Genomic DNA, 115,343 nt, shown 5'->3' with positions numbered 1-115,343 from the left:
TCGCCGCATGGCCGCATCCCCGAGCACCGCACGAGCCATCAACGACCGGTTCGCCCTGCGACTGCTCCAGGACGAAGGCCCGTTGACGGCCACGCAGCTCAAGACGCTCACCGGACTCTCCCGCCCGACCGTCGCCGACCTCGTCGAGCGGCTCCAGGGCTCGGGCCTCGTCCACGTCGTCGGCGAGGCCGGGGCCGAGCGCCGCGGACCCAACGCCAAGCTGTACGGGATCGTCGCCGACCGCGCCCACCTCGCCGCCCTCGACGTGCGGACCCGCTCCGTCTCCGTCACCGTCGCCGACCTCCTCGGCGCCACGCTCGCCGAGGCCACCGTCCCCGTCGGCGACGACCACGGCACGGGGCCCGCGGTCGAGAAGGCGGTCGCGCTCCTGGAGCGGACCGTGAAGGAGGCCGGCGCCGACCGGCTGCACACCGTCGCCGTCGGCGCCCCCGGACTCATCGACCCCGCCACCGGCGAACTGCGCGACTCCTCGGGACTGCCCGCCTGGCACCGCAGGCTCGTCGGCGTCCTCCAGGAACGGCTGCCCGCCCACGTCCTCGTCGAGAACGAGACCAACCTCGCCGCCGTCGCCGAACTGCGCGAGGGCGCGGCCCGCGACCGCGAGGACTTCGTCCTGCTCTGGCTCGGCCAGGGCGTCGGCGCCGCCGTCGTCCTCGACGGACGCCTGCGCCGGGGGGCCTCCGGCGGCGCGGGGGAGATCGGCTTCCTGCCGGTCCCCGGCACCTCCGGACTGCCCTCGGCCACCGGCTGCGACGGCGGCTTCCACGAGCTGGCCTGCGCGGCGGCCGTCGGCACCCTCGCCGCCGCCCACGGCCTCGACCCGGCCGGCGCGCTCGCCTCGGACCACGGTCCCTTCCTCGACGCCCTCGCCCGCCGCCTCGCCGTCGGCGCCGCCGCCGTCGTCTCCGTCCTGGACCCGGGCTGCGTGGTCCTCGCCGGGGAGACCGGCCACCAGGGCGGCCACGGCCTCGCCGCGCGCGTGGAGGCCGAACTCGCCGCACTGTCCCCCCTGCGCACAGAGGTCCGCCCCACCGCCCTGGGCGACGCCGCGGTCCTCCGCGGCGCCCTGCTCAGAGCACGGGACGCGGCACAGGAGGAGCTGTTCCCCTAGGCCCTGTCGTCAGACTCCCGCCTGCCGGGCGACGACGGGAGTCTGACGACAGGGCCTGGCGTCCCTCAGCGCGGGAAGCGTTGCGCGAGGAACTCCTCGAACGTCACCCGGCCCACCGCCTGCTCCGGCGCGAGATGGCGTCCGTGGCGCAGCCCCTGGTAGACGCGGCCGGGCAGCGGCACCTCCACGAGGCGGCGCCGGCGCCCGGTCGCCCGCAGATAGGCGTGGGCCAGCTCCGTGAAGGTGCGGATCTCCGGGCCGCCCATGTCCTCCACCCGGCCCGCCGGAGGCCGTACGGCCAGTTCGGCGAGGCGCGCGGCGGCCTCCGTGACCTCCAGCGGCTGGTCCCGGACGTCCTTGGGCAGCAGCATCACGGGCGGCTTCGCGAGGCCCTGGAGCAGCTGCAGGACCAGGTCGTGGAACTGGGTGGCGCGCAGCAGGGTCCAGGGGAGGCCGGAGGTGCCGATCATGCGCTCCACGGCGTACTTGGTCCGGTAGTAGCCGAGGGGGACCCGGTCGACGCCGACGATCGAGATGTACAGCAGGTGCGGTACCCGGGCCCGCCGCGCGGCGGCGATCAGGAGACGGGCGGCCTCCTTGTCGCCGCGGAGGATGTTGCTGCAGTGGACGACCGCGTCCACCCCGTCGACCGCCCGGTCGAGGAGCGGTCCGCCCTGCCGCAGGTCGACGGCGTACGGCGGTGAGTGCCGGCTGAGCACCCGCACCTCGTGGCCGTCCGCGCGCAGCCGCTCGCAGACGGGCCGTCCGAGCGTCCCCGTGCCGCCGGTCACCAGGATCGTGCTCATGTGTTCAGCCTGACGGCCCGGGAACGGGAGCGCGACCGCGGACGTGACCCGCGAAGCCCGACCGCGAAACCCGACCGCGAAACCCGACCGCGAACCCGACCGCGAACGTGACCGCGCCGCGCCCCGGACAGGGGGGCGCGGCGCGGTGGGGCCCGGCGGTGGGCAAGGGCCGTGAGTGTCCGCCGCCGGGGGTTCAGCGGACGGGGTGCGTCAGCAGGTGCCGAGGTCCTTCCAGACGCCCCAGTCGCCGGTCGTGCCCGGCTCCTCGTTCTGCGTCCACCACTGGGCCTTCCACTTCTTGCCCTTGTGGGAGACCTCGTTGCCCGCGTTGTAGACCGTGCCGGCCACGTACGCCGGGGCGGTGCAGCCCGTGGTGGGCGGCGTCGTCGGAGGCGTGGTCGGGGGAGTCGTCGGCGGGGTGGTGGGCGGCGTGGTCGGGGGCGTGGTGGGCGGGGTGGTGGTGCCCGGCTCCACGACCGTCGTGCCGCGCGCCAGGTCACCGGCGAGGGCGTACGTCGTGCCGTTGATGTTCACCGTCCAGTTGGAGGGGGTGGACACCGGCAGGTAGTAGTTGAAGGCCAGGTCGACCGTCGCGCCGGGGGCCAGCGACTGCCAGGCCGGGAGCTTCAGGGAGACGCGGTGGAAGTCGCCCTTCAGGCCGCCCACGTTCGAGCCCGTGTGGTCGCTGCTGATGACCTTCGTGCCGAAGCCCGACTGATCGGAGGCGTTGGCCGGGGCCGAGGTGCCGTAGTCGAACTGGAACTCCGTGCCGCCGGGGAGCGCCGTCGCCGTGTTGTTGGTGATCTTGATCTTCGGCGTGATCGGGTAGTTCGAGTCGCCCAGCTTGAACTCGGTGAACTGGGTGTCGATCTTCACGGCCTGGGTCGGCAGCGCCTTGTTGGACTTCTTCGCGCCGTACGGGGTGGCCGCCTTGAACTTGTCGTACATCAGCGAGGTGAGCGTCGAGCCCATCTCGTACTGGCCCTTCGTGGCGTTCCAGGCGTAGTCGCCGGCCATCTCCCAGACCATCGTGCCGCCGATGCCGCGGTCGACCACGTAGTCGGCCTTCGCGCCCACGGACTGCTCGTCCTCGGTGGAGAGGAAGACCTTCTTCTGCGCGTTCCACAGCCACGGCGCGACCAGGGTCGAGTCGTACTTGCGGGCGTAGGTGCCGGTCAGGGTGGTGTTCGCCGGGAAGCCGTACTGGGTGACGTAGTCGCCGACGATCCCCTTCTCGAGGTTCTTGGCGTGCCACATCGGGTTGGAGCCGGCGGGCGACTCGACACCGTTGGTGTCCTTGTCGTGCCAGAGGTTGTCGATGCCGGTGGCGCCGTCGCCGCACTTGGTCAGGCCGGCGCCGGCCGGGCAGGTGGTCGCGGAGGCCTTGCCCCACAGACCGTCGGTGCCGCCCTGCACGTTCTTGTGGCCGCGGGTGTAGTAGGGCAGGCCGATGTTGATCCGGCCGGCCGGCATGGAGCCGCGGAAGTAGTGGTACGCCCAGTCGGTGTTGAGGTAGCCGATGCTCCCGTACTGCGACGAGCCGTAGACGTTGGCCGCGGCGAGCTCGCCGTCCTTGCCGTCGTCGAAGAGCGAGGCGTTGGGGCCGACGTACTCGTTCCAGGCGCCGTGCAGGTCGTAGGACATGATGTTGACGTAGTCCAGATACTTCTGCATCTGGAAGGTCTCCATGCCGCGCAGCAGGTAGCCGGAGGAGGGGGCGGCGACGGTCAGCAGGTAGTGCTTGCCGTCGGCGGCGCCCGCCACGTCCAGCTTCTCGCGGAGGGACTTCATGAGGGCGGCGTAGCCCTGGACGAGTCCGGCGCGGCGCGCGTTGGCGAGCTGCCAGTCGAGCGGGTTCCCGGCGTCCTTCATGGTCGTCGGGTACTCGTAGTCGATGTCGACGCCGTTGAAGCCGTACTTGCGGATGAAGTCGACGGACGACGCGGCGAAGGTGTCGATCCCGGCCTGGTTGACCGAACCGTCGGCGTTGGTGGCCATCGAGTAGAAGCCGCCGGAGTTCACCCGGTCGCCGTTGTCCGCGAAGTAGCCGCCGGTCTCCGCCCAGCCGCCGACCGAGATCAGCGTCTTGACGTTCGGGTGCTGCTTCTTGAACTTGTTGAGCAGGTTGAAGTGGCCCTTGTAGGAGTACGAGGGGTCCATCTCGGCACCGGCGACGCCGGGCCAGGTCATCCCGGTGGCCGCGTTGTCCGGACCGTCCGTGCCCACGGAGAGCTTGTTGTCGCCGCCGATGTGGCCGAAGGCGTAGTTGATGTGGGTGATCTTGTCCCACGGGATGTCCTTGGCCAGGTACGCGGGCTGGCCGTTCTTGCCGGTGCGCCAGCCGGTGAAGTAGCCGATGACCCGGCGCTGGTGGTCCGCGCCCATCTTCTCGCGGCCCTCGGTGTCGTAGACCGAGCAGTACGGGACGTCGACGCCCGGGGTCTTGTAGAGCCCGTCGGGGCGACAGGACTCGTTGTCGGCCGCGTACGAGACGCCGCCGGAGAGCGAGCTGAGCAGCAGCCCGGCGACGGCCGCGCCGGACGCGAGCAGCGAGGCTCTTTTCGTCGTGGGGGACAACACGATCGGTTCCTCCTGGGGAGGCTATGGAACACAACGAACAAGGGGGTGGGTCGTGTTGGGCCCGTGGAGTGCGCACGCCGACGGACCGTTACCTCGGAGGTGACTCGGAGATTAAGAGGACTAGACCAGTGCGTCAATAGGTCTGGACCAAAGAGGGCTTCTGTGGGATTCTGTGAGCCAGCCCACAGGGTTCCGGCCATATCGCCTCGTGCGAGCCGTGGCACACTGGCCCTGTATCAGCAGCAGCGCACTCCGGGGTCGGTGTAATTCCGAACCGGCGGTATAGTCCGCGACCCGTCCGCAAGCCAGCGGCCGGTTGACCAGGTGAGATTCCTGGACCGACGGTGAAAGTCCGGATGGGAGGCAGTGCGCGGCGGGTGTGACCCCTTTCAGGGGTGTGCCGGCCGTACGTCCGCTGGTCGCCGTGTCGTCCTCGATCGGCGTACCCGCTGGACCGTGGCCTCGGCGCACCCTGTGCGAGGCGTCCTACCCGCTCTCTGTCGTCATCGACAGGCCCCGGAGTCCGTGCCCGAAGAGGCAGGAGGACCCGGTGGCCCAGCAGGCCGACACCACCGCCATGCGACGCGCCGTCGCGCTCGCCGCACGCGGACTCGGCGCCACCAGCCCCAACCCGGTCGTCGGGTGCGTCATCACCGACGCCTCGGGCCACCAGGTCGGCGAAGGCTTCCACCAGCGCGCAGGCGGCCACCACGCCGAGGTCCACGCCCTGCGCGCGGCCGGCGTCCTGGCCCGCGGCGGCACGGCCTACGTCACCCTCGAACCCTGCAACCACACCGGCCGCACCGGTCCCTGCGCGCAGGCCCTGATCGAGGCCGGGATCAGTCGGGTCGTGTACGCGGTCGGCGACCCGAACCCGCAGGCCACGGGCGGTGCCGACACCCTCCGCGCCGCCGGGATCGAGGTCTCCCAGGGGCTCCTCGCCGACGAGGCCGAGGCCGGCAACATCGCCTGGCTCACCTCCGTGCGCCGGGGCCGCCCCTTCGTCCGCTGGAAGTACGCCGCCACCCTCGACGGCCGGATCGCCGCCGCCGACGGCACCTCCCGCTGGATCAGCTCCGCCGAGTCCCGCGCCGACGTCCACCGGCTGCGCGCCGAGGCCGACGCCGTCGTCGTCGGCTCCGGCACCGCCCGCACCGACGACCCCCACCTGGCCGTACGGGGCGTCGAGGGCGCGGTCCAGCCGCTCCGGGTCGTCGTCGACACCGAGGCGACCGCCGTCAAGCCCGGCGCCCGGGTACTCGACGAGGCCGCACCCACCCTGATCGCAATCGCCGAGGACGCCGAGACCACGCTCACGGACGTCGTACGGCTCCCCAGGGCCGAGCGCGGCGTCGCCGTCCCCGCCCTCCTGGACGCCCTGCACGCGCGCGGTGTCCGCTCGATCCTCCTCGAAGGCGGCCCCACCCTCGCGGGCGCCTTCATCGCCGCGGGAGCCGTCGACCAGGTCGTCGGCTACCTCGCCCCGGTCCTCCTCGGCGCGGGCCCCACCGCCCTCGCCGACGCCGGAATCACCACCCTCACCGAAGCGTTGCGGCTCGACATCACCGAGACCGCGCGCATCGGATCCGACCTCCGCATCACCGCCACCCTCAAGGGAGCCTGACCGTGTTCACCGGAATCGTCGAAGAACTGGGCGAGGTCGTCGCCGTCGAACAGCTGGAGGACGCCTCCCGCTTCCGGCTGCGCGGCCCCCTGGTCACGGAAGGCGCCCAGCACGGCGACTCCATCGCCGTCAACGGTGTCTGTCTCACGGTCGTCGAGTTCGGCGACGGCGAGTTCACCGCCGACGTCATGGCCGAGACCCTCAAGCGGTCCAGCCTCGGCGCCCTGGAGACCGGCTCCCGGGTCAACCTGGAGCGGCCCATGGCCGTCGGCGGCCGCCTCGGCGGCCACATCGTGCAGGGCCACGTCGACGGCACCGGCATGATCCTGGAGCGGACCCCCTCCGAGCACTGGGAGCTCGTCAAGGTCGGCCTGCCCGCCCACCTCTCCCGCTACGTCGTCGAGAAGGGCTCGATCACGGTCGACGGCGTCAGCCTCACCGTCGTCGAGGTCGCCGACGACTGGTTCACCATCAGCCTCATCCCGACCACCCTCGACCTGACCACGCTCGGCATCAAGCAGCCCGGCGCCCCGGTCAACCTCGAAGTGGACGTCATCGCCAAGTACGTCGAGCGGCTGCTCGGCACCGACGCCAAGGAGAACGAGAAGTGAACTGGCTCAACTCCGAGGCGTTCACCGTCCTCGACCAGAAGATCATCTGGTCCGACATGATCGGCAACATCTTCGGACTCGCCGCCCTCACCCTCGGCTGGCGCCGCTCCGTCTGGACCTGGCCCGTGCAGTTCCTCGCCGGCCTCATCCTCTTCGGCGCCTTCTACGGTCACCTGGCCGGCAGCGCCGGCAAGCAGGTCGTCGTCATGCTCGTGGCGCTCTACGGCTGGTGGCAGTGGCAGCGCCGCAAGGGAGAGGGCGCGGACGGCCAGATCGCCGTGCGCTTCGCCTCCTGGGCCGAGCGGGCCGGCATGGTCGCCGCGGCCGCCGTCGGCACCGTCGCCGTGGCCCTGCTCTTCGAGGCCTTCCCGAACCTGTCCTGGGACCCCTGGCCCGACGCCTACATCTTCGTGGGCACCGTCGTGGCCATGTACGCCCAGGCCCGGGGCATGGTCGAGTTCTGGTTCGCCTGGCTGCTCGTCGACCTGGTCGGCGTCCCGCTGAACTTCGCCAACGGTTACGCCTTCTCCGGCTTCGTCTACGTCATCTACGGCGCGCTCGTCCTGTGGGGCATGCGCGACTGGTGGCTGCGCTCCCGCAGCACCACCGTCCTGGAAGGAGCCCACGCATGAGCGCCCATCCCCTCTGGGACGCCACCGACCTCGCCCTCGACCCCGTCGAGCAGGCCATCCGCGACATCGCCGCCGGGCGTCCCGTCGTCGTCGTCGACGACGAGGACCGCGAGAACGAGGGCGACCTCGTCATCGCCGCCGAGAAGGCCACCCCCGAGATCGTCGCCTTCATGATGAGCGAGTGCCGCGGCCTCATCTGCGCCCCCATGGAGGACGAGGAGCTGGAGCGCCTCGAACTCCCGCAGATGGTCGCGCACAACACCGAGTCGATGCGCACGGCCTTCACCGTCTCCGTCGACGCGTCCTCCGCCCACGGCGTCACCACCGGCATCTCCGCCGCGGACCGCGCCACCACCCTGCGGATGCTCGCCTCCGGCAACCACGAGCCCTCCGACTTCGTGCGCCCCGGCCACATCTTCCCGCTGCGCGCCAAGCCCGGCGGCGTCCTCGTCCGCAACGGACACACCGAGGCCGCCGTCGACCTCGCCCGCCTCGCCGGCCTGCGCCCGGCCGGCGCGATCGTCGAGATCGCCGGCGAGGACGGCGTGATGCTGCGCCTGCCCGAGCTGGTCCCCTTCGCCCGCAAGCACGGCCTGACGATCATCTCCATCGAGGACCTGATCGCCTACCGGCGCTCCGCCGAGCCGACCGTCCGCCGCGAGGCCGAGGTCCACCTGCCCACCGCGCACGGCGAGTTCACCGCGTACGGCTACCGCTCCACCGTCGACGGCGTCGAGCACGTCGCGCTCGTGCACGGCGAGATCGGCGACGGCGAGGACGTCCTCGTCCGGGTCCACTCCGAGTGCCTGACCGGCGACATCTTCCACTCCCTGCGCTGCGACTGCGGCCCCCAGCTGCAGGCGTCCATGGACCGGATCACCGAGGCCGGACGCGGCGTCGTCGTCTACCTGCGGGGCCACGAGGGCCGGGGCATCGGCCTGCTGTCCAAGCTGCGCGCGTACGAGCTCCAGGAGCGCGGCCGCGACACCCTCGACGCCAACCTGGAGCTCGGGCTGCCCGCCGACGCCCGCGACTACGCGGCCGGCGCGCAGATCCTCGGCGACCTCGGCGTCCGCAGCCTGCGCCTGATGACCAACAACCCCGACAAGATCGACGCCCTCAGCCGGTACGGCCTGAGGGTCGAGGGCCGCGAGCCCATGCCGGTCCAGGCCGGCGAGCACAACCTCCGGTACCTGCGCACCAAGCGGGACCGGATGGGCCACGACCTGCCCTGGCTGGACGGCTCCCCGGCCTCCACCTGCGGCAACCAGTAATCACGTACGTACGAAATCGGCTAGGAGAGACATGAGCGGCAAGGGCGCACCCGTCCTCAGCGTGAAGAACTGCGGCGACCTCCGGGTGGCGGTCATCGCGGCGCAGTGGCACGAGAAGATCATGGACGGTCTCGTCGACGGCGCCCTGCGCGCCCTCAGCGAGCTGGGCATCGACGAGCCGACGCTGCTGCGCGTCCCCGGCAGCTTCGAGCTCCCGGTCGTGGCGAAGGTACTCGCCGGTCGCGGCTACGATGCCATCGTGGCGCTCGGCGTCGTCATCCGCGGCGGAACGCCGCACTTCGAGTACGTGTGCCAGGGCGTCACCCACGGCCTCACCCAGGTCTCGATCGACACCGGCGTACCCGTCGGATTCGGTGTCCTCACCGTCGACAACGAGGAGCAGGCGCTCGACCGGGCCGGCCTCGAGGGATCCTCCGAGGACAAGGGCCACGAAGCGGTCACCGCCGCCGTCGCCACCGCCACCACGCTGCGCACGGTCAGCGAACCCTGGCGCTGAGTGCGCGCCCCTTACCCCGTACTCTTAGGACCATCATGGCGAATAAAACCTTCGAAGAGCTCTTCTCCGAGCTCAAGCTCAAGGCAGAGACCGGCGACCCGGCCACCTCCCGCACCGCGGAGCTGGTGGACAAGGGCGTCCATGCCATCGGCAAGAAGGTCGTCGAGGAGGCCGCCGAGGTCTGGATGGCCGCCGAGTACGAGGGCAAGGAAGCGGCCGCCGAGGAGATCTCGCAGCTGCTGTACCACGTCCAGGTGATGATGGTCGCCCGCGGGATCTCGCTCGACGACGTCTACGCCCACCTCTGAGCACACACGTCTCCCCCTCCCCAAACTCCCAGGCAAAGGAAGCTCACCCCATGCTGCGCATCGCCGTCCCCAACAAGGGTTCCCTCTCCGGACCTGCGTCGGCAATGCTCCATGAGGCCGGCTACCGCCAGCGCAAGGAGTCCAAGGAGCTCGTGGTCATCGACCCCGACAACGAGGTCGAGTTCTTCTACCTGCGGCCGAAGGACATCGCGATCTACGTCGCGTCCGGGAAGCTGGACATCGGCATCACCGGCCGCGACCTGCTCCTGGACTCCGGCGCCAGCGCCGAGGAGATCCTCGCGCTGAACTTCGGCCGCTCCACCTTCCGGTACGCCACCCGCCCGGGCACCGCGAACGGCCCCGAGGACTTCGGCGGCATGACGATCGCGACCTCCTACGAGGGCATCGTCGCCAAGCACCTCGCCGACCAGGGCATCGACGCCTCCGTCGTCCACCTGGACGGCGCGGTGGAGACCGCGATCCAGCTGGGCGTCGCCCAGGTCATCGCGGACGTCGTGGAGACCGGGACCAGCCTGCGCAACGCCGGCCTGGAGGTCATCGGCGAGCCGATCCTCACCTCCGAGGCCGTCGTCATCCGCCGCCACGGCGCCTCGGACGACCACCCGCAGGTGCAGCAGTTCATGCGCCGCCTCCAGGGCGTCCTCGTGGCCCGCAGCTACGTGATGATGGACTACGACTGCCGGGCCGAGCACCTGGAGCAGGCCGTCGCCCTCACCCCGGGCCTGGAGTCGCCGACCGTCTCCCCGCTGCACAACGAGGGCTGGGTCGCCGTCCGCGCGATGGTCCCCGCCAAGGAGGCGCAGCGGATCATGGACGACCTGTACGAGATCGGCGCCCGCGCCATCCTCACCACCGCCATCCACGCCTGCCGCCTCTGACGGCCGCCGGCCCGCACGTCCCACCAGGCACTGAGGAACCCCCGATGTCGCAGTCCACGACGCCCGCCCTCCCGGTCACCTTCCGCCCCGGCCGTACCCGGGTCATCCTGCTGACCCTGGGGGTGGCGATGTTCGTCGTCGTCACGGCCGTCGCGCTGATGCTGGAGCGGCTCGGACCGGGGGAGCGCGCCAGCTTCGTGTTCACCGCCGCGCTGCTCTCCGGGGTCCTGGTCCTGCTGAGCCGTCCGAAGGTAGTCGCCGACGAGGACGGCGTCACGGTGGTCAACATCACCAGGAGCCGGCGGCTCGCCTGGGCGGAGATCGTCAAGGTCAACCTCCGCCCCGGTGACCCGTGGGTCTTCCTCGACCTGAGCGACGGCACCAGCCTGCCCGCGCTCGGCATCCAGCCGGGCATCGCCAGGGAATCGGCCATCCGCGACGCCCGCGCCCTGCGGGCCCTGGCGGACAGCCGCGGAACGAGCGCGGAAACCCGCTGAGCCCCTGAGGCGGGCCGGGGGAAACCCCGGTCCGTCCCCCATCCGGGGCCGACCCCCTGCCCCTCGGGGCGTTCACGTGACTACTCTGGAGACGGTGGTGCCGAGCGGCACCACCGTCTCGCGTGTGCAGGGCCGCAGCCGCGGCCCGCGAGACCACCCTTCGACCCGAGGAGTGACTCCCTCCAGCAATGGACGGATCGTCCGGTAGTACCTGCGCCGCCCCCTCCCCGGAGGCGGCGGCATGATCGTCTCCCTTCTGCTGCTCATCGCGGCCTTCCTCCTGATCCTCGCCAACGGCTTCTTCGTGGCCGCCGAGTTCGGTCTCGTGACCGTCGAGCGCGCCGAGGCCGAGCGGGCCGCGGCCGCCGGCGACCGGCGCGCCCGCACCGTCGTCACCGCGCTGCGCGAGCTCTCCTTCCAGCTCTCCGGCACCCAGCTCGGCATCACCATCACCTCGCTGGTCGTCGGCATGCTCGCCGAGCCCGCGCTCGCCGGGCTCCTGCACGGACCGCTCACCGCGACCGGCCTGCCCGAAGGGGCCGTCTCCGGTGTGTCGGTGGTGATCGGCATGCTGCTCGCCTCCGCCGTCCAGATGGTGGTCGGCGAGCTCGTCCCGAAGAACTGGGCGGTCTCCCGGCCGCTCCAGGTCGCCCGCTTCGTCGCCACCCCGCAGCGCCGCTTCTCCTCGCTGTTCCGGCCGGTGATCTCCCTGCTCAACCGGGTCGCCAACCGGCTCGTACGGCTCCTGGGCGTCGAGCCCACCGAGGAGCTGGACTCGGTCCGCACCCCCGGCGAACTCGTCTCGCTGGCCCGGCACTCGGCCCAGGCCGGCGCGCTCGAACAGGACACCGCCGACCTCTTCGTACGGACCCTGAGCCTCGGCGGCCTCACCGCCGAGCAGGTCATGACCCCGCGCGTGAAGGTCAGCGCCCTCCAGTGGGACGCCACCGCGGCCGACGTCCTCAACCTCACCCGGGCCACCGGTCTCTCCCGCTTCCCGGTCTACCGCGACCGCATCGACGAGATCGTCGGCATGGTCCACCTCAAGGACGCCCTCGCCGTCGCCCCGCACGCCCGCCTGCGCACCCCCGTCGGACGGATCGCGGTCCCGCCGCTCCTCGTCCCCGAGACGCTGCCCGCCCAGACGCTCCTGGAGCGGCTGCGCCGCGAGCAGCCGATCGCGGTGGTCGTCGACGAGTACGGCGGCACGGCCGGCGTCGTCACCCTGGAGGACATCGTCGAGGAGCTCGTCGGCGAGGTCCGCGACGAGCACGACACCGCCGCCGACGGACGGCCCGAGCTGGCCGCGGCCCCCGCCGAGGACGGCCGTCCCGCCTGGGAGGCCGACGGCTCCTGCCGGGTCCACACCCTGCGCCGGATAGGCCTCGACGTGCCCGACGGGCCGTACGAGACCGTCGCCGGCCTCGTCGCCGACCTGCTCGGGCGCATCCCGGCCCCCGGGGACCGCGCGGAGCTCCCCGGCTGGCGCCTCTCGGTGCGCCAGGTCGACCGCTACCGCGCCGAGCGGGTCCGCATCGTCCGTACGGCCCCCGACCCGGACGCGGTCATCGTGCCCGCCCCCGTACCCACCGCCGTCCCGGTCCCCGCGGAGGCGGTCCGATGAGCACCCTGCAACTCCTCTTCGCCGTCCTCCTGGTCCTCGCCAACGGCTTCTTCGTCGGTGCCGAGTTCGCCCTCGTCTCCGTCCGGCGCAGCCAGATCGAGCCGCTCGGCGGCGCCAGGGCCAAGCAGGTCCTGCACGGCCTGGAGAACCTGCCGCAGATGATGGCCGCCGCCCAGTTCGGCATCACCGTCTGCTCCCTGACGCTCGGCGCCGTCGCCGAGCCGACCGTCGCCCACCTCCTCGAACCGGTCTTCCACGCGATCGGGGTCCCGGAGGGGCTGATCCACCCGCTCGGCTACGTCATCGCCCTCGCCGCGGTCGTCTTCCTCCACCTCGTCATCGGCGAGATGGTCCCGAAGAACCTGGCGATGGCCGACCCCGAGCGCACCGCCCTCCGGCTCGCCCCCGGCCTCGTCGGCTTCGCCCGGCTCTGCCGGCCCGTCACGACCGCGCTCGGCGCCTGCGCCCGGCTGGTCCTGCGGGCGTTCAAGGTCGAGCCCAAGGACGAGGTGGAGGCGGTGTTCACCAGCGCCCAGCTCGGCCGTCTCGTGGAGGACGCGGGCCAGGCGGGGCTGCTCGACCCGGCCGAGCAGGAGCGCCTGGAGGATGCCCTCGAACTGGGCAGCCGCCCGGTGACGGACGTCCTCATCGCCTCGGCCTCCCTCGTCACCGTCCCGCCGTCGGTCACCCCGCGCGAGATCGAGGAGCTGACCGTACGGACCGGGTACTCCCGCTTCCCGGTCCGCGCCGAGGGCCGGGCGACCTTCATGGGCTTCGTGCACGTGAAGGACGTCCTGGACCTGGAGGAGCGGGAGCGGGCGGTGCCTCAGCGGCTGTGGCGCCCGATGGCGACGGTCCGCGCGGAGCTGCCGCTCGACGACGCCCTCACCGTGATGCGCCGCGCCGCCACCCATCTGGCGCAGGTCGCGGACGGCTCGGGCCGGGTCCTCGGCCTGGTCGCCCTGGAGGACGTCCTGGAGATGCTGGTGGGCGAGGTCCGCGACCCCGCGCACCGCGTGCAGCCGGTCCCGGCAGCCGTAACGGCCTAGTACGCAGGAGGCTCCTGCTGCGGGCCGCGGTCGACCGGACCGCGGCCCGACAGGACCTCGCCGTAGGCCTGCATGAGGTCGGCGAGCCGGAGGGTGGCGAGGTCCTCCCGGCTCAGGGTGCCCTGGTATCCGGAGAGCCGCAGGTCCCGGTAGGCGCAGGACTTCTCGTACAGGGTGCGCAGGAAGCGGCCGTTGCCGAGCTCGTCGATCCAGCCCTGCTCGACGACGTGCCCGCTGATCGAGCGGAGCTCGTCCCTGGCCTCGTCGTCCCAGCCGTCGCCGTTGGCCGCCGCGAGGACCTCGCCGATGGCGGTGAGCTCCAGCGGCCGGTACGAGGGGAAGTCGACCCGGGTCGTGAACCGGGAGGACAGACCGGGGTTGGTGCTGAGCAGCCGGTCCATGCCCTCGGGATAGCCGGCCAGGATCACCACGAGGTGGTCCCGGTTGTCCTCGGCCCGCTTGAGGAGCACCTGGAGGGCTTCGTCGCCGTAGGCGTCGCCCTTGCTGTAGCCGGTGTTGGAGAGCGCGTAGGCCTCGTCGACGAACAGCACGCCGCCGACCGCCGAGTCGATCAGCTCATTGGCCTTGACCGCCGTCTGCCCCAGGAACTCCCCGACCATGTCCGCCCGTTGGGCCTCGACCAGGTGGTCGCCGCCGAGCAGGCCGAGGGCGTAGAAGACCCGCCCCAGGATCCGGGCGACCGTGGTCTTCCCGGTGCCCGAGGGGCCGGAGAAGACGAAGTGGCGCTTGGGCGGCTGGACCGGGAGACCCTGCCCGGCCCGCAGCCGTGCCATCTCCAGTTGTGCGGAGAGCGCCTTGACCTGGCGCTTCACCGGTTCGAGCCCGACCATGCCCTCCAGTTCCGCGAGCGCCTCGGCGAGGAGCACCGGATCGCTGGGGCCCGCCGGGAAGCGCGGCGGCATCGGCTGGCCGGGCAGCGGGGCCTTCTGCCGTACGGTCTCCGGCGGGGTGACGGCGGCGGGCGGCACCGGTTCGGGTGCGAGCCGCAGCCCGTCGCCGAGTCCTCCGGGGTCGGGCTCGGCGCCCGGCACGGTGTCCACCGCGTCCTGGCCGAGGCCCCCGCCGAGGGTGCCCAGCGCGACCGTCGCGAGGCCGGCCGGGTCGTCCACCCCGTCGTAGCCCTCGAAGCCGTCGTACTCGGCGATCGCCGCGAGCCGGGCGGCCGTGTCCATGAACGCCGGGTCGATCCGGTGCACGGCCCGGTAGAGGGGAAGGGCGGCGGCGCTGCGCCCGGTGCCCTCGTGGGCGCGGGCGAGCCAGTAGCGCAGCTCCTTGCGCTGCGGCTGCTCGCTGCGGCAGCGCATCAGCGAGGCCGAGAGGAGCGGCTCCGCCTGGCTGTACATCTCCAGGCGGACCCGGGCCATGCCGCCGAACAGCCCGGCCTCGATGCCGAGCAGCGGGTCGTCGACGAGGGTCTCGGTGTGCCGGACGAGCTGGTCCCAGTCCTTGACGAGGTAGGCGCGGCAGGCGTGCAGGAAGCGGACCTGCGGGTCGGTGTCGACCGGGGGGAGGCCCGCGAGGGCGCGGTCGAGCTCCGGTACGTGGCGGCCGTCGAGCCAGTGGGAGGCGTGCGCGAGCAGCAGGTCGCGCGGGCTCTCCAGGACCGGCTGCACCCACCAGCCCAGCCAGTACCAGGAGTTCAGGGTGCGCCGGTAGCGGGTCCGCTGCTCGCCGAAGCGTTCGCGGTTGCGGTACATGCGCAGGAGCGCGGTCGTGGTGTCGACCCTGAGCGCGTGCAGCCCGAGCCAGGCGTCCGCCATCCCGGGATCGATCCGTACCGCCGTCCGGAACTCGTCCTCCGCCTGCGGATACGCGCCCATCGTGTAGGCGTCGACTCCGCGCAGCCAGGCGAGCTCGGCCGGGGCCTGCGAGCCCTGCATGCCGATGTCCATCGGGTCCCCCACAACCGTCATCGCATGGACGGGATTTGACCGCACCTGGGGGCATCGTACCTGCGCAGGGGGTGCGTACTTAAGCAGAAGCGCATGATCCGGAATCGGTGACCCTGGGTGAGCTTCAGGGGTCCCCGAGAGGGTCGAAGAGGGCCCCGAAGGGGCTTGCGAGGGCAGAACGAAGCCCCCGATCACGGGGGAACAACCGGGGGCTTCGTGTCTGCGGCGGCTCCGAAAAGCCGCACATTCAGAACGTAAGACCTGTACGCCCCTTGGGTCAAGCGAAGTTGAGGCACTTGCGGAAGCGGACTTTCGGCCCCTCAGTTCACGGACATGACGCCGTCACAGTGCGTGATGATCTGGTGCGCGCCCGCTGTCACGGCCGGCCCGGGAAGCCAGTCGTAGCCCTCCTGGCACTCCCGTACCAGGGTGTCGGCGAAGGCCCGGGAGGGGTCCTCGCCGAAATGGCGAGTCTCCGCCACGGTCCATCCGTCCCAGAAGGAGTCCTGCTCCGGCCCGTCCCGCCGGCGGCCGCGCGTCCAGGACTCCTCGGGCCCGCGCTCCATCCACAGCAGCCACGCCAGGAACGGCCGCACCGCCCGCCGGCCCGCGCCGACGCCCTCGACGAGGACCACCGGGGCCGGACGCAGCTCCCGCGGCTCCCCGAAGCGCCGCAGCCGCCAGTCGTACGGGCGGTAGGAGGCGGTCTCACCCCGGGAGAGCGGCTCCAGGACCTGCTCCCGCAGCCGGCCCGTCCACGCGAAGAGCTCCTCGTGCGTGGCGAGGTCGTCGAGGTGGAGGACGGGGACGTCGCCGAGGGCGGCGGAGAGACGGGCCGCGAGGGTGGACTTGCCGGAGCCCGCGTGGCCGTCGACCGCGACCAGCCGGACCGGTCCGCAGGAGGGCGGCAGCCGGAGCAGCGCGTGCGCCGCGCGGTCGAGGTCGTTCATGGCCCCAGGGTAGGGGAGCGGGGGACCGCCGCAGGTCAGGGAGGTACCGCCGCCAGTGGTGGAGACCAATATTGGTGCGGCGACGCGGGGCGAAGTGCTGGCGGAGGCCCCGCCGGAGCCGGGATAGTGGGCCCGCGCAGCCCCGTCCCGTCCGCGAGGCGCGGCGGGTCCGTACGCCCGCCGGCCCGCACCTCGGCACCTTCGCACGCCCACCGTTCTCGACTGGGGGTCACCGCCCATGACCAGCTCCACCCCACGCAGAACCGTCCTCGCCGCGGCGCTCGCGGCCGCCGCGGGAACGGCGGCCGCCGGCCCCGCCACCGCCGCACCGGACGGCGCGCCCGCACCGGAACGCGCGCCCGCACCGGACGCCGCCGAACGCGGCCACGCCCCCGCCGCCGGACTCGTCGACAACCGCTTCTGGTCCTCGTACACGGACTGGAGGTGCGGCACGGCCGCCGGTACGAAGGCGGTCGCCGGCCACCGCCCCGCCCTGGTCCTCGCCACCCCCGCCGGAAGCGTCGACTACACCGACCCGCACACCGGCCGCACCTCCGCCTGGGAGTACGCGACCTGGACCTCGCCCGTCCACACCCCGGCCGTGCCCGCCACCGAGGTCATCGCCTCCTGGAACGCAGCCACGCCCCCCGGCACCTGGCTCCAGGCCGAACTGTCCGGCACGTACTCCGACGCCACCGCCACCCCCTGGTACGTGCTGGGGCGCTGGGCCTCCGGCGACGACGACATCCGGCGCACCTCGGTCGACGACCAGACCGACGGGAAGAGCACCGTCTGGACCGACACCTTCGCGATCGACGACGCGGCGAGCGGCCTGCGGCTGCGCTCGTACCGGCTGCGCCTGACCCTGTACCGCACCCCGGGCAGCGACCTCACCCCGACGGTCTGGCGGTTCGGCGCCATGGCCTCCGACATCCCGGACCGCTTCACGGTCCCGGCCTCCGAGCCCGGCCCTGCGCACGAGCTGGAGGTCCCGCGCTACTCCCAGAACACCCACGTCGGCCAGTACCCCGAGTACGACAACGGCGGCGAGGCCTGGTGCAGCCCGACCTCGTCCCAGATGATCGTCGAGTACTGGGGGCGCCGGCCCTCGGCCGAGCAGCTGGCCTGGGTGGACCCGGCCTTCGCCGACCCGCAGGTCTGCCACGCGGCCCGATTCACCTACGACCACCAGTACCAGGGCTGCGGCAACTGGCCCTTCAACGCCGCCTACGCGGCCGGCTACCCGGACATGAACGCGGTGGTCACCCGCCTCCGCTCCCTGACGGAACTGGAATCGCTGGTGAGGGCGGGCATCCCGGCCATAACGTCCCAGTCCTTCCGCAAGGAGGAACTGACCGGAGCCGGATACGGCACCTCGGGCCACCTGATGACGGTCATCGGCTTCACCCCGGCCGGCGACGTGATCGCGAACGACCCGGCCTCCCCGAGCAACGAGGCCGTCCGCCGGGTCTACCTTCGGCACGAGTGGGAGAACATCTGGCTGCGTACGAAGCGCTACGACGCGAACGGCAAGGTCAGAGGCGGTACGGGGGGAGTCTGCTACATCTTCTGGCCGGTCAAGTCAGCACCAAGTCAGCACCGCGCGCTGCAGGCGCTCGGCCTGGTGTGAGCATGTGCGGCCCGACGGTCGTCTCGACGACCTGACGGCAGCGCTCCTGGCCGTCCTGCGTGAGGTGGCCGTACCGGTCCACCGTGACCTTGATCGAACGATGTCCGAGCCAGCGAGACACCTCGTGGATGGATACTCCGTTGGTCAGGGCCACGGTGGTCCATTTATGCCGCAAGTCGTGCGGGTTGTATGCGGGAAGCTCGAGCCGCCTGATGGCGCGGTCCCACGACTTGCGTAGAAGATCGGGATACGGCATTCCGCCGCTCGCATTGCGGATCGGAAGCCGGTCGATGAACGGCTCAAGGGAAGCCGGCACGGGTATGTCGCGCCATTCGCCTTCTTTCCGATGCTTCAACGGGGCGTATTTCGGTAGGTACTTTCCGGAGGTGTCCTTGTAGCGAATCACCTGCCGCCGGATTCGCAGGGTGCCGTCGCGCATGTCTTCCGGGAAGACTCCCAGAGATTCCCCTATGCGAAGTCCGCAACACGTCATGAGCCATACCGCCGGAGACAGGCGAGGTCCGATCTCCTTGGCGATGGCGGTTATCTCGTCGAAGCTGGGAAGTTTCCTGTCGTCGACAGGAATGACAGGGTTATCCAGCTTCTTGGCCTGCGTCATGGGATTCACGGGAATCCGCCTGTGGCGCACAGCGTGGGAGAACAGCGCCGAGAGGGCGATGTGCCGGGACTCGATGGTGTTGAGGGCCGCCCCATCCCGGCGCCAGCGTGCGTACAGACCCTCGATGTCCGCTGCGGTGACCTGCGAGATCATCTTGCTCCCCAGGTGGGGGACCACGTGGAGGCGGACGATGCGCTCGTACGACTCGAGGGTGCCGGCGGAAGCGGTCTTCTTCGCGAGCCAGTCGTCCGCGTACCGGCGGAGCGACACCTTGCCGGCGTCGGGGTCGACGTAGATGTTCTCGCGCTTGTCGCCTTCCATCTTGGTGGCGAAGTCGACCGCGTCCTTCTTCCGGGCGAACGACTTCTCCCGCTGACGCCCGGTGCGTCCGCCCGGCTCCCGGTATCGGACAGTCCACCGCTTGCCCGACGCGGCAGAACCGTTATCGATGATTTGCGCCAACCTGTTCACCCATCTCTGCTCACACGGTCGTTGGCCGTGTTTTTCAGTGTGGGTGGTGTTGTAGTCGATGTTTCCGGCCGCGCCAAATTCCTGAGCACGTGAAGATTTGACGACTCGCGTCCTCGCACGCAGGCGAGCGGTGAGCGGGGCGCTGAGGTGGCGAATGAGCAGCGCCTTCAACTCAGGGGTCAACTCCAGGGACTCGTGGAAGGGGTGAGAAGGGGAGCGTCATCCTTGGGGGCGTGAGCGCCGTCCTCCTGGTGGCCTTCTGGAACGTGATCTGGCCCTATCTCGTCGGTGCGCTCGGTCTCGGCGGCAGGTGGCGGTTGTGGCGCACCGATCGGTTCATCCGGGCGGTGATCGGCAGTGGGACTGTCCAAGGGGGCGGATCCGATCTCCACGGACAAGAGCCACTCGCTCCCGGCCCCGCGACCCGCACAGTTTCAGGAGCGTGCACCAGCCGCGGCGCGATTCAGCCACTCCAACGCCCTCTGACCCGATCTAACTTTCTGTACGCGGTCCCCGTTCCGTAAGTTACTTGAGGGACTACCAACGGGGAGACGCATGGCCTGGGACGAATGGGAGCAGATCAAGGCGGACACGGCAGCCCACCAATCCGCGTCGACGCGCCTGAACCAGCTCGCTCCGGCGGCGGAAGGCGGCGGTGCCGGCAAGCCCGACATGGCCTCCAGCCCGGCGGCCAAGAAGGCGGCAGCGAAAGCGATCAACGACGACCTGGAGCCGGGGATCACGAGGGACGGCAAGCACGCGGCCGAGACCACGAGTGCCGCGGTCAAGGCGTTCGGGGCGAAGGACGGCCACGGCTGGGACACCTCCGGCGCGCTGAAGAGAGCCCACGAGACGTGGGAGAAGCAGGTCAAGACGCTGCTCGGCCGCCTGTCCTCGGAGAAGCAGGCCCTCAGCGCGACCGGCATCAGCATGCAGAACAACGAACTCGACATCGCCGCCCGACTGGCCCGCCAGTCGCGGATCCAAGGCATCTGACGGGCCGGCAGTCCGGCCGCAGGGGAGTCATGCCGACCTATTACGAAGCCATGAGCACCGACCTATCCACGCTGACCGCCGCCGCGGGCAAGTGGGAGGAGATGGCCGCCAAGTTCAAGACGCTCGAGGAGCAGTACGAGAAGGACGTCCACGGCGTCTCGCTCGGCGAGTCCTGGATCGGCCTGAGCGCCAACGCCGCCAACGCCAGGTTCACCGTCACGCTCAAGGAACTCCAAGGAGCGCAGAAGGAGGCGAAGGCCGTCGCACTCGTCCTGCGTGACGCGCACGCCCAGCTCACCGACCTGCGCAACCGGCTCAAGGCGATCCGTGACGACGCCGTCCGGGCGGGCATGCGCGTCTCCGACCAGGGCACGGTCGCCTTCGACACGGAGCGGCTCGCCCAGGGCGAGCGCACGGCCTATGTCCACGACCCCGACTTCCAGCAGACCGCCCGCACCCAGGCGAACGAGTGGGCCGAAAAGCTCGTCCAAGCGGTCAAGGCAATCACCGACGCCGACGACGGCATCCGCCTGGCCCTCGATGCCGCCGTCCTCGACTCCGACCCCATGGACGGGACCTTCAACGGCTTCAACCGGAACCCCCAGGCGAGCCCCTACCCGTCCCTGGAGGAGGCCGGCAAGGCCGCCAACATGCCCAAGGACCGCAAGGACGTCCCCGCCTGGTGGCAGGGCCTCGACCCGGTTACCCGCGGCATCCTGCTGAAGGAGAAGGGCGACGAACTCCGAGCGGCTGGCGTCATGGACCCGCGGTACCAGTGGCACTCCCCCGACCGCGGCTCCGGCCGGTTCAACGTGGAAGAGCCCACCCCCGAGGACCTGTGGTTCCATGCGCGGGCCCTGGCCATCGCGACGGCCGGCGACGCCGTCGGAGAGACCGGAGCCTCCCGCAACATGCTGCACTACCTGCGAGGCACCGGCGAAACGCTCAACCTCGACGTGGACCGGATACTGGCCGACGACCCCGGATTCCGGTCAGAAATCGAGAACGATCACGTCGCCGATAACCAAGACGCCTGGCGACGGCAGGCACTGGATGAATTCCACAAGGCCGGGGGTGTCGAGACCGTGGTCATCCCGGTTGAGAGCAGGACCAAGCACACGAACTTGGGGAGCGACGAGTGGTTCCACGCGGTGGGATCCAACGCACACAACGTCTCCGGGTTCGTCACCGTCACCCCGGACAGTCACGGCGGCGCGCCCAAGGTCTCACTCGACTACCAGGTCAACGTCTGGGACCGCTACAACTGGGACCACAACAAGTCCACACCCTTCCTCGGCGGCCTCATCAACATCTCGGACGACGACATGGGCCGCCTGCACAAGGTGGGCTTCGGCCAGGAATTCGACATGCAGGGCGGCAGCTCCACCCACCACCACGATCTCGACAGCTCCACACCCCCGACCATCACTCCAGAGGACCAGGGACACGAAGGCACCCGGGGCGACGTGTCCCGAGGCGAGGAGAAGAACCGATGATGCCCTGCCGTACCGCGAGAGTCCGCCTGCTGGTCCCGGCGGCCGCCCTCGCCGCGGGGCTGACACTTGGCGGCTGTACGTCCGCGCCCTCGGACCACGTCACGCGCACGGCTCCCTCCGCCGGCTGGGAGAAGGGAGCGGGCGCCCCGGAGTCAGCGGCGTTCATGAAGATCCAGATCCCCCAGGGGGCGACGGAGGTGAAGGGCGGCGTACGGGTACAGCCGCAGGAGAACGTCTACCTGCTGTCCTTCGTCACGAGCGAGCAGACCGCGGAGGCGATCACCAAGGACCTGCACCCCGACTACCCCTTGGCCGTGGAAGGCTCGTCGTCCTCGTCGTCCTCGTCGTTGAGCGGAGACGGGTTCAAGCACCTCGGGCTCACACCACCGCAAGAGCTCAAGCGCGTGCGCACGACGAGCGCGTGTCCGCCCTGTGTCGGCGACTCAAGACGCCGCCACATCCAAGGCATCGAGATCCACATCGGCGAGGTTTCGGGGGATCGCGTACGGGTCTACCTGGCGGCATACTGACCGGCCCGGCACCACAACCGCCTGGTGTACCTCCACGCCTTCTGATCGTCCTCCCGGCCCGCGGCTCTCGGCGCACCGGTACGGTTCAGGCATGAGGCTGACGGGTGAATCGCAGCGGCTGGCCAGGTTCGAGTGGAAGGGCGACGTTCTTCACGGGCGCCTCATCGCTGAGGGCGGGGACGACGTCCTGGAGGTGCTGAGCGCCGATCCGGTGAGGGGAGCGGCGGAACTCACCGGCCGCCGCCTCCCGCTTCACGACGTACGGCTACTCGCCCCGGTCAGCCCCGGGAAGATCGTGGCGGTCGGCCGGAACTACGCCGATCACATCGCCGAGTTGAGTCTGGACATGCCGGCCGCGCCCCGGCTCTTCTTCAAGCCGCCGTCGGCCGTGATCGGCCCCGGAGAGCCGATCCGCTACCCGGCCCAGTCGCACGAGGTGCACTACGAGGCCGAGCTCGCCGTGGTCATCGGCCGTAAGGCCCGCGACGTACCCGCCGAGCACGCGCTGGAGTACGTCTTCGGCTACACCTGCGCCAACGACGTGACCGCCCGGGACATCCAGCGGGAGGACGGGCAGCCGTCCTGGGCGAAGGCGTTCGACACGTTCTGCCCGCTCGGGCCGTGGATCGTCACCGGCCTCGACCCGGCGAAGCTCGTCGTGCGCTGCGAGGTGAACGGCGAGGAGCGGCAGTCGGCCGGTACGGACACCATGCTGCATCCGGTCGCTTCCCTGCTGGCCTACATCACGGCGGCGGTCACGCTGGAGCCGGGTGACGTGCTGCTGACAGGTACGCCGGCCGGAGTGGGCCCGGTCGTCCCGGGCGACGAGGTCGCCGTGCACGTCTCCGGGATCGGCGCCCTGGCCAATCCCGTGGTCGGCCAGTAGCTCGGCTCAAGCTCGCAGCAGCTCGGCGAACTCCCTCCCGGCGAGCGGGGCGTGTTCGGCCGTGCGGCTGAAGTCGGTCGCGTACTTCATGACCATGCCGGTGCGGTGCTCGTCCGGCAGTGCCGTCAGGGCCTGTGTGGCAGTGCGGTACGCCTCCTCCGGCTCGCCACTCCGGGCAAGGCGCGTCGCGCGGTCCAGGCGGATCAGGGTCGGGTCGAGGTACTCGGTGGGCGGGTCGAGGTCGAGGGCGCGGTGCTGGACCTGCCAGGCGTCCTCGGTGCGGCCCAGGTGCGTCCATGCGTTGCGAGGTGCCACAGGAACTGCCGCTCGGTAGGGCCGAAGGAGGGGTCGTCACGGTCCTCGGCTGTCAGCCGGCCGAACGCGTCCTCGGCCTGGCGGAGCAGCGGCAACGCCTCGCCCCCGCGCCCCATGCGGGCGAGCGCCCGGGCCTCGACGAGCAGGCCGCGGGTGGTGGCGGGGCCGATCGTGTCGCCCAGGATGCGGCGTGCCCGGGCGGCCTGCTCGTGGGCGGAGGCAGGGGTCCCGTAGGAGAGGGGGACGATGGCCGAGCGTACGGTGAGCGCGCCTTCGAGCTGGTTGTCCCCGGCTTCCGAGGCGGCGAGGCGTCCGGTGTGGAACCATCCGCGGACCTCGCGGTGGGCGCCGAGGGCGGAGGCGAAGTTCGCGGCGAGGGTGGCGAGTTGGGCGGCGACCCGGCAGAGGCGTCGGCGGTAGCGGATGGGCTGGCGCTGCTCAAGCAGCCGCTGTACCTCGGTGAAGTCGGCGAGGACATCGGCGAGAAGCCGGTGCGGTGGCACGGTCTGGTAGGCGTGCGCGTACTCGAAGGCGGTGGTCTCCCAGCGCTCCAGGGTCGCCGGTCCGATGGCCGACGACTCCAGTGCCAGGTCCATGCGCTTCCCGTACGAGCCTTCCGAACACCGTCAGCTGTCCGTCGCCCACCGTGCCCCTTCGCATGGACACCGCCGGGCCCTCCGCCGGTATGCGGCGATTGTCGATCACGCCCGCCTCGCGGCCGGGCAGGACGCACTCAAGTCCCGGAAGGCCACGGGACTTCTGGCCGTCCTGCGTGAGCCGGCCGTACGGTCCGCCGTGGCCTTGGTCGAGCGGTGTCGGGAGCGCGATAGGCGCTCTGTCGGCGTACGGCTGGGCGTGCATACAATCGAAAAGTATGCGTTTTGGTTGAGCTGATCCTTCGGAGCGGATGTCTGAGCGGCCCAGGGGGGACGTCGGGTTGCTCGAAGACAGCAGACGCGGAGCGGCGGTGGTGCCGTTCCGCCGGGAGGGGTCCCCGATGCTCACCGACCGGTCGCACAGACGCCTGTGGCGGAGGGCCCGCGCCCTCTCGGAGGGGCTCGAACTGCCGGACCCCTTCGACGCCGAGACCTTCCTGACCCTCCTGGCCGAACGGCGTGGCCGCCCGATCGAGGTCCTGCCGGTCGCGGTGGACGCGGCGATCCCCTGCGGTCTGCTACTGACGACCGACCACGCCGACTACATCCTGTGCACCCCGGGGACCAGCGCACTGCACCGGCAGCACATCCTCGTACACGAGGCGGCCCACCTGCTCTGCGGGCACGATCGGATGCCCACCCCCGAGACGTCGGGCGTACGCGCGCTGCTGCCCGGACTCTCCCCCGACCTGGTGCGCCGGGTCCTGGGCCGCACCGTGTACGCAGAGCCCGCCGAGCAGGAGGCGGAACTGCTCGCCTCTCTCATCCTGCACCGCGCGCTGAGGGAAGGTCCCGCGCCGGGACGGGACCACGAGCGGGCCGGAACCCTCGTCGGGGCCCCCTCCCGCCGGCCCGAGCGGTCACGTGTCTGACCTGCTCGCGTACCTCCCGGCCGTCGCCGCGCTGTGGCTGGGCTGCTACGAACTGCGTCTGCTGCGCAACGGAAGCGACTCGCCCTACGCGGTGCGCCACCTGTGCCGCTTCGGATTCTGCATGGCTGCGGCGATGACCCTGCTGGCCGCCCCGACGATGTACCTGGAGTGGCTGTGGGCCCCCCGGCTGACCCACCTCCTGGGCCGCGAGACGGAGATGGCCGCCCTCGCCTTCCTCCCGCTGGCCGTCATCGAGATCGGCCTGCCCCGGTCTCGACTGCTGACTGGACGGCTGCACATCGGCGTCACCCTCGCGGCCCTCGTGCTGTGCGCGGTGCTGTTCCTCTCCTCCGGCGTACGCACCCGACACGGTTCGCTTCTCGTGGAGGGGAGCGGAGCAGTGCTCCTCGCCTCCAGCGACACGGTCTTCACCGGCTACAGCCTGTGGTGCCTGGCCATGTTCCTGGTCCCGGTGCACCGGTTCGCCCGGGGGCTGGGTCCGGGCGCGCTGCGCACGGGCCTGCGGCTGATCACGGCCAGTGTCGCGGTGGGCCTCGTCTGGGCCCTGTGGGGTGTGTCGGCGATCGTCACCGTGGCCCTGGACGGCCGGCAGAGCGCCGGGCTGGACCCGGTGGGCAGGATGCTCGGCCTGTGCTGTCTGGTCCTGGGCGTCCTGGGCGGCACCGCCGGGGGCTGGGTCTCCGTCACCACCGCGGCCGGGCGGTGGCTACGGGCCTACCGGACCTACCGTGCCCTGGAGCCGCTGTGGTCGGCGTTGCAGGCCGTCTCCCCCGGGACGGCCCTGGACCTGGGTTGGCCGCCGGTGCGTCTGTTCTCCCTGCACCGGTCCGAGTTCGCCCTCTATCGCCGGGTGATCGAGATCCGGGACGGCTACCTGGAGCTCCGCGCCTTCGTTCCCCCCGATGCCCGCGCGCTGTCGGACGCGGCGCTGGCCCGGTTCCCCGTGCCGCCCGCGGGCCGCGCGGCGATGGCGGAGGCAGCGGTCATCGCCGCCGCACTGGAGTCCGCCAGGACCGGCCCCGGCGCCCCGGCGGACCGGGACGTCGCGCTCGCCTACCCGGTCGACTGCTCGGTCGAGGAGGAAGCGGCATGGCTGGTCCAGGTGGCCGAGGCGTTCACCGTGGCCGGGCTGGTGGAGCACATGCGTCATCGGGTGGGGCGCCGGGTGGATTGATCACGAGCGTTGTCGACCACACCGCACTCGACGGACACCACTCACCCATCACCCGCGTCAACAGCGCGGGTCAATACACCGAGAGCCTGTCTTTCGGATCACGCCGGGCTCGCGGGGCCCGGGCGGGCGGTCCCGAGGAGTCCCGCCCGGGACACGGCGTCACTGGAGTCCCGCCCGGGACGCGGCGTCACTTCGACGACAGGGCCCAGGACGGGATGAGCGTCGGTCCGGACCGGGTGGGGGTGGTCGGAGCAAGGGCCGTACGGAAGAACAGGGGTGGTTCCGGGGACGGGCGCAGGCCGGAGTGGTGCATCCAGCTCGCTATCTCCACTCGGGAGGAACAGCCCAGCTTCTTCATCGTGTCCCGGATGTGGTTCACCACCGTCCACTCCGAGATCGCGAGCCGGTGGGCGATCTGCCGGTTGCTCAGACCGGCCGTCACCAGGCGCGAGACCTCGGTCTGACGCGGCGTCAACGGCTCGATCCGGGTTCGGGTGTCCGGGGGTAAGGAGCCCGTGGGTGTGGCGGCGGGAGGGGCGGGGGCCGGGACGAGGGAGGCCAACAGGTCAGGGAGCGACACTCGGGAGCCCTCGACCAGGGCACGGGAGAAGGCGGCCTCGCCCAGCAGCTCCCGCACCGGCTCCTCCAGCCGGGCCATGGCGAAGTCGGGCGTGCCCGCCTCCTCCGGGTACGCGCCGCGCCAGGTGTGGAAGGCGCCCAGGCCGCGGGCGGTGCCGATGGCGCGTTCGGCGACGTCGGGCAGGGCGGGACTGCCCAGCGTGGTGGCGATGGCGCCCAGGACGGCCGGCGGCCCCAGGACGCGCAGGGCCGACAGGGCCCGCTCGCAGTAGTGCGCGGTGGCCTGCGCGCGTCCCTCCGCGGCGGCGAAGACGGCCAGGTGGAGCAGGGCGGCACCGGCGGCGAGCGTGTCGCGCGCCTGCTGGGCCTCGGCCAGCACCTCCAGTGCGGTGGCCGCCGCGGCCGCCGTGTCTCCGAGACGGAATCCCGCGAGTGCGGCCTCCAGCGACACGTAGCGGGCCTCGTGGCGGTCGCCGTCGGACCGGTGCCGGTCGGCCGCCTCGTGGAGCAGGGTCGTGCCGCGGCAGGGGTCGGAGGCCAGGACGCACAGGGCCCGCAGCCGCGTCACCCGCGCGGACAGCCCCGCGGCTTGGGCGGCATCCGCGGTGATCCGGTCCAGCAGGTCCGTGGCGGCCTCGGGCTGGCCCGCCAGGATGCCCGCCTCGCCGAGCAGGAGGTCGACGCGGATCCGGTCGCGGTGGCCGGTCGCGGTCCACGACGGGTCGGGGCGGGGACGCCCTTCGGCCCAGGTGCTCCAGCCGCCCGTCGCCCGCCAGTAGACGCGGATGCCGTCGACGAGGCCGAGCGCCTCCTCGGTCCGCCCGTGGCGGAGCAGGGTCTCCAGTGCCGTACGGAGGTTGCGTTCCTCGCTCCAGAAGGCGGTCAGGCCCGAGTGCTGGTGCCCCGAGACGATCCGGTCGGCGGCGGCGCGGGCCAGGGCCGCGTAGTAGCGGGCGTGCGCCAGCCGGGCCGCGGTGTCCTCGGGCGGCGGGAGCCGGCGTGCGGGTCCGTCCGGCGGCAGCCGGAGCCGGAACCGGGCCGTGCCGTCCAGGCGGCCGGACGGCAGGGTGGAGGCGGTGAGCAGATGGCCGCGCAGAAGGGTCTCCAGCGCCGAGGAGAACTCCTCCGGAGCGACGGCCGTGATGTGGCGCAGCGCCTCGGGGCCGAAGCCGCCGCTGAACACCTGGCAGTGGGCCAGCAGCCAGCTGGGCGTCCCGTCGGCGGCCCGGGGAGGGGTGTCACGCGGATCGCCGTCGGGCGCCGCGGAGGGGGCGCCGTCCCCGGTGGGGACCGGGTACGGGACGGTCCGGTCGCCGAGCGAGGCCCACGCCACCTCGGGGCTCTCCAGTGCGGCGACCCGCGCGGTGCGGCAGAGCGCGCCGGGGTTGCCGCCCACCTCGACGCAGGTCCGGGCGATGACCTGCTGATTGTGCAGTTGGAGGGAGAACGCGGGATTGATCGTGCGCAGGCAGGCGAGGTACACCTGCACCGAGGGAACGCGCGCCAACGCGCCGAGATCCAGCGCCGAGCAGTCGAGCGGCACGGGCAGCGGGTCCACCGGGAAGGGGACCAGGCCGTGGGCCGCGGGGGGCTGGCGGGCCGTGCCGAGTACCACGACGGACGCGGCCGCGCAGGCCCGCAGCAGCCGGTGGTGGTCCGAGCGGTCGAGGTCGTCGACGAGCAGGAGCGGCCTGGCTCCTCCCGCGTCCCGGCCGGCGATGAGGCCGCCGAGGAGGTCGAGCGCGCTGTCCTCGTACGGCTCCTCCGTGGTCTCCAGGCGCACGGTGGTGGCGCCGGTCGACGCGCGGTACGCCGCCGCCGCCTCGGCCGCGAGCCGTGTCTTGCCCGCACCGGGGACGCCGGTCAGCAGCACTCCGGGGGTCGACGGATCCGTCAGCAGCGCCGACAGCGCGGCGATCTCGGCGTCCCGTCCGACCATGTCGGCGGGGAACGCGGCGGGTGGGCGCGCAGCGGACGGGCGGGCGTTCTTCACAGTTGAGGGCGCGGGGATCGTCAAGGACGGCTCCGGGGGGTGGACCCAGGCGGGTGGGGACAGCCAGGCGTTTCAGCTGAGATGAACAACCATTTCGCAGTTTTCATATCCGTTTACCACTTCAGCATGGCTGTCGGCTTCGGGGGTGTCAACTACAGTGAAAATCAACGGATTTGCTCGCGCTCGTGGGGTAGGAGCACGGGAGGGCGGCGGCCGAAGGGAGTGGGCAGTGGCCGAAGCGGAACCCGAGCCGTCGTCGCTGAGCCGGAAGATCGACGGACTCTTCCGGCTCGCCCGCAGGCCCGATGGCCTGCCGTTCAGCAACGAGGAGGTCGCCACCGCGTGCCGGGAGGCCGCCGGGGTGTCCTTCTCGACCACGTACCTGTGGCAGTTGCGCACCGGGCGGAGGAACAACCCGACCAAGCGCCATCTGGAAGCCCTGGCCGACCACTTCGAGGTCCCGGTCGCCTACTTCTTCGACGACGAGCACGGTGCGAAGATCGCCGCGGAGATCGAACTCCTCGGCGCCCTGCGGGACGCCGGGGTGCGCAGTGTGGCCCTGCGTGCGGTCGGGCTCTCCTCCGAGGCGCTCGGCACCGTCAGCGACCTCATCGACGTGATCGCCGTCCGTGAGGCGGCCGCCCGGCGTGCCCGGGGCGCGGGGGAGGCCCCGCCTGCGGCGGAACCCCGCGACGACCAGGTCTGAGGGCCGACCGCACCGTGCGGGGCGGCCCGTCCGGGCAGCGGGCGGGCGCCGGGGCGGCCCGGTCACCGCGGCCGGTCGGCGGGGCGGCGCAGGAAGAAGCCGGCGACGGAGCCCCGGACCCGGTCCCCGGCGTGCGGTTCCACCTTCTTGATCATGTGCGGTACGCCCGAGCGCAGGACGACCAGCCGGTTGGGGTGCGGGGCGACGTAGTGTCCGACCCGCGAGGTGAGGTGGGCGTTCTGGTCGGCGGGCCGCGCCCCGGGGGTTCCGCTGGAGACGAGCAGTTCGGCGCCCCAGGACGCCTGCCACTCGGGGTGCGCGTAGAACACGAACGAGGCGGCCCGGTCGCCGGAGTCGTCGTGCCAGGCCAGTCCGGAGCCCTGCGGGTAGAGGAAGGGGCGGCAGGTGAAGGCGTGCCAGTCCGTTCCGAACCGCCCGGTCCACGGCTCGATGCGGGCCGCCTCCTCGGCCAGTTGCTTCACCACGGCGTCGGTCGCCCCGCCGGACGGGTACGGGGCGTGGTCGGCGAAGCGCCCCTCGAAGTGGCCCTCCGGGTCGTTCAGCGTGCCGGGCCCGCTGAGGGGACTGCCGTCCAGCAGCCCGTAGACCTTGTTCCACGCCCCGTCCCGGCGTCCGTGGACGAAGTGGTAGTCCTCGGTGCGCAGTCGCTCCCACAGCGTGGCCGCGGCCTCCGGGGCGAGGAAGTCGTCGAAGACGGCGAAGCCGTCCGTGCTCCAGGTCAGTTCCATGGGTGTCCTCCGTGGGCGGGGAAGGCGGTACGGCAGGGGAGAGGCGGGGAGCGGGACGGGGCGGCCCCGGTCAGGCGAGGGCGGTCCGGAGACCCCCGGCGCCCACCGGGACGGGTGGCCGTGCGGCCGCCTCCTGGAGCAGTCGCCGTGTCATGCCCGCCGCCCGGGTGTCGCCCGAGCCCAGCACCAGCCGCAGCATCTCGGCCGCCGGCTCCGGACGCCCGTGCGCGAGGTGCACGGTGGCCACGTTGAGGGGGCGCAGCCAGTCCGGCTGCCGGGCCTCCTTCACGGGGCCCTCGTCGATGAAGGTCACTCCGGGGCAGTCGGACAGCCGGTCGGACAGGTGGGCCGCCAGCTCCCGGGGCGGCATCGGCTCGCAGTACACCAGCGGTGTCAGCAGGTCGGCCGCGGGGACGGTGCGGGGTCCCGCGGCGCCGGTCGGGGAGAGCGGCCCGTCCGCGCGGTACAGATGCCGGGGGTCGAGAGGGGTGCGGGCCAGCGGGGTGTGCGGGTAGACCCGCAGCCCGCAGGAGTAGCCCACCGACACGCCCCGGTCGGCCAGTCGGCGGATGTGGCCGATGGCGTTCTCCAGGGTGGCGGCCGTCTCGCCGGGCTGGCCGAACAGCACCCCGATCTGAACGTCCATCCACTCCGGCCGACGCCGCAGCAACAGACCGAAGGTGTCCTCGACGTCGGACATCCGGTAGTTCTTGTGGTGCCCGCGCAGCATCCGGTCGTCGAAGGCGTCCACCGAGAAGCTCGGACGCACGCAGCGGGACCGGATCAAGGCGTCCATCAGCCGTTCGGAGAACGGTCTGACGTTGAAGTAGCCGTGCCAGCTGATCACTTCGCCGTGGCGGCTTCCGGCCAGTGCCTCGCACACCTCGGTCAGCGCCCCCTCGTAGGGGAGGTTGACCTCGGGGGCGGCCAGGTGGAAGTGGGTCAGCCCGTACCGCTCGACGTAGTGCTCCGCCTCGGCGGCGACAGCCCGGGCGGGACGCGCGTCGACCCTGCCGACGTTCAGCGGATCGACGCAGTACGAGCAGCGCAGCGGGCAGCCCGCGTGGCTGCGCAGGGCGGTGGGGATGCCCCGGGCCTTGGCGAACAGCACGTACTCCGGTGCGATCCTCGGCAGCGCGGTGGTGGGCCGGGACACCACGTCGGGCTGCGGCCGCAGGCCGGGCCCCAGGGTTCCGTCGGCGGTGCGCACCAGGCCGCCGGGGAGCGTGGAGAGCGTCTCGGCGACCACCTGCCGCACACTCCGTGCGCCGCCTTCGGCGACCACGCGCGCCAGCAGGGCGGTGAACGCGGCCTCACCGGGACCGGCGAGGCCGAAGTCCAGTCCGAGCCGGTCCATCACCTCCACCGGGCAGGAGGTGAACGCCGCTCCGCCCGCCACCACCGGCAGTCCGGGGTCCCAGGCGCGCAGCGTCGCGGTCAGCTCGGCGATGGGCGCCAGGTACTCCACCACGTCGATCCACCGCCCGTCCGGGCCGGCGGCCGTGTCGCAGGCGACCACGGCGTTGTCGATGTTGCGGATCGACAGGGCGACGAGGTCGGGCCGGGTCCGGTCCAGCACCTCGGTCAACAGGCCGGTGTGGTCGAGCGATTCGAGGAACGGGTTGCATACGGACACCTCGACCGGCAGTCCGCTTTCGGTGACCGCGGCCCGCAGGATCTCCAGTCCGTACGGGCCGACCGGCAGGACCTGGTGGGGGTTGGCGTAGAGCAGGAGGACACGCACGGGCGGCTGCTTTCTCGGAGTTCCCTCGCGGGGGACGGGTCGTGCGGTGGGACGGTGCGTCCCGCTATGTCTGCGGGGCGCGCACGCCCAGGTCCTGCTTGGCCTCGATCGCCCGCCGGAGGGCGGTCAGCGCCCGCCCGGCCACCGGGAGGCCTGTACGGCGGGCGAGGACGGCGCTGAAGAGCAGCGGTGTGATCACCGCGCCGCTGCCGCGCACCGTGCCCAGATGGCGGACCACGGCGTCCAGGTGCGTCGCGGCCGGTCCCGGTTCGCCGGCGCGCAGCGCTCGTACGGCGCGGGCCTGCAGGGCGACGGTGTACTCCGCCCAGGCCTCGGGGGGTGGCACGGCCACCTCGTCGAGCGAAGCGGGCCCGCCCCGCGCCCCGCCGGACCGCTCTTCACCGGACGCCTCCCGGGCCAGCTCGGCCTGGAGGCGGGAGAGCGACGCCTGGCGGGCCATGCCGAGAGCGGCGCAGCGATCGCCCTGGGCGGTCCACCAGCCGGCCGCGGTACCCCAGTCGCCGGACCGGGCCGCCAGGACGGCACGCCAGCCCGCGATGGTCGCGGCCCCGGTGCCCTGGCCCAGATCGCGCAGTACCTCCTCGGCCTCGTCCATCGCGGAGTCGGCCGCCGCCCGGTCGCCGGACATGTGGCGCACCAGCGCCAGCGCGACGCCGGTGGCCGAGCTCAGCAGCCGGGAACCGGCGACCTCCTGATGCAGGCGCTCGCAGTCGGCGAGTGCGGCGGGGACCGGGGTGTCGCCGTTGACCAGGGCCATCGCCAGGTTGGCGTAGACCTCGGTCAGGCCCAGGCAGGTCCCGGCGCCGTCGGCCGACCGCAGCGCGGAGCGCAGCGCCCGCTCGGCGGCGGGGTGGTCGCCGGCCCGCAGGGACTGGAGCCCGGCGTACAGGTGCGCCCCGACCCGGGCCTCGGGCTCCGGGGAGGCGACCGCGGCGAGGTAGTGCGGATCGTCCGGTACGGCGGGCGCGTCGCCGGTCAGATAGGTGCGGGAGTACAGCGAGTTGAGGCGGGCGTGGATCCGGGCGGCCGGGGCGGCCCGGCCCGGGTCCGACAGCACGCGCTCGACGCGTTCGAGGGCGGCCTGCGGCATTCCCTGGGTGCCGAGGGCGTACGCCTCCAGGACATCCAGGTCGTGGCCCTGCGCGTCGTCCGCCTCCGCCAGGGCGCGGGCGCGTCCGGTGAGCGCCGGCACCCGTTCGGGTCGCCCGCGGGAGAGGACGAAGCGGGCGGCGACGCCGAACGCGGTCACGGCGGACTCGGCGGCCCGGGCCGTCCGGTCGGAGCCGGGCTCCACCCCGCGCAACGCGGTGTGCGCCGCCTCCCAGTGCCCGGCCAGCAGCTCGGCGACGGCGGGGCGCCGTTGGGCCACCGGCTCCAGGGAGCGCGCGAGCCTGGCGTGCACGTCGGCGGTCTCGGAGAGCGTCAGCCGCCGCAGCGCCACCTCGGCCACGACCGGAAAGGCCGGGGCCAGGCGGCCCTTGTGGGCGTCGGCGGACTCCACGAGACCGGCTTCGAGGAGGCAGGCCGCGGCCGCGGCGACCCGGTCGGGGTCCATCAGGGCGCCCAGGTCTTCCAGGGACAGGTCCCGGCCGGCGGCGGCGAGCAGCACCAGGAGCTCCCGTGAGTCGCCGTCCAGCCGGTCCAGCCGGGCACCGAGCGCGGCATGCGCGCTGGGTGGCGCCCAGTCGTCGCCGGGCTGGGCGAAGCGGCTCAGGACGACCATCTGCTCGATGTAGCGGGGGATGCCGCCGGCCCGTGAGGCGATCTCCTCGGCGGCGGAGTCGGGGGCGAGGAGGGCGGCAGGGGCCGGGTCCTGTCCAGGGGCCCCGGTGCCGGTGGACCGTGAGCGGCCGGCGACGGTCGGGTCGTGCTGTGCGGTGAGCAGCCGGTGGGCCAGCCGCCGGGCGTCGGGTCGTTCGAGTGGCGGCACGGTGAGCCGGTGGTCCCCCCGGGCGGCCAGCGCCTCGGGGGCCGAGACCCCGACCAGCAGCACCACGACCGGCCGCCCCGGTGCGGCGGTCAGCTCGTCGAGCAGGTCGGTCAGTGCCCCGGGGGTCCACTCGCTGTGCTCGACCACCAGGAGCAGGGGCCGGGCGCCCCGCAGGCGGTCCAACGCCGCGGTCAGCGCACGGCCCAGCTCGCCGCGGTCCTGGGCCAGGGCCTGCTCGGCGCGCGTGGAGGCGCCGGTCAGCTGCACCGTCACGTCCACCCTGTCGTGGCCCTGCCGTGCCGCGTTCTCGATCTCCTCCAGGAACAGACAGCAGGCCAGCAGGTCGAGTCCGGTCCCGGCGGGCGGGCAGCGCAGGACGGCTGTGGCCAGGCCGGTGCAGTGGTCGAGCGCCTCGGTGACGAGCCGGGACTTGCCCACCCCGGAAGGGCCCCCGACCAGGATCAGGGTCGGGCCGGCGGCCGTGGCGGCCGCTCCGATGCGGGCGGCCAGCTCGCCGACGAGGCCGGTCCTTCCGACGGTGCCCGTGCCGGGGGCCTGGGTGTCGGCCGGACCGACGATCCAGGCCGGGACGGGCCGGGCGAAGCCCTTGGCGGTGACCGGTTCGATCGCCCGCAGCGGGAAGTGGTCCTGCAGCTGGAGCCGGGTGGCCAGGTCCACGATCACCCCGTCGTCGGGGGCGTGCGCCTGGAGCCGGGCCGCCCGGTTGAGCACCGAGCCGATGACGAAGCTCGACGTCCGCCCGCTGACCGCGACGTGACCGGAGGCGACCGCGCACCGCACCGGGAAGTCGCCCAGCAGCAGCTCGCCCAGGCCCCGCGCGTACTCGCCGGTGCGGTGCGCGATGGCGGTGGCCGCGGAGACGGCGGTGGCGGCGGCCGACTCGCCGTGCCCCTCGACGCCGAACACGGCGACGACCGCGTCGCCGATGAACTTCTCCACCTTGCCGCCGTACCCCTCCACCAGCGAGCCGACCAGGGAGAAGTAGCCGTCCAGGACGGCCGCCCACCGGTCGGGTTCGAGTGAGGTGGCCAGTCCGGTGGAGCCGACCACGTCGCAGAAGACGACGGAGACGAAGCGCAGGCCGCTGGCGGGAGTGGCGGGCAGGCCGATCTCCACCCCGCAGGCCATGCAGAAGCGGGCCGCCGACGGGTTGTCCGCACCGCAGCCGGTGCAACGGCTCGCGGTGGTTGCGATGGGACCGGTGGGCCTGGTCATACTGTCCTCCCCGTTCACTGAGCGGCAAGCGGGTGGTTCACGACGTTTGCCCCGTCGTGAACCACCCGGTCTGTGCTACGGCCCAGACGTCACCGGTCCGGGGCCGGTCCCCTGACGAGGGCCGGCACTACCAGAGGTAGCCGCCGCTGGGGTCGGAGAGCGAGTGGCCCTCCACGTCCGAACCCGCGGCCTCGACGCGGGACTTGACGCTCAGCAGGACGTTGACCTCGTCCTCGGTGAGGGACTTGAGCACCGCCTGCTGGGCGTCGGTGGCGTCGGTCAGGGAGAAACCGGCTTCGGCCAGCTTGTCGATCTTGTCTGCCATGGTGATCTCCTCGGTCGAAGAGCCCGCGTCGTTCACGCACGGGGCTCTGGTTTCCCGGTGCGGCGCACCGGAGTTCAGGGGGGCTGCGCCGGTCTTCGGCTCCTCGGCCCGGCCGGCACCGTGGTCCGCGCCGGACGGCGGAGCGGTGGGCGGTACGCCGCCGAGCCGGACGGCGACCGCGGCGGCGGTGAGCAGCAGGGCGGCACCCGCGAGCAGCAGCAGGCTTCCGAGCCCGATCCACGCGACCAGGGCCGCCGCCAGCACGGGGGCCAGTACGTTCAGTACGGCCGGCACGGAATTCATGAGCGCCCATACCCGGCCGGTCAGTTCGACCGGCGTCTCGGAATGTACGACGCTGGGAAAAGTGACGAGGATTCCGGCGCTCGCGATTCCCAGAAGGAAAATTACACACAGCCATACGGCGGAGTCAATGCGTATGTCACGGACAATGGTGAATCCGATGACGGCGATGATGCAGCCGATCGCGAGGACCGACCCCGCCATGGTGAGGAAAGGCCGAAGGCGTGCTGCGAAACGTCCCATGAGCAGCGAACCCGCGACTCCGCCCAATCCGACGGCGGACACCATGTAGCCGATGTAGGACGTGCCCATTCCCAATGCCGGCACGATCAGGGCGGCCATGGAGTCGTAAAGGAAGACGACGAACATCAGGCTGCACATGACGAACAGAAGAGAACGTAGAAGACGTGACCCGAAAACGTGCTGGAACCCTTCACCCAGTTCTTTGAAATAGTGCAGATCTGCATTCGGGGAAGGTGACGACGTGCTGCGCAGGGCACGGGCGGTGATCACCCCGACGAGAAACGTGCACGCGTTGGCCGCGAACACCGCCCGGGGCGACATGAAGGCGACCAGCAGACCGCCGAGCGCGGGCCCGAGGATCTTGACCGACTGCATCGCCGTCTGGAGCAGCACGGTGGAGGCCTGGACGCGGTCGGGCGGCACCGAGACCCGCAACTGGATCTGGCCCGCGAGCCCGCCCACCGAGCCCAGCGCCGAACGGACCAGCACAAGACCGGCCGCCCAGTACACCCCGGGGGCGACCACCAGGCCGAGGGTGAGCCCCGCCTGCACGAGGTCGGTGAGGATCAGCACCCGGCGCGACTGCCGGCGGTCCACCAGCACCGCCAGGAACGGGGTCGCGAGGAGCGGCAGCATGCTCGCGGCCACCACCAGCGCCAGACCGCCCGCGCCGCCGTGCCAGACCGTGGTGACCAGCACCAGCAGCGCCACCTGGTCCAGCCAGTCGCCCAGACCGGAGACCACCGTGCTGGTGTACAGCAGCCGGAAGTCGCGGCCCGCCAGCGGGCCCGGAACCCGCACCCGGCTCATCCGGCCAGGGCCACCGGGGAGCGCCGGTGGATCCGGTCGAGTACGTCCTCCATCACCTCGATCAGCCCCCTCATGGAGTGCAGCGCGCTCACACCGAGCAGTTCCTCCTGCGCCGGGTCGAGCGGCAGCCGGTCGATCAGCCGGTGCACGTCGTCGCGGTGTTGCACGTCCAGCTGGGCGTGCCGGGCGATGGTGCGGAACGACGCCTCCGGAAGCCCGGTCCGGACCGCCAGGTCGCCGGCGAGCCCGGGGCCGGGCGGGTTGCCCTCCAGCACCGCGATGTGCCCCACGAGTGCCACCGGATGCGCATGGCGCAGCCAGTAGTACTGCGAGCCGACCAGCGAGGCGACGGCCGCCCCCGGCAGCGCCGTGCGGAGCGTCTCGGGATCACCCCCGGCCACCGCGTAGTCGTCGGCCACCCACTGGTCGTGCCCGTACTCCTCACGGATGTGCTTGGCCAGGTAGCGGCCCACCAGATCGGCCACCGGGTCGTCGTGACGGGCCGTGCACTGCTCGACGGCCGCCAGCATCAGCGGCACCGTGGCCCGGATCGTCCCGTGCAGCGTCCTGAGCCACTCCAGGTACACCTGGTCGCTGCGCGGATGGGTCCACATCTGCCGGGACGCGGCGTCCACCGCCGGCATCAGCAGCCCGATCTTGCGGCGCAGCGCCTGCGACCTCGTCTGCTCCTCCACCGTCAACCGCCTTCCCTCAGGGCCACGCCCAGTGCTGCCACGGAGTCCGCGGCCCGGCCCGGGCGGCCGGCGATGTCGTACGCCTTCCAGCAACCGCCGCAGACGTTCTCGAACCGTTCCTCGCGCAGGGCCTCGAAGCCGGGCAGGTCGGCCGCCGCCCCCGGGCCGAGGCGCCCCACGACCCTCAGCAGCGGATCGTCCCGGAACCCGGCCAGCGCCTGCGCCACGCCCTCGGGCCGCCGGGTCGGGGCACGCAGTGCGGAAGGCCCGTGACCGGTGATCAGCCCCTCGTTGCAGCAGGGGATCACCACCCCGTCGTAGCGGACCGTGGGCGAGCCGAGCAGGGAGCACGCCGCCAGGGCCCGCACCTCGTGTCGGCTCTGGATGGCGAAGACCCCCGAGCCCCGCCCGTACCGCAGGGGGGTGATCAGCTTGGTCTCCGCCTCGTCGGCCCACCCCGGGCCGAGCGCCTCCGACAGCAGCTCCTCGGCCACCCGTGCGCCGTCGCCCGTGTCCAGTTCCTGGACGACGATGCGGCAGCCGGCCCGGTGGGCCGCGCGCAGCGCGCCGACGAACCGTCGGCTCGACACACCGCCCTGGTGGAAGCCGTCGGTGCTGAGGAAGAGCGTGGAGATCCGCGGCAGCAGCCGCCGTACCCAGCCGGGCGCGGAGCCGCTCTCGCGCGCCCAGTACCCGCTGGTGAAGACGATGGTCTCCAGCCCGGCGTCGGCGAACGCCGCGATCGCGTACGGCAGCGCCCGCTGCTCGGCGAAGGGCTCGCCGCCGGAGACCGCCACCGACCGCAGGCCGGGCAGCGCGACGATGCCGGCGACGACGTCGTGGAACACCTCCCAGTCGGCGACCCTGCCACCGTCCGCGCGGGCGTCCACCGAGCAGTGCGCACAGCCGACCGGGCACTGGTCGGTGATGTACAGCAGGACCGACTCGCCGCGACGCCGGCGCATCGCCTCGGTGTCCGCCAGCGTGGGGCGGTTTCGGACCGCCTCGTCGTCAGCGCGTGCAGGACTGCTGTTCACGGTCCGCCTCCCATCCCAGGGACACCAGGCCGCCGTAGCGGCCGGAGCGGCGTTCCGAGAAGGCGGTCCCGTCCACCTGCTCGACCATGCGGCGGGCGGCGGCCTCCACCTGCCGTCCGGAGTCGCTGCGCAGGTACTCCGTCACCTTCCGCTCGGCCTCGGCGTCGCCGGACAGCGCGACGCAGTTGCCGCACATGCCCTTGTCGCACGGCCCGTCCGAGAAGCGGGCGGCCACGAAGCTGGGTCCCAGCACGCGCAGCGCCCGGTACAGCTCCCGGCGCAGGAACCTCTCGCGCAGCTCGGCCCACGACTGGTGTGACGCGTGGCCGAGGATCAGGTGCTCCGGCACGCGCCGCTCCACCAGGTCCTGATTGCAGCAGGCGTAGACGGTGCCGTCGTAGGTGACCAGGGGCCAGGTGATCCGGTCGCACGGGTCGACGGGCGCGACCGGGACGCCGGAGGTGGGCGTGGGAGTCAGCCCGCCGAGCTGGCGGCCACGGCCGATCGGACTCAAGGTGCCCACCAGGATGGGGACCTGGTCGTCGAACTCGCGGCGCACGTCGTCGATCAGGTCCCGGAGGTAGGGGTCGTCGTCCCCCCGCCCGGTGAGCTGGAAGCTCACCTGCGGCACCAGTTCGCGGATGCGGTGCATCGCCCGGAAGACGTCGGCCCGGCCCACCTCGCGTTCGTGGAACTCGTCGAGGCTGGCCGCGAAGTGGTCCACCTCGCGGATCGCCGCGGCGACCGGGGCGGGCAGCCGCCGGTTCTCCCGGGCGAACCACATGCCCGACAGCACGTACGAACGGGAGCCCACGGACCGGGCGGTGCGCGCGAGGTCGGCGACGAGCGCGGCCCGCAGCAGCGCCTCGCCGCCGGACATCAGCAGCAGGTCCGGTCGGGTCTCGTGGTCGAAGGACTCCACGAGCCGGCGGAACGGCGTCTCCGGATGCTGTTCGCTGGTACTGGAGGAGTCGGTGGAGCAGTGGGCGCAGGACAGCGGGCAGCGGCGGGTCAGGGCCAGATAGAGGCCGGCGGCGGGCTTGTTGCGGATGGCGCCGATTTCCAGCAGGTGCACGGGATCACCCCCTTCTCGATGACAGGGCGCTGGCGATCTCCTCGAGCGAGGCGAGCGTCCGCGCGGCATTCGGGTCGTCGGTGCTGGCCAGGTCGGCCACCAGGGTGGTCAGCCGTTCGGCGGCCGCCGCGTGCCGTCCGGCGGGGCCGGGCGGCGGGCCCGCCAGCGCCAGGGCCGCCGCGCACTGGCGTGCCAGCTCCGAGACCAGCTCCAGGCCGGAGGTCGCGCTGCGCGGGCCCAGTACCGGGTCGAGCACCTCCAGAACGCCGAAGACGGACCCGTCGGTGTCCAGCGGTGCGGCGATGATGGCTTTCGGTATCCGGCCGGTGGAGGCCGCGAAGTCCCGGTTGAACTGCGGGTGGTTGTCGAGGTTGTCGGCGATCACCGCTTCCCCGCTCTGGAAGACCCAGCCGGCTATGCCGCTGTAGTCGGGGATGCTCCAGCCCACCAGGCTGTCCTCCTGGGGGTCGGAGATCGCCTCCAGGACGAGTGCCTCGCCCGCCGGGTCGTGCAGGAAGACCGACGAGGCGGGAGCGCCGAAGACAAGCCGGGCCAGCCGAACGGTCGAGCGCAACACCTCGTCGCGCCGGGACAGCGGAGGGCCGCTGAGAGGGGCGTCATGCGCCGGATTCGTCATGGCCGGCTCCTTCGGCGGACGGGGCGGACGGGGTGGACGGGTTGGACGGGGTGGATGAGACGGGTGCGGCGGATCCGTCGGACCGGGCGGGTTCATCGGGCGGGTCCGGTACGGCGGATGTGGTGACAGGGGTGGGGGCGCGGGGTGGGTCGGACGCGTCGGTGAAGTTGTCCGAGAGGGAGGCGAGCACGTGCTTGACCTCGCTCACCGGAAGATGCGGATGCTTGCCGAGGATGCGGGCCACGAATCCGGTGACATGGGGCGTCGCGAAACTGTTCCCGGAGAGGAACGAGCGGCCCCCGCCCATCCAGGGGACCTCGATTCCGACGCCGGCCGCGAAGAACTCGACCGGGGGCTGCGGACTGACCTCGATGCGCTCCGCGTCGGCGATCTCGTGCGACCCGACGGAGATCACCGAGGGAAAGATCCAGGGATAGCTGCGGACCGGGCTGTTGTGCGCCGAGGCCACGATCGCCACCCGGTTGAAGTACGCCTCGTCCGCGATGTCGTGCAGCGAGGCCTTGAAGTCGCCCTTGCGGGAGGAGAGGCTGAGGTTGACGACATGGAAGCGCTCCGCCACCGCCCAGCGCAGGGCGGCCAGCAGCATGTTGCCGTCGCCCGCGAGTCGCGGCCCCAGGATGCGCACGCTGGTCAGGCTCGCGTCCGGCGCGATCCGCCGGATGATCGCCGCGCACGCGGTGCCGTGACCGGCCGCGTCGCCCTCGTCGTCCGGGACGATCCGGTAGCTCGGCCGGCCGTCGCCCGCGACGTCCTGCTCGATGCGTTCCACCGCGTACGACCCCTCCAGGGGCCCGATCTCGGGATGGTCCGGCGTGACTCCGCTGTCGATGACGCAGATCCGGATTCCCGCACCGCGCGACCCGCCCCAGGCCCATTCCCGGTCCACCGCCGTGGAGGCCGCGACGGACGACCGGTCGACGAGTTCCCCGGCGTTCATGTGGGCGAATCGGATCGTTGCTCGACGAAACGCTTGAGTGGTCAATGGAGCCTTCCGGTCACTCGTGGCTCTCTCGGATGGCGCGACACCGCACCGTCGGACTTGCCGGACCGTCCCGCTGTCGAACGGCTGAGCGGTGCCGCGGACCGATTCTGTACGAGGGTCCGGGCCCTCGGACATCCCAGTTGTCTGGGGTGCTTTCCGGCCGGTCCTGCCCCTCGCGGCGGGGAAACTGACAGTTCTCTGCGTGGGCGGTCGGCTTGCGCGGGGAGAGGGGGAAGCCCCGCACGTGGGTGGAGGTCCGCCGGGTGCCGAACGCGAGCGGCACAGTGGTGTCCGGCACAGGGGGGTCTGATACCTCTCCTTCGCCGACCGGCCCCCGGCCGCGCGGCGCAAGGCCCGGCCGGCCCTCGGGACCGGTCGAGACGGCGCGGCGGCCCGGGGGGACGTGACCGACGTCTCTACCCCCGGGCCGCCCCCGTGGCGCAAGGTGGTCGGCATGACCTCCACCGCCCACTCCCGCCTCCTCGCCCGCGCCCGGACGGGCGGTCCCCGCGAGGACGGTCCCAAGATCCTGGAGCACGTCCTCGGCTGGACCCTGGTCGTCCTGCTCGCCGTCCTCGTCACCCGCGCCGGCCTCATGTGAGACGAGACCGCGGGCAACCGTGTGGATCGGCGGCGGCCGTGTGATCCTCCGGTACGGAACGGGCATACTCCCCCCGATCGCCGCGCCCCGCGCGCGCCCGGCAGGGAGGAGCGTCCGGTCATGGCCGACAGCACCGCGGACGGCGTGGAGCGCCGGCTGCCCACCGACGAGGCCCGGGAGCTGCTCGCCCTCGTGCGTGACATCGCCCGCCGGGAGATCGCCCCGCACGCCGCGGAGGAGGAGGCCGCCGGCCGCTTCCCCCGTGAGCTCTTCGCGCTGCTCTCCCGCTCCGGGCTGCTCGGACTGCCGTACGACCCCGAGTACGGCGGGGGCGGCCAGCCCTACGAGGTCTACCTCCAGGTCCTGGAGGAGCTCGCCGCCGCCCGGCTCACCGTCGGGCTCGGGGCGAGCGTCCACACCCTGTCCTGCCACGCGCTCGCGGGCTTCGGCACCGACGAGCAGCGGGCCGCGCACCTGCCCGCGATGCTGGGCGGCGGGCTCCTCGGCGCGTACTGCCTCTCCGAACCCTCCGCCGGATCGGACGCGGCCGCCCTGCGGACCCGCGCCGTCCGGGAGGCGGACGGGGACTGGGTGATCGACGGGACCAAGGCCTGGATCACCCACGGCGGGATCGCGGACTTCTGCACGGTCATGGCCCGTACCGGCGGCCCGGGCGCGCGCGGCATCACCGCCTTCCTGGTGCCGGGGGACGCGCCGGGGCTGAGCGCCGCCCCTCCCGAGCGGAAGATGGGCATGAAGGGCTCACCCACCGCGCAGCTCCACTTCGACGGGGTGCGGGTCGCCGACGACCGCCGCCTCGGCGCGGAGGGCCAGGGCTTCGCGATCGCGCTCGACGCCCTGGACTCGGGGCGGCTCGGCATCGCGGCCTGTGCCGTGGGCCTGGCCCGGGCGGCCCTGGACGAGGCCGTCTCGTACGCGAGGGAGCGCCGCCAGTTCGGCCGGCCGATCGCCGACTTCCAGGGGCTCCGCTTCCTGCTCGCCGACATGGCGACCCAGGTCGAGGCGGGCCGGGCGCTGTACCTGGAGGCGGCGCGGCTCCGGGACGAGGGGCGGGCCTTCGGGCGGTGCGCGGCGATGGCCAAGCTCTTCTGCACGGACGCCGCCATGCGGGTCACGACGGACGCGGTGCAGGTGCTGGGCGGCTACGGCTACACGGCGGACTTCCCCGTGGAGCGGTACCTGCGCGAGGCGAAGATGCTCCAGATCGTCGAGGGGACCAATCAGATCCAGCGCGTGGTCATCGCCCGTCACCTGGTCGGACCAGAGTCCCGCTGACCCGCACGGTCCGGTCCGCCCAGACCGGTCCGGCGGCGAGCCGCGTCCACTCCTGGTCCCGATGGCCGGGCAGGGTGCGTCCCTGGCTGGCCCAGAGCGAGAGCACGTCCCGGTAGATGGGCGGGTCGGCGGGGACGGGGGGCCTCGCCTGAGGCTGCGCCTGCACCTGTACCTGCGTCGGTACGGGGACCGGGACGGGTACGGGGGCCGGGGCGGGGACAGGGACGGGCGCGGGCGCCGCCACGGGCGCGGGTGCCGTCGGGGTCACCGTCGGCGTCGCCTGATGAACCGATTCTTCACCGCGCGGTTCGGCCTGCCGGTGCCGACCGTAACCGCTGGGAGTCGTGTACAGCGTGGTCATGCCCGGACCAACGCTCCCCGGCGGTCCGGGTCACCGCCGAGCGGATTCGAGCGGCAGTTCGCCCGGTACCCGCTGCACGACTCTGGCCCCTCGGGCGAGAACTGACGTACCGTCAGATCTCACTCGCCGATCAGGAGGTCAGCCGTGGACGACGACCGGCCCGTCGCACTCGACGAATACCCCGTGCACCAGGCACCGCTCTCGATGAAGCACCACGTCAGCGGCGACCGCAACGCCTACGACCGGTGCATCTTCCACGTCTTCGACCACAGCGGGCGCGCCCTGCTCATCGCCGGCCTCGGGGTCTACCCCAACGCCGGGGTCGTCGACGCCTACGCGACGCTGCGCACCGGCGACCGGCTGCACGCCGTCCGCGCCTCCGACGCCCTCGGCGACGACCGGACGAACCTCTCCGTCGGCCCGCTGACCATCACCGTCGACGAACCCCTCAAGCGGCTCTCCCTGCACTGCGCGGCCGCCCCCGATGGCTCCGCGGACCCCGACGGGCTGTCCTTCGACCTCACCTGGACCGGCGACTTCCCCGCCGTCTGGGAGCCCCACCACACCCAGCGCCACGGCGGCCGGCTCACCCTCGAAGGCCGCCGCTTCGTCCAGGCGGGCCACTGCGAGGGCACCATCAGGGCCGGCGGCGAGGAGTTCACCGTCACGGCGGGGGAGTGGACCGGCACCCGCGACCGCAGCTGGGGCGTCCGCCCGATCCCCGGCGAGGAACCCGGCCGCGCCGCCGAGTTCCGCCCCGAGGGCTTCCACTGGCTCTGGATCCCGATGCGCTTCGAGGACCGCTTCCTCATGGTCATCGCCCAGGAGGACGCCGACGGCTACCGCACCCTCAACGAGGCCCTCCTCGTACGGAACGGCCGGCGCGACGCCCAACTCGGCTGGCCCCGCACCGAGATCGCGTACCGCCCGGGCACCCGGCACCCCGAGCGGGCCACCGTCCACCTCACCGACCCGGCCGGAAAGCCCCTGGAGATCGGCGTCGAGATCCTCGCCTCCTCCCCGCTCGCCGTCGGCGCCGGCTACCCGCCCGCCACCGACTGGCAGCACGGCACCTGGCAGGGCCGCGGCTGGACCGACCGCCGCGTCTACGACCTCTCCGACCCCGCCGCCCACCCCATGGCGGCCTACGGCGTCACCGACCACGCCGCCCGCTTCACCCTCGACGGCCGCACCGGCTACGGCATCTTCGAGCACGGCTCCTTCGGCCGCCACGACCCCAGCGGCTTCGCCGACCACACGTCCACAGCCCCCTGAGGAGCGTTCCTTGGCCACCGCCCCGCGCCCCCGCACCACCACCCGTGACCCCGAGGAGCTCGGCCGGCGGCTCACCGCGTGGCTGCACCAGCACCTGCCCGGAGCCCGGATCACGGGCCTCGCCGTCCCCGGCTCCAACGGCATGTCCAGCGAGACCCTGCTCTTCGACGTCGACCACCCGGACGCCCCCGTGCGCGGCTGCGCCCTGCGGCTGGCCGCCGACCCCGCCGCGTACACCGTCTTCCCCGTGTACGACATGGCGCGCCAGCACCGGGTGATGCGCCTCGTCGGCGAGCACACCGACGTCCCCGTGCCGCGGGTGCTCTGGCTGGAGGAGGACCCGGAACCGCTCGGCGCCCCCTTCTTCGTGATGGCCCGCGCCGAGGGACGCGTCCCGCCGGACGTCATGCCCTACACGTACGAGGGGAACTGGCTGCACGCGGCCACCGACGCCGAACGCGCCCGCCTGGAGGCCGGGTCCGTCTCCGTACTGGCGCGGCTGCACGACCAGTTCCCCGCGAAGGAGGCCGAGTTCCTGCTGCCCGAAGGCGCCGGGAGCCCGCTGCGCCGACACGTCGACGCCCAGCGCGCCTACTACGCCTGGGTGGTGGAGGGACTCGCGCCCTCGCCGCTCATCGAGTCGGCCTTCGCGTGGCTGGAGGAGCACTGGCCGGCCGACGAGGGACCCGCCGTCCTCGGCTGGGGCGACGCCCGCATCGGGAACATCGTCTACGACGGATTCACCCCCGCCGCCGTCCTCGACTGGGAGATGGCGGCGTACGTCCCCCGCGAGGTCGACCTCGGCTGGGCGGTCTACCTGCACCGCTTCTTCCAGGACCTGACCGTCGGCTTCGGTCAGCCCGGACTCCCGGACCTCCTGCGCCGCGACGCGGTCGAGCGGCGGTACGCGGAACTGACCGGTCACACCCCGCGCGACATGGAGTTCCACACGCTCTACGCGGCGCTGCGGCACGCGATCGTGATGCTCAGGATCGCGTACCGCCAGGCCCACTTCGGCGAGGTCGAGGTGCCCGGTGACCCGGACGGCCTGATCCTGCACCACGCCACGCTCGCGGCGATGGTGCGGGGAAGCTACTGGTAGCGGAAGGCCTCAGGCCGCGCGCCGCATCTGCGGCACCCGCATCGGACGCGAGCCCGGACCGCCGACGTGCGAGAAGGGCTGCGTGCGCCAGTCGAGCCCCTGGGGGAGCGTCAGGAGCAGCGCGGTGTCCTGCTCCTGGACGCCCAGGACGTCCTCGTCGGCGGGGCGGGCCTCGGAAGCCGCGAGGCCCGTGCCCGTGCAGACCGTCAGGACGAAGGGGTTCCACGGCGTCGGGCAGAGCGCGTGCTCCGGCAGCGCGTCCTCGTCCGCGAGCAGCGCGATGGGCTGCACGCACTCCGGGCAGACGACCCGGAACATCTCAAAGGTGTCGTACGCGTCGAGCTCGTCGGACGTGTCGACGGAATCAACAGGCTCCTGCATTGGGAATCTCCCCCTCGGGTGGGTCGGCCGGATCTGTGCGGCCTCGACCACAGCAAGCACTTCCCATACGGAACTCCGCATAACCGTGAGGCACTGTCCCGGGCCCGGCGCAAACCTGTGGCGTTCGTCACATGCCCGTCGCAGGTGCCCCGTGACAGCCCATAGCGACCCATACGGGTCGGCCCCGGCTGTGCCCCGCTCCTCCGTGGGCCATAGGGTCACCGCATGGAGGAGCTGGATCGTCAGATCGTGGAGTTGCTCGTCAAGGACGGGCGGATGAGCTACACCGACCTGGGCAAGGCCACGGGCCTGTCCACGTCGGCGGTGCATCAGCGCGTCCGCCGCCTGGAGCAGCGGGGTGTCATCCGCGGCTACGCCGCCGTCGTCGACCCGGAGGCCGTGGGCCTCCCGCTCACCGCGTTCATCTCGGTCAAACCCTTCGACCCGAGCTCCCCCGACGACACCCCCGACCGGCTCGCCGACATCCCCGAGATCGAGGCCTGCCACAGCGTCGCGGGTGACGAGAACTACATCCTGAAGGTCCGCGTCGCCACCCCGCTGGAGCTGGAGCACCTGCTCAGCCGCATCCGCTCCCAGGCCGGTGTCTCCAGCCGCACGACCGTCGTCCTGTCCACGCCGTACGAGGCCAGACCACCGCGCATCTGACGCGCCCGGCCCGCTCGGGGGGGCCGGTGGACGCGCGCATCTGACGCGCCGGCACCCCCGGCAGGGGGACCTGCCGGACAAACCGGGTCCCGGCAGGTCCTAGCCTGGTGGCATGAGTGAGTCCATGCCGCCTGCGTCTCCCGCCGAACACCGCACCGTGCTGCTGCGCGGTGGAGAAGTCCACAGCCCCGCCGACCCCTTCGCCACCGCCATGGTGGTGGAGCGCGGTCACGTCGCCTGGGTGGGCTCGGAAGGTGCGGCGGACGCCTTCGCGTCCGGCGTGGACGAGGTGGTCGACCTGGAGGGCGCGCTCGTCACCCCGGCGTTCGTCGACGCGCACGTGCACACCACCGCCACCGGCTTCGCCCTCACCGGTCTCGACCTGTCCTCCGCCGCCTCGCTCGCCGAGGCGGCGGAGCTGATTCGCGCCCACGCCGCCGCCCGCCCCGAGGACCGCATCCTCATCGGCCACGGCTGGGACGCCTCCCGCTGGCCCGAGCGCCGCCCGCTCACCCGTGACGAGCTCGACGGCCTCACGGGCGGCCGCCCGCTCTACCTGACCCGGATCGACGTCCACTCGGCCGTGGTCACCACCGCCCTGCTCGACCTCGTGCCCGGCGTCCGTGACCTGGACGGCTTCCACGACGGCCGGCGGCCCCTCACGGGTGACGCCCACCATGCCGTGCGCGCGGCCGCCTTCGGCGCCGTGTCGCCGCGCCAGCGCACCGAGGCGCAGCGCGCCGCCCGCTCCCACGCGGCCTCCCTCGGCATCGGCACCCTGCACGAGTGCGGCGGACCGCAGATCTCCTCCGAGGAGGACTTCACCGGCCTCCTGGACCTCGCGCGCGAGGAGGCCGGGCCCCGGGTCGTCGGCTACTGGGCCGACCTCGACGTCGAGCGGGCGCGGGCCCTGGGCGCCCTCGGCGCGGCCGGCGACCTGTTCGCCGACGGCTCGCTCGGCTCCCACACGGCCTGCCTCCACGAGCCGTACGCCGACCACGCCGGGCACAGCGGCTCGGCCCACCTGGACGCGGCCACCATCGCCCTGCACGTCGTCGCCTGCACCGAGGCGGGCCTCCAGGCCGGCTTCCACGCCATCGGGGACGCCGCGGTGTCCGCCGTGGTGGAGGGTGTCCGGGCCGCCGCCGAGAAGCTCGGCCTGGCCCGGATCCGGTCCGCCCGGCACCGCGTCGAGCACGTCGAGATGCTGACGCCCGAGACGATCGCCGCCTTCGCCGAGCTGGGGCTCACCGCTTCCGTCCAGCCCGCCTTCGACGCCCTCTGGGGCGGCGAGGAGGGCATGTACGCCGACCGGCTCGGCGTCGAGCGCGCCCGCACCCTCAACCCGTACGCGGCGCTCCTGCGTGCCGGTGTGCCGCTGGCCTTCGGCTCCGACAGCCCGGTCACCCCGCTCGACCCCTGGGGCGCGGTCCGGGCCGCCGCCTTCCACCGGACCCCCGCGCACCGGATCTCCGCCCGCGCCGCCTTCACCGCCCACACCCGGGGTGGCTGGCGGGCCGTCGGCCGGGACGACGCGGGGACGCTGGTCCCCGGCGCCCCCGCCGACTACGCGGTCTGGCGCACCGAGGAGCTCGTCGTGCAGGCGCCCGACGACAGGGTCGCCCGCTGGTCCACCGACCCCCGTTCCGGAACGCCCGGTCTGCCCGATCTGTCGCCCGGTGTCGATCTCCCCGTCTGCCTGCGCACGGTGGTGTACGGACAGACGGTGTTCGTACGGCCGAACGAGTGATGTGGGGACATTTCGCACCCCGCACCGCTGTTCCACATGCTTGTCCCCGACCTGCGGATCTTCCCCTCCGGCCTGGGCTTTTGAGGAGTATCCGCAGGTCAAGCGGGTGTTGACAGTCGCCCGTCAGGGGCGGGTAGGTTCACGGCGTCCACCACAGGACGTCCGACCGGACCGCACCCCCACGCCGTGACCGAACGCCGCCCGCGCCTCGGTCGCGCGGGAAGGTTTCTCCGGCGGTAGGTGCGACCCGGGTGGGGCCCGGACGTTCAGTAGACAACGGCTCTCGGTCGACCCGCAGCCAGCGGATCCCAGGTCGGACCGAAGGACGCCGGGCCCCGCACCGCACGTCAGCCCCGTCGAGGGCGCCGAGGGCGCCCCGCGGGACCCTCCACGTCACACGTGCCACCCGACCCGCCGCGGCGGAGCACTCCGGGGACCTCGCTATGGTGGGGGCCTGCGTATGTATCCGAAGGGGCAGTAGTGAACGACGGTGGCCAGAGGCGTTACGGCCCGCTCGGCAAGGCCTTGGTGATCATTCCGACCTACAACGAGGCGGAGAACATCAAGCCGATCGTCGCGCGGGTGCGGGAGGCCGTACCCGAGGCGCACGTTCTCGTCGCCGACGACAACAGCCCTGACGGCACAGGCAAGTTCGCGGACGAGCTAGCGTCCGAGGACGACCATGTGCACGTCCTGCACCGCAAGGGCAAGGAGGGGCTCGGCGCCGCCTACCTCGCCGGCTTCCGGTGGGGCATCGAGCAGGGCTACGGCGTCCTCGTCGAGATGGACGCCGACGGCTCCCACCAGCCCGAGGAGCTGCCGCGCCTGCTCACCGCCCTCAAGGGCGCGGACCTGGTCCTGGGCTCCCGCTGGGTGCCGGGCGGCCGGATCGTGAACTGGCCGAAGTCCCGCGAGTTCATCTCCCGGGGCGGCAGCCTCTACTCGCGCGTAATGCTCGACGTGCCGATCCGCGACGTCACCGGCGGCTACCGGGCCTTCCGCAAGGAGACCCTGGAGGGCCTGGGCCTGGAGGACGTGGCCTCGGCCGGCTACTGCTTCCAGGTCGACCTGGCCCGCCGCGCGGTCGCCGCGGGCTTCCATGTCGTCGAGGTCCCGATCACCTTCGTGGAGCGCGAGATCGGCGACTCGAAGATGAGCCGCAACATCGTCGTCGAGGCGCTGTGGCGGGTCACCGGCTGGGGTCTGACGGCGCGGGCGGAGAAGGTCGGCAAGCTGCTCGGCCGCAAGTCCTCCTGACGCCCGACCCGCTTTCCTGAGGCCCGGTCCGGCTTTCCGTACCGGGCCCTCCGTACTGATCCTTCCTTTACGACGTTCCGGCGGGGCTCCAGGCACACTGGGGTCCATGACGACCGGCGCACCGCCTCCCCTCGCCCCCAAGCGCCCACGCGCGCGTACGTTCCTTCCGCTCGGCGTCGCCGCCTGGCTGGTCCTGGAGATCTGGCTGCTCACCGTGGTGGCGAACGCGGCGGGAGGGCTGACCGTCCTCGCCCTGCTCGTCGGTGGTGCCGTGCTCGGTGCCGCCGTCGTCAAGCGGGCGGGCCGCCGCGCCTTCCGCAACCTCACCTCGACCTTCCAGCAGGCCCAGGCGGCCGCGCAGACCGGCGTGGCGCCCTCGCCCGCCGACCGGGCCGGCGCGGACGACCGCAACGGCTTCCTGATGCTCGGCGGCCTGCTCCTGATGATCCCGGGCCTGCTCTCCGACGCGGCCGGTCTGCTCCTGCTCGTCCCGCAGGTCCGCTCGTTCCTCGGGCGGTACGCGGAGAAGGCCGTGGAGCGCCGTATGGCCGCCGCGCCTCCCGGCAGCCTCCAGGACGCCTTCCAGCAGGCCCGCATCCACCGGCCGGACGGGAAGGTGGTCCCGGGCGAGGTGATCCGCGAGGAGGCGCCCCAGGGCCCGCGCAGGGCCGACGAGCCCCGCCCGCCCCTGATGCCCTGACCCTTCGCCCGTGCCCCCGCTCCTGTGGAGCGGGGGCACGGGTGTGCCGGGAGCGGGTCGCCGCCCGTGCGCCGGAACGCCGGTCGTCCGCGCACGCAGACGCCGCGGGGCCCGGTACACGATGTGTGTACCGGGCCCCGCGGCGTTGTGCTCTTGTGGCGGTCCGCTAGGCGGACTTGCGGCTGTCGCGCGGATGCACGGCGATGTTCATGGCGCCGGAACGCAGGACGGCCAGCCTCTCGGCGAGAACCTCCTCCAGCTCCTCGCGGGTGCGCCGCTCCATGAGCATGTCCCAGTGCGTACGCGCAGGCTTGCCCTTCTTCTCCTCAGGTCCGTCCCCGTCCACCAGGAGTGCCTGGATTCCGCAGACCTTGCACTCCCACTCCGGCGGAATCTCCGCCTCGACCGAGAAGGGCATCTCAAAACGATGTCCCTTCTCGCATGCGTACTCCACCGCCTGGCGCGGGGCCAGATCGATGCCGCGGTCGGTCTCGTAGCTCGTCACCACGAGGCGCGTGCCGCGAAGAGCTCGCTCACTCATGAATCGTGCCTCCCGGGCTTGTCGCCCACAGGACAGGTGTCGCTGTCGTCGTTATCCGGTCAACGTCCGGTCGGCGGTAAAGATTCCCGTGCCGGGTCATGCGTCGCCCGTCGTGCCGCCCCTTGTTGTACCCACCAGTGCCCGTTTTGTCACATCTGACGGCAGATGTGACCCGGTGTCTTCACCAAAGCAGCACGCAGTAACGGTCCGCCTGGCAGGCCAAACGCGTACACTACCGCCCTTTCACCGCCACGTCTAAATACGGTCGGGTATCGGGTTCCCGGCGGCCTCCACAGCACGCCGGATCGGGACCCGGGCGAGCAGTGCGAAACCGACGGCGAAGAAGATCACCAGGGAGATGATGGCATCCCGGTAGCTTCCGGTCAGCTGATACGCGAGACCGAACACCAGCGGACCGAGCCAGCTGAGCCCCCGGTCGCTCATCTCGTAGGCCGAGAAGTACTCCGCCTCCTTGCCGCGCGGCACCAGGTGCGAGTACAGCGAGCGGGACAGGGCCTGGCTGCCGCCCAGCACCAGGCCGATCGCGGCCGCCAGGCAGTAGAAGAACACCGGCGAGCCGGCCGGCAGGAAGTAGCCCGCCGCGAGGATCAGCGTCCAGACGGCGAGGGAGCCCAGAATCGTCCGCTTGGCGCCGTGCGTCCGGGCGAGTCGCCCCATCCCGAGGGCCCCCGCCACCGCGAGCACCTGGACCAGCAGCACCGCCGTGATGAGCGTCGTCTGGTCGAGGCCCAGCTCCTCGGAGCCGTAGATCGAGGCCTGCGAGATCACCGTCTGCACGCCGTCGTTGTAGATCAGGTACGCGAGGAGGAAGGAGAGCGTCAGCGGGTGCCGGCGCATGTCCTTCAGCGTCGCCCGCAGCTGGCGCCAGCCGCTGCCCACCGCCCCCTCACCGGCCCGTCCGGCCCCTTCCGGGCGGACCTGCCGGTCGCGCAGCCGCCGCAGCGGCACCAGCGTGAAGGCGCCCCACCACACACCGGCCGAGGCCAGGCAGACCCGGACCGCCTCGCCCTCCGTGAGGCCGAAGGAGTCGTGGCCCGAGTAGAGGATCAGGTTCAGGACGAGGACCAGCGCGCCCGACGTGTAGCCGAAGGCCCAGCCGCGCGAGGAGACCGTGTCCCGCTCGTCGGGCTCCGCGATCTGCGGCAGATAGGCGTTGTAGAGCACCATCGAGACCGACAGCGAGGCGTTCGCCACGATCAGCAGGAAGGCGCCGAGCAGGTAGCGGTCGCCCCCCAGGAAGAACATCCCCGTCGTGGCCGCCGCCCCCACGTACGCCGCCGCCGCGAGCAGTGGCTTCTTCCGGCCGCTCCGGTCGGCCGCGGCGCCCACCAGGGGCATCGCCAGGACCGCGACCACGATCGAGGCGGACACGGCGTACGCGAAGAGCGAGCCGGCCCGCACCGGTATCCCCAGCGGATGCACGAACCCCTCGGCGTCGGCCGCCGCCCGCGCCACCGAGGTCAGGTACGGCCCCAGGAACACGGTCAGCACGCTCGTCGAGTACACCGAGCACGCGAAGTCGTAGAAGTACCAGCCCCGCTGCTCGCGCCGCCGTTCGGCGGGACCGGCGGCGTACTCCTCCGGCTCGGTGGTGTCTGCGGTCAAGGCCGCGCCCCCTCGTTCGTCCCCGTGGTCCTCGTGGCCGTTCCCCGGAGGCGGGACGTGCCTGCTCAGACCCACGCGCCGCGCTCGGTCAGGACCGAGCGCAGCGTCTCCAGATGATCGGTCATGATGCCATCGACCCCCAGGTCGAGGAGAGAGTTCATCCGGGCCGGATCGTTCACGGTCCACACGTGGACCTGGAGCCCGCGCGCGTGCGCCTCCCGTACGAACCGGCGGTCGACGACCGGGATCCCCGCCTGGCGCTCCGGGACCTGAGCCGCGACGGCCCCGGCCCGCAGCGCCGCCGGGATCCCCCAGGAGCGCAGCCGCAGCCCGGCCACTCCGCTCACCCCGTACGAGGTGGCGAGCCGGGGACCGGCCAGGCGCTGCGCCCGCGCCACCCGGGACTCGGTGAAGGAGCCCACGCAGATCCGGTCCCAGGCGCCGGTCCTGCGGATCAGGTCGACCAGCGGGCCGAGGGCCGACTCGGTCTTGAGGTCCACGTTCCAGCGGGCCTCGGGGAACTCCTCCAGGAGGTCCGCGAAGAGCGGCAGGGGCTCCTTCCCGGCCACCCGGGCCTCCCGCACCGCGGCCCACGGCAGGTCGCGGATCCGGCCCGAGGTGTCCGTCACCCGGTCGAGGGTCGCGTCGTGGAACGCGACGAGCACCCCGTCGGACGTCGTGTGCACATCGGTCTCGAAGTAGCGGTAGCCCGCCGCGGTGGCGCGGCGGAAGGCTTCGGCGGTGTTCTCCAGGCCGTTCGCCGTGCCGCCGCGATGGGCGAACGCGAGGGGGGAGGGATGGTCGAGGTAGGGGTGGCGTACGCGAGTCACGGCCGCAGTATGGCGCCTTCCGGTGTCCCGGCGGCGACCGATGAGGGGACGGAGCCCGGCTCGGGGGTGAGTGCGGAGCTGCCGGTGTCCGGTTCCGGGGTGAGCGGGAAGCCGCCCGCGTCCGGCTGCGGGGCGGGCGCGGCGTCGTCCGCCCCGCGCTCCGGGACCGCGAACCGGCGCAGGAAGAACTGGGCCAGCGGGCCTATCGCGAGCGCGTACAGGACCGTGCCGACGCCGACCGAGCCGCCCAGCAGGAACCCGGTGGCGACCACCACCACCTCGATCGCCGTCCGCACCAGCCGGATGGACCGGCCGGTGAGCCGGTGCAGACCGGTCATCAGGCCGTCGCGCGGGCCGGGCCCGAACCGCGCCGCGATGTACAGGCCGGTCGCCACCCCGTTGAGGACGATGCCGAGCGCGAGCAGCGGCACCTGCCCGGCCAGGCCGTCGACGTCCGGGACCAGCGCCAGGGTGCCGTCCATCGCCAGACCGATCGCGAACACGTTGGAGACCGTGCCGAGCCCCGGCCGCTGCCGGATCGGGACCCACAGGAGCAGCACCACCGCACCGACGATGATCGACACCACGCCGATGGTCAGTCCGGTCTTCTCGGCGAGACCCTGGTGGAGGACTCCCCAGGGCTCCAGGCCGAGTCCGCTGCGCACGAGCAGCGCCGAGCTGACCCCGTACAGCGTCAGCCCGGCGTACAGCTGGACCAGCCGGCGGGTGAGGTGCCGGCCGTGGAGGCCGGAGGCGATGGACAAGGGACTGCCCCCCAAGGTGGTGGTAGTGGACTGACTCATGACACTCTGTGGCGGGAGATCGTGTGCCAACCATGGCCAATCCGAGGAAGGTGGACTGATTTCCATGGCTCAGTGGACTTCGGCGGTGGGACCGGCCCAGCTCGCCCGGCAGCTCCAGGCGCAGCAGTCCCGGCCCGCCGGACCCGGTGCCCGCAAGCCGCCCGCCTACCGCGCTCTCGCCGACGGCATCCGGCTGCTCGTCCTGGAGGGCCGCGTCCCGGTCGCCGCCCGCCTGCCCGCCGAGCGGGAACTCGCGCTCGCGCTCACCGTCAGCCGCACCACGGTCGCCGCGGCCTACGAGGCCCTGCGCACCGAGGGCTTCCTGGAGTCCCGGCGCGGCGCCGGAAGCTGGACCGCCGTGCCCGCCGGGAACCCGCTGCCCGCGCGCGGTCTCGAACCGCTGCCCCCCGAGTCCCTCGGCTCGATGATCGACCTGGGCTGCGCGGCGCTCCCCGCACCCGAGCCCTGGCTCACCCGGGGCGTCCAGGGCGCCCTGGAGGAGCTGCCGCCCTACGCCCACACGCACGGGGACTACCCGGCCGGGCTGCCCGCGCTCCGGCAGATGCTCGCCGACCGGTACACCGCGCGCGGGATCCCCACGATGCCCGAGCAGATCATGGTGACGACCGGGGCCATGGGCGCGATCGACGCCATCTGCCACCTCTTCGCGGGACGCGGCGAGCGGATCGCCGTCGAGTCGCCCTCGTACGCGAACATCCTCCAGCTGATGCGCTCGGCCGGAGCCCGGCTCGTGCCCGTCGCGATGGCCGAGGGGCTCGGCAGCTGGGACCTCGGCCGCTGGCGCCAGGTGCTGCGGGACGCGGCGCCCCGCCTCGCGTACGTCGTCGCCGACTTCCACAACCCGACCGGCGCGCTCGCCGACGAGGACCAGCGGCGCCAGCTGGTCGAGGCGGCCCGCTCGGCCGGCACGGTGCTCGTCGTCGACGAGACCATGGCCGAGCTGCACCTGGACGAGGACCTGGAGATGCCCCGGCCGGTCTGCGCCTTCGACCCGGCGGGCGCCACCGTCCTCACGGTCGGTTCGGCCAGCAAGGCGTTCTGGGCGGGCATGCGCATCGGCTGGGTGCGGGCCGCGCCCGACGTCATCCGGTCCCTGGTGGCCGCGCGCGCGTACGCCGATCTCGGCACGCCCGTCCTGGAGCAGCTCGGCGTGAACTGGCTCATGCGGACGGGCGGCTGGGAGGAGGCCGTGAAGCTCCGCCGCGAGCAGGCCAGGGAGAACCGGGACGCGCTGGTCACCGCCGTCCGCCGCGAGCTGCCGGAGTGGGAGTTCTCGGTCCCGCGCGGCGGTCTGACCCTCTGGGTCCGCACCGGCGGCCTGTCCGGCTCCCGGCTCGCCGAGGCGGGGGAGCGGGTCGGCGTCCGCGTCCCCTCCGGACCCCGCTTCGGCGTCGACGGCGCCTTCGAGGGCTTCGTCCGACTGCCGTTCACCGTCGGTGGCCCGGTCGCCGACGAGGCGGCCTCCCGGCTGGCCGCGGCGGCCCGCCTGGTCGAGTCCGGCGCGGGCAGCGGCGGCGCCGAACCGCCGAGGTCGTTCGTGGCCTGACGGGTCACCCGCACACGTACGAAGGGTCCCCACGCGCGCGCGTGGGGACCCTTCGTACGTGTGGCTTCCGTCCTCAGCCCTCCGCCGGGACCGGGGTGTGGAACGGGGCCGGGCCGGGGTCCGCCTCCGCCCGGGGCGCGGGGGCCGGCTCGGGGGCCGATCCGGGGACCGCCTCGACCGAGGCGGCCGCGAGCGAGACCGTGTCCGTGACGGTGAGCGTGTCCGTGTCCGCAGCGGTGGCGATGGCCGTGGGCGGGGCCGGGGTCTTGACCGTGCTCACGGGCTGGTCCACGACGGCCGGCGGGGTCGTGGGCACCGGCGGGGCCGTGACCGCGCGGCGCTCCGGCAGCAGGTCCATGACCGCCTGGCGGTGCGCCTCGCTCGTCGCGTCGTCGTACGGGTCGGGCGTCGCCGGCACCTGGAGCCGCAGCACCGGACCGGTCCCCAGGCGCGCGTAGCCGCGGCCCGCCGGGACCTCGGGCGTCGGAGTGGTGTGTGGCCGGGCGCCGAGCACGGCCGCGATCTGCTCCGGGGCGGCGGGGCCCAGGACGATCCGGGCCCGGGTGTGGGTCCGTACCGCCTCGCTCAGCGTGTCCGTGCCGTCGAACTGCTCGGCCACCACGACCGTGACCTGCGCCGCGCGCCCGTGCCGCAGCGGCACCTGGAGCAGCTCCTGCGGGTCGGTGCGGCCGTCGGCCGCGGCCAGGTCGCCGAGGACGCCCGGCCGGTCGAGCAGGATCCACAGCGGGCGGCGGGTGTCCTCGGGCGCGGGCTGCCCGGCCTGCCGGGCCCGGTTCGCGGCGATCAGCCGCCGCTCCGTCTCGTGCGCCGCCCACTCCAGGGTGGCGAGGGCGCCGGCGAGGCCGCACTCGACCGCGAGCACGCCGTCCCGGCCGGTCAGGCACGCGTACTCGCCGGTGCCGGCGCCGTCGACGATCAGCACGTCGCCGTGGGGGAGGGCCTGGAGGGCGATCGAGCGGAGCAGGGAGGTGGTGCCGCTGCCGGGCTGGCCGACGGCGAGCAGGTGCGGCTCGGTGGAGCGGGGCCCGGTGCGCCAGACGACGGCCGGCGCGTCCTGCGTCCCGTCGCCCGAGACGACGGGCACGGTCCGCTGCACGGCCTCGGCGTCGGTGAACCCGAGGACGGTCTCGCCCGGCACCGTGACGAAGCGCTGGGCGGCGATGGTGGTGGGCAGGGCGGGCAGCACGCTCAGGTCGAGCCGGTTGCCCTCCTCGTCCCAGTCGAAGCGGTACTCGCGGCCGCGCCCCGACTTGGCGTGCAGCAGCTGCTCGATGCGGGCGCGTGCGGCGGGCTCGCCGTCGGTGAAGTACGGGGGGTACGCGATCCGCAGGCGGGTGAGCCGCCCGTCCTCGTCGAAGGCGTACTCCCCGAAGGCGCCGCTCCAGTCGCCGCCGTGGGCGAAGAGCGGCGCGGGGTCGTCGGGGACGGAGAAGTACGGCACGAGCGCCTCGTACAGGCCCTTGAGCCGGGCGATCTCCGCGTCGTCGGGCCCGGTCTTCACGACCGGGCGTTCACGGCCCTTCCAGGCGGCGGCGCCCATGAGCACGACGAGCGCGAGCAGCGGCCCGTACGGCATGAGGGCGACGACCAGGACGCAGGCCGCGACCAGGAGCAGCGTGGGACCACGCCTTTCCTTGGGGGTCGCGGCCCACCTGGCGCGCGCGGTCGCGGCCAGCTTCCGCAGACCACGGGAGACCGTGATCAGTGGATGGAGCACGTCGGTGGCGCTGTCGGCGGCCGTGCGCGCGATCTCTCGACTGCGAGCGATCTGTGCGCTGCCGCTGCTCAGAATGCGGGGGAGTGGTCGCCGGGCCACGAAGAACTCCTGAATCGGTGGAAGGGACTGAAGGGCGTCAGAACTTGATCCCGCCCAGGAGGCCGGCGAGGCTCTGGCCACCCGCCGTGATGCTCGGGGCGATGGCGGTGCCCGCGAGGTAGAAACCGAACAGCGAGCTGACGAGGGCGTGCGAGGCCTTCATCCCGTCCTTCTTGAAGAACAGGAAGCAGATGATGCCGAGCAGGACCACGCCTGAGATGGACAGGATCATTGGTTGTTCTCCTGGTTGAGGGGACAGTCACCATGAGTCCTTCCAGGTTCACAGCAAGTATCTATGTGACTAAAGGTGCATTAGAGTTAAAAACGGGTGATTTCACTGCATCGGCGGACGCCGGACGCCTCGCCGGGTGGCGAAATGCCCGGCGTGCGCTAGAGGCGGGCCCGGTGCGGGATGACGTGATCTTTGCCTCGGTCGCACGCGGTCATGTCGCCCGACGGGCAGTACCCTGTCGATTCACTCGTACGGCCGCGCTTGCCGTGCACCGGACGACACAGCAGGAGAGAGGCGGTCCCACCCGATGAGCGAGACTCCGGAGCCCGAGGTCATCGAGCTGGCGTCCAAGGTCTTCGACCTCGCACGCACGGGTGACGCCGACGCCCTCGCCGCCTACGTCGACGCGGGCGTCCCCGCGAACCTCACCAACGACAGGGGCGACACCCTCGTCATGCTCGCCGCCTACCACGGCCACGCCGGCGCGGTCACCGCCCTCCTGGAGCGCGGCGCCGAGGCCGACCGCCCCAACGACCGCGGCCAGACCCCGCTCGCCGGTGCCGTCTTCAAGGGGGAGGACGCCGTCGTCCGCGCCCTCCTCGCCGGCGGCGCGAATCCGGAGGCTGGGACTCCGTCCGCGCTCGACACCGCCCGCATGTTCGGCAAGACCGAACTCCTGGAGCTCTTCGGAGCCAGGTGAACGGCGACTGAACCCCAGGTGGGAGCAGCGTCGTAAATGTGGTCGCGGTGGCGAAATGGGTGGGTCATCATGACGTCGGGCCCGGCAAAACGGGCCACCGACGAGAGGCTGAGGAAGATGGTCACTGGCAGGCGAAGGACGACGGGCGGCCCCGAATGTTGTCGCACGGCCTAGGCGTACGGGCGATGAACCGCCCGACCGGGTTGCCCCCGGTATCCCCCGGTCGTGTCGACAGCTTGATGTGAGGCGTCTTCCCATGTTCGATCCAGTCATAGCGCCGAGCGGCACCCTGCTCGGCCTGCTGCAGCGGGGCCGCGGCGACGGCACCCTGCACGCGCTCGCCGCGCCACGCGCCGAGGCCCTCGCGGCCCTCAACCACTGCGTTCTCGACGACCCCCGCCACGACTGGCAGGTCGAGAACCGCTCCCTCTACTACGCCCGTCTCTACCTGGACCTCCACGGAGGCCTCGAAGAGATCGAGGCGCACCTCTTCGGCGCCGAGGACCACCTCGACACCGAGGAGTCCCGGACCGGGCTCGCGCTCGCCGTCCTCGGGCACCTCGCCTCCTACGGACGCCAGGACGCCCTGCTGCTGCTCCGGCGGTACGCGGCGACCGGCGTCAATTGGGCCTGGGCCCTCGACGAGCTGGCCCTCCGCGACGACGACGCCGGACTCCGCGCGCTCGCCCTGCCCGTACTGGCCCGCTTCCCGGCCGGCGCCGAGGGCGACGCCGAGCTCGCCACCGTCGTCCGCGACGCCTTCGAGCCGCGCCCCTGGCGGCTGTGGGCCGAGGACCCGCGCGAGGCCGTCGGCGCCCGCGTCAGGGCCGCCCGGGACCAGGGCTCCTTCGACCGCTGGCAGCGCCAGATGCGCCCCGCCGGGCCCCGCCCCGGCTGGAGCGTCAAGGCCGTCCTCGACTGGGCCCAGGAGGGGTACGAGCGCGGTGCCGTCCTGCACGGCCCCGCCGCCCGCTGCCTGACCGCCGTCGCGGGGCCCGAGGACCGGCCCGAGCTGCTCGCCGCCGCCCGGCACGGCGCGGCGGGAGCCCGCGGCGCCGCCCTGCACCACCTCGCCGAGACACGGGACCCCGCCGTCCTCGACCTCGTCGAGGCCGCCGCCGACGGCGACTCCCGCGAGGTCGCCGACGCCGCCGTCGCCGCCTACCGGCGGATGTGCGGCGACGACGCCGTCGCCCGCGCCCGCGCGTGGGTCCGGCGCACCGACGCCCTCGGGACGGCCGCCGCCGAGGTCCTCGCCTGCCGCGGCACCGCCCAGGACACCACCCTCGTCCTCGGCGCCCTGCGCGGCACCGTGCGCTCCGAAGGCCCCGACGCCCCCGAGCTCGCCTGCCTCGTCGACGGCGCCGGACGCCTCGGCATCGCCTGCGCGGCCCCCGTGCTGCGCCACGTCTACCGCGAGACGACCTCCTCCCAGCTGCGCGGCCGCGTCGCCCGCGCCCTCGCGGCCACCGACACCTCCTTCGCGACCGGCTTCGCCGTCGAATGCCTCTGGGACTGCGAGGAGACCACCCGCGAGGTCGCGGCCCAGCACGCCGAGACCGGTGACGTGCGCGTCGCCGAACGATTGCGCCGCCTCGCCGCGGACCCGGCCGAAGAGGTCGAGGTCCAGACGGCGGTGCGCAACCGCATAGGGCCGGACCTCCAGGTCTGACCCCGGCTCCGGGGCAGCGACAGGTCCGGCCAACCCCTCCCGGTCCGACCTCGCGCACCCGAGCCACCCGCCACCCGGCCCCCCGGGGCGGCGCGGCCTGCGGCGGAGAACCCGCCGACGTGGCCCCGCCCCGGGGGCCGGTGTGCTGTCCGGGACGCGAGGGCGGAGGATTCCGGGACTCGCTCGGTGGGGTTCCGGGATCCGGGCCGCGGGGTTCTGGGACCCGGGACGTGGGTTTCCTGTCTCCGGGCCGCGGGGTTCCGGGACCCGGGACGTGGGTTTCCGGGACTCGCTGCGCTGGTTTCCGGGACCCGGGCCGCGGTTTCCGGGCGCGGGCGGCTTCGGGGCCCTGACCGTCCGGCCCCATGCCCCTGGGCCCGGGGGAAACGCTCATGGGACGTTCCCTCCCCGTCCAGATCCACGTTGGCGGGGCCACGCCGGGCGCGACGACAACACCCGTATGCGTGTCGTCATCGTCACCGAATCCTTCCCTCCCGACGTCAACGGTGTGGCGCACTGCGCCCTGCAGACCGCGCGCCACCTCGTCCGGCGGGGCCACACCCTGCTCGTCATCGCCCCCGCCGTCGCCGACCAGGCAGCGGACGCCGACGCCCCCTGCGCCGTCGTCCGGGTGCCCTCCCTCCCCCTGCCCGGCTATCCGCAGGTACGGGTCGCCCTGCCCAGCCGTCGGGTCGCCGCGGCCATCGCCGCCCACCGCGCCGACCTCGTCCACCTCGCCGGACCGTTCGTCCTCGGCGTGCGCGGGATGACCGCCGCCGCCCGGCTCGGCATACCGGCCGTCGCCGTCTACCAGACCGACCTCGCCGGCTACGCGCGCACGTACGTCGGTACCGGCGAGGGCGCCGCCTGGCGCCGCCTCCGCGCCGTGCACGGCGCCGCCGACCGGACCCTCGCCCCGTCCTCCGCCGCCGTGCGCGACCTGGAGGCCCACGGCATCGGCCGCATCCGGCTCTGGGGGCGGGGAGTGGACCCCGTCCGCTTCCGACCCGGACTGCGCGACACCGCCCTGCGCCGCGAGCTCGCCCCCGACGGGGAACTCCTCGTCGGCTACGTGGGCCGGCTCGCCCCGGAGAAGCGGGTGGACCTGCTCGCCGGAGTCCGCACGCTCCCCGGCGTGCGGGTCGTGGTGGTCGGGGACGGGCCCAGCGGGCCCGCGCTGCGCGCCGCCCTGCCGGACGCCCGGTTCCTCGGCCGCCGCACCGGCGACGACCTCGCCCGGATCTTCGCCTCGCTCGACGTCTTCGCCCACACCGGCCCGCACGAGACCTTCTGCCAGACCGTCCAGGAAGCCATGGCGAGCGGCGTCCCGGTCGTCGCACCGGCCGCCGGCGGACCCCTGGACCTGGTCGGCCACGGCCGCACCGGGCTCCTCGTACCCCCGGGCGACCCGGACGCGCTGCGCGAGGCCGTCGCCGCACTCGCCGCTGCGCCCGCCACGCGCGCGGAGTACGGCCGCGCCGGCCGGGCCGCCGTCCAGGGGCGCACCTGGGAGGCGCTCGGCGACGAGCTGATCGGCCACTACCTGGAGGTGCTGCGCGAGCGGACGGCGGTGGCGGCATGAACGGCGTCGGTACGGGAAGTGGCGGCGGGCTCAGGATCGTCCGTCTCGCCAACTTCGTGACCCCCACCTCCGGCGGCCTGCGCACCGCCCTCGACCAGCTCGGCCGCGGCTACCTGGCCGCCGGCCACGAACCGGTCCTCGTCGTCCCCGGCGACGTCGCGAGCGACCACCGCACCGAGCAGGGCCGGGTCGTCACCCTCCCCGGCCCCGTACTCCCCGGCACCGGCGGCTACCGGGTCCTCACCGACCGGAGCCGGGTCCGCCGGCTCCTCGGCGAGCTCGCCCCCGACCGGATCGAGGTCTCGGACCGCACCACCCTGCGGTGGACGGGGGAGTGGGCCCGACGCGCGCGCGTGCCGTCGGTCATGGTCTCCCACGAGACCGCGGACGGGGTGCTCCGCACCTGGGGCGTGCCCCCCGCGCTCGCGGCCCGCACGGCGGACCGGCTCAACCGCCGCACGGCATGGGCCTTCGCGCGGATCGTGTGCACGACGGAGTGGGCGGAGCGCGAGTTCGTACGGATCGGGGCGCGCAACGTCGTACGGGCTCCGCTCGGCGTGGACCTGGACCGCTGCCGGCCCGGCCGCCGCGGCACCGCGCTGCGGGCCCGGTACGCCGACGGGCAGCGGGTGCTGCTCCTGCTGTGCTCGCGGCTCTCGGTCGAGAAGCGGCCGGGAACGGCCCTGGACGCCCTGGAGGAGCTGCGGGGCACGGGGATCGCGGCGGCGCTCGTGGTCGCGGGCGACGGGCCGCTGAGGGGCGCCCTGGAGCGGCGGGCGCGCGAACGGCGCCTCCCGGTGCGGTTCCTCGGGCACGTCGCTGACCGGGAGGACCTGGCGGACCTCCAGGCGGCGGCCGACGTGTGCCTCGCCCCGGGACCCGCGGAGACCTTCGGCCTCTCCGCCCTGGAGGCCCTCGCCTGCGGGACGCCCGTGGTGGTCAGCGCCTCCTCGGCGCTGCCCGAGGTGGTGGGCGCGGCGGGCGCCTCGGCCGCCGACACCCCGACCGCCTTCGCCGCCGGGGTACGGGGGCTCCTGGCGGCCCCGGAGAGCGTCCGCCGCCGGGCGGCACGCGCGCGTGCGGAGGGCTTCTCCTGGGACCGCGCCGTCGCAGCCTTCCTCCACGCCCACGACGCCCTCCCCGCGCCCCGGTCGCTCGCACCCGAGGAGGCGCGCCGATGACGCCGGAAGAGGCGGCGGCCTGTGCGGCGGCGGGTGTCCTCGCGGACGCGCCCGGGGCGGTGCTCGCCGAGCCCGCGGCGCCGGGGGATCGGCCCGCCGTGCCCGCCGTGCCCCGTGTGCCTGCCGTGCCCCGCGTGCCCGCCGTGCCCGACGCCCCCGACGCTCCGGGGGCCCGGCCCCCAGGCCCCGCCGAGCTGTCTGTCGCGCTCCTGGACCGCGGCGCCTGCGTCCGGGGTGCCGACCGCGGGCCCCTGCGGTTCGTCGTGCTCGGGGACTCCTTCAGCGAGGGGGTCGGGGACCGGGTCGCCGGGGAGTGGCGGGGGTGGGCGGCGCTGCTCGCCGACGGGCTCTCGGACGGCGGGCGGGAGACGGCCTTCCTCAACCTCGCCGTCAGCGGGGCGCTCAGCGCCGACGTCGCCGCCGCCCAGGCCCCCGCCGCCCTCGCGTTCCGGCCGCACCTCGCCTCCGTCGTCGTGGGGGTCAACGACACCCTGCGCCACGGATTCGACATCGTGCTCCTGGCCCGCCGCCTGGACCGGGTCTGCGCCGGCCTCGACGCCCTCGGAGCCGTACTCCTGACGGCCTGCCTTCCCGACCCCGGCCGGATGCTCGGACTGCCCCCGCCCCTGGCGCGCCCGCTCGCCCGGCGCCAGCGCTCCGTGAACTCCGTCGTGCACGCGGTCTCCGCCCGGTACGGAGCCGTCCACCTGCACCTGGCCGACCCCGTCTGGACCGAGGACCGGGCCCTGTGGAGCGCCGACCGGCTCCACCCCGGCGAGCGCGGCCACCGGGCCGTCGCCGCCGGCTTCCACCGGCTCCTCGCCGCCCGGGGGCTCGCCCACGGCGCACCGCCGTCGCCGGAGCCCGCCCAGCCGCCCCCGACCCGCGCGGAGGCCCTGCTCTGGCTCGCCACCGCCGGCACCGGCTGGGTCCTGCGCCGCAGCCGCGACCTGCTCCCGCAGCTCCTGTTGCTCGCGGGCGCCGAACTGCGCCACTGGGCCGACGGCAGCGGCACGGCGCCGCTCGACGCGTGCGCGGACGACGCCCTCGCGGCGGCGCTCGCGGCCACAATGGGGAGATGACCGGGCGCTGGGAGTTCTGGATCGACCGGGGCGGCACCTTCACCGACGTCGTGGGGCGACGGCCCGACGGCAGGCTCGTCACCCGCAAGGTGCTCTCCCACGACCCCGCCCGCCGTCAGGACGCGGCCGTCGCGGGCATCCGCCTCCTCCTCGGCCTGGGCCCGGACGACCCCGTCCCCGCCGACCGGATCGCCGTCGTCAAGATGGGCACCACCGTCGCCACCAACGCCCTCCTGGAGCGGCGCGGCGAGCCGACCGTGCTCCTGATCACCGAGGGCTTCCGGGACGCGCTCCGCATCGCCTACCAGAACCGGCCCCGGCTGTTCGACCGCCACATCGTGCTGCCCGAGGCGGTGTACGCGCGCGTGATCGAGATTTCCGAGCGGGTCGACGCCCACGGCGGCGTCGTCCGCCCGCTGGACGAGCCGGCCGTCGCGGCCGCGCTCGCCGCCGCGCACCGCGACGGGCTCCGCTCCGCCGCCGTCGTCCTCCTGCACGGCTACCGGCACCCCGGGCACGAGGCCCGGGTCGCGGCGGCGGCCCGCGCCGCCGGCTTCACCCAGGTCAGCTGCTCGCACGAGGTCAGTCCGCTCATCAAACTGATCCCGCGCGGGGACACCACCGTCGTCGACGCCTACCTCTCGCCGATCCTGCGCCGGTACGTCGACGAGGTCGCCCGCGAACTCGCCGGAATCCGCCTCATGTTCATGCAGTCCAACGGAGGACTCCGGGAGGCGGCCCACTTCCGCGGCAAGGACGCCGTCCTGTCGGGTCCGGCGGGCGGTGTCGTCGGCATGGCCCGTACCTCGGCGCGGGCGGGGCACGACCGGGTCATCGGCTTCGACATGGGCGGCACCTCCACCGACGTGTCGCACTACGCGGGCACCTTCGAGCGTGAACTCGGTACACAGGTCGCCGGGGTGCGGATGAGGGCGCCCATGATGAGCATCCACACCGTCGCGGCCGGCGGCGGCTCCGTCCTCCACTACGACGGGCGCCGCTACCGGGTGGGCCCCGACTCGGCCGGCGCCGTCCCGGGGCCCGCCTGCTACCGCCGTGGCGGGCCCCTGACCGTCACCGACGCCAACGTCATGCTCGGACGCGTCCAGCCCGCCCACTTCCCCGCCGTCTTCGGCGAGAGCGGGGACCTTCCCCTCGACGCCGAGGCCGTACGGGAGCGGTTCACCGCCCTCGCCGGGGAGGTCGGCGGGGGCCGCAGCCCCGAGGAGGTCGCCGCGGGCTTCCTGGAGATCGCCGTCCTCAACATGGCCAACGCCGTCAAGAAGATCTCCGTGGAGCGCGGCCACGACGTCACCCGGTACGCCCTGACCAGCTTCGGCGGCGCCGGCGGCCAGCACGCCTGTGCCGTCGCCGACGCGCTGGGCATCGACACCGTCCTCGTCCCCCCACTGGCCGGAGTGCTCTCGGCCTACGGGATCGGGCTCGCCGACGCCACCGCCATGCGGGAGCGGTCCGTCGAGGCCGAACTCGACGCCCCCGGCACCCACGAGCGCGTGACGGCCCTCTGCGCCGAACTCGCGGACCGCACCCGCGAGGAGCTGCGCGCCGACGGACTGCCGGACGCGGCGATCACCACGTACGCGCGCGTGCTCCTGCGGTACGCGGGCACGGACGCGAGTCTTCCCGTCGACCTCGCATCCCCGGACGAGCTGACCACCGCGTTCACAGGCCTCCACCGCGCGCGGTACGCCTTCACCCTGGACCGGCCGCTCGTCGTGGAGGCCGTCACCGTCGAGGCCGTCGGCAGCTCGGGACCGCACGGCCCTGTCCTCGTCGACACGGGAGAGCGCGCCGGCGCCCTCGCTCCCGTGGCCACCGTCCGGATGCACAGTGCGGGCACGCCCCACGACACCCCGCTCCACCGCCGCGCGGACCTGCGGCCGGGCGACGCCGTGGACGGGCCCGCGATCCTCGCCGAGGCCGACGCCACGACCGTCGTCGACACCGGCTGGCGGGCCACCGCCACCGAAGGCGGCCACCTCCTGCTGCACCGCGTCGTCCCCCGCCCCGCGCGCGTGGCCGCCGGCACGGACGTGGACCCCGTCCTCCTGGAGGTCTTCAACAGCCTCTTCATGTCCATCGCCGAGCAGATGGGCGTCCGCCTGGAGAACACCGCCCAGTCCGTCAACATCAAGGAACGCCTCGACTTCTCCTGCGCCCTCTTCGACGCCGAGGGCAACCTCATCGCCAACGCCCCCCACATCCCCGTCCACCTAGGCTCCATGGGGGAGTCCATCAAAGAGGTGCTCCGCCGGCGCGCGGACGACCTGCGCCCCGGCGACGTGTACGCGATCAACGACCCGTACCACGGCGGCACCCACCTCCCCGACGTCACCGTCGTCACCCCGGTGTTCGACGAATCGGGCGGCGAACTCCGCTTCCTGGTCGCCTCGCGCGGGCACCACGCCGAGATCGGCGGCATCACGCCCGGCTCCATGCCCGCCTTCAGCCGGACCGTCGACGAGGAGGGCGTCCTCTTCGACAACTGGCTGCTCGTCCGCGACGGACACCTCCGCGAGACCGAGACGCGCGCGCTGCTCACCGGCGCCCGCCACCCCTCCCGCGACCCGGACACCAACCTCGCCGACCTGCGCGCCCAGATCGCCGCCAACGAGAAGGGCATCGAGGAACTGCGCCGTACGGTCGAGGAGTTCGGCCTAGACGTCGTCCAGGCCTACATGCGGCACGTCCGCGCCAACGCGGAGGAGTCGGTGCGGCGGATCGTCGCGCGCCTCGACGACGGCGCGTACCGCTACGAGACCGACGGCGGGGCGGTGATCCGGGTCGCCGTCCGGGTCGACCGCGAACGGCGCTCCGCCGTACTCGACTTCACCGGCACCTCACCCCAGCTGCCCGGCAACGCCAACGCGCCCACCGCCGTCGTCATGGCGGCCGTCCTGTACGTCTTCCGCACCCTCGTCGACGAGGACATCCCGCTCAACAGCGGCTGCCTGGAGCCCCTGGAGGTCCGCGTCCCGCCCGGATCCATGCTCGCCCCCGTGTCGCCGGCGGCCACCGTCGCCGGGAACGTCGAGACCTCCCAGGCCGTCACGGGCGCGCTCTACGCGGCCCTCGGCGTCCAGGCCGAGGGCTCCGGCACGATGAACAACCTCACCTTCGGCAACGCGCACGTGCAGTACTACGAGACCGTCGCGAGCGGTTCGGGCGCCGGCGACGGCTTCGACGGCGCCGACGCCGTCCAGACCCACATGACCAACTCCCGCCTCACGGACCCCGAGATCCTGGAATGGCGCCATCCGGTCCGGGTCGACGCCTTCGAGGTACGCGAGGACAGCGGCGGGCGCGGCCGGTGGCGCGGCGGCCACGGCGTGGAGCGGCGCCTGCGCTTCCTGGAGCCGATGACGGTGGCCCTCCTCACCGGTCACCGCAGGGTCCCGCCGTACGGGATGGCGGGCGGCGCGCCGGGCGCCCTCGGCGAGAACCTGGTGGAACGCGCCGACGGCACCGTCGAGCACCTGGAGGGCGCCGCCACCACGGAGGTGGGCCCCGGCGACGTCCTCGTCCTGCGCACCCCGGGCGGCGGGGGATACGGCCCACCGCCCCTCTGAGCCACCGCCCGCCCGCCCTTCAGCGCACCGCCACGAACCGCACCGGCGTCCCCGGGACGGCCTGCGCGGCCGCGCGCAGGTCCGCCTCCCGGACCACCGCGACCACCGGATAGCCCCCGGTCGTCGGATGGTCCGCCAGGAACACCACCGGGCGCCCGTCCGGCGGCACCTGCACCGCGCCCAGGACCATGCCCTCGCTCGCCAGTTCGCCCGGCACGGCCCGCTCCAGGGCCGGCCCCTCGACCCGCAGTCCGATCCGGTTGCTCGCCGGGGACACCCGGTACGCGCGCGTGGTGAAGGTGCGCAGGGCCGCACCCGTGAACCAGTCGTCCCGGGGACCCTGCCGGACCCGCAGGACGAGTTCGTCCGGCGGGCCCGGCCAGGGAGGAGCGTCGACCGACCCGCCCACGGCCGTGGCCGCTCCCAGCGGCAGCACCGCCCCCTCCGCCAGCGGCGCCGGGCCGAGACCCGACAGCAGGTCGGTGGAGCGGCTGCCGAGCACCGGCGCGACGGCGATCCCGCCGCCGAACGCCACGTACGAGCGCAGTCCCCGCACGGCGGCGCCGACCTCCAGGACGGAACCGGCCCCGACGCGGACCGTCGTCCCCCAGGCCGCCGGACGGCCGTCCACCCGGACCGGGCAGGGCGCGCCGCCCACCGCCACGGTGACCGCGCACCGGGGCCGCAGGGCGCACCCGTCGACGGTGGTCTCCAGGACCGCCGCGTCCTCCGGGTTGCCGACGAGCCGGTTGACGAGGCGCCCGGCCCCCGGGTCGAGGGCACCCGAGCGGGGCACGCCGAGATGCGCGTACCCCGTGCGCCCCAGGTCCTGCACGGTGGTCAGCGCCCCGGCCCGGACCACGGCGAACGCGCGGTCGCTCATCGCCCGCCCTCCGCCGTGAACCGGACCCGGGTGCCGGGCGTGAGCAGCGCGGCCGGGTCCCGCCCGGCGTCCCACAGCACCGCGTCCGTGGTGCCGATCAGCTGCCAGCCGCCGGGGGAGGAGCGCGGGTACACGCCCGTGTACGGGCCGGCCAGGGCGACCGAGCCGGCCGGGACGCCCGTGCGTGGCGTGGCCCGGCGCGGCACCTCGTACCGCTCGCCGAGCCCCGTCAGATAGCCGAAGCCCGGCGCGAACCCGCAGAAGGCGACCCGGAACTCGGCCGCCGTGTGGATCCGTACGGCCGCCTCCACGGACACGCCCCAGAGCCCGGCCACCTCCGCGAGGTCGGGCCCGTCGTAGCGGACCGGCACCTCGACGGTCTCGCCCACGCGCGCGTGCGGCGGCCCCGGCTCCCAGCCGGCCAGCTCCGACGCGAGCCGCCCCGGGTCGTCCACGCCGTCGAGGAGCACCGTCCGCGCCGCCGGCACGATCTCCCGTACGGCGGGCAGCGCACCGGCCGCCCGGCGCCGCAGCAGCTCGGCATGGAAGGCCTCGGTCGCCCCGCCGCCTTCCAGTTCCACCAGGAGGGCCCGGTCGCCCACCCTCAGCACCCTCACGCGAAGGCCTCCACGCGCACGCCGGAGGCTTCGAGCCGCTCCCGGACCCGCCGGGCGAGGCCCACCGCGCCCGGCGTGTCCCCGTGCAGGCAGAGCGACCGGGCCCGGACGGCGACGGAGCTCCCGCAGTGCGCCGTGACGACCCCGAACCGGGCCATGGACACAGACCGTTCGACGACCTCGTCCGGATCCGCGACGACGGCCCCCTCCCGCCCCCGTGGCAGCAGGGAGCCGTCCGCCCGGTAGGCCCGGTCGCCGAAGGCCTCGGTCACGACCGGGAGCCCGGCCACCGCGGCGGCCTCGTGCAGCCGGGACCCCGGCAGCCCGAGGACCGGCAGCGTCCGGTCCGCGAGCAGCACCCCCTCGACGACCGCCGCCGCCTGCTCCGCGTCCCGGACGACCCGGTTGTAGAGCGCGCCGTGCGGCTTCACGTACGAGACCCGCGAGCCCGCGGCCCGGGCGAAGACCTCCAGGGCGCCGATCTGGTACGCCACCTCGGCGGCCAGCTCGTCCGCCGGGACGTCCATCGCGCGCCGCCCGAAGCCGGCCAGGTCGCGGTAGGACACCTGGGCCCCGATCCGCACCCCGCGCGCCGCCGCGAGCTCGCAGACCCGCCGCATGGTGGCCGCGTCCCCGGCGTGGAAGCCGCAGGCCACGTTGGCGCTGGTGACGACGGACAGGAGCTGCTCGTCGTCGGTCAGCGTCCAGCGGCCGAAGCCCTCGCCGAGATCGGCGTTGAGATCGATGGGGACCCAGGTCATGGGGTGTTTCCTCTCTCACCTGGTGGTGCGGTGGTCATACGAGTTCCCTCCCGCGGGTCTCGGGCAGCCCGAACAGGGCGAGCACGGCCAGGCCGTAGCCGGCGGCGCCGAAGACCAGCGCTCCGCCCACGCCCCAGCTCTCGGCGAGGAAGCCGACCAGGGTGGGGAAGACGGCCCCGACGGCGCGCCCCGTGTTGTACGTGAGGCCCTGCCCCGTGCCGCGCACCGCCGTCGGGTACAGCTCCGCGAGGAAGGAGCCGAAGCCGCTGAAGATGGCCGACATGCAGAAGCCCAGCGGGAAGCCCAGCAGCAGGAGCAGGGTGTTCGCCCCGGCGGGGATGTGGGTGTACGCGAGGACGGACACCGCGGACAGCACGGCGAAGAGGGCGATGTTCTTCTTCCTGCCGAGCCGGTCGGTGAGGTGGCCGCCGGTCAGATAGCCGGTGAAGGCCCCGGAGATCAGCAGGGTCAGATACCCGCCGGTGCCGACGACGGTCAGGCCGCGCTCGGTCTTCAGGAAGGTCGGCACCCAGGTGGCCAGCGTGTAGTAGCCGCCCTGGACGCCGGTGGAGAGCAGGGTCGCGAAGAGCGTGGTGCGCAGCAGGCCGGGACGGAACACGGCCCGGAACGAGCCGCGCCCGGCGCCGGACCTGCGGGCCTCGGCCGCCTGCGGGGCGTCCTCGACGTTCCGCCGGACGTAGACGACCAGGAGCGCGGGCAGCGCGCCCGTCCAGAAGAGGATCCGCCAGGCGAGGTCCGCGTCCGCCCACTGGAACACCAGCGTGTACACGAGCACCGCGAGCGCCCATCCGACCGCCCAGGCGCTCTGCACGGCGCCGAGCGTCCGGCCCCGGTGCTTCGCCGAGGCGTACTCGGCGACCAGGATGGCGCCGACCGCCCACTCGCCGCCGAAGCCCAGGCCCTGGAGCGCCCGGAAGACCAGCAGGGTCTCGTAGTTCGGCGCGAAGCCGCAGGCCACGGTGAAGAGCGCGTACGTGACGACCGTGATCATCAGCGCCCGTACCCGGCCGATGCGGTCGGCGAGGACGCCGGCGAGCGCGCCGCCGACCGCCGAGACGACGAGGGTGACGGTGGTCAGGAGGCCGGTCTGGCCCTTGTCGAGGCCGAAGGAGGCGGCGATGGCCACCATCGACAGGGGCAGGGTGAAGAAGTCATAGGAATCCAGGGCGTATCCGCCGAAAGCGCCGCCGAAGGCGCGCCGGCCGCGGGGCCCGAGGGCGCGCAGCCAGGCGAACGCGCCCGTGTCGTCGGGCCGTTCGCCCTGGGAGTGCTGCCGGGTCTGTGTCGTGCTCATCTGCACCTCGCAGGAGAAGGAGGCGTACCTGAGAGACGTACTGAGGAACCGTGCGGTGCCGTCAAGGTAGAGGATTGTTCAACGATCCGACAAGAGGCATGTTGTCGCTTCCTCGTTTCTGCGGTTGACTCGGCCGCGGACGACGGAAGGGGCGAGACGCTGTGGACCTGAGTGGGGCCGGAGGGCTGGCGGACGACCGCGTGCTCCTGGGGCGCACGAGCACGGCGGAGCGGGTCGCGGACATCCTGCGCACCCGCATCGCGGAGGGCTACTTCCCGCCCGGTGCGCGGCTCTCCGAGGAGAGCATCGGCGGCGCCCTCGGTGTGTCCCGCAACACACTCCGCGAGGCGTTCCGGCTCCTCACCCACGAACGGCTGCTCGTCCACGAGCTCAACCGGGGCGTCTTCGTCCGCGTCCTCGCCGTCGGTGACGTGGACGACATCTACCGCACCCGGCGGCTCGTCGAGTGCGCCGTCGTCCGGGGCCTGGGACAGCCGCCGTTCGCCGTCGACGGCCTCGCCGCCGCCGTCGCCGAGGGCGAGGCCGCGGCCCGCGCCGACGACTGGACGGGCGTCTCCACCGCCAACATCCACTTCCACCGCGAGCTCGTCGCCCTCGCGGGCAGCGCGCGCACCGACGAACTGATGCGCGGTGTCCTCGCCGAACTCCGCCTCGCCTTCCACGTCGTCGACGACCCGCACGCCCTGCACGAGCCCTATCTCCGACGAAACCGGGAGATTCTGGACGCCCTGCGCGCCGGTGAACGGGCCTCCGCGGAGCGGCTCCTCGCCCGCTACCTCGACGACTCCCGCACCCGGGTCGCCGCCGCCTACGCCCAGGCCGTCGACGATCCCGCGGGCCCGGCGGGCTGAGCGCACAGGCCGGACGAGGCTACCGGCCGGCCCGGTCGCATCTGCGCCGTTTCGACCGTTGTCATGGTGAGGACCTAATCTGTGCACCGTGACTTCGCCTGCCTCGACGGACCTCGCTCCGCCCCAGCTCAGCGCGGGGCCGCGCCCCGCGCTGGGCCCGGCCGCCGACGAAGGGCTCGCGCGGCGCCTCCGCGCGCTCGCGTGCACCGCCCCGCTGCACGACCTCGACGCGCGCAAGGCGAACCTGGCCGGCGAGTACACGGTCTACGCGATGGCCGAGGTGGCCCTCGCCGCGATCGACCTCATCACGCTGAACATGGACTTCGACACCGGCGCCGACCACGAGCAGATCGTCGCCCGCCTGCTGCCCCGCGTCGCCGCCCAGGCCCCCACCCGGCCCGCCGCCGAGCACGAGCGCGTGGCCCGCTGGGTCCTGGAGAACCTGATCAACGTCGGCAGCGTCGACCGCGGCTTCCGCGCCGTCTACGGCACCTTCGGCACCGACGGGGTCTACGTCCGCAGGGACTACGACTTCAAGCTCATCGAAGAGGTCCCCGGGTACGGCGGCGGCGTCTACCTCCGCACCACCGACGAAGCGGTCAACGTCCTCGTCGGAGCCCTCGACACCGACGTCACCAGCGCCCAGATCGCCGCCGAGGTGAAGCTGGAGGTCCTCATCAACCGGGGCCGGCTCGCCGACGCCCAGCTCGCTGCCGAGCAGGCCCGCTACCGGACCGTGCAGTACGCCGAGACCCTCCGCAAGACCCTGGAGGCCACCCGGCGCAACGTCCGCGCCGTCGACTGGCTCCACACGGTCCCCGACATGATCGCCGAGGCGCTCGACCACGTGGCCGACCGCTACCGCCACGAGAACGCGATCCTCACCAACATCCGCAAGGTCCGCGACGAGGCCGAGGCCACGGCCGACGCCAGGACGGCCGAGCACAAGCGGCGCGCCGCCGAGCTCGTCGACATAGTCAAGGACTGCATCCGGCGCCACACCCAGCTCCAGTCCCGCCTCCTGGAGGCCGGGCCGCTCTTCCGCGCCGAGCAGGACCGCCAGGCCTTCGCCGCCCCCACCGCGTACACCGGACTCGACCTCTACGGACAGCTGGTCGCCCCCGTCCTGCCGCTCCCCGTCGAACAGGCCACCCGCGTCACCGACGCCTTCTTCGCCCACGGCACCGGACTGCGCACCCCCGCCTCCGTCCGCCTCGGCGACCTCGTCGACCTGCTGCTCACCCCGCCCGTCGAGCGCGAGCACCTCGGCGTGGAGATGCCCGAGCCGGACCTCATCGCCACCCCCGACGACTCCCGCTTCAGCGAGGAGCAGCTCGCGAGCGCCATGCGCCTGCTCGACCTGGAGCACGACGCCCCTCGCCGCCTCTCCGGACTGCTCGCCGAGGCCCGCCGCCTCGACGCCGACCTGCCGTACCTGGTCGCCCTCCTCGCCGTGCACGCGGCGAGCCCCCCGGTCGGCACCGCCTACCGCCAGGGCGAGGAGCGCCTGCTCTTCGCCGTCGACGACGGCACCCCGCTCGACGACCCCGAGTTCGGCGGCGCCGACCTCATCGTCGGTACGGCGCTGCTGGACGCGGTGGGCATGGCCGCGGACCGCTCGGAGGCCACGTGACCCTCGTCCCCCCGGTGACCACGGCCGCCCCCGCCCCCGCCGAGCCGGCGGACGTCACCGCCGCACCCGCGCCGCCCACCGTGGAGCACGCGCCCGTGCCCGCGCCCGTCGCCGTACCGACGGCCCGGACGGAGGCGGCGGACCCCGGCGCACCGGCGCCCGCCGCCGCACCCGCGCCCGCCGCGCCCTCCGCCGACCTCGTACCGGAACCGGCCCCTCCGACCGGCCCCTCCGACGCGGCCGCCACGACCGACCACGCCGACGCGGCCGACGCCGGCGACTCCGCCGACTCGGTCGACCCCTCCCACGGTCCCCGCCTGGGCCCCGTGCCCGTGCAGCCGTCGGCAGGCGGTCGCGGCGCCGAGGACCGGCCCGCGCCGGGGGAGACGCCCGATCCCGCGACCGGCGGACGGCCGCGGTTCGTGACCGTGACCATGCCGGAGCCGTCCCGCGTTCCGCCGTCCCGGCGCCGGGACCTCCCGGCCGTGCGGGCCGTGCGGCTCACGGACGAGCCGCCCGCCCCCGCCGAGCGCCCCGGCCCCGCCGCCGCCCCCGCGGCCGTCACGCCGGTCCCGCTGCCGCTGCCCGTACCCCGACCCGCCCCCCGCGCCGTACCGACCGAGAGCCGTACCGAGGAGCCCCAGCCGTGAGCGAAACCCACGCCGAGTACACCGACGCGTGGAGCGAGCAGGAGCCCCCGCAGCCCCCGGCCCCCTCCACCGCCTCCGCCGTCACCCCCGCGGACGCGGCCGACGCGGCCCGGCTCGTGTCCTTCGGCCTCCAGCCCAAGCTCCTCCCGGCCCGCGACGCCGAGTACACCGAGCTGCTGCGCCGCTACCGCGAGGACCCCGCGTTCGCGCGCCTCGCGGACGCCGTCGCCACCGGCCTCGGCCTCGTCGTCCTCGAGGTGTCCCCGCGCGCCGGCATGGCCGTCACCGCGGGCGAGGACTCCGTCTTCGCCGTCCGCATGGGCGACTACGCCCGCCGCGCCTCCACGGACTCCGCCGACCGCTTCCTGCACGGCCTCGCCCACCTCGCGGTCGCCACCATGGCCTTCCCCCGGCCCGAGGACCTCGCCGACGACGCGTACATCGGCCGGCTCACGGTCAACGGCGTCGACGCCTTCGTCCGCCAGGCCTGCCTGCGCCTGGAGCAGCGCGCCGAGGAGCAGGGCGAGAACACCGACCCGGCCTCCGACGCCCCCGGCCTGGAGTCCGCCTGGCGGACCTACGCCCGCCGCAGCGCCACCGGAGCCACCAAGGACGCCCGCCGCCTCGCCGGATCCACCACCGGCATCGTCGGCAAGGCGGCCGCGTTCCTCACCGACTCCGGCTTCCTCCAGCGCACCGGCGACGAGGGCGGCGGCTCCTACCGCACCACCGCGCGCTACCAGCTCCAGGTCCGCGACATGGCCGGTTCCGCCGCCATGGCCGAGCTCCTCGAACTCGGTGTCGTCCCGGTCAGCGACGGCTCCGCGACCCTCCTGCCGCCGCCCGAGGGCGACGACCTGGAACTCGCCGCCGACGCGGGCCTTCCGTTCCATGCGTGACCGCCCCGCGTGACCGCCGCGCGCAACGCCCCGAGCATCCGACCTTCCTGAGCACGACGAGCACGAGAGCACGAGAGTCCCTCGCCATGTACGAGCTGTCCCGGGTCCGCCTCTACTCCATCGGTCCCGCCGGCGCACGCTACGCCGACACCGTCCTGGACCTGCGCGGAGTCGGTGCGCCCGTGCCCCATCCCGCCCCCACCCAGGCGGAGTTCTTCGAGGAGGAGCCGGTCGGCCCGCCGCGCCGCCCGGCCCCCGCGGGCGTGCTCTTCCTGGAGAACGGCGGCGGCAAGTCCGTCCTCCTCAAGCTGATCTTCTCGGTCATGCTCCCCGGCCACCGCAACACCCTGGGCGGCGCCAGCTCGGGCGTGCTGCGCAAGTTCCTCCTCGCCGACGACTGCGGCCACGTGGCCCTGGAGTGGCAGCACACCCTCACCGGCGAGCTCGTCGTCGTCGGCAAGGCCAGCGAGTGGCGCGGCCGCCAGGTCTCCAACGACCCGCGGAAGTTCGCCGAGGCCTGGTACTCCTTCCGTCCCGGCCCCGGACTCAGCCTGGACAACCTCCCCGTCGCCGAGGCCACCTCCGTCCGTCCGGCCGCCGAGGGCGCCTCCGGCGCGACCGGCCGCCGCCGCACCATGAAGGGCTTCCGCGACGCCCTCACCGAGGCCGGGAAGGCCTACCCGCACCTGGAGGTGGTCTGGGAGGAGATCCACGACCGCTGGAACGAGCACCTCGGCGAACTCGGCCTCGATCCCGAACTCTTCCGCTACCAGCGCGAGATGAACGCCGACGAGGGCGAGGCCGCCGGCCTCTTCGCGGTCAAGAAGGACTCCGACTTCACCGACCTGCTGCTGCGCGCCGTCACCGACACCCGCGACACCGACGGCCTCGCGGACCTCGTCGGCGGCTTCGGCAACAAGCTCGGCCGCCGCGCCGAACTGACCGCCGAGCGGGACTTCACGGCCGGCTCCGTCGACCTCCTCGGACGCATCGTCGAGGCCGCGGCGACCCGCGCCCACGCGCGCGAGGTCCACACCGGCGCCGAGCGCCGCACCCGCACCCTCGCCCGCCGGCTCTCCGCCCGCGCCGCCGAGGAGCGCGGCCGCGCCGCCGAACTCGCCCAGCAGGTCACCTCGGCCGGGCACGCCGTCGCCGAGGCCGAGACCGCCCGCGGCCGCAGCTCCCTCATCGCCGCCGAACTCGCCTACCGGCACGCCTCCCTGGCCCTGACCGCAGCCGAGAAGGGCGCCGCCGCCCAGCGCCGTGAACTCGTCGACGCCCGTACCGTGCACGCCGCCTGGCAGGCCGCCGAGGTCGTGCTGCGCCACCGCGCCGCGGGCGACCGCTCCGCGCGCGTGGCCGCCGCCATCCGCGAGGCCGAGCGCGACGCCGCCCCCGCCCTGGCCGCCCGCGCCGAGGCCGCCGCCGATCTCGTACGGGCCCTCGCCTCCGCCGCCGAGGAGGGCGAGCGCCACGCCGCGGAGGAGGAGGAACGCTCCACCGCTCTCCAGGACGCGAGCGAGACCGCCCACCGCGACGCCACCACCGCCGCCACCGAGGCCCAGCGGGCCCGCAGCGAGGCGGGCCACCTGCGCCAGCGGCTCGCCGAGGTCGAGCAGGAGACCGCCGAGGCCGTACGGGCCGGCTGGCTCGACGACACCGCCCCCGACGCCGACCCGGCCCGCGCCGCGCTCGCCGCCAGCGACGCCGAGAAGACGACGGTCGCCGCCTGGGACACGGCCCGCGAGGCCGCCCGCACCGCGGCCGAACGCGCGCGTGAGGCCGCCGGCGCCGAATCCCGCGCCGAACTCGCCGCCGCCCGCGCCGCGGACGCCGCCGAGGCCGCCGGGAACGCCTACGACGCGGAGCGCCGCGCCGCCGAGGCCCTGGCCTCCGAGGAGCGCCTCGCGGAACTCCTCAGCCTGCCGTCCTCCGGCTCCCCGCTCCCGGGCCAGCGCGCCGCCACCTCCGGCGCCGAGCCCGAGGAGGACGCCGGTCCCGGTCCGGAGCACCAGGGCCCGCTCACCGTCACCGAGTTCGACCGGTACGCCGACGAGCTGCGCGGCCTGCTCGACCAGGCCGTCGCCTCCGCCGAGCGCCAGCTCTTCGACCTGCGCACCGCCGCCGCCGACGACTCCCGCATCCTCGGCGCCCTCGGCGACGGCGGCCTGCTGCCGCCCGGCCCCGACGTCCTCGCCACCGTCGAGTACCTCGGCGAGCACGGCATTCCCGCCCTCCCCGGCTGGCGCTACCTCGCCCAGTCCGTCGACCCCGCCGACCACGCCCGGGTCCTCGCCGCCCGCCCCGAGCTCGTCGACGGCGTCGTGATCACCGACCCGATCTCGTACGGACGCGCCCGCGAGGTCCTCGGCACCGCCGCCCTGCTGCCCCGCTCCGCCGTCGCCGTCGGCACCGCCGCCGCCCTGCTCGCGCCCGTACCCGCGCAGGACGCGGCCGAGGACGGCGGCGTCTTCCTCGTCCCGCCGAACCCGGCCATGCACGACGAGCACGCGGCCGACGAGGAGCGGCAGGCGCTGCGCGCCCGCGCCACCGCCCGCGACGAGGAGATCCGCACCCTCGCCGCCCGCCTCTCCGGCGACCGCGCCCTCGCCTCCCGGATCGGCGCCTGGCGCGCCGACTGCCCCTTCGGGATGCTCGCCGAGCTCGCCTCCGTCGCCACGACCGCCCGCGAGACCGCCGAAGCCGCCGCCGCCACCCTGGAGGAGGCCCGCACGGCCCGCACGGAGGCCGACGAGACCGCCGCCGAGGCGGCCGGGCTCCGCGACGAGCGCCAGGAGGCCGCCCAGCGCGCCCGCCGCGTCGCCGACGCGCTCGCGGGCCTGGCGTTCCGGCTGCGCGAGCGGGCCGCCTGGCAGGCCAAGCTCCGTGAACTCGCCGACGACGCCGCCGAGTCCGAGGCCCGCGCCACGACCTGCCTGGAGCGCGCCCGCGCCGCCGACGAGGACCGCCGCGCCGCCCAGCGCGCCGCCGACGACGCCCACCGCACCGCCCGCGCCCTGCGGGCCGAGCGCGCCGAGATCGCCGGCGCCCCCGAGACCCTCCCGGAGCAGGAGCCGGACGCGCCCCGCGCTGCGCTCCCCACCCTCCGCGAGGCCTACCGCGCGGCCTCCCAGCTGTACGAGAAGGTCGGCGTCGGCGCCGACCTGCGCGCCGAGCAGGCCCGTGCCGAGAGTGACGAGTCCGCCGCCCTCGCCGAGCTCGACCGCCTCACCAACAAGGTCCGCACCCGCGCCGAACAGCTCCTGGAGTCCACCGACGGCGCCGACGGCCCGTCCCGGCAGGCCGCCGCCGCCCGCGCCGAGGCCTTGGTCCAGATGCTGGAGACCCGCGCCTCGGAGGCCAGCGAGAAGCTCGGCCGGCTCCGCGGCGAGGCCGAGCGCCTCGCCCCCGAGGACGGCGAGGCGCACACCGAGCTGCCCGAGGAGCTGGTGCCCGCCGACGCCGAGCGGGCCCAGGCCCTGCTCCGTACCGCCACCACCGAACTCGCCTCCCGCACCGACGCCCTGGACGCGGCACGCGCCGCCCACGCCGGTCTGCTCCGGGACCACCGGTCCGCCGAGGACGCCGCCGGCGGCTTCGACGAGACGGCGGCCCTGCTCCGGGACCTGCTCCGCGACCACACGGACGAGGAGCGCGAGGAGACCGAGCCGTACCCGGGCACCCTGGAGGAGGCCCGTACGGTCGCGGCCGAGGCGCGCCGCTCGCTGCGCGCCTGCACCGCCGAACTGTCCGGCGCCGACGCCGCCGTGCGCGAGGCGAGCGACATCCTCGTCCGGCACGCCAACTCCACCCGCTACGAACAGGTCCGCACCCCCGCCCGCCAGCAGATCCGCGAGCTGCCGGCGTCCGCGCTGCCGGAGCACGCCGCCAAGTGGGCCGAGGCCTTCGCCCCCCGGCTGCGGGTCCTCACCGACGAGCTGGAGCAGCTGGAGCGCAACCGGGACTCGATCGTGGACCGCCTCCGCGGCCTCGTGGAGTCCTCGCTCGCGACGCTCCGCTCCGCCCAGCGGCTCTCCCGACTCCCCGAGGGCCTCGGCGAGTGGTCGGGCCAGGAGTTCCTCCGCATCCGCTTCGAGGAGCCCGACCAGGCCTCGCTCGCCGAGCGGCTCGGCGAGGTCGTCGACGAGGCGACCCGCGCCGCCGTGAAGAAGAACTCCGACCTGCGGCGCGACGGAATGTCGCTGCTCCTGCGGGGAGTCCAGGCGGCCCTGGAGCCGAAGGGCGTCTCGGTGGAGATCCTCAAGCCGGACGCGGTGCTGCGCGCCGAGCGGGTCCCCGTCGGGCAGATGGGCGACGTCTTCTCCGGCGGTCAGCTGCTCACCGCGGCCATCGCGCTGTACTGCACGATGGCGGCGCTCCGCTCCAACGACCGGGGCCGCGACAAGCACCGGCACGCGGGCACGCTGTTCCTCGACAACCCGATCGGCCGCGCCAACGCCACGTACCTCCTGGAGCTCCAGCGGGCCGTGTCGGACGCGCTGGGCGTCCAGCTCCTCTACACGACGGGCCTGTTCGACACGACCGCGCTCGCCGAGTTCCCGCTGGTCATCCGGCTGCGCAACGACGCGGACCTGCGGGCGGGACTGAAGTACATCAGCGTGGAGGAGCACCTGCGCCCCGGCCTGCCGCAGCCCCGCTCGGAGGGGGAGACGATCCACGGCGAGATCACGGCGACCCGGATGTTCCGCCGCCACCAGTCGGACGAACCGGCCCCGGCGGTCGACGTGTGACACCCGTCCGTCCGACGACGAGCGGCCCGGCCCTTTTCCGGGACCCGTCCGTCCGACGACGAGCGGCCCGGCCCCTTTCCGGGACCGGGCCGTCCGACGACGAACGGCCCGGCCCCCTTCCGGGGACCGGGCCGCTCGTCCTCACCGTGGCGCTCAGGCCGCCTCGGACAGCGACGCCGTCTCCGTACGGCCCTCGCCGCGCCGCGCCCGGATCGACGGACGCGCCGTGCTGCTCGGCTCCGACACCACGCCGTTGCGCTGACGCCACACCTGACGGGTGATCCAGACGTCGAGGACGCTCCAGGTGGCCACGACGGTCGAGGCGACCGCCGTGACGGTCATCGGGAACGCCAGCCACGCGCCCGCGACCGTACAGAAGAAGGCCACCACGGCCTGGATGAGTGTCACCGACGTGATCATCACGGCCCGCACCGCGGCGTTCCGCACCGGATCGGGCATCCGTCGCCGGCCCCGCTCGTCATCCACCCACAACTGCCGCGCCGACCGCGACTCGTGTTCCATTGTCCTGTCACTCCCCACCACTGAACGACTTCAGGGTCGGCTGCCCGTCTTGAGCGCCTTTACACGGACAGAACCCTCCCCGTACGTATTGACGCACGAGAGAGGGAAAAGGTTTCGCCCGGGTGGGGACGAACTCGACACGTGTCCTGGCGGAACGAACAGTTCCAGCCATCCGTGCAGGCAGGAGAAATGGCACACCATCAGGTGTCCTACGCCACAGTGGCCAATCCCAACTCCCGTAATACCAGGACATCTCATGATCAACACTCACTCGACAGGCTGAAAATAGCTCGGACACGCCTTCGGGATGGCCGTGATGCAGTAGTAGGCTCGCGCCGCCGTTTGTTGAAATTCAAGGTTGACGCCGCGTGTTGACGCCGGACGTCACGAACGTGAAGGACCCCCGTGGCGCACGGGGGCCGAGCTGGGGGAGGCCATGCGCTTTCGCGGGAAGTCCATCCGCAGGAAGATCGTGGCGTTGCTGCTCGTACCGCTCGTCTCCCTCACCGGACTGTGGGGATTCGCCACGGTCCTGACGGGCCGCGAGGCCGACCAGCTCCTCGACGTCGGCTACATCGTCGACAAGGTCGGCTACCCCCTGGAGGACACCGCCCGGGTCATCCAGATCGAACGCCGCCAGTCGCTCATCTACCTCGCCGACCCCCGTGGCTCCAACGCCCTCGCCTCCCTGAGCGAGACCCGCCGCGCCACCGACCGGCAGATCGCCCGCATCCGCGCCAACGCCGCCGACCCCGGCGTGCGCGAGGAGATGCGGCCCGTCACCGCCCAGCGGCTCACCTCCCTCCTCGACGCACTCGACGGCCTCGCCTCGCTGCGCCGCTCGGTGGAGAAGCGGGACATCGGCCGCATGCAGGCCCTCGACTTCTACAACCGGCTCGTCGACCCCTGCTACAGCTTCCTCATCACCCTCCACGCCCTCGAGAACGTGGAGATGGACAAGCAGGGCCGCGCCCTCGTCGGCATCACGCGCGCGCGGGAGCTGCTCTCCCGCGAGGACGCCCTCGTCCTCTCCGCGCTCGTCGCGGACCGCGTCACCGTCGAGGAGATCCGCGCGATATCCGACCTCGTCGCCAACCGCGAGCAGTTCTACGAGGTCAACCTCGAACTCCTGCCCGCCGCCGAGCGCGAGCACTTCGAGAAGTACTGGCGCAGCCCCGACACCCAGCCGCTGCGCACCGCCGAGAACGCGATCATCGAAGAGGGCCCCACCGACAGCCCGCGCGCCATCACCGCCGAGCGGTGGCAGGACCAGGCGAGTCCCGTCCTCGACGACCTGGCCCGCGAGAACACCGCCGCCGGCGACCGCTACCAGGACCGCGTCCAGCCCGCCGCGTACAGCGTCCTCCTCAAGGTCGGCGTCGCCGGCGTCCTGGGCTTCCTCGCCCTGATCGCCTCCGTCGTCATCTCCCTCCGCATCGGCCGCGAACTCGTCCGCGACCTGCGCCGCCTGCAGAAGGAGGCCCAGGAGGTCTCCGGCGTCCGGCTCCCCAGCGTCATGCGCCGCCTCGCCGCCGGCGAGCAGGTCGACGTCGGCACCGAGGTGCCCCACCTGCTCTACGGAGGGGACGAGGTCGGCCAGGTCGGCCAGGCCCTCAACACCCTCCAGCGTGCCGCCGTCGAGGCCGCCGTCAAGCAGGCGGAACTGCGCCGCGGCGTCTCCGAGGTGTTCGTCAACCTCGCCCGCCGCAACCAGGTCCTGCTGCACCGTCAGCTGACCCTCCTCGACACCATGGAGCGGCGCACCGAGGACACCGACGAACTGGCCGACCTCTTCCGCCTCGACCACCTCACCACCCGCATGCGCCGGCACGCCGAGGGACTCGTCATCCTGTCCGGCGCCGCGCCCTCCCGCCAGTGGCGCAAGCCCGTCCAGCTCATGGACGTGGTCCGCGCCGCCGTCGCCGAGGTCGAGGACTACGAGCGGATCGAGGTGCGCCGGCTGCCCCGTCTCGGCGTGGGCGGCCCGGCCGTCGCCGACCTCACCCATCTCATCGCCGAACTCCTCGAGAACGCCACGGTGTACTCGCCCCCGCACACCGCCGTCCAGGTGCTCGGCGAGCGGGTCGCGAACGGCTTCACCCTGGAGATCCACGACCGCGGCCTCGGCATGAACCCCGACGCCCTGCTCGACGCCAACCTCCGCCTCGCCGAGACCCCCGAGTTCGAGCTCTCGGACACCGACCGGCTCGGCCTCTTCGTCGTCAGCCGCCTCGCCCAGCGCCAGAACGTGCGGGTGTCGCTCCAGACCTCCCCGTACGGCGGGACCACCGCCGTCGTCTTCATCCCGGCCGCGCTGCTCACCGACGCGCCCGAGACCCAGGGCGCCGGATTCCGGCTCGACCGCAAGACCCTGGAGCGCCCGGGCCGGACCGACGACGCGGCCGCGGACGAGGGTGCCCTGCCCCTGCGCCGGCCCGCCCTCACGAAGGTCCCCGACGTGACCGAGGGCCCCGGCCCCGGCCCGCTGGACGGCCCCGTCGAGCTGGAGGCCCCGCTCGGCACCGAGGACTTCGACGTCCTCCTCGACCGTTCGGCCGACCTCCTCGACAGCGACAGCGAGCGCGGCGGCCTCTTCCGCCCCCGCGACCGGCGCCGCACCGGGCTCGCGCCCGCCGGCGAGCAGCACGAGCAGGCCCCGGACCGTACGGCGGGCCGCGCCGAGCAGGACACGCCCGCCGGCGGCCCGCTCCTCGGTCCCGTGCCGCTGCCGCGCCGCCGCACCCCGACGCTCGTCGTGGACCACGGCCGACGCCTCGACGGCCCGGACGGCGCCCACGCGCCGGCCGACCGCGCGCACCCGCAGCCGGGCCGTGCCCACGCGCAGGCCGACCGCTCCCAGCCCCAGCCGGACCGCGGGCACCCGCAGGACGACCGGCACGGCCTGTCGGCCGCCCCGGGAGCCGGTCCCGTCCTCTTCCCCGTACCACCGGAGGGTTCCGTGCCGGCGGAAGGCCCCGGGCCGGCCGAGAGCCCGGACCCGTTCGGCGGCCTGCCCCGCCGCGTCCGCCAGGCCAGCCTCGCGCCCCAGCTGCGCGAGAGCGAGAGCCAGGCGGGCCGCGGTACGGGAGCCCGCGCCGACGCCCGTACGGGCACCGGAGCACCGTCCGACGGACCCGACTCCTTCGAACGCGACGCCGAGGAGGTACGCGCGCGCATGGCCGCCATGCAGCGTGGCTGGCAGCGCGGCCGGCAGGACACCACAGAGCCGGACGACCCGACAGCACCAGGAACGACACCCGAGGGGGACGGTCGATGACCGCACCGAACGCCGCAGCATCCAGCACGACCTCCGGACACGGCCACGGAAACGGCGAGCTGAACTGGCTCCTCGACGAGCTCGTCCAGCGCGTCGGGTCCATCCGGAAGGCCCTGGTGCTCTCCAGCGACGGACTCCCCACCGGTGCCTCCCAGGACCTGACCCGGGAGGACGGCGAGCACCTGGCCGCCGTCGCGTCCGGCTTCCACAGCCTCGCCAAGGGCGTCGGCCGCCACTTCGAGGCGGGCAAGGTCCGTCAGACGGTCGTCGAGCTGGAGGACGCCTTCCTCTTCGTCACGGCCGCCGGCGACGGCAGCTGCCTGGCGGTGCTCGCGGACGCCGACTCGGACGTCGGCCAGGTCGCCTACGAGATGACGCTGATGGTGAAGCGGGTCGGGGCCCACCTCACGACGGCTCCCCGGACCGGCCTGCCCTCGGGAGGGTGAGTGGGACGGCATGAGTGACGAAGCCGAGCGGAACCGGCGGAAGCGGGACCTGACCCCCGGACACCACAGCTGGTACGACGACGAGGCCGGGCCGGTGGTCCGTCCGTACGCGATGACCCGCGGCCGGACGAGCGCCGCCACCCGCCACCGGCTCGACCTGATCGCGGTGGTCGTCCCCGAGCCCGCCGCCGACGACCCCGGCCGGGACCAGACGCTCTCCCCGGAACACGTGGAGATCGTCGAGCGCTGCTCCGAGCAGCCCCAGTCGATCGCCGAGCTCGCCGCCGGACTCGACCTCCCCGTCGGGGTGGTCCGGGTCCTGGTCGGCGATCTCGTCGAGGACGAACTCGTCCATGTGACCCGCCCCGTTCCGCCGGCCGAGCTGCCGGACGTGAGCATTCTTCGCGAGGTGATCAATGGCCTTCGGGCGCTCTAGCCGCAAGAAGCCCTACGTCGAGCCGGTGACCCTGAAGATCCTCGTCGCGGGCGGGTTCGGGGTCGGCAAGACGACGCTGGTGGGCGCGGTCAGCGAGATCAGGCCGCTGCGGACCGAGGAGATCCTCAGCGAGGCGGGGCGGCCCGTCGACGACCTGCACGGCGTCGAGACCAAGACGACCACCACGGTCGCGATGGACTTCGGCCGGATCACGCTGCGCGAGGACCTCGTCCTCTACCTCTTCGGCACGCCGGGGCAGGACCGCTTCTGGTTCCTGTGGGACGAGCTGGCCCAGGGAGCCCTGGGCGCGATCGTCCTCGCGGACACCCGCCGTCTGGAGGACAGCTTCGCCGCCATCGACTACTTCGAGCGGCGCGGCATCCCCTTCACGGTGGCCGTCAACTGCTTCGAGGGCGCCCGGCGGTTCCCCGCGGAGAGCGTGCGCGGCGCGCTCGACCTCGACCCCGAGGTGGAGCTTCTGATGTGCGACGCCCGGGACCGCGAGTCCGTGAAGGACGTCCTCGTGGCGGTCGTCCAGCACGCCCTCGTCCTCGCGGACCGGACCCCGACCGGGGCCACGACCTGACGGCGTTCACGACCTGACGGCGTTCACGACCTGACGGCGTTCACGACCTGACGGCGTTCACGGTCTGACGGTGCGGTGCCCGGCGGTGGTCAGCGCACCGCCACCACCGCCGAACCGTGCCCGAACAGGCCCTGGTTCGCGGTGATCCCGGCCCGTGCCCCCGGCACCTGCCGGTCGCCCGCCGTGCCGCGCAGCTGCCAGGTCAGCTCGCAGACCTGGGCGATGGCCTGGGCGGGCACCGCCTCCCCGAAGGAGCCGAGGCCGCCGCTGGTGTTGACCGGCAGACGCCCGCCGAGGGCCGTCGCGCCGTCCCGCACCAGCTTGGCGCCCTCGCCCGGGGCGCAGAGCCCGATGTCCTCGTACCATTCCAGCTCCAGGGCGGTGGACAGGTCGTACACCTCCGCCAGGGACAGGTCCTCGGGCCCGATCCCCGCCTCCTCGTAGGCGGCGCGGGCGATGGAGGCGCGGAAGGTGTGCGGGGCGGGGGCGACGGCCGCCGCCGAGTCGGTCGCGATGTCGGGGAGGTCCAGGACCGCCTTGGGGTACGTGGGGGAGACGGTCGACACGGCCCTGATCCTGACCGGGTCGGGGTGCCCGTGCCGGCGTGCGAACTCCATGCTGGACAGCACGAGCGCGGCGCCCCCGTCCGAGGTGGCGCAGATGTCGAGGAGCCGGAGCGGATCGGCGACGACGGGCGAGGCCGCGACCTCCTCGGCCGTCACGCGCGCGCGGTACCGGGCCAGTGGATTGAGCGCGCCGGCCGCCGCGTTCTTCACCTTCACCTGGGCGAAGTCCTCGGCCGTGTCGCCGTACAGCGCCATCCTGCGGCGGGCGTAGAGCGCGAAGTACGCCGGGTTGGTCGCCCCGAGCACCCGGAACCGCAGCCAGTCCGGGTCGCCGGGCCGCTCGCCGCCGGCCGGGGCGAGGAACCCCTTGGGCGTCGAGTCCGCGCCGACGACCAGGACCACGTCCGCGAGGCCCGCCAGGATCTGGGCGCGGGCCGTCCCGATGGCCTGGGCGCCCGAGGCGCAGGCGGCGTACACGCTGGTGACGCGCGCCCCCTGCCAGCCGAGGGCCTGGGCGAAGGTCGCCCCCGCCACGTACCCCGGGTATCCGCACCGCATGGTGTCGGCGCCGACGACCGAGCCGACGTCCGACCATTCCAGGCCGGCGTCCGCGAGCGCGATGCGGGCGGCGGCCGTCCCGTACGAGACGAAGCTCCGGCCCCACTTGCCCCAGGGGTGCATCCCGGCCCCCAGTACGGCGATGTCGTTCACGACCGCTCCTCCTGCCGCCGCTGTGCCACGGGCCGCCAGTTCCAGGTGGTCCAGGTGTGCAGGTCGTCCTCGTTCAGGACGCCCGGCACCACCTCGACCTCCGTCCCGACGGCGAGGTCAGCCGTCGACACGCCGGGTGCGGCCTGGCCGAGGACCACCATCGCCTCGGCCGCCAGCTCGACCGCGACCAGGGTGTACGGCTCCCAGGGCGCGTCCGGGTCGGAGGCGTACGGGGCGGGCGGGCGGTACCGGCCGTCGGTGTACGACCAGACCCGGCCGCGGGGCGAGAGCGGGACCTCGGTCAGCTCGCCGCCGCCGGGGCAGCCCGGGTTGCGGCACCAGTCGTCCTCGCGCGGGAAGAAGACCGACGTACAGGCCGTGCAACGGGTGCCGAGCAGCCGGAACTCCGCCTCCGGAACGGTGTCGTCGGTGAACCACCCGGCCACCACCGGTCTGCGCGTCCGTGCCATCGGGGCCTCCCGTGAACTGACGATCCGTCAGAAGTGTGTCGGAAGTGTGCCACGGGAGGCCGGTGCTGAGAAGGGCTCAATGCCCGGCCACGGACCTCCGCGCCACAGGGAAGTCGAAGAACGTGTCCGGGAACGGCTCCGGCCTGAACGTGAAGTGCCACCACTCCTCGGGCAGGTTCACGAACCCCTGCGCGGCGAGCGCGCCCTTCAGCAGCTGCCGGTTCGCCCGCTGCGCGCCCTGGATCCGCGGGTCGTCGGTGTGCGAGCGGGTGTCGAAGCAGTCGTACCCGGTCCCCATGTCCACGGAGTTGTCCGGAAACCGCTCCTCCCGCGGGGCCCAGCACTCCACGAGCTCCTCACCCGGCACGTACGCGCGCGTGCGGACCGCCGGCAGCCGCACGATCGTCAGGTCCACCGTCGAACCCCGGCTGTGCCCGGACTTCTCCGCGATGTAACCGTCGGCGAACAGCCTCGACTTGTCGACGAGCGGATAGAACTCCTCCTTCATCCGCTCGTCCTCCAGGTCCCTGGCCCAGCGCACGAAGTGGTCCACGGCCCGCTGCGGCCGGTAGCAGTCGTACACCTTCAGCGTGTACCCGCGCGCGAGGAGCCGCAGCTGCGCGCGGTGCAGCGCCTCGGCCGCGGGGCGGGTCAGGATGCACAGCGGCTGCCGGTAACCGTCGACCGGTTCGCCGACGAAGTTGTGCGCGGTCGTGTAGCGCATCTCCTGGAGGATCGTCCGGTCCACGGAGCTCAGCGCCACGAACTCCCGCGGTGCCTCGGGCTCCGGCGCGGCCGAGGCCGGGGGAGCGGGCGCGACGACGGCGCCGGTGACGGCGAGCAGCCCGGCCGCGGCCGTGACGGCGAGGGTACGGAGGGCGGTTGCGAGTCCTGTCATGCGCCCCGTCTACCAGTTCCGGCAGCGCCGGGAAAGGCCGATCGCATACGGTCGGGCCGTGAAGGACACCTACTGCTCCGCCTGCGGCGCCGCCCACCTGCCCGACGCCGGCTGGCCCCGCACCTGCCCGGCCTGCGGACACACCGCCTACCGCAACCCCCTGCCCGTCGCGGTCGCCCTCCTGCCCGTCACCGGCACGACGGGAACGGGCCTGGTCGTCATCACCCGCACCATCGAGCCCGCGCGCGGCGGCGTCGCGCTGCCCGGCGGGTTCATCGACCACGGCGAGGACTGGCGCTCCGCCGTCGCCCGCGAACTCCGCGAGGAGACCGGCATCCCGGCCTCGGCCGAGGAGGTCCGACTCGCCGACGCGCTGAGCTCCCCGGCCGGCCACCTCCTCCTCTTCGGCCTCCTCCCGCCCCGCCCGGCCGACCGGCTCCCGCCGTCGACCCCGACGGACGAGACGAGCGGCCACCACGTCCTCACGGCACCCGCGGAACTGGCCTTCCCGCTCCACACGGAGGCGGTACGGAGGTGGTTCGACGGCGCGTACGGGTGACCGGGCCCGGGGCGGACCGAGGGCGTCCACAGGCGACCGGCCCCGAGGCCGGTCGCACCCCGCTCACAGCCCCCGCACCACCACCGGCAGCCCTGCCTCCTCCACCCCCTCGTCCGTGACGAGCTCCACCACCACCCGGCCGTCCACCAGCCGCGACTGGTAGCGCTCGATCGAGGCCGGCTCCCAGCCGTCCCCCGTGTCCCGCACGACGAGACCCCCGCCCGTGCGCCCCGCGGCGGGCGCCCACACCTCGAGGACCACCTCGCCCCCCTCGCCCCGCACGGGGAGCACCGCGCCCGCCCGGGCCAGGACCGGCACCCGGGACAGCGGCGCGTCGAGCAGCACCTGCCCCGGACCCTCGTACGCCCGCCCCGTCGCCGTGTCGTACCAGCGCCCCCGCGGGAGCAGCACCGCCCGCCGGTCCGCGCCCCGCGTCAGGACCGGCGCCACGAGCAGCGCGTCGCCGAGGAGGAACGCGTCCTCGCAGTCCCGCAGCCCCCGGTCCTCGGGCGTCCCCCACCACACCGGCCGCACGTACGGCGCGCCCGTCATCCGGGCCAGCCGGGACAGCGTCGTGAAGTACGGGCGCAGCCGCTCCCGTTCGGCCAGCGCCACGCGCGCGTGCTCCAGGACCTCGGGACCGAACTCCCACGGCTCGCGCCGCCCGGCGTCGATCGCCGCGTGCGTGCGGAACAGGGGGAGCCACGCGCCCAGCTGGTACCAGCGCAGGAACAGCTCCGGCGACGGACTGCCGTCGAAACCGCCCACGTCCGGCCCCGAGTAGGGCACCCCGCACAGCCCCAGACCGAGGACGAGGGCGAGCGAGGCCCGCAGCCCCGGCCACCCCGTCGACACGTCGCCGGACCAGGTGCCCCCGTACCGCTGCATGCCCGCCCAGCCGGAGCGCGAGAAGAGGAACGGCCGCTCGTCGGGCCGCAGCCGGCACAGCCCCTCGTACCCGGCCCGGGCCATCGCGAGCCCGTAGACGTTGTGGGCCTCCCGGTGGTCGCCGCCCCGCCCCTCCAGCGCGTGCCGGGCCGATCGGGGCAGCGTCGGGTCACCGAAGGGCACGAAGGACACCGGTTCGTTCATGTCGTGCCACACCCCGGAGAAGCCCTGCCGCAGCCGCTCCTCGTACAGACCGCCCCACCACTCCCGTACCGCCGGATCGGTGAAGTCCGGGTAGGCGCACTCGCCGGGCCACACCACCCCGCGCACCACCCGCCCCCGCGCGTCCCTGACGAAGGCGTCCACCGCCGAGCCGGCGTCGTGGACCGGGTCGCCCGGCTCCGCCTTCACCGCCGGGTCCACGATCGACACCAGACGTATGCCCTGCTCCCGCAGCTCCTCCGCGAGCCCCGGCAGATCGGGGAACCGCTCCCGGTCGACCGTGAACACCCGGTGCCCGTCGAAGTGGTCGATGTCCAGGTGCACGGCGGACAGCGGCAGCCCCCGCTCCCGGTACCCGGCCACCACCCGGCGCACCTCCCGCGCGCTGCCGAAGCCCCAGCGCGCGTGCTGCGGGCCGAGCGCCCAGGACGGCGGGAGCGCGGGCGCGCCCGTCAGCGCCGCCCAGCCGTGCAGGACGCGCGCGGGGGTGCCGACGACCACCCAGCAGCGCAGCGGCCCGCCCGCCATCCGCACCTCGCTGGTCCCCGGCCGGTCGTGCCCGGACCCGGCGCCCTCCTCGCCCTCGGCCAGGGTCACCCGGCCGTCCCAGGAGTTGTCGTGGAACGCCAGGTGCGTGCCCGCGTCGGAGACCACGAACTGGACGGGCATGGTGATGTAGAGCGGATCGTCCCCGGGCCCGAACCGGCCCTTGGGATCGGTGTTCCACAGCCGGTACGACCCGTCCCGCAGGCGCGGCCCCGCCGACCGCCCGCCGAGCCCGAAGAACCGCGCGTCGGCCGGCACCTCACTGCGCTGCACCCAGCGCGCGGTGCCCGGCGCCACCGCCCCGTCCTCGTCCCCCCGCCCCGCCACCGGCTCCCACCAGCGCGGCGGCAGGTCCCGGCGGAGCATGACCCCGCCCGGCGTCCGGAGCTCCACCGCCCCGTGCCGGGAGACCGTCACCGTCACCCGCTCCGACACGATCCGCCAGCCGCCGTCGGTGTCGGGTTCGAGCGAGGCCCGCGGATCCGGGTCGGGTGCCTCGCCGGCCAGCGCGTACGAGGGGAGCGGACCGGCCCCGTCCCACGCCCAGAACACCGTGCCGCCCGACGACACGCGGATCCGGAGCGAAGACCGGGCGAACCGGACGGTCCCGCCGCCCGGGGCCGCCTCCGCGTCCACCGCGAGCCCCGGCACCCTGGCCCGCTCCGGCCCCCGGGGCGGCAGCCCCCACGCGTCCGTACGGCGCTGCCGCCACGCCGACCGCACCACACGCAAGCCCTGCGCCGAACCGAACACCTTCATCGAACGCAGCAGTTCCCGACCGTTCATGCAGCTCACCCTGCCACCCGCCCGAGGCCGAACGGGCTCCGTTCAGCTGCCGTTCACCCGTGGTGGGAGCACATGTTCAACTGCCCGACCATGGGCGGGCAGACCTGGTGCGAAAGACGATCACATGGCATCGTCCTGTCAGCCGCGTCACGCGCACACCCCAGCACGTGCGCGAGACACACGCAGACCCGCGTACAGCCAGGGAGCCGCCCCAATGACATCCGCAGCGCCGACCGAGCCCCTCTGGCAGCCGGACGACGAACGCATCGCCACGGCCGCCGTCACCCGCTTCCAGGCCTGGGCCGCCGAGCACCACGGAGCCCCCGCCGACGGCGGGTACGCGGCGCTCCACCGCTGGTCGGTCGAGGAACTCGAAGCCTTCTGGCAGGCCGTCGTCGAGTGGTTCGACCTCCGCTTCTCCACCCCGTACGAGCGGGTCCTCGGCGACCGCTCCATGCCGGGCGCCGACTGGTTCCCCGGAGCCACCCTCAACTACGCCGAGCACGCCCTGCGCGCCGCCACCGAGCGGCCCCATGACACGGCCCTGCTCCATGTGGACGAGACACATGACCCCACGCCGACCACCTGGGGCGAGCTCCGCCGCCAGGTCGGCTCCCTCGCCGCCGAGCTGCGCGCCCTCGGAGTGAACCCGGGCGACCGCGTGAGCGGCTACCTGCCCAACGTCCCGCAGTCCGTCGTCGCGCTCCTCGCCACCGCCGCCGTCGGCGCCGTGTGGACCTCCTGCGCCCCGGACTTCGGCGCCCGCAGCGTCCTCGACCGCTTCCAGCAGGTCGAGCCGGTCGTCCTGTTCACCGTCGACGGCTACCGCTACGGAGGCAAGGAGCACGACCGCCGCGACACCGTCACCGAACTGCGCGCCGAGCTCCCCACCCTCCGCGCCGTCGTCCACATCCCGCTCCTCGGCACCCCCGCCCCCGAGGGCACCCTCGCCTGGGACGACCTGGTCGCCGCCGACGTCGAGCCGGTCTACGAACAGGTGCCGTTCTCGCACCCGCTGTGGGTCCTGTACTCCTCCGGCACGACCGGACTGCCGAAGGCGATCGTCCAGTCCCAGGGCGGCATCCTCGTCGAGCACGTCAAGCAGCTGGGCCTGCACTGCGACCTCGGCCCCGAGGACGTGTTCTTCTGGTACACGTCCACCGGCTGGATGATGTGGAACTTCCTCGTCTCCGGGCTCCTCACCGGCACGACCGTCGTGCTGTACGACGGCAGCCCCGGCTACCCCGACACCGCGGCCCAGTGGCGGGTCGCCGAACGCACCGGGGCCACCCTCTACGGCACCTCCGCCGCGTACGTGATGGCCTGCGCCAAGGCGGACGTCCACCCCGGCCGGGACTTCGACCTCTCCGCCGTGAAGTGCGTCGCCACCACCGGTTCCCCGCTGCCCCCCGACGGCTTCCGCTGGCTCCACGACGAGGTCCGCGACAACCTCTGGATCGCCTCCGTCAGCGGCGGCACCGACGTCTGCTCCTGCTTCGCCGGCGCCGTCCCCACGCTCCCCGTCCACATCGGTGAGCTCCAGGCGGCGGGCCTCGGCACCGACCTCCAGTCGTGGGACCCCTCCGGGAAGCCCCTGATCGGCGAGGTCGGCGAACTCGTCGTCACGAACCCCATGCCGTCCATGCCGATCCACTTCTGGAACGACCCCGACGGCAGCCGCTACCGCGACAGCTACTTCGAGATGTTCCCCGGCGTCTGGCGCCACGGCGACTGGATCACGATCACGGACCACGGCTCGGTCGTGATCCACGGCCGCTCCGACTCCACCCTGAACCGCCAGGGCGTCCGGATGGGGAGCGCCGACATCTACGAGGCCGTCGAACGCCTCCCCGAGATCCGCGAGTCCCTGGTCATCGGCCTGGAGGAACCGGACGGCGGGTACTGGATGCCGCTCTTCGTGCACCTCGTGGAAGGCGTCGCCCTGGACGACGACCTGATCGACCGCATCAAGCGGACGATCCGCGCGGAGCTCTCCCCGCGTCACGTCCCCGACGAGATCATCGAGGTCCCGGGCGTCCCGCACACCCTCACCGGCAAGCGCATCGAGGTCCCGGTGAAGCGCCTCCTCCAGGGCACCCCGCTGGCCAAGGCCGTCAACGCCGGCTCGGTCGACGACCTCGGCCTGCTCCACTTCTACGAGAGGCTCGCGGCCGAGCGCCGCCGCTAGACCCCGTCATGACGGGGGCCCGTCGATCCGACCGGATCGACGGGCCCCCGCGGTGTGCCCCGGGTCAGTCCTTCGGCAGCTCGCCGGGCGCCGCGGCCGCGCCCTTGGCGAGCACCGCCGAGACCCCGAGGACCGTCCCGGCCCGGCCGGCCGAGGTGGACCCGGTGAGGACGGTGCGCTCACCGAGGAACGCCGACGTCGTCCGGTCGAAGATCCACTGAGTCTGCTCGCCGTGTGCGGTACGGGCCACGGCGACGCCCTCGCGACCGGCCGCGTCCTTCGCGGACGGCAGCACGGTCACCCCGGGGATCCGCGCCGCCGCCCCGTACAGCGCGGCGGTGACCTTCGGAGGGGCCCACGTCTCGGCGAGCAGGGTCCCGATCGCGGTGAACGCCCGCTGGTCGGCGTCGCCCTCGCCCGCGCGCGTCTGGTCCTGGATCAGGCGCAGCAGCACCTCCGGATCCGTCGGGAGAGCCGCCACGTACGCGTGGGTCGGGTTCGTGACCGAGGGCGGCGACGTCGCCATGGTGGTCTTCCGGGGCGTGGCCCCGGGACCGTCCAGCTCGTACACGGGCGCCTCGGCGCCGAGCTCCGTGTCGGCGGCACCGGGTTCGCGCAGCAGCCCCGGACGGTTGCCGTCGACGGAGAGCCACACCTCCCGCCGGTGCGCGGGCGGCAGCGTGGCGGGACTGCCGGACGCGTCGCGTCCCGCGTGGGCGACGAGGCTCCTGACGTACACGTACTGACCGGGCCGGACGGCCGGCGCGGGAGCGGAGGCCGCGGCGAGCGCGGCACCGGACAGGATCCGCACGGCCTCGGGCGAGGCGGACTGCCCGGCCGTGACACGGCCGGGGGACCCGGTGGGTCCGTCCTGGGGCGCGAGTACGGCGACACCGGCGACCACCGCGCAGGCGGCCATCGGCGCGACGATCCAGCTGAGCCGGAGCCCCTGGCGCGGCCGGCGCGCACGCACCGGGCGGACGGTCGCGCCGTCCCCGGTGCCCAGGGCGGTCCGCAGGACGGCGTGCCTGAGGTCCTGGTTCCGCTCGGCCGTCAGATCGGGGACCGGGGGAGGGGGCAGCAGCTCGGTGAGCTCGGCACGCAGGAGCTCGTCCGCGTCGGCGTGCGGGCGGGGTGCGGAGGCGTTCATGCCTGGTTCTCCTGGGTCGGTCGGGGCGCGAGGCCCGGGCGGACGGTCGAGCGGGTGGTGACGGCGCCGGGTACGACGAGGGGACCGCGCGCGGAACCGGGCGAGCCGACCGGCTCGGTCCCCGCGTCCGCGAAGGGGGCGGCGAGCGAGGGGACGCCCGCCCACGCGGCGGGCCCGGGCATGGCGCCCGACTGTGCGAGGGCACCGGATCCGAGGTCCGGTACCGCCAGGGGGTCGGTGGCGGGAGCAGGGTGCCCGGGGGCCGCGCCGTCCGGACCCGGGCGCGCCCCGCGATCCGGGCCTCCCGAGCCGTCAGGAGCGCGCCGCCCGGCCGAGCGGACGGCGGCGGCCGACGACCGCTCCCGGCGCCGGCCCGCGCGCAGCTCCGCCTCGGCGAGCTTCCGGAGCCGTTCACGGGCCCGGGACAGCCGCGAGCGGACGGTGCCGACCGGCACCCCCAGCGCCTCCCCGGCCGAGGCGTAGTCCAGACCGGCCCACACCACGAGCGTGAAGACCTCGCGCTCGCGCCGCTTGAGCCGGCCCAGCGCGACGCGGGCGGCGCGGATCTGCTCCCCGTCCGTCATCCGGGCGAGGACGTCGTCGGCGAAGTCGGGCATGACCCCGCGCTCGGGGATCCTGGCGAGCGCGGCGTCCCGCCGGCGCGCCTCGCGGGCGGCGCCGCGCATGATGTTGGTCGCGATGCCGAGGAGCCACGGGCGCAGGCTGCCGCCGTCGGCGTGCACCTTCCCGCGACAGCGCCAGGCCTCCAGGAAGGCGGAGGACACGACGTCCTCCGCCGCCGCCCGGTCCCCGCACACCCGGTAGGCGTAGTGGTACAGCACGCGTGCGTGCTCGTCGTACGCCTCTCCGAGCGCCGCGGGGTCCCCGGCGCGGAAACGATCTCTCATAGGTGATTCCACACAACGCACTGGGCGCTGGTTCGCCGGGGTTCCCGTGACCTGGACCACACGCCGGACTGCGGCGACCCGGGTCACGACAGACGTGCCGCCCCCGAGGATCCGGCACCTCGACGCTCAGCCGCCGTACGTCGCCTGAGCGTCCCCCAGGACCTCGGCGAAGTCCGCCGCCAGCCGCATGGCGTCCGCGGGCGCGAGCCTCGCCGTCGTGATCCGCACGGCCGGCGGGGCCGCGACGCGGAACCGCGCCCCGGCCGCGACCCACCAGCCCTGCGTCCGCAGGCCGTTGACCACAGCGGACTCGTCCCGCACGGGCACCCACACGTTCAGACCGCTCGCCCCGACCGCGCGGATCCCGTACGCGCCCAGCGCGCCGATCAGCGCCGTGCGCCGCTCCGCGTACGCCGCCTCGCCCGCCGCCACCAGGTTCCGTACCGCCTCGTCGGCGAACAGGGCGGCCGCCGTCTCCTGCAGGACGTGACTGACCCAGCCCGAGGTCATCACCATCCGGCGGTCGTGCCGCGCCAGAGTCACCGCGTCGCACGCGACCCCGGCCCAGCGCAGGTCGATGCCCAGGTGCTTCGACGCGGTCCGCACCTGCGCCCACCGTTCGAGCCCCGCCGCCGCGAGCGTGTACGCCGCGGCTCCGCCGACCTCCGCGTTGTGATCGTCCTCCACGACGAGCACCTCGGGGAACTCCCGGAGCACCGCCACCAGTTCGTCCCTCCGCGCGCGCGTGAAGAAGGCCCCGGTCGGACACTGGCCGCGCGGGCTGCACACCACCGCGCGCACCCCGCCGCGCAGCGCCGCGCGCAGCGACTCCGGTACGAGCCCCTCCTCGTCGACGGCCACCGGGACCGCCCGCAGGCCCAACGCGGGCACCAGGTCGAGCACATGGTGGAACCCGGGATCCTCCACCGCCACGGCGTCCCCGGGCCGCAGCTCCGTCGAGAGGAGCCGCGCGATGCAGTCGAGGGCGCCGTGCGCGAACGTCACGTGCTCCGCCGACACCCCGTCCCGCTCGAACCACGCCCTGGTCAGCTCCTCCAGGTGCGCGAGCCGGGGCGCGGCGCGATGGGAGCCGTAGACCGGGTCGACGGCCGCCGGGGGCCGCAGTACGGGCAGGAAGGCCGGGTCCGGAAACCCGGTGGACAGGTCCACCAGGCCTGCGGGCACGCGCGGGGGGCGCCGCGAGACGGCCGACGGCACCTCCGCCACCACCGTCCCGCCCCGGCCACGGGTGACGACAAGCCCCCGCTGCCGCAGCTCCTTGTAGGCCGTCGCGACGGTCCCCGGACTCACCCCGAGCTCGTCGGCGAGCCGCCGCACCGGGGGGAGGGCGTCGCCCGGGGCGAGCCCGCCCTCGGACACGCCCCGCTCCACGGACGCGGCAATCCCCTTGGCCGTCGCCCCTTCGATCGCATATTGTGCTGCCACGTAATCAATTATGTATCAATACAAAGCAGTTCGCAAGGGGGACCCATGAGCCGCAGCACCACCCGACCCGACCGACCGCCCTTCAAGGACCGCATCCCCGGCGGCACCGACGGCCGCCGCATGCTCCTCATCGGCTTCATCGACAAGTGCGGCACCGGACTCTGGTCCACGGCCATGGCCCTCTACTTCACCTACGTCACCGGCCTCGGCCTCGGCCAGGTCGGCCTCCTCATCGCCCTCTCCGGAGCCGCGGGCATCGCCGGCGCCCCGCTCGGGGGCCGACTCGCCGACCGCTTCCCCCTCGTCCGCGTCATCATCTGCACCCAGCTCCTCCGCGCCGCCGCCCTCCTCGCCCTCCTCACCACCGACAACTACCTCCTGCTCGTCCTCTTCTCCGCCGCCGGCGCCCTCCCCGACCGCGCCACCAACGTCCTCACCAAGCTCTACGCCGCCCGCGTCGCCGGCCCCGACCGCGTCCGCTACCAGGCCATCAACCGCACCACCTCCAACATCGGCTGGACCCTCGGCGGACTCGGCGCCGCCGCCGCACTCGCCGTCGGCTCCACCACCGCCTTCCACCTCCTGCTCGTGGGCGACGCGCTGTCCTACCTCGTGATGGCCGCCCTCACCCTCCGCTGTGCGGAACCCCCCGCCCCCGCGGCCTCCCGAGTCGCCGCCGCCTCCACCGACCCGGCCCCCACGACCAAGCCCTCCAACCCCTGGCGCGACCGCGGCTTCCTCGCCTTCACCACCGGCGAGGCCGTCTTCTTCCTCCACGACTCGATCCTCCAGGTCGCCCTGCCGCTCTGGATCGTCCACGCCACCGACGCCCCCGTCGGCCTCGCGCCGCTCCTGATGGTCGTCAACAGCGCCCTCGTCGTCCTCTTCCAGGTCCCGCTCTCCCGCTTCGGCACCACCACCGACGCCGCCCGCCGCCTCTTCGGCCCCCTCGCCGGCCTCTTCACCGTCGGCACTCTCGCCCTCGCCGTCTCCGCCGTGGACGGCGGCACCCTCGCGATCACCGCCCTCGTCACGGCCACCGTCGCCCTGACCTTCGCCGAGATGATCCACACCATCGTGTCCTGGGAGATCTCCGTGGCCCTCGCGCCCGACGACGCCCAGGGCGCCTACCTCGGAGTCCACGGCCTCGCCCAGTCCACCCAGCGCTTCGCGGGCCCCCTCCTCATGACCGGCCTCGTCTCCGCGGGCCCCCTCGCATGGCCCCTCCTCGGCGCCGCCCTGGTCGCCACCACCGCCGCCCAGAACCGGCTCGTCCGCCGACGCCTCACCGAACCGTCACTGTCAGTGCCGAAGGTTACGGTGAGTGAGCACTGATCGGAGCGTCACCAGGGGGAGACATGACACGCACCGGAACCACCACCGCACACCTCCGCCGCGCCCTGCGCCGCGAGGTCCCCAGCACCGTCGGCCTCCTCGCCGACGAGCAGGACTTCGCCGCCATGCGCCGGTACCGCACCTTCGCCTTCGACGACCACGCCACTTACCTCCGGCAGGTCGAAGCCCTCCTCAGGACCCTCGCCACCCAGGGCGGCCACACCACCGTCACCCTCTTCGACCCCGAGGAGTACGCGGCCTGGTGCGCCGAGACCGGCACCGACCCCGACCACCCCACGAGCCGCAGCCACTTCACCGCCCACCTGGCCGCCACCGGCGCCCGCGTCACCTACACCGGCCAGCCCCTCACCACCCTCCTCCCCGAGCTCGTCGACACCGCTGTCCGCCAGGCCACCTGGGAGTACGCCACCACCGTCCTGGCCACCGCGGGCGACTGCGCCGGCTGCGGCAGGGACATCGGCACAGCCGCCTACGAGCGGGCGGCCCGCCTGCTCGCACGACTCCTCGAAGCCGCGGGCCCCGGCACCCACCACCTCGTCTGCAGCGTCCGGGCCGCCGACGACCAGCTCCTCGCCGTCCTCCACCACACGCACGGCACCACACCCCCCGAGGACGCCACAGGACCGGAGTTCACCGCCGTACTCGCCGCCGGCATCGCTCTCGCCGCACCCGGCGGCATCGTCCTGCGCACCACCACCCCCGGCACCCCCGACCGGCTCCACGGCTGGCGCCTCACCCTCAGCACCCTGACCCCCCTCACCGAGGCCGAGGTCTTCGCCGCCTACTGCACCGACGCGCGCACCGGCGAACCGCTCTCCCCGGAACCGGGCGTCGAGTACCGCGCCGGCCACCCCCTCGCCCCCGACCCCGACGACGACTGGACCACCCACCACTGATCCCGGACACGAGGAAGGGGCTCCCCGCCACCAGGTGACGGAAAGCCCCTTCATCGAGCACCTCGGGGATCACTCCCCGGACAGCACCGCCTGCGCGGCCAGCCGCGCCTCGTGCGCCGTGTCCGCGGCACGCGCCGCGGCCGCGGCCCGCTCGCACTGCGCCAGCGTGTACTTCGCGAGCGTCGCCCGCACGTACGGGATCGACGCCGCACCCATCGACAGGGAGGTGACCCCCAGACCGGTCAGCACACACGCGAGCAGCGGATCCGAGGCGGCCTCGCCACAGACACCACAGCTCTTGCCCTCGGCCTTGGCCGCCTCGGCGGACAGCGCCACCAGGTCGAGCAGCGCCGGCTGCCACGGGTCCTGCAGCCGGGACACCGCACCGACCTGACGGTCGGCCGCGAAGGTGTACTGCGCCAGGTCGTTCGTGCCGAGCGACAGGAACTCGACCTCCTGCAGGATCGAGCGCGCCCGCAGCGCGGCCGAGGGAATCTCGACCATCGCACCGAACTTCGCCCGCAGCCCCGCCTCACGGCACGCGTCGGCGAACGCCTTCGCGTCCGTACGGTCGGCCACCATCGGAGCCATGACCTCGAGGTACACCGGCAGCCCCTCGGCCGCCTTCGCCAGCGCGGTCAGCTGCGTCCGCAGCACCTCCGGGTGGTCGAGCAGCGACCGCAGACCCCGCACACCGAGCGCCGGGTTCGGCTCGTCCACCGGCGTCAGGAAGTCCAGCGGCTTGTCGGCGCCCGCGTCGAGCACCCGCACGACCACACGGCCCTCGGGGAACGCCTCCAGCACCTTGCGGTACGCCTCGAACTGCTTCTCCTCGGACGGCGCCTTCTTGCTGTCGTCCAGGAAGAGGAACTCCGTACGGAACAGACCGACGCCCTCGGCACCGGCCTCTACCGCCGCCGGCACGTCCGCGGGACCGCCGACGTTCGCGAGCAGCGGCACCTTGTGACCGTCGGAGGTCGCGCCCGGACCACTGGACGTGGCCAGCGCGGCCTTGCGCTCGGCGGCCGCCTTCGTCAGCTCCGCCTTCTTCTCCTCGCTCGGGTCCACGAAGAGCTCACCGGTGGAACCGTCGACCGCGATGAGCGTGCCCTCGGCCAGCTCACCCGCGCCCGGCAGAGCCACGATGGCCGGCACGCCCAGCGCCCGCGCGAGGATCGCGCTGTGGCTGGTCGGACCGCCCTCCTCCGTGACGAACCCGAGCACCAGCGTCGGGTCGAGCAGCGCCGTGTCGGCGGGCGCCAGATCCCGCGCGATCAGTACGTACGGCTCGTCGCTGTCCGGCACACCCGGCATCGGCACGCCGAGCAGCCGCGCCACGATCCGGTTCCGCACGTCGTCCAGGTCCGCGACCCGGCCCGCCATGTACTCGCCGGCCCCGGCGAGCAGCTCGCGATAGTGCGAGAAGGCGTCGTAGATACCGCGCTCGGCCGTGCTGCCGACCGCGATCCGGCGGTCGACGTCGGCGATGAGCTCCGGGTCCTGGGCGATCATCGCCTGGGCCTCCAGCACCGCCTGGGCCTCACCACCGGCCAGGTTGCCCCGGGCATTGAGGTCCGCGGCCACAGCCTCGACGGCCTGGCGGGCGCGCCCCTGTTCGCGCTCCGCCTCGTCCGCCGGGATCTGCTTGGCCGGCGGCTCCAGGACCGCCGTACCCATGTGCCGGACCTCGCCGATCGCCACTCCGTGGCTGACGCCGACGCCTCGCAGCGTTGTCTCCATCTCACCCGTCTCCGATTGAGCGACGGCCCCGGCCGCCGCGTTGAATGTCGAACTCGCGGTCGTCACGAGGACGGACCGGCTCAGCGCCAGCCGAAGAGCACGTCGTCGGCCTTCACGTCGCCGTCCTCGACGAGGTCGTACAGCGAGTCCGCACCGGCCTCCAGGGCCACGACGGGACAGATGGGGGACTTGCCGGCGGCCTCGACCGCGGCGGGGTTCCACCGGACGACGGCCTGTCCGCGCGTCACCCGGTCACCCTTGTTCGCGAGCAGCTCGAAGCCCTCGCCGTTGAGCTGGACGGTGTCGATGCCGAGGTGGACCAGCACACCGTGTCCTTCGTCGTCCACGACGACGAAGGCGTGCGGGTGCATGGAGACGATGACCCCGTCGAGAGGGGAGACGGCCTCCGAGGGCTCACGTACGGGATCGATGGCGGTTCCGGGCCCGACCATCGCACCGGCGAAGACCGGGTCGGGAACTGCGGCGAGACCGATGGCGCGTCCAGCAAGCGGCGACGTCACGGTTGTCATGGGAAGCCTCCCAGGGGCGGAGATTGTGTGGCGCCGTCACTACCTGTCCTGGACGGCGTACTGTTCTGAAGCGTATGTCATAGGAAGTCCCGGTTCCGCACGAGACGTACCTGTTGTGCGGAGCTAGGGACTACCGGAAGGATTTGCCTCTACTGACGGTGGGATGTACTGTCGTACTCCTGCCTGACCCCAACGCGGCCTTGAGTCGCGGGTCGGCAGCACCTATCAAGCCAGATCCTAACCCCAGTGGTCTACACCTCTGCGTGCTCGCAGACGGAGTGGTCAGGGGGACCGAGAAAGCCTGGTAATGTTCAACCCCGCCGGGAACGGAAAACGCGAAAAGCGAATTCCTGCCCCAGCAGCCCGCTCCAGCGGGTGGCAGAAACGGAAATCGGATCTGCTAAGCTGGAAACGAAGGAAGCGCCCGGAGGGCCTGGAAACAGGAACGAAGGAAGCGTCCGCACCTTGAGAACTCAACAGCGTGCCAAAAATCAACGCCAGATTAGTTGATACCCCGTCCATCTTCGGATGGCGAGGTTCCTTTGAAAGTCCTGCTGGCCCTTGTGGCGAGTAGGCAACATACACAGCGAGGACGCTGTGGACGGTCGGCCATATTCCGGCATGACTGTCCCGCTCAACGCGAGTGTCACCCGATTACGGGTAAACATTCACGGAGAGTTTGATCCTGGCTCAGGACGAACGCTGGCGGCGTGCTTAACACATGCAAGTCGAACGATGAAGCCCTTCGGGGTGGATTAGTGGCGAACGGGTGAGTAACACGTGGGCAATCTGCCCTTCACTCTGGGACAAGCCCTGGAAACGGGGTCTAATACCGGATAACACCGGCTTCCGCATGGGAGCTGGTTAAAAGCTCCGGCGGTGAAGGATGAGCCCGCGGCCTATCAGCTTGTTGGTGGGGTAATGGCCTACCAAGGCGACGACGGGTAGCCGGCCTGAGAGGGCGACCGGCCACACTGGGACTGAGACACGGCCCAGACTCCTACGGGAGGCAGCAGTGGGGAATATTGCACAATGGGCGAAAGCCTGATGCAGCGACGCCGCGTGAGGGATGACGGCCTTCGGGTTGTAAACCTCTTTCAGCAGGGAAGAAGCGAAAGTGACGGTACCTGCAGAAGAAGCGCCGGCTAACTACGTGCCAGCAGCCGCGGTAATACGTAGGGCGCAAGCGTTGTCCGGAATTATTGGGCGTAAAGAGCTCGTAGGCGGCTTGTCACGTCGGGTGTGAAAGCCCGGGGCTTAACCCCGGGTCTGCATCCGATACGGGCAGGCTAGAGTGTGGTAGGGGAGATCGGAATTCCTGGTGTAGCGGTGAAATGCGCAGATATCAGGAGGAACACCGGTGGCGAAGGCGGATCTCTGGGCCATTACTGACGCTGAGGAGCGAAAGCGTGGGGAGCGAACAGGATTAGATACCCTGGTAGTCCACGCCGTAAACGTTGGGAACTAGGTGTTGGCGACATTCCACGTCGTCGGTGCCGCAGCTAACGCATTAAGTTCCCCGCCTGGGGAGTACGGCCGCAAGGCTAAAACTCAAAGGAATTGACGGGGGCCCGCACAAGCAGCGGAGCATGTGGCTTAATTCGACGCAACGCGAAGAACCTTACCAAGGCTTGACATATACCGGAAAGCATTAGAGATAGTGCCCCCCTTGTGGTCGGTATACAGGTGGTGCATGGCTGTCGTCAGCTCGTGTCGTGAGATGTTGGGTTAAGTCCCGCAACGAGCGCAACCCTTGTCCTGTGTTGCCAGCATGCCCTTCGGGGTGATGGGGACTCACAGGAGACCGCCGGGGTCAACTCGGAGGAAGGTGGGGACGACGTCAAGTCATCATGCCCCTTATGTCTTGGGCTGCACACGTGCTACAATGGCCGGTACAAAGAGCTGCGATGCCGCGAGGCGGAGCGAATCTCAAAAAGCCGGTCTCAGTTCGGATTGGGGTCTGCAACTCGACCCCATGAAGTCGGAGTTGCTAGTAATCGCAGATCAGCATTGCTGCGGTGAATACGTTCCCGGGCCTTGTACACACCGCCCGTCACGTCACGAAAGTCGGTAACACCCGAAGCCGGTGGCCCAACCCCTTGTGGGAGGGAGCTGTCGAAGGTGGGACTGGCGATTGGGACGAAGTCGTAACAAGGTAGCCGTACCGGAAGGTGCGGCTGGATCACCTCCTTTCTAAGGAGCACAGTACCGATTGCAGGCAAACGTTCTGCACGGTCAGCTCATGGGTGGAACGTTGATTAGTTGGCACAGTCAGTGACGCGAGATCGTTAGTACTGCTTCGGCGTGGAAAACGGGATTCGAGGAACGGACTGTGCTTGGCACGTTGTTGGGTGTCTGAGGGTACGGCCGTAAGGTTCGTATCTTCGAGGATGCCGGCCCCAGTAAAGCATCGCTTTGGCGGTGTGTGATGGGTGGCTGGTCGTTGTTTGAGAACTACACAGTGGACGCGAGCATCTGTGGCCAAGTTTTTAAGGGCGCACGGTGGATGCCTTGGCACCAGGAACCGATGAAGGACGTGGGAGGCCACGATAGTCCCCGGGGAGCCGTCAACCAGGCTTTGATCCGGGGGTTTCCGAATGGGGAAACCCGGCAGTCGTCATGGGCTGTCACCCATGCCTGAACACATAGGGCATGTGGAGGGAACGAGGGGAAGTGAAACATCTCAGTACCCTCAGGAAGAGAAAACAACCGTGATTCCGGGAGTAGTGGCGAGCGAAACCGGATGAGGCCAAACCGTATGCGTGTGATACCCGGCAGGGGTTGCGCATGCGGGGTTGTGGGATCTCTCTTTCACAGTCTGCCGGCTGTGAGACGAGTCAGAAACCGTATGGATAGGCGAAGGACATGCGAAAGGTCCGGCGTAGAGGGTAAGACCCCCGTAGCTGAAATCTGTACGGCTCGTTTGAGAGACACCCAAGTAGCACGGGGCCCGAGAAATCCCGTGTGAATCTGGCGGGACCACCCGCTAAGCCTAAATATTCCCTGGTGACCGATAGCGGATAGTACCGTGAGGGAATGGTGAAAAGTACCGCGGGAGCGGAGTGAAATAGTACCTGAAACCGTGTGCCTACAAGCCGTGGGAGCGTCGGATACAGCTTGCTGTATCTCGTGACTGCGTGCCTTTTGAAGAATGAGCCTGCGAGTTTGCGGTGTGTTGCGAGGTTAACCCGTGTGGGGAAGCCGTAGCGAAAGCGAGTCCGAATAGGGCGATTCAGTAGCACGCTCAAGACCCGAAGCGGAGTGATCTAGCCATGGGCAGGTTGAAGCGGAGGTAAGACTTCGTGGAGGACCGAACCCACCAGGGTTGAAAACCTGGGGGATGACCTGTGGTTAGGGGTGAAAGGCCAATCAAACTCCGTAATAGCTGGTTCTCCCCGAAATGCATTTAGGTGCAGCGTCGTGTGTTTCTTGCCGGAGGTAGAGCACTGGATAGGCGATGGGCCCTACCGGGTTACTGACCTTAGCCAAACTCCGAATGCCGGTAAGTGAGAGCGCGGCAGTGAGACTGTGGGGGATAAGCTCCATGGTCGAGAGGGAAACAGCCCAGAGCATCGACTAAGGCCCCTAAGCGTACGCTAAGTGGGAAAGGATGTGGAGTCGCAGAGACAACCAGGAGGTTGGCTTAGAAGCAGCCACCCTTGAAAGAGTGCGTAATAGCTCACTGGTCAAGTGATTCCGCGCCGACAATGTAGCGGGGCTCAAGCGTACCGCCGAAGTCGTGTCATTGCAGTACATACCCCCAACGGGGACTGTGATGGGTAGGGGAGCGTCGTGTGCCGGGTGAAGCAGCCGCGGAAGCGAGTTGTGGACGGTTCACGAGTGAGAATGCAGGCATGAGTAGCGATACACACGTGAGAAACGTGTGCGCCGATTGACTAAGGGTTCCTGGGTCAAGCTGATCTGCCCAGGGTAAGTCGGGACCTAAGGCGAGGCCGACAGGCGTAGTCGATGGACAACCGGTTGATATTCCGGTACCCGCTTTGAAACGCCCAATATCGAGCCCATTAATGCTAAGGCCGTGAAGCCGTTCCGGACCCTTCGGGGAAAGGAAAGTGGTGGAGCCGTCGACCCAAGGTGGTAGTAGGTAAGCGATGGGGTGACGCAGGAAGGTAGTCCAGCCCGGGCGGTGGTTGTCCCGGGGTAAGGGTGTAGGGCGTGTGATAGGCAAATCCGTCACGCATTAAGCCTGAGACCTGATGCCGAGCCGATTGTGGTGAAGTGGATGATCCTATGCTGTCGAGAAAAGCCTCTAGCGAGTTTCATGGCGGCCCGTACCCTAAACCGACTCAGGTGGTCAGGTAGAGAATACCGAGGCGTTCGGGTGAACTATGGTTAAGGAACTCGGCAAAATGCCCCCGTAACTTCGGGAGAAGGGGGGCCACGTCTGGTGATCGGATTTACTCCGTGAGCTGGGGGTGGCCGCAGAGACCAGCGAGAAGCGACTGTTTACTAAAAACACAGGTCCGTGCGAAGCCGTAAGGCGATGTATACGGACTGACGCCTGCCCGGTGCTGGAACGTTAAGGGGACCGGTTAGCTCTGTTTCGACAGGGCGAAGCTGAGAACTTAAGCGCCAGTAAACGGCGGTGGTAACTATAACCATCCTAAGGTAGCGAAATTCCTTGTCGGGTAAGTTCCGACCTGCACGAATGGCGTAACGACTTCTCGACTGTCTCAACCATAGGCCCGGTGAAATTGCACTACGAGTAAAGATGCTCGTTTCGCGCAGCAGGACGGAAAGACCCCGGGACCTTTACTACAGTTTGATATTGGTGTTCGGTTCGGCTTGTGTAGGATAGGTGGGAGACTTTGAAGCCGTGACGCCAGTCATGGTGGAGTCGCCGTTGAAATACCACTCTGGTCGTGCTGGATGTCTAACCTCGGTCCGTGATCCGGATCAGGGACAGTGTCTGATGGGTAGTTTAACTGGGGCGGTTGCCTCCCAAAGGGTAACGGAGGCGCCCAAAGGTTCCCTCAGCCTGGTTGGCAATCAGGTGTTGAGTGTAAGTGCACAAGGGAGCTTGACTGTGAGACCGACGGGTCGAGCAGGGACGAAAGTCGGGACTAGTGATCCGGCGGTGGCTTGTGGAAGCGCCGTCGCTCAACGGATAAAAGGTACCCCGGGGATAACAGGCTGATCTTCCCCAAGAGTCCATATCGACGGGATGGTTTGGCACCTCGATGTCGGCTCGTCGCATCCTGGGGCTGGAGTCGGTCCCAAGGGTTGGGCTGTTCGCCCATTAAAGCGGTACGCGAGCTGGGTTTAGAACGTCGTGAGACAGTTCGGTCCCTATCCGCTGTGCGCGTAGGAATATTGAGAAGGGCTGTCCCTAGTACGAGAGGACCGGGACGGACGAACCTCTGGTGTGCCAGTTGTCCTGCCAAGGGCATGGCTGGTTGGCTACGTTCGGGAGGGATAACCGCTGAAAGCATCTAAGCGGGAAGCCTGCTTCGAGATGAGTATTCCCACCTCCTTGAGAGGGTAAGGCTCCCAGTAGACGACTGGGTTGATAGGCCGGATGTGGAAGCCCAGTAATGGGTGGAGCTGACCGGTACTAATAGGCCGAGGGCTTGTCCTCAGTTGCTCGCGTCCACTGTGTTAGTTCTGAAGCAATGAACTCCCTTGCCGGTTGAGTTCAACTTCATAGAGTTTCGGTGGTCATAGCGTTAGGGAAACGCCCGGTTACATTCCGAACCCGGAAGCTAAGCCTTTCAGCGCCGATGGTACTGCAGGGGGGACCCTGTGGGAGAGTAGGACGCCGCCGAACAATTTTTAGCCTCAACCCCCGGACCATGTCCGGGGGTTGAGGCATTTTTGCGTTCTGCCGCCGGGCGGTGCCCCCTGTGCGCGGCGGTGTTGTGGCTGAGGGTAAGGTCAGGGGGCATCGTCCGTACGTTCCCAGCAGGAGGCCCCCGGGTGGAGGTCCAGGAGACTCGCGTTCAGACCGACCGGGTCCTCACCATCCCCAATATCCTGAGCATGGCTCGCCTCTTGGGCGTGCCGCTCTTCCTGTGGCTGATTCTCCGACCTGTGTTCGGCGGCCCCAACAGTGATGGCTGGGCCTTGCTCGTGCTGATGCTCAGCGGCATCAGCGACTACCTCGACGGCAAACTCGCCCGGCGCTGGAACCAGATCAGCAACCTCGGCCGACTGCTCGACCCCGCCGCCGACCGCTTGTACATCCTGTCCACTCTCGTCGGCCTCACCTGGCGGGAGATCCTTCCCCTGTGGCTGACCGCCGCGCTTCTGGCGCGCGAGGCCATGCTGCTCGTGATGGTGGCAATCCTCCGCCGGCACGGTTACCCGCCGCCGCAGGTGAACTTCCTCGGGAAAGCTGCGACTTTCAACTTGATGTACGCCTTCCCGCTGCTGCTTCTCAGTGACGGAACGGGCTGGCTCTCGTCACTCGCTGAAGTTTTCGGGTGGGCCTTCGCCGGATGGGGTACAACTCTGTATTGGTGGGCAGGGATCCTCTACGTGGTCCAGGTCCGTCGACTCGTGAAGGCGGATACCGCGGCCGATTGAGCCCGTCTGTCCTGTGTCGAGCAGCGTCGCCGGCAACAACGAGGACGTCCCAGGGCCCCTGAGCGGACAGGTGAAGTCGGCAGGACCGTCGTCTCTTCAAGGAGGACGCTTCCGACATGAAGGCCGTCGTGATGGCCGGTGGCGAAGGAACCCGACTTCGCCCCATGACCTCGAGCATGCCCAAGCCTCTTCTGCCGGTGGTGAACCGGCCGATCATGGAGCACGTCCTACGACTGCTCAAGAGACACGGTCTCAACGAGACCGTCGTCACCGTGCAGTTTCTCGCCTCCCTCGTCAGGAACTACTTCGGCGACGGAGAAGAGCTCGGGATGGAGCTCACGTATGCCAACGAGGAAAAGCCACTCGGTACAGCGGGAAGTGTGAAGAACGCCGAGGAAGCGTTGAAGGACGACGCCTTCCTCGTCATCTCGGGGGACGCGCTCACGGATTTCGATCTCTCTGATCTCATCGCCTTCCACAAGGAGAAGGGCGCCCTCGTCACGGTCTGTCTGACCCGGGTGCCCAATCCACTGGAATTCGGGATCACGATCGTCGACGAACAGGGAAAGGTCGAGCGCTTCCTGGAGAAACCCACCTGGGGGCAGGTGTTCTCGGACACCGTGAACACGGGCATCTACGTGATGGAGCCCGAGGTCTTCGACTACGTCGAGGCGGACGTTCCCGTCGACTGGTCGGGTGACGTCTTCCCGCAGCTCATGAAGGAGGGCAAGCCGATCTTCGGCTATGTCGCCGAGGGCTACTGGGAGGACGTCGGCACCCACGAGAGCTATGTGAAGGCCCAGGCGGACGTCCTGGAGGGCAAGGTCCAGGTCGACATCGACGGCTTCGAGATCTCGCCCGGCGTGTGGGTCGCGGAAGGCGCCGAGGTACATCCCGACGCCGTGCTCCGCGGACCGCTCTACATCGGTGACTACGCCAAGGTCGAGGCGGGCGCCGAGATCCGCGAGCACACCGTCATCGGCTCGAACGTGGTCGTCAAGAGCGGCGCCTTCCTGCACAAGGCGGTCATCCACGACAACGTCTACATCGGGCAGCAGTGCAATCTGCGTGGCTGTGTGATCGGGAAGAACACCGACATCATGCGGGCCGCCCGGATCGAGGACGGGGCCGTCATCGGGGACGAGTGCCTCGTCGGCGAAGAATCGATCGTGCAGGGGAACGTGCGGGTCTACCCCTTCAAGACGATCGAGGCCGGCGCCTTCGTCAACACCTCCGTCATCTGGGAGTCCCGGGGGCAGGCCCATCTCTTCGGGGCGCGCGGAGTCTCCGGCATCCTGAACGTGGAGATCACCCCGGAGCTGGCCGTCCGGCTCGCCGGGGCGTACGCGACGACCCTGAAGAAGGGGGCGACCGTCACCACCGCGCGCGATCACTCCCGGGGCGCCCGGGCGCTGAAACGGGCGGTGATCTCGGCGCTGCAGGCCAGTGCCATCGACGTACGGGACCTGGAGAACGTACCGCTGCCGGTGGCGCGGCAGCAGACCGCGCGGGGGAGCGCCGGCGGGATCATGGTGCGGACCTCGCCCGGCGTGCCCGATTCCGTCGACATCATGTTCTTCGACGAACGGGGAGCGGACCTCTCCCAGGGCGGGCAGCGGAAGCTGGACCGGGTGTTCGCGCGCCAGGAGTACCGGCGTGCCTTCCCCGGTGAGATCGGCGACCTGTCCTTCCCGGCGAGCGTCTTCGACTCGTACACCGGCTCCCTGCTGCGGAACGTCGACACCACCGGGATCGCGGAGGCCGGACTGAAGGTCGTCGTGGACGCCTCCAACGGCAGCGCCGGGCTCGTGCTGCCCAGCCTGCTCGGGCGGCTCCAGGTCGACTCGCTGACCATCAACCCCGGTCTCGACGAGTCCCGGCCCACCGAGTCGGCCGAGAGCCGGAGGGCCGGTCTCGTGCGGCTCGGGGAGATCGTGGCCTCGGCGCGGGCCGCGTTCGGGGTGCGGTTCGACCCCGTCGGCGAGCGCCTCTCGCTGGTGGACGAGCGTGGTCGGATCATCGAGGACGACCGGGCGCTCCTGGTGATGCTGGACCTGGTGGCGGCCGAACGGCGGTCCGGGCGGGTCGCGCTGCCGGTCACCACGACCCGTATCGCCGAGCAGGTCGCCGCGTACCACGGCACCCAGGTCGAGTGGACGACCACCTCGCCCGACGACCTCACGAGGGTCGGGCGCGAGGAGTCGACGATCTTCGGCGGCGACGGGCGCGGCGGGTTCATCGTGCCCGAGTTCAGCAGCGTCTTCGACGGGGCCGCCGCGTTCGTGCGGCTGATCGGTCTGGTGGCGCGGACGCAGCTCACGCTGAGCCAGATCGACGCCCGGATCCCGCGGGCGCACGTCCTGAAGAAGGACATCGCCACTCCGTGGGCCGTGAAGGGTCTCGTGATGCGCCGGGTGGTGGAGGCGGCGGGCAGCCGGTCCGTGGACACCACCGACGGAGTGCGGGTGGTGGAGGCCGACGGGCGGTGGGTGATGGTGCTGCCCGACCCCGCCGAGGCCGTCACCCATCTGTGGGCGGAGGGGCCCGACGACGCCTCCGCCCAGGCCCTGCTCGACGAGTGGGCCGAGGTGGTCGACAGCGCAGGTCGCTGACGGTACGGGTGGTTCCGGCCGGGAGGTGCCCCAGGGGTGCCTCCCGGCCGCAGGGAGGGGCCATTCGGCGGTAGGCCGTGCGACGTGCGACGATGTGCGGCATGTCGCAGCAGCCCCCCGTTCGGAGCACCGGATCACCGCCGCCGCGTCCGGACGCGTCCATGTCGCTGCTGAACAACGTGATCGACCACGCTCTCGACGACGGCTACGCCGAGGCGACCGCCCGGCGCGCGGCCGAGGGCGGCGGACTGCCCCGTAGCCTGCGGGCCAAACTCGGTGTCGCCGCGGGTCTTCTGCTCGCCGCCGTCGTGGTGACCGTCGGCGCCGCCGAGGCGCGGATCTCCGCGCCGGTCGTCGCCAAGGAGCGGCAGGACCTGATCGACCGGATCGAGAAGGAGACGTCGTCCGCCGATCAGCTGGAGAAGGACGTCGAGCGGATCCGGGACGAGGTCGGAGCGCGTCAGCGGCAGGCCCTCCAGCAGCACGGCGGCGACCAGACCGAACTCGTGGCACTCCTGTCGGGCGCGACGCCCGTGCACGGCCCCGGGGTGAAGCTCGTCGTCGACGACGCCAAGGACACCGACACCGGGGGTGGCGGACCGAGGGAGAGCGCCGGCTTCACCGACACGGGCCGGGTCCGCGACCGGGACATGCAGCGGGTGGTCAACGGGCTGTGGGAGTCGGGTGCCGAGGCCGTCGCCATCAACGGGCAGCGGCTGACGTCACTGTCCGCGATCCGCGCGGCCGGTGACGCCATACTGGTCGACAACAGGCCGCTGGTGCCGCCGTACACCGTCCTCGCGATCGGGGACGGACAGCGGCTGAGCACCGCGTTCCAGGACAGCGCTGACGGGCAGTACCTGCACGCGCTGGTGGAGAACTTCGGGATCAGGAGCAGGATCTCGGCCGAGGGCGATGTCAGCCTGCCGGCCGCGCCGAGCCTGACCGTACGTACCGCAGAGCCGAGGGGGGCCGGGGCGGCGACGCCGTCCGGTCGGGCCACGGCCGACACAGGGAAGGGCACATCGTGATCGCCGTACTGGGCCTGATCGTCGGAGTCGTGGTCGGACTGTTGGTCCGCCCCGAGGTTCCGGCGGTGGTCGAGCCCTATCTTCCGATCGCCGTGGTCGCCGCCCTCGACGCGGTCTTCGGCGGTCTGCGGGCCATGCTCGACGGGATCTTCGTCGACAAGGTCTTCGTGGTCTCGTTCCTCTCGAACGTGGTCGTGGCCGCGCTGATCGTCTTCCTCGGCGACAAGCTGGGCGTGGGCGCGCAGCTCTCGACCGGTGTGGTCGTCGTGCTCGGCATCCGTATCTTCTCCAACGCGGCCGCCATCCGGCGTCACGTGTTCCGGGCGTGAGGCCGATGAGCGAGACCCCCGAAAACCCCGAGAACCGCGAAAACCCCGAGAACCGCGAGGACTCCGGGCGGCCCAAGCCGTCCGAGGCCGGGAAGCCCGGTTCCGAGGAGCGCGAGACGCCCGAGGCGGCGAGGCCCGAGGTCGTGAGGCCCGAGACGCCGGCCGAGGAGGTCCGGGTGCCCGAGGCGCCCGTCGCTGCCGGGCAGCCGGCCGGTGCGGAGCCGAGTGGGCGGCGGAGGCTCTTCTCCGCCCTGTGGCCGCCGCGGGTGACCCGGGCCCAACTCGTCGTCGCGCTGCTGCTGTTCGTCCTCGGTCTGGGCCTGGCCATCCAGGTCTCCTCGACGAGCGAGAACAGCGCGCTCCGCGGGGCCCGTCAGGAGGACCTCGTCCGGATCCTCGACGAACTCGACGACCGCACGCAGCGCCTGGAGGACGAGAAGGCCCGGCTGGAGAAGCAGCGCACCGAGCTGGAGTCCAGCTCGGACCAGGCCGAGGAGGCGCGCAAGCAGACCCAGGAGAAGGAGCGGCAGCTCGGGATCCTGGCCGGCAGCGTCGCCGCCGAGGGGCCGGGCATCACCCTCACCGTCGGCGATCCGACCGGGGCGGTCGAGTCCGACATGCTGCTCGACGCCATCCAGGAGCTGCGCGCGGCGGGCGCCGAGGCGATCCAGGTCAACGGTGTCCGGGTGGTGGCGGACAGTTATTTCACCGGTAGCGGTGATGACATGCGGATCGATGGAACGAAGGTGGCCGCTCCGTACGTCTTCAAGGTCATCGGCAAGCCGGAGGATCTCGAGCCCGCGCTCAACATCCCCGGCGGTGTCGTGCAGACCCTGGAGAAGGAGCAGGCCACAGCCACGGTGGAGCGGTCGGCGAAGATCGTCGTCGACGCCTTGCGACCCGCGAAGCGGCCTGACTACGCTCAGTCGTCGTCCCAGTGAGCGGGGGACGAAGGGGGTCCCGCGACAAGGGCAAGACGTTGCGGGGGGTCGGCGCACCACATCGGTGGTGCGTGGTGGAAACTGTCCGGGGGATACGGACGTTGTGAAGGTGTCCGGGTCGGCAGGTGTGAAGGATTTCGGTTCGTCCTGCCCCACGGGCGGGTCTGTTTCGGTCAAGGGGAATCGCCCGTGAAGTTGTTTGCGAAGTTGTTCGGCAAGAGCGCACGCGAGGACGGCGGCAACGCCAGGCACGCCGCGCCGCGCCACGCCCAGAGCGAGGAGCAGGGCGGCGAGCGCCCGCTCTTCCGTGACGAGGTCGACGGCCGGGGCGGTGACATTCCGGGCACACAGGGCGCGTCTTCTGTTGACCCCGCCGGGGCCGCCCGCATAGGTTTCGGAGAACCATCAACCTCAAGTACGGGTGGAGGGTTTACGCCCGACCCGTACGCGACACAGACCTCCGCGGGGCAGCCGCGGCAGGAGGATGCGTCCATGCCGGTGTGCACGAGGTGCGGTCATCGCAACACGGCCGACAGCCGTTTCTGCTCCCACTGCGGCACGCCGCTGCGGGGCGGAGTCGCCCCCGAGCGTGCTTCGGAGACGACGTCGACGATCTCCATCTCGGGGCTCGAGGCGTACGACGCCGAGGTCACCGGCCAGACCTCCCTTCCGTCGCTGTCGCCCGAGGCGCTCGCCGCGGTGGAGGCACTGCCTTCGGGCTCCGCGCTCCTCGTGGTGCGCCGGGGGCCGAACTCGGGCAGCCGGTTCCTGCTCGACGGTGAGCTGACGACGGCCGGCCGTCACCCGCAGAGCGACATCTTCCTGGACGACTTCACCGTCTCCCGGCGGCATGTCGAGTTCCGGCGGGCGCAGGACGGCAGCTTCACCGTTTCCGACGTCGGCAGCCTCAACGGCACGTACGTCAACCGCGAGCCGATCGAATCGGTCGTCCTGTCCAACGGCGACGAGGTGCAGATCGGCAAGTACCGGCTGGTCTTCTACTCGAGCCAGCGAGGCGTGTGACGCCTCGGGGAAGCCCCTTCAGGGAAGGTCCATGCTGCGAACACCGACGGGCGGTGCCGGATCCGGCACCGCCACAGCGGGCGACCGGCTGGTGAGCATCGGCACGGTGCTGAACCAGCTGCGCGACGAATTTCCCGAAGTGACGATCTCCAAGATCCGGTTCCTGGAGGCCGAGGGGCTGGTCGAGCCCCGGCGTACGGCCTCCGGATACCGGAAGTTCAGCCCGCAGGACGTGGAGCGGCTCGCCCGCATCCTGCGGATGCAGCGGGACCACTATCTTCCGCTGAAGGTCATCCGAGAGCATCTCGACGCCCTTGAGCGGGGCGAGCCGATCAAGCTCCCGGCGCCCGGGCGCCGGCGGGACCTGGTCGAGGGGGCCTGGGGCGAGGACGAGGCGGATGCGCCGACCGTCGCCCGGCTCGGTCGGGCCGAGCTGATCGCCGCCGCCGACGTGACCGAGGCCGAGCTCGCCGAGTGGGAGTCGTACGGTCTGATCGCGGAGTCGGAGGGTGGCGGCTTCGACGCCGAGACCGTCACGGTCGCGCGTCTCGTCGCGGATCTGGGGAGATTCGGCCTGGAGCCCCGGCACCTGCGGGCCGTGAAAGCGGCCGCCGACCGTGAGGCGGGACTGATCGAGCAGGTGGTCGCTCCGCTGCGCCGGCACCGTAACCCGCAGACCAGGGCCCATGCGGAGGCCACCGCGCAGGAGCTCGCCGCGCAGTCGGTGCGGTTGCACGCGGCCCTCGTCCAGACCGCTCTCGGGGTCAAGCTTCAGTGACGCCGGGGCCCCGTGGAGGGGGCCTGGAGGGTGCTCGGGCAGGGGGAGCCGGGGGGCCCGACTATCCAAACCGGTCGGGCACGTCCTAGGGTTGCTGTGTGAATGAGCTCGACGTTGTGGGTGTCCGGGTGGAAATGCCCTCCAACCAGCCGATCGTGCTCCTGCGTGAAGTGGGAGGCGATCGGTACCTCCCCATCTGGATCGGACCGGGGGAGGCGACCGCGATCGCCTTCGCCCAGCAGGGGATGGCCCCTCCGCGGCCGCTGACGCACGACCTGTTCAAGGACGTGCTGGAGGCCGTGGGGCAGGAGCTCACCGAGGTCCGCATCACGGATCTGCGTGACGGGGTCTTCTACGCCGAGCTGGTCTTCGCCAGCGGCGTCGAGGTGAGCGCGCGGCCGTCGGACGCGATAGCCCTGGCCCTTCGGACCGGGACGCCGATCTTCGGCAGCGACGGCGTGCTGGACGACGCCGGCATCGCGATTCCGGACGAGCAGGAGGACGAGGTGGAGAAGTTCCGCGAGTTCCTCGACCAGATCTCACCGGAGGACTTCGGGACCAACAGCCAGTGAGACGGAGCGGCGCGGCCGGAGGCCGTCCGCGGGGTGCCGTCAGAGCATTCGAGTAGCCTTTCCCCGCAGAGAGACACGCGAAACCACTCTCAGGGTGATTATCACTCGGCGTGCCGAGTGTGGCGATCGTTGACGCACCCCGAGTGACTGCCTACCTTCGTGTGGGCAGGTCAAGGACGGAGGGTCGGCGTGATGAGCAGCGCGGA

General features: G+C 72.4%; 93 protein-coding genes, 3 rRNA genes and 1 riboswitch (1 of these 97 only partly in view). Of the genes, 59 read left to right on the top strand and 37 right to left on the bottom strand.

Annotation, left to right across the window (positions count from 1 at the left end; translation table 11 throughout):
• Window positions 1–7 precede the first annotated feature (7 nt).
• Complete coding sequence (locus ACN9MM_RS07435) at window positions 8–1,132, top strand: ROK family transcriptional regulator (RefSeq protein ID WP_426362898.1); 1,125 nt, start codon at window positions 8–10, stop codon at window positions 1,130–1,132.
• 65 nt (window positions 1,133–1,197) lie between these two features.
• Here the strand turns inward: ACN9MM_RS07435 and ACN9MM_RS07430 are convergent, their stop codons facing one another.
• Together ACN9MM_RS07430 and ACN9MM_RS07425 are read right to left on the bottom strand one after the other, a co-directional pair.
• Window positions 1,198–1,938, bottom strand: a complete 741-nt coding sequence (locus tag ACN9MM_RS07430) for an SDR family oxidoreductase (RefSeq protein WP_426362897.1) — start codon at window positions 1,936–1,938, stop codon at window positions 1,198–1,200.
• Between the two features lie 210 nt (window positions 1,939–2,148).
• Window positions 2,149–4,518: a chitinase C-terminal domain-containing protein gene (locus ACN9MM_RS07425; RefSeq protein WP_426362896.1), complete on the bottom strand. Its 2,370-nt coding sequence runs from the start codon at window positions 4,516–4,518 to the stop codon at window positions 2,149–2,151.
• A gap of 243 nt (window positions 4,519–4,761) precedes the next feature.
• Window positions 4,762–4,892: riboswitch (FMN riboswitch) on the top strand.
• A gap of 176 nt (window positions 4,893–5,068) precedes the next feature.
• Here ACN9MM_RS07425 and ribD point away from each other — a divergent pair.
• From ribD to ACN9MM_RS07375, 10 genes are all read left to right on the top strand, one after another.
• Window positions 5,069–6,142, top strand: coding sequence for a bifunctional diaminohydroxyphosphoribosylaminopyrimidine deaminase/5-amino-6-(5-phosphoribosylamino)uracil reductase RibD (gene ribD / locus ACN9MM_RS07420; RefSeq protein WP_426362895.1), 1,074 nt, complete (start codon window positions 5,069–5,071; stop codon window positions 6,140–6,142).
• Window positions 6,143–6,144: 2 nt separating this feature from the next.
• Window positions 6,145–6,753, top strand: a complete 609-nt coding sequence (locus ACN9MM_RS07415) for a riboflavin synthase (RefSeq protein WP_426362894.1) — start codon at window positions 6,145–6,147, stop codon at window positions 6,751–6,753.
• The gene (locus ACN9MM_RS07410) at window positions 6,750–7,385 is read left to right on the top strand and encodes a nicotinamide mononucleotide transporter family protein (RefSeq protein ID WP_426362893.1); all 636 of its coding nucleotides are present in this window, start codon (window positions 6,750–6,752) and stop codon (window positions 7,383–7,385) included. Before ACN9MM_RS07415 ends, ACN9MM_RS07410 begins: the two co-directional genes overlap by 4 nt.
• Window positions 7,382–8,659: a bifunctional 3,4-dihydroxy-2-butanone-4-phosphate synthase/GTP cyclohydrolase II gene (locus tag ACN9MM_RS07405; protein ID WP_383667489.1), complete on the top strand. Its 1,278-nt coding sequence runs from the start codon at window positions 7,382–7,384 to the stop codon at window positions 8,657–8,659. Before ACN9MM_RS07410 ends, ACN9MM_RS07405 begins: the two co-directional genes overlap by 4 nt.
• Window positions 8,660–8,690: 31 nt before the next feature.
• Window positions 8,691–9,176, top strand: a complete 486-nt coding sequence (gene ribH / locus ACN9MM_RS07400) for a 6,7-dimethyl-8-ribityllumazine synthase (RefSeq protein ID WP_024760819.1) — start codon at window positions 8,691–8,693, stop codon at window positions 9,174–9,176.
• A 35-nt stretch (window positions 9,177–9,211) separates the two neighbouring features.
• Entirely contained in the window at window positions 9,212–9,484 is a 273-nt protein-coding gene (locus ACN9MM_RS07395; protein WP_382868363.1) for a phosphoribosyl-ATP diphosphatase, read from the top strand.
• Between the two features lie 50 nt (window positions 9,485–9,534).
• Window positions 9,535–10,383, top strand: a complete 849-nt coding sequence (gene hisG / locus ACN9MM_RS07390; protein ID WP_356905071.1) for an ATP phosphoribosyltransferase — start codon at window positions 9,535–9,537, stop codon at window positions 10,381–10,383.
• Window positions 10,384–10,427: 44 nt separating this feature from the next.
• The gene (locus ACN9MM_RS07385) at window positions 10,428–10,880 is read left to right on the top strand and encodes a PH domain-containing protein (RefSeq protein ID WP_426362892.1); all 453 of its coding nucleotides are present in this window, start codon (window positions 10,428–10,430) and stop codon (window positions 10,878–10,880) included.
• Between the two features lie 241 nt (window positions 10,881–11,121).
• A complete protein-coding gene (locus tag ACN9MM_RS07380; RefSeq protein WP_426362891.1) occupies window positions 11,122–12,504 on the top strand; it encodes a hemolysin family protein in 1,383 nt (460 codons plus the stop codon).
• Window positions 12,501–13,553 (top strand): hemolysin family protein, encoded by a 1,053-nt coding sequence (locus ACN9MM_RS07375; RefSeq protein ID WP_426362890.1) that lies wholly within the window; start codon window positions 12,501–12,503, stop codon window positions 13,551–13,553. Before ACN9MM_RS07380 ends, ACN9MM_RS07375 begins: the two co-directional genes overlap by 4 nt.
• On the opposite strand, the gene ACN9MM_RS07370 is transcribed toward ACN9MM_RS07375, so the two are convergent.
• Both ACN9MM_RS07370 and ACN9MM_RS07365 read right to left on the bottom strand, forming a co-directional pair.
• Window positions 13,550–15,466: an AAA family ATPase gene (locus tag ACN9MM_RS07370; protein WP_426368694.1), complete on the bottom strand. Its 1,917-nt coding sequence runs from the start codon at window positions 15,464–15,466 to the stop codon at window positions 13,550–13,552. The genes ACN9MM_RS07375 and ACN9MM_RS07370 overlap by 4 nt on opposite strands.
• 320 nt (window positions 15,467–15,786) lie before the next feature.
• Complete coding sequence (locus tag ACN9MM_RS07365; RefSeq protein ID WP_426362889.1) at window positions 15,787–16,416, bottom strand: uridine kinase family protein; 630 nt, start codon at window positions 16,414–16,416, stop codon at window positions 15,787–15,789.
• A 238-nt stretch (window positions 16,417–16,654) separates the two neighbouring features.
• Between ACN9MM_RS07365 and ACN9MM_RS07360 the strand changes: the two genes are divergently transcribed.
• Window positions 16,655–18,046: a peptidase C39 family protein gene (locus ACN9MM_RS07360; protein ID WP_426362888.1), complete on the top strand. Its 1,392-nt coding sequence runs from the start codon at window positions 16,655–16,657 to the stop codon at window positions 18,044–18,046.
• On the opposite strand, the gene ACN9MM_RS07355 is transcribed toward ACN9MM_RS07360, so the two are convergent.
• On the bottom strand, window positions 17,994–19,307 hold the full coding sequence (locus ACN9MM_RS07355; protein ID WP_426362887.1) for a tyrosine-type recombinase/integrase: 1,314 nt from the start codon (window positions 19,305–19,307) through the stop codon (window positions 17,994–17,996). The two genes, ACN9MM_RS07360 and ACN9MM_RS07355, sit on opposite strands and share 53 nt — an antisense overlap.
• A gap of 384 nt (window positions 19,308–19,691) precedes the next feature.
• On the opposite strand from ACN9MM_RS07355, the gene ACN9MM_RS07350 reads away from it, so the two are divergent.
• From ACN9MM_RS07350 to ACN9MM_RS07335, 4 genes are all read left to right on the top strand, one after another.
• On the top strand, window positions 19,692–20,132 hold the full coding sequence (locus ACN9MM_RS07350) for a hypothetical protein (RefSeq protein WP_426362886.1): 441 nt from the start codon (window positions 19,692–19,694) through the stop codon (window positions 20,130–20,132).
• A 50-nt stretch (window positions 20,133–20,182) separates the two neighbouring features.
• A complete protein-coding gene (locus ACN9MM_RS07345) occupies window positions 20,183–21,628 on the top strand; it encodes a hypothetical protein (protein WP_426362885.1) in 1,446 nt (481 codons plus the stop codon).
• Between the two features lie 164 nt (window positions 21,629–21,792).
• Window positions 21,793–22,158, top strand: a complete 366-nt coding sequence (locus tag ACN9MM_RS07340; protein ID WP_426362884.1) for a hypothetical protein — start codon at window positions 21,793–21,795, stop codon at window positions 22,156–22,158.
• 91 nt (window positions 22,159–22,249) lie between these two features.
• Window positions 22,250–23,044 carry a fumarylacetoacetate hydrolase family protein gene (locus ACN9MM_RS07335; protein ID WP_426362883.1) on the top strand — a complete coding sequence of 265 codons (795 nt, stop codon included), beginning with the start codon at window positions 22,250–22,252 and terminating at the stop codon, window positions 23,042–23,044.
• Between the two features lie 203 nt (window positions 23,045–23,247).
• Here the strand turns inward: ACN9MM_RS07335 and ACN9MM_RS07330 are convergent, their stop codons facing one another.
• The gene (locus tag ACN9MM_RS07330) at window positions 23,248–23,955 is read right to left on the bottom strand and encodes a hypothetical protein (protein ID WP_426362882.1); all 708 of its coding nucleotides are present in this window, start codon (window positions 23,953–23,955) and stop codon (window positions 23,248–23,250) included.
• A gap of 401 nt (window positions 23,956–24,356) precedes the next feature.
• Here ACN9MM_RS07330 and ACN9MM_RS07325 point away from each other — a divergent pair, with 401 nt between their 5' ends.
• Entirely contained in the window at window positions 24,357–24,887 is a 531-nt protein-coding gene (locus ACN9MM_RS07325) for a ParH-like protein (protein ID WP_426362881.1), read from the top strand.
• A complete protein-coding gene (locus ACN9MM_RS07320) occupies window positions 24,880–26,082 on the top strand; it encodes an MAB_1171c family putative transporter (protein WP_426362880.1) in 1,203 nt (400 codons plus the stop codon). The genes ACN9MM_RS07325 and ACN9MM_RS07320 overlap by 8 nt, the downstream gene beginning before the upstream one ends.
• 187 nt (window positions 26,083–26,269) lie before the next feature.
• Here the strand turns inward: ACN9MM_RS07320 and ACN9MM_RS07315 are convergent, their stop codons facing one another.
• Complete coding sequence (locus ACN9MM_RS07315; RefSeq protein WP_426362879.1) at window positions 26,270–28,600, bottom strand: LuxR C-terminal-related transcriptional regulator; 2,331 nt, start codon at window positions 28,598–28,600, stop codon at window positions 26,270–26,272.
• 283 nt (window positions 28,601–28,883) lie between these two features.
• Here ACN9MM_RS07315 and ACN9MM_RS07310 point away from each other — a divergent pair, with 283 nt between their 5' ends.
• A complete protein-coding gene (locus tag ACN9MM_RS07310) occupies window positions 28,884–29,360 on the top strand; it encodes a helix-turn-helix domain-containing protein (RefSeq protein ID WP_426362878.1) in 477 nt (158 codons plus the stop codon).
• Window positions 29,361–29,422: 62 nt separating this feature from the next.
• On the opposite strand, the gene ACN9MM_RS07305 is transcribed toward ACN9MM_RS07310, so the two are convergent.
• From ACN9MM_RS07305 to ACN9MM_RS07265, 9 genes are all read right to left on the bottom strand, one after another.
• Window positions 29,423–30,109, bottom strand: a complete 687-nt coding sequence (locus ACN9MM_RS07305) for a 2OG-Fe(II) oxygenase (protein ID WP_426362877.1) — start codon at window positions 30,107–30,109, stop codon at window positions 29,423–29,425.
• A 70-nt stretch (window positions 30,110–30,179) separates the two neighbouring features.
• On the bottom strand, window positions 30,180–31,853 hold the full coding sequence (locus tag ACN9MM_RS07300) for a B12-binding domain-containing radical SAM protein (RefSeq protein ID WP_426362876.1): 1,674 nt from the start codon (window positions 31,851–31,853) through the stop codon (window positions 30,180–30,182).
• 64 nt (window positions 31,854–31,917) lie between these two features.
• Window positions 31,918–35,040 (bottom strand): AAA family ATPase, encoded by a 3,123-nt coding sequence (locus tag ACN9MM_RS07295; protein WP_426362875.1) that lies wholly within the window; start codon window positions 35,038–35,040, stop codon window positions 31,918–31,920.
• A 127-nt stretch (window positions 35,041–35,167) separates the two neighbouring features.
• On the bottom strand, window positions 35,168–36,718 hold the full coding sequence (locus ACN9MM_RS07290; protein ID WP_426362874.1) for an MFS transporter: 1,551 nt from the start codon (window positions 36,716–36,718) through the stop codon (window positions 35,168–35,170).
• A complete protein-coding gene (locus tag ACN9MM_RS07285; protein ID WP_426362873.1) occupies window positions 36,715–37,413 on the bottom strand; it encodes an iron-containing redox enzyme family protein in 699 nt (232 codons plus the stop codon). Before ACN9MM_RS07285 ends, ACN9MM_RS07290 begins: the two co-directional genes overlap by 4 nt.
• Window positions 37,414–37,415: 2 nt before the next feature.
• Window positions 37,416–38,450, bottom strand: coding sequence for a radical SAM protein (locus tag ACN9MM_RS07280; RefSeq protein WP_426362872.1), 1,035 nt, complete (start codon window positions 38,448–38,450; stop codon window positions 37,416–37,418).
• Window positions 38,425–39,525 carry a radical SAM/SPASM domain-containing protein gene (locus ACN9MM_RS07275; protein WP_426362871.1) on the bottom strand — a complete coding sequence of 367 codons (1,101 nt, stop codon included), beginning with the start codon at window positions 39,523–39,525 and terminating at the stop codon, window positions 38,425–38,427. Before ACN9MM_RS07275 ends, ACN9MM_RS07280 begins: the two co-directional genes overlap by 26 nt.
• A gap of 4 nt (window positions 39,526–39,529) precedes the next feature.
• A complete protein-coding gene (locus tag ACN9MM_RS07270; RefSeq protein WP_426362870.1) occupies window positions 39,530–40,162 on the bottom strand; it encodes a GAF domain-containing protein in 633 nt (210 codons plus the stop codon).
• Entirely contained in the window at window positions 40,143–41,120 is a 978-nt protein-coding gene (locus tag ACN9MM_RS07265) for a S8 family serine peptidase (protein WP_426362869.1), read from the bottom strand. Before ACN9MM_RS07265 ends, ACN9MM_RS07270 begins: the two co-directional genes overlap by 20 nt.
• Before the next feature lie 499 nt (window positions 41,121–41,619).
• Here ACN9MM_RS07265 and ACN9MM_RS07260 point away from each other — a divergent pair, with 499 nt between their 5' ends.
• From ACN9MM_RS07260 to ACN9MM_RS07245, 4 genes are all read left to right on the top strand, one after another.
• Entirely contained in the window at window positions 41,620–41,766 is a 147-nt protein-coding gene (locus ACN9MM_RS07260; RefSeq protein ID WP_426362868.1) for an SCO1431 family membrane protein, read from the top strand.
• A 120-nt stretch (window positions 41,767–41,886) separates the two neighbouring features.
• A complete protein-coding gene (locus ACN9MM_RS07255) occupies window positions 41,887–43,062 on the top strand; it encodes an acyl-CoA dehydrogenase family protein (protein WP_426362867.1) in 1,176 nt (391 codons plus the stop codon).
• Between the two features lie 505 nt (window positions 43,063–43,567).
• Complete coding sequence (locus tag ACN9MM_RS07250; protein WP_426362866.1) at window positions 43,568–44,698, top strand: DUF7064 domain-containing protein; 1,131 nt, start codon at window positions 43,568–43,570, stop codon at window positions 44,696–44,698.
• 10 nt (window positions 44,699–44,708) lie between these two features.
• Window positions 44,709–45,800, top strand: coding sequence for a phosphotransferase family protein (locus tag ACN9MM_RS07245; RefSeq protein ID WP_426362865.1), 1,092 nt, complete (start codon window positions 44,709–44,711; stop codon window positions 45,798–45,800).
• 9 nt (window positions 45,801–45,809) lie between these two features.
• Here the strand turns inward: ACN9MM_RS07245 and ACN9MM_RS07240 are convergent, their stop codons facing one another.
• Window positions 45,810–46,181 carry a hypothetical protein gene (locus ACN9MM_RS07240; RefSeq protein WP_382868336.1) on the bottom strand — a complete coding sequence of 124 codons (372 nt, stop codon included), beginning with the start codon at window positions 46,179–46,181 and terminating at the stop codon, window positions 45,810–45,812.
• A gap of 225 nt (window positions 46,182–46,406) precedes the next feature.
• Between ACN9MM_RS07240 and ACN9MM_RS07235 the strand changes: the two genes are divergently transcribed.
• The 4 genes from ACN9MM_RS07235 to fxsA all read left to right on the top strand — a co-directional run bounded on the left by ACN9MM_RS07235 (window position 46,407) and on the right by fxsA (window position 50,554).
• Entirely contained in the window at window positions 46,407–46,847 is a 441-nt protein-coding gene (locus ACN9MM_RS07235; protein WP_073818744.1) for an Lrp/AsnC family transcriptional regulator, read from the top strand.
• A 112-nt stretch (window positions 46,848–46,959) separates the two neighbouring features.
• Window positions 46,960–48,597: an amidohydrolase gene (locus tag ACN9MM_RS07230; protein WP_426362864.1), complete on the top strand. Its 1,638-nt coding sequence runs from the start codon at window positions 46,960–46,962 to the stop codon at window positions 48,595–48,597.
• 480 nt (window positions 48,598–49,077) lie between these two features.
• Window positions 49,078–49,854 carry a polyprenol monophosphomannose synthase gene (locus tag ACN9MM_RS07225; protein WP_426362863.1) on the top strand — a complete coding sequence of 259 codons (777 nt, stop codon included), beginning with the start codon at window positions 49,078–49,080 and terminating at the stop codon, window positions 49,852–49,854.
• 106 nt (window positions 49,855–49,960) lie between these two features.
• Window positions 49,961–50,554 carry an FxsA family membrane protein gene (gene fxsA / locus ACN9MM_RS07220; protein WP_426362862.1) on the top strand — a complete coding sequence of 198 codons (594 nt, stop codon included), beginning with the start codon at window positions 49,961–49,963 and terminating at the stop codon, window positions 50,552–50,554.
• Window positions 50,555–50,720: 166 nt separating this feature from the next.
• Here fxsA and ACN9MM_RS07215 read toward each other — a convergent pair whose 3' ends face one another.
• From ACN9MM_RS07215 to ACN9MM_RS07200, 4 genes are all read right to left on the bottom strand, one after another.
• On the bottom strand, window positions 50,721–51,095 hold the full coding sequence (locus ACN9MM_RS07215) for an RNA polymerase-binding protein RbpA (protein WP_015032218.1): 375 nt from the start codon (window positions 51,093–51,095) through the stop codon (window positions 50,721–50,723).
• Between the two features lie 255 nt (window positions 51,096–51,350).
• Window positions 51,351–52,721, bottom strand: coding sequence for an MFS transporter (locus ACN9MM_RS07210; RefSeq protein ID WP_426362861.1), 1,371 nt, complete (start codon window positions 52,719–52,721; stop codon window positions 51,351–51,353).
• Between the two features lie 65 nt (window positions 52,722–52,786).
• Window positions 52,787–53,551: a glycerophosphodiester phosphodiesterase gene (locus tag ACN9MM_RS07205; protein WP_426362860.1), complete on the bottom strand. Its 765-nt coding sequence runs from the start codon at window positions 53,549–53,551 to the stop codon at window positions 52,787–52,789.
• The gene (locus tag ACN9MM_RS07200; protein ID WP_426362859.1) at window positions 53,548–54,315 is read right to left on the bottom strand and encodes a YczE/YyaS/YitT family protein; all 768 of its coding nucleotides are present in this window, start codon (window positions 54,313–54,315) and stop codon (window positions 53,548–53,550) included. Before ACN9MM_RS07200 ends, ACN9MM_RS07205 begins: the two co-directional genes overlap by 4 nt.
• 103 nt (window positions 54,316–54,418) lie before the next feature.
• On the opposite strand from ACN9MM_RS07200, the gene ACN9MM_RS07195 reads away from it, so the two are divergent.
• Window positions 54,419–55,921 (top strand): PLP-dependent aminotransferase family protein, encoded by a 1,503-nt coding sequence (locus tag ACN9MM_RS07195; protein WP_426362858.1) that lies wholly within the window; start codon window positions 54,419–54,421, stop codon window positions 55,919–55,921.
• Between the two features lie 73 nt (window positions 55,922–55,994).
• Here ACN9MM_RS07195 and ACN9MM_RS07190 read toward each other — a convergent pair whose 3' ends face one another.
• Both ACN9MM_RS07190 and ACN9MM_RS07185 read right to left on the bottom strand, forming a co-directional pair.
• Window positions 55,995–57,758 (bottom strand): hypothetical protein, encoded by a 1,764-nt coding sequence (locus ACN9MM_RS07190; protein WP_426362857.1) that lies wholly within the window; start codon window positions 57,756–57,758, stop codon window positions 55,995–55,997.
• Between the two features lie 37 nt (window positions 57,759–57,795).
• Window positions 57,796–57,990: a hypothetical protein gene (locus ACN9MM_RS07185; protein WP_030691317.1), complete on the bottom strand. Its 195-nt coding sequence runs from the start codon at window positions 57,988–57,990 to the stop codon at window positions 57,796–57,798.
• Between the two features lie 307 nt (window positions 57,991–58,297).
• On the opposite strand from ACN9MM_RS07185, the gene ACN9MM_RS07180 reads away from it, so the two are divergent.
• The 6 genes from ACN9MM_RS07180 to ACN9MM_RS07155 all read left to right on the top strand — a co-directional run bounded on the left by ACN9MM_RS07180 (window position 58,298) and on the right by ACN9MM_RS07155 (window position 67,797).
• Entirely contained in the window at window positions 58,298–58,690 is a 393-nt protein-coding gene (locus tag ACN9MM_RS07180) for an ankyrin repeat domain-containing protein (RefSeq protein ID WP_382870720.1), read from the top strand.
• Between the two features lie 256 nt (window positions 58,691–58,946).
• On the top strand, window positions 58,947–60,362 hold the full coding sequence (locus ACN9MM_RS07175) for a HEAT repeat domain-containing protein (protein WP_426362856.1): 1,416 nt from the start codon (window positions 58,947–58,949) through the stop codon (window positions 60,360–60,362).
• Between the two features lie 460 nt (window positions 60,363–60,822).
• Window positions 60,823–61,944 (top strand): glycosyltransferase family 4 protein, encoded by a 1,122-nt coding sequence (locus ACN9MM_RS07170; RefSeq protein WP_426362855.1) that lies wholly within the window; start codon window positions 60,823–60,825, stop codon window positions 61,942–61,944.
• Entirely contained in the window at window positions 61,941–63,125 is a 1,185-nt protein-coding gene (locus ACN9MM_RS07165) for a glycosyltransferase (protein ID WP_426362854.1), read from the top strand. Before ACN9MM_RS07170 ends, ACN9MM_RS07165 begins: the two co-directional genes overlap by 4 nt.
• Window positions 63,122–64,207 (top strand): GDSL-type esterase/lipase family protein, encoded by a 1,086-nt coding sequence (locus ACN9MM_RS07160; RefSeq protein ID WP_426362853.1) that lies wholly within the window; start codon window positions 63,122–63,124, stop codon window positions 64,205–64,207. The genes ACN9MM_RS07165 and ACN9MM_RS07160 overlap by 4 nt, the downstream gene beginning before the upstream one ends.
• Window positions 64,204–67,797 (top strand): hydantoinase B/oxoprolinase family protein, encoded by a 3,594-nt coding sequence (locus tag ACN9MM_RS07155; RefSeq protein ID WP_426362852.1) that lies wholly within the window; start codon window positions 64,204–64,206, stop codon window positions 67,795–67,797. The genes ACN9MM_RS07160 and ACN9MM_RS07155 overlap by 4 nt, the downstream gene beginning before the upstream one ends.
• Window positions 67,798–67,816: 19 nt before the next feature.
• Here the strand turns inward: ACN9MM_RS07155 and ACN9MM_RS07150 are convergent, their stop codons facing one another.
• The 4 genes from ACN9MM_RS07150 to ACN9MM_RS07135 are packed head-to-tail and all read right to left on the bottom strand — an operon-like array spanning window position 67,817 to window position 71,373.
• Window positions 67,817–68,680: a biotin-dependent carboxyltransferase family protein gene (locus tag ACN9MM_RS07150; RefSeq protein WP_426362851.1), complete on the bottom strand. Its 864-nt coding sequence runs from the start codon at window positions 68,678–68,680 to the stop codon at window positions 67,817–67,819.
• Window positions 68,677–69,297 (bottom strand): 5-oxoprolinase subunit B family protein, encoded by a 621-nt coding sequence (locus ACN9MM_RS07145; RefSeq protein ID WP_426362850.1) that lies wholly within the window; start codon window positions 69,295–69,297, stop codon window positions 68,677–68,679. Before ACN9MM_RS07145 ends, ACN9MM_RS07150 begins: the two co-directional genes overlap by 4 nt.
• A complete protein-coding gene (locus tag ACN9MM_RS07140; protein ID WP_426362849.1) occupies window positions 69,294–70,058 on the bottom strand; it encodes a LamB/YcsF family protein in 765 nt (254 codons plus the stop codon). Before ACN9MM_RS07140 ends, ACN9MM_RS07145 begins: the two co-directional genes overlap by 4 nt.
• Window positions 70,059–70,092: 34 nt before the next feature.
• Window positions 70,093–71,373, bottom strand: a complete 1,281-nt coding sequence (locus ACN9MM_RS07135) for an MFS transporter (protein ID WP_426362848.1) — start codon at window positions 71,371–71,373, stop codon at window positions 70,093–70,095.
• 167 nt (window positions 71,374–71,540) lie between these two features.
• Here ACN9MM_RS07135 and ACN9MM_RS07130 point away from each other — a divergent pair, with 167 nt between their 5' ends.
• The 5 genes from ACN9MM_RS07130 to ACN9MM_RS07110 all read left to right on the top strand — a co-directional run bounded on the left by ACN9MM_RS07130 (window position 71,541) and on the right by ACN9MM_RS07110 (window position 80,178).
• Complete coding sequence (locus ACN9MM_RS07130; RefSeq protein ID WP_426368693.1) at window positions 71,541–72,245, top strand: GntR family transcriptional regulator; 705 nt, start codon at window positions 71,541–71,543, stop codon at window positions 72,243–72,245.
• Between the two features lie 88 nt (window positions 72,246–72,333).
• Entirely contained in the window at window positions 72,334–73,878 is a 1,545-nt protein-coding gene (locus ACN9MM_RS07125) for a hypothetical protein (protein WP_426362847.1), read from the top strand.
• On the top strand, window positions 73,875–74,528 hold the full coding sequence (locus ACN9MM_RS07120) for a hypothetical protein (RefSeq protein WP_426362846.1): 654 nt from the start codon (window positions 73,875–73,877) through the stop codon (window positions 74,526–74,528). Before ACN9MM_RS07125 ends, ACN9MM_RS07120 begins: the two co-directional genes overlap by 4 nt.
• A complete protein-coding gene (locus ACN9MM_RS07115) occupies window positions 74,525–75,427 on the top strand; it encodes a hypothetical protein (RefSeq protein WP_426362845.1) in 903 nt (300 codons plus the stop codon). Before ACN9MM_RS07120 ends, ACN9MM_RS07115 begins: the two co-directional genes overlap by 4 nt.
• Before the next feature lie 86 nt (window positions 75,428–75,513).
• Complete coding sequence (locus ACN9MM_RS07110; RefSeq protein ID WP_426362844.1) at window positions 75,514–80,178, top strand: hypothetical protein; 4,665 nt, start codon at window positions 75,514–75,516, stop codon at window positions 80,176–80,178.
• Between the two features lie 153 nt (window positions 80,179–80,331).
• On the opposite strand, the gene ACN9MM_RS07105 is transcribed toward ACN9MM_RS07110, so the two are convergent.
• Window positions 80,332–80,586, bottom strand: coding sequence for a hypothetical protein (locus tag ACN9MM_RS07105; RefSeq protein WP_426362843.1), 255 nt, complete (start codon window positions 80,584–80,586; stop codon window positions 80,332–80,334).
• 550 nt (window positions 80,587–81,136) lie between these two features.
• Here ACN9MM_RS07105 and ACN9MM_RS07100 point away from each other — a divergent pair.
• Genes ACN9MM_RS07100 through ACN9MM_RS07085 form a run of 4 tightly spaced genes read left to right on the top strand, consistent with a single transcriptional unit; the run spans window position 81,137 to window position 85,445 of the window.
• A complete protein-coding gene (locus ACN9MM_RS07100; RefSeq protein WP_426362842.1) occupies window positions 81,137–83,977 on the top strand; it encodes a nitrate- and nitrite sensing domain-containing protein in 2,841 nt (946 codons plus the stop codon).
• Entirely contained in the window at window positions 83,974–84,423 is a 450-nt protein-coding gene (locus tag ACN9MM_RS07095) for a roadblock/LC7 domain-containing protein (RefSeq protein WP_382870749.1), read from the top strand. Before ACN9MM_RS07100 ends, ACN9MM_RS07095 begins: the two co-directional genes overlap by 4 nt.
• Before the next feature lie 10 nt (window positions 84,424–84,433).
• Complete coding sequence (locus ACN9MM_RS07090) at window positions 84,434–84,859, top strand: DUF742 domain-containing protein (RefSeq protein WP_426362841.1); 426 nt, start codon at window positions 84,434–84,436, stop codon at window positions 84,857–84,859.
• Complete coding sequence (locus ACN9MM_RS07085) at window positions 84,840–85,445, top strand: GTP-binding protein (RefSeq protein ID WP_382870753.1); 606 nt, start codon at window positions 84,840–84,842, stop codon at window positions 85,443–85,445. The genes ACN9MM_RS07090 and ACN9MM_RS07085 overlap by 20 nt, the downstream gene beginning before the upstream one ends.
• Before the next feature lie 89 nt (window positions 85,446–85,534).
• Here ACN9MM_RS07085 and ACN9MM_RS07080 read toward each other — a convergent pair whose 3' ends face one another.
• The 3 genes from ACN9MM_RS07080 to ACN9MM_RS07070 form a co-directional block, all read right to left on the bottom strand.
• Complete coding sequence (locus tag ACN9MM_RS07080; RefSeq protein ID WP_426368692.1) at window positions 85,535–86,692, bottom strand: lipid-transfer protein; 1,158 nt, start codon at window positions 86,690–86,692, stop codon at window positions 85,535–85,537.
• 26 nt (window positions 86,693–86,718) lie between these two features.
• Window positions 86,719–87,192, bottom strand: coding sequence for a Zn-ribbon domain-containing OB-fold protein (locus ACN9MM_RS07075; RefSeq protein WP_426362840.1), 474 nt, complete (start codon window positions 87,190–87,192; stop codon window positions 86,719–86,721).
• Between the two features lie 76 nt (window positions 87,193–87,268).
• Complete coding sequence (locus ACN9MM_RS07070) at window positions 87,269–88,090, bottom strand: M15 family metallopeptidase (RefSeq protein WP_426362839.1); 822 nt, start codon at window positions 88,088–88,090, stop codon at window positions 87,269–87,271.
• Between ACN9MM_RS07070 and ACN9MM_RS07065 the strand changes: the two genes are divergently transcribed.
• Window positions 88,089–88,649 carry an NUDIX domain-containing protein gene (locus ACN9MM_RS07065; RefSeq protein ID WP_426362838.1) on the top strand — a complete coding sequence of 187 codons (561 nt, stop codon included), beginning with the start codon at window positions 88,089–88,091 and terminating at the stop codon, window positions 88,647–88,649. The two genes, ACN9MM_RS07070 and ACN9MM_RS07065, sit on opposite strands and share 2 nt — an antisense overlap.
• A gap of 63 nt (window positions 88,650–88,712) precedes the next feature.
• Here ACN9MM_RS07065 and ACN9MM_RS07060 read toward each other — a convergent pair whose 3' ends face one another.
• The gene (locus ACN9MM_RS07060) at window positions 88,713–91,091 is read right to left on the bottom strand and encodes a glycoside hydrolase family 31 protein (protein WP_426362837.1); all 2,379 of its coding nucleotides are present in this window, start codon (window positions 91,089–91,091) and stop codon (window positions 88,713–88,715) included.
• Window positions 91,092–91,305: 214 nt separating this feature from the next.
• On the opposite strand from ACN9MM_RS07060, the gene ACN9MM_RS07055 reads away from it, so the two are divergent.
• Window positions 91,306–93,279 carry an acetoacetate--CoA ligase gene (locus ACN9MM_RS07055; protein WP_426362836.1) on the top strand — a complete coding sequence of 658 codons (1,974 nt, stop codon included), beginning with the start codon at window positions 91,306–91,308 and terminating at the stop codon, window positions 93,277–93,279.
• Between the two features lie 64 nt (window positions 93,280–93,343).
• On the opposite strand, the gene ACN9MM_RS07050 is transcribed toward ACN9MM_RS07055, so the two are convergent.
• From ACN9MM_RS07050 to ACN9MM_RS07040, 3 genes are all read right to left on the bottom strand, one after another.
• Complete coding sequence (locus ACN9MM_RS07050; protein WP_426362835.1) at window positions 93,344–94,429, bottom strand: CU044_5270 family protein; 1,086 nt, start codon at window positions 94,427–94,429, stop codon at window positions 93,344–93,346.
• Window positions 94,426–95,337 (bottom strand): sigma-70 family RNA polymerase sigma factor, encoded by a 912-nt coding sequence (locus ACN9MM_RS07045; RefSeq protein ID WP_426362834.1) that lies wholly within the window; start codon window positions 95,335–95,337, stop codon window positions 94,426–94,428. Before ACN9MM_RS07045 ends, ACN9MM_RS07050 begins: the two co-directional genes overlap by 4 nt.
• Window positions 95,338–95,463: 126 nt before the next feature.
• A complete protein-coding gene (locus ACN9MM_RS07040) occupies window positions 95,464–96,783 on the bottom strand; it encodes an aminotransferase class I/II-fold pyridoxal phosphate-dependent enzyme (protein WP_426362833.1) in 1,320 nt (439 codons plus the stop codon).
• Between the two features lie 45 nt (window positions 96,784–96,828).
• Between ACN9MM_RS07040 and ACN9MM_RS07035 the strand changes: the two genes are divergently transcribed.
• On the top strand, window positions 96,829–98,118 hold the full coding sequence (locus tag ACN9MM_RS07035; RefSeq protein ID WP_426362832.1) for an MFS transporter: 1,290 nt from the start codon (window positions 96,829–96,831) through the stop codon (window positions 98,116–98,118).
• 23 nt (window positions 98,119–98,141) lie between these two features.
• Window positions 98,142–99,035: a hypothetical protein gene (locus ACN9MM_RS07030; RefSeq protein ID WP_426362831.1), complete on the top strand. Its 894-nt coding sequence runs from the start codon at window positions 98,142–98,144 to the stop codon at window positions 99,033–99,035.
• Between the two features lie 69 nt (window positions 99,036–99,104).
• Here ACN9MM_RS07030 and ptsP read toward each other — a convergent pair whose 3' ends face one another.
• Both ptsP and ACN9MM_RS07020 read right to left on the bottom strand, forming a co-directional pair.
• Window positions 99,105–100,775, bottom strand: a complete 1,671-nt coding sequence (gene ptsP / locus ACN9MM_RS07025) for a phosphoenolpyruvate--protein phosphotransferase (protein ID WP_426362830.1) — start codon at window positions 100,773–100,775, stop codon at window positions 99,105–99,107.
• A gap of 80 nt (window positions 100,776–100,855) precedes the next feature.
• Window positions 100,856–101,305, bottom strand: coding sequence for a PTS sugar transporter subunit IIA (locus ACN9MM_RS07020; protein ID WP_426362829.1), 450 nt, complete (start codon window positions 101,303–101,305; stop codon window positions 100,856–100,858).
• A gap of 667 nt (window positions 101,306–101,972) precedes the next feature.
• Here ACN9MM_RS07020 and ACN9MM_RS07015 point away from each other — a divergent pair.
• The 12 genes from ACN9MM_RS07015 to ACN9MM_RS06960 form a co-directional block, all read left to right on the top strand.
• A 16S ribosomal RNA gene (locus tag ACN9MM_RS07015) occupies window positions 101,973–103,498 on the top strand.
• 286 nt (window positions 103,499–103,784) lie between these two features.
• Window positions 103,785–106,904: ribosomal RNA gene (locus ACN9MM_RS07010) — 23S ribosomal RNA — on the top strand.
• 72 nt (window positions 106,905–106,976) lie between these two features.
• Window positions 106,977–107,093, top strand: a 5S ribosomal RNA gene (gene rrf, locus ACN9MM_RS07005).
• The 16S, 23S and 5S rRNA genes sit together here, the layout of an rRNA operon.
• Window positions 107,094–107,242: 149 nt before the next feature.
• A complete protein-coding gene (locus tag ACN9MM_RS07000) occupies window positions 107,243–107,851 on the top strand; it encodes a CDP-alcohol phosphatidyltransferase family protein (protein WP_382872932.1) in 609 nt (202 codons plus the stop codon).
• Window positions 107,852–107,967: 116 nt separating this feature from the next.
• Window positions 107,968–110,463, top strand: a complete 2,496-nt coding sequence (locus ACN9MM_RS06995) for a sugar phosphate nucleotidyltransferase (RefSeq protein WP_426362828.1) — start codon at window positions 107,968–107,970, stop codon at window positions 110,461–110,463.
• Window positions 110,464–110,564: 101 nt separating this feature from the next.
• Window positions 110,565–111,494, top strand: a complete 930-nt coding sequence (locus ACN9MM_RS06990) for a DUF881 domain-containing protein (protein WP_426362827.1) — start codon at window positions 110,565–110,567, stop codon at window positions 111,492–111,494.
• A complete protein-coding gene (locus ACN9MM_RS06985; RefSeq protein ID WP_015032176.1) occupies window positions 111,491–111,823 on the top strand; it encodes a small basic family protein in 333 nt (110 codons plus the stop codon). The genes ACN9MM_RS06990 and ACN9MM_RS06985 overlap by 4 nt, the downstream gene beginning before the upstream one ends.
• A 5-nt stretch (window positions 111,824–111,828) precedes the next feature.
• Entirely contained in the window at window positions 111,829–112,764 is a 936-nt protein-coding gene (locus ACN9MM_RS06980; protein WP_426362826.1) for a DUF881 domain-containing protein, read from the top strand.
• 60 nt (window positions 112,765–112,824) lie between these two features.
• Window positions 112,825–113,787: an FHA domain-containing protein gene (locus tag ACN9MM_RS06975; RefSeq protein ID WP_426368691.1), complete on the top strand. Its 963-nt coding sequence runs from the start codon at window positions 112,825–112,827 to the stop codon at window positions 113,785–113,787.
• A 31-nt stretch (window positions 113,788–113,818) separates the two neighbouring features.
• On the top strand, window positions 113,819–114,565 hold the full coding sequence (locus ACN9MM_RS06970; RefSeq protein WP_426362825.1) for a MerR family transcriptional regulator: 747 nt from the start codon (window positions 113,819–113,821) through the stop codon (window positions 114,563–114,565).
• A gap of 98 nt (window positions 114,566–114,663) precedes the next feature.
• Window positions 114,664–115,137 carry a bifunctional nuclease family protein gene (locus ACN9MM_RS06965; protein WP_017238433.1) on the top strand — a complete coding sequence of 158 codons (474 nt, stop codon included), beginning with the start codon at window positions 114,664–114,666 and terminating at the stop codon, window positions 115,135–115,137.
• A 192-nt stretch (window positions 115,138–115,329) separates the two neighbouring features.
• Window positions 115,330–115,343, top strand: the 5' portion of a protein-coding gene (locus ACN9MM_RS06960; protein WP_382872945.1) for a MerR family transcriptional regulator. 610 nt of this gene lie beyond the right edge of the window; the window shows 14 of its 624 coding nt (coding positions 1–14); the start codon lies at window positions 115,330–115,332; its stop codon lies beyond the right edge, outside the window.

It is taken from the genome of Streptomyces sp. E-08 (assembly GCF_049913095.1).
Classification (GTDB): domain Bacteria; phylum Actinomycetota; class Actinomycetes; order Streptomycetales; family Streptomycetaceae; genus Streptomyces.
Note: the sequence above shows the minus strand (reverse complement) of the source record. Positions and strands in the feature narration are given on the sequence as shown.

Excerpts from the sequence above, each read along its gene's own strand:
- ACN9MM_RS07180 (WP_382870720.1), top strand. The coding sequence starts at position 58,298 with ATGAGCGAGACTCCGGAGCCCGAGGTCATCGAGCTGGCGTCCAAGGTC.
- ACN9MM_RS07235 (WP_073818744.1), top strand. The coding sequence starts at position 46,407 with ATGGAGGAGCTGGATCGTCAGATCGTGGAGTTGCTCGTCAAGGACGGG.
- ACN9MM_RS07270 (WP_426362870.1), bottom strand. The coding sequence starts at position 40,162 with ATGACGAATCCGGCGCATGACGCCCCTCTCAGCGGCCCTCCGCTGTCC.
- ACN9MM_RS07230 (WP_426362864.1), top strand. The coding sequence starts at position 46,960 with ATGAGTGAGTCCATGCCGCCTGCGTCTCCCGCCGAACACCGCACCGTG.
- ACN9MM_RS07045 (WP_426362834.1), bottom strand. The coding sequence starts at position 95,337 with ATGAGAGATCGTTTCCGCGCCGGGGACCCCGCGGCGCTCGGAGAGGCG.
- ACN9MM_RS07030 (WP_426362831.1), top strand. The coding sequence starts at position 98,142 with ATGACACGCACCGGAACCACCACCGCACACCTCCGCCGCGCCCTGCGC.
- ACN9MM_RS07155 (WP_426362852.1), top strand. The coding sequence starts at position 64,204 with ATGACCGGGCGCTGGGAGTTCTGGATCGACCGGGGCGGCACCTTCACC.
- ACN9MM_RS07075 (WP_426362840.1), bottom strand. The coding sequence starts at position 87,192 with ATGGCACGGACGCGCAGACCGGTGGTGGCCGGGTGGTTCACCGACGAC.
- ACN9MM_RS07395 (WP_382868363.1), top strand. The coding sequence starts at position 9,212 with ATGGCGAATAAAACCTTCGAAGAGCTCTTCTCCGAGCTCAAGCTCAAG.
- ACN9MM_RS07100 (WP_426362842.1), top strand. The coding sequence starts at position 81,137 with ATGCGCTTTCGCGGGAAGTCCATCCGCAGGAAGATCGTGGCGTTGCTG.
- ACN9MM_RS07375 (WP_426362890.1), top strand. The coding sequence starts at position 12,501 with ATGAGCACCCTGCAACTCCTCTTCGCCGTCCTCCTGGTCCTCGCCAAC.
- ACN9MM_RS07305 (WP_426362877.1), bottom strand. The coding sequence starts at position 30,109 with ATGGAACTGACCTGGAGCACGGACGGCTTCGCCGTCTTCGACGACTTC.
- ACN9MM_RS07080 (WP_426368692.1), bottom strand. The coding sequence starts at position 86,692 with ATGCACCCCTGGGGCAAGTGGGGCCGGAGCTTCGTCTCGTACGGGACG.
- ACN9MM_RS07215 (WP_015032218.1), bottom strand. The coding sequence starts at position 51,095 with ATGAGTGAGCGAGCTCTTCGCGGCACGCGCCTCGTGGTGACGAGCTAC.
- ACN9MM_RS07140 (WP_426362849.1), bottom strand. The coding sequence starts at position 70,058 with ATGACCTGGGTCCCCATCGATCTCAACGCCGATCTCGGCGAGGGCTTC.
- ACN9MM_RS07060 (WP_426362837.1), bottom strand. The coding sequence starts at position 91,091 with ATGAACGGTCGGGAACTGCTGCGTTCGATGAAGGTGTTCGGTTCGGCG.
- fxsA (WP_426362862.1), top strand. The coding sequence starts at position 49,961 with ATGACGACCGGCGCACCGCCTCCCCTCGCCCCCAAGCGCCCACGCGCG.
- ACN9MM_RS07325 (WP_426362881.1), top strand. The coding sequence starts at position 24,357 with ATGCTCACCGACCGGTCGCACAGACGCCTGTGGCGGAGGGCCCGCGCC.
- ACN9MM_RS07435 (WP_426362898.1), top strand. The coding sequence starts at position 8 with ATGGCCGCATCCCCGAGCACCGCACGAGCCATCAACGACCGGTTCGCC.
- ribH (WP_024760819.1), top strand. The coding sequence starts at position 8,691 with ATGAGCGGCAAGGGCGCACCCGTCCTCAGCGTGAAGAACTGCGGCGAC.
- ACN9MM_RS07430 (WP_426362897.1), bottom strand. The coding sequence starts at position 1,938 with ATGAGCACGATCCTGGTGACCGGCGGCACGGGGACGCTCGGACGGCCC.
- ACN9MM_RS07110 (WP_426362844.1), top strand. The coding sequence starts at position 75,514 with ATGTACGAGCTGTCCCGGGTCCGCCTCTACTCCATCGGTCCCGCCGGC.
- ACN9MM_RS07350 (WP_426362886.1), top strand. The coding sequence starts at position 19,692 with ATGGCCTGGGACGAATGGGAGCAGATCAAGGCGGACACGGCAGCCCAC.
- ACN9MM_RS07365 (WP_426362889.1), bottom strand. The coding sequence starts at position 16,416 with ATGAACGACCTCGACCGCGCGGCGCACGCGCTGCTCCGGCTGCCGCCC.
- ACN9MM_RS06980 (WP_426362826.1), top strand. The coding sequence starts at position 111,829 with ATGAGCGAGACCCCCGAAAACCCCGAGAACCGCGAAAACCCCGAGAAC.
- ACN9MM_RS07170 (WP_426362855.1), top strand. The coding sequence starts at position 60,823 with ATGCGTGTCGTCATCGTCACCGAATCCTTCCCTCCCGACGTCAACGGT.
- ACN9MM_RS07175 (WP_426362856.1), top strand. The coding sequence starts at position 58,947 with ATGTTCGATCCAGTCATAGCGCCGAGCGGCACCCTGCTCGGCCTGCTG.
- ACN9MM_RS07405 (WP_383667489.1), top strand. The coding sequence starts at position 7,382 with ATGAGCGCCCATCCCCTCTGGGACGCCACCGACCTCGCCCTCGACCCC.
- ACN9MM_RS07240 (WP_382868336.1), bottom strand. The coding sequence starts at position 46,181 with ATGCAGGAGCCTGTTGATTCCGTCGACACGTCCGACGAGCTCGACGCG.
- ACN9MM_RS07380 (WP_426362891.1), top strand. The coding sequence starts at position 11,122 with ATGATCGTCTCCCTTCTGCTGCTCATCGCGGCCTTCCTCCTGATCCTC.
- ACN9MM_RS06970 (WP_426362825.1), top strand. The coding sequence starts at position 113,819 with ATGCTGCGAACACCGACGGGCGGTGCCGGATCCGGCACCGCCACAGCG.
- ACN9MM_RS07315 (WP_426362879.1), bottom strand. The coding sequence starts at position 28,600 with ATGGTCGGACGGGACGCCGAGATCGCCGCGCTGTCGGCGCTGCTGACG.
- ACN9MM_RS07265 (WP_426362869.1), bottom strand. The coding sequence starts at position 41,120 with ATGAACGCCGGGGAACTCGTCGACCGGTCGTCCGTCGCGGCCTCCACG.
- ACN9MM_RS07135 (WP_426362848.1), bottom strand. The coding sequence starts at position 71,373 with ATGAGCACGACACAGACCCGGCAGCACTCCCAGGGCGAACGGCCCGAC.
- ACN9MM_RS07050 (WP_426362835.1), bottom strand. The coding sequence starts at position 94,429 with ATGAACGCCTCCGCACCCCGCCCGCACGCCGACGCGGACGAGCTCCTG.
- ACN9MM_RS07260 (WP_426362868.1), top strand. The coding sequence starts at position 41,620 with ATGACCTCCACCGCCCACTCCCGCCTCCTCGCCCGCGCCCGGACGGGC.
- ACN9MM_RS07385 (WP_426362892.1), top strand. The coding sequence starts at position 10,428 with ATGTCGCAGTCCACGACGCCCGCCCTCCCGGTCACCTTCCGCCCCGGC.
- ACN9MM_RS07035 (WP_426362832.1), top strand. The coding sequence starts at position 96,829 with ATGAGCCGCAGCACCACCCGACCCGACCGACCGCCCTTCAAGGACCGC.
- ACN9MM_RS07345 (WP_426362885.1), top strand. The coding sequence starts at position 20,183 with ATGAGCACCGACCTATCCACGCTGACCGCCGCCGCGGGCAAGTGGGAG.
- ACN9MM_RS07085 (WP_382870753.1), top strand. The coding sequence starts at position 84,840 with ATGGCCTTCGGGCGCTCTAGCCGCAAGAAGCCCTACGTCGAGCCGGTG.
- ACN9MM_RS07070 (WP_426362839.1), bottom strand. The coding sequence starts at position 88,090 with ATGACAGGACTCGCAACCGCCCTCCGTACCCTCGCCGTCACGGCCGCG.
- ACN9MM_RS07340 (WP_426362884.1), top strand. The coding sequence starts at position 21,793 with ATGAAGATCCAGATCCCCCAGGGGGCGACGGAGGTGAAGGGCGGCGTA.
- ACN9MM_RS06990 (WP_426362827.1), top strand. The coding sequence starts at position 110,565 with ATGTCGCAGCAGCCCCCCGTTCGGAGCACCGGATCACCGCCGCCGCGT.
- ACN9MM_RS06995 (WP_426362828.1), top strand. The coding sequence starts at position 107,968 with ATGAAGGCCGTCGTGATGGCCGGTGGCGAAGGAACCCGACTTCGCCCC.
- ACN9MM_RS07090 (WP_426362841.1), top strand. The coding sequence starts at position 84,434 with ATGAGTGACGAAGCCGAGCGGAACCGGCGGAAGCGGGACCTGACCCCC.
- ACN9MM_RS07330 (WP_426362882.1), bottom strand. The coding sequence starts at position 23,955 with ATGGACCTGGCACTGGAGTCGTCGGCCATCGGACCGGCGACCCTGGAG.
- ACN9MM_RS07150 (WP_426362851.1), bottom strand. The coding sequence starts at position 68,680 with ATGAGCGACCGCGCGTTCGCCGTGGTCCGGGCCGGGGCGCTGACCACC.
- ACN9MM_RS07370 (WP_426368694.1), bottom strand. The coding sequence starts at position 15,466 with ATGGACATCGGCATGCAGGGCTCGCAGGCCCCGGCCGAGCTCGCCTGG.
- ACN9MM_RS07185 (WP_030691317.1), bottom strand. The coding sequence starts at position 57,990 with ATGATCCTGTCCATCTCAGGCGTGGTCCTGCTCGGCATCATCTGCTTC.
- ACN9MM_RS07295 (WP_426362875.1), bottom strand. The coding sequence starts at position 35,040 with ATGACCAGGCCCACCGGTCCCATCGCAACCACCGCGAGCCGTTGCACC.
- ptsP (WP_426362830.1), bottom strand. The coding sequence starts at position 100,775 with ATGGAGACAACGCTGCGAGGCGTCGGCGTCAGCCACGGAGTGGCGATC.
- ACN9MM_RS07160 (WP_426362853.1), top strand. The coding sequence starts at position 63,122 with ATGACGCCGGAAGAGGCGGCGGCCTGTGCGGCGGCGGGTGTCCTCGCG.
- ACN9MM_RS07095 (WP_382870749.1), top strand. The coding sequence starts at position 83,974 with ATGACCGCACCGAACGCCGCAGCATCCAGCACGACCTCCGGACACGGC.
- hisG (WP_356905071.1), top strand. The coding sequence starts at position 9,535 with ATGCTGCGCATCGCCGTCCCCAACAAGGGTTCCCTCTCCGGACCTGCG.
- ACN9MM_RS07065 (WP_426362838.1), top strand. The coding sequence starts at position 88,089 with ATGCGCCCCGTCTACCAGTTCCGGCAGCGCCGGGAAAGGCCGATCGCA.
- ACN9MM_RS07020 (WP_426362829.1), bottom strand. The coding sequence starts at position 101,305 with ATGACAACCGTGACGTCGCCGCTTGCTGGACGCGCCATCGGTCTCGCC.
- ACN9MM_RS07335 (WP_426362883.1), top strand. The coding sequence starts at position 22,250 with ATGAGGCTGACGGGTGAATCGCAGCGGCTGGCCAGGTTCGAGTGGAAG.
- ACN9MM_RS07290 (WP_426362874.1), bottom strand. The coding sequence starts at position 36,718 with ATGAGCCGGGTGCGGGTTCCGGGCCCGCTGGCGGGCCGCGACTTCCGG.
- ACN9MM_RS07360 (WP_426362888.1), top strand. The coding sequence starts at position 16,655 with ATGACCAGCTCCACCCCACGCAGAACCGTCCTCGCCGCGGCGCTCGCG.
- ACN9MM_RS07055 (WP_426362836.1), top strand. The coding sequence starts at position 91,306 with ATGACATCCGCAGCGCCGACCGAGCCCCTCTGGCAGCCGGACGACGAA.
- ACN9MM_RS07165 (WP_426362854.1), top strand. The coding sequence starts at position 61,941 with ATGAACGGCGTCGGTACGGGAAGTGGCGGCGGGCTCAGGATCGTCCGT.
- ACN9MM_RS07255 (WP_426362867.1), top strand. The coding sequence starts at position 41,887 with ATGGCCGACAGCACCGCGGACGGCGTGGAGCGCCGGCTGCCCACCGAC.
- ACN9MM_RS07195 (WP_426362858.1), top strand. The coding sequence starts at position 54,419 with ATGGCTCAGTGGACTTCGGCGGTGGGACCGGCCCAGCTCGCCCGGCAG.